The organism is Kitasatospora sp. MAA19 (assembly GCF_029894125.1).
Classification (GTDB): Bacteria; Actinomycetota; Actinomycetes; order Streptomycetales; family Streptomycetaceae; genus Kitasatospora.
Genome location: NZ_JARXYZ010000003.1, coordinates 227,357 through 338,648, shown reverse-complemented (window position 1 = coordinate 338,648; position 111,292 = coordinate 227,357). Strand labels below are relative to the sequence as shown.

The following is a 111,292-nucleotide window of genomic DNA, read 5'->3' as shown; positions in this document are numbered from 1 at the left end:
CTCCTTCGTCGAGCGCCGCCGGCTCTGGCACGACCCGCGCCGCCGGCAGTGCTCGCTGGCCTCGCTGACCAGTTTCACCTTCGAGGGCGACAAGATCGTCTCGGTCGGCTACCGCGAACCGGCCCGCGACCTGCTGCCCGCACACCTGATCGGCAAGGGCGGCAAGGACAAGCCGGTGGGCAAGAGCTTCGGCGCCTGAGGCAGGCTCGCACGCCCGCGCGCACGTAGCGTAAGCGGTGCGTAAGTATGGGGTCAGGCCGCCCGGCGCACGCCGGGTGGTCTGGTCCAGCCGCAGGTCAGGGGTGGTGCGACGCGCTAGAGCGGACCCCCCCGAACCCGCCCGGACCTCCATGCGAAACTTTTCACATGTCTGCCATGACGCGCCCCCGTCCCCGTGTCGCAGCAGCCGCAGCCGCCACCGCCGCTGCCGCTGCGCTCGCCCTCACCGGCTGCTCCTCCTCGGGCTCGTCGAGCAGCGGTGAGAGCCAGGTCGGCTTCGTCACCGTCAAGGGGACCAACCTGTCGAAGGCGGACACCGGCAAGCGCGGGAACGCGCCGGACATCTCGGGGGAGACCCTGGAGGGCGGCCAGGCCAAGCTCTCGGACTACCGCGGCAAGGTCGTGGTGCTGAACGTCTGGGGCTCCTGGTGCGGGCCGTGCCGGGCCGAGGCGAAGAGCCTCCAGGCCGTCTCGGAGAAGTACCAGGACCAGGGCGTCCAGTTCCTCGGCATCAACACCCGGGACGCCGACAAGACCAACGCCGTCCGCTTCGAGCAGGAGCAGGGCGTCACCTTCCCGAGCGTCTTCGACCCGGCCGGCACCCAGCTGCTCAAGTTCCCCAAGGGCAGCCTCAACCCGCAGTCCATCCCGACCACCCTGATCGTCGACCGCGACGGCAAGCTGGCCGCCCGCGCCGTCGGCGGCACGACCGAGGACGCGCTGGAGTCGATCCTCCAGCCCGTGGTCGCGGAGCAGAAGCAGTGAGTGCCGCACTCCAACTCGCCGACACCACCTCGACCATGCAGAGCGGGGCCCTGCTGGTCGCGGCCCCGGTCGCGCTGGCGGCCGGGCTGGTGTCGTTCTTCTCACCGTGCGTGCTGCCGCTGGTGCCCGGCTACCTGTCGTACGTGACCGGCTTCTCCGCCGCCGACCTCGCGGACGCCCGCGGTTCGAAGCGCGGCCGGATGCTGCTCGGGGTGGTGCTGTTCATCCTCGGCTTCACCGCGGTCTTCGTCTCCACCGGCGCCCTGTTCGGCTACTTCGGCCAGGAGCTGCAGGACTACAAGCGGACCATCAGCATCGTGCTGGGCTCGCTCACCATCGTGATGGGCCTGGCCTTCATGGGCCTGGTGCCCGGGCTGAGCATGCGCGAGGTCCGCTCGCACCGCCGCCCGGCGGTGGGCCTGCTGGGCGCGCCGGTGCTCGGCGTCGTCTTCGGCGTCGGCTGGACCCCCTGCATGGGCCCGACCCTGACCGCCGTGCAGAACCTGGCGCTCAACCAGGCCGACGCCCAGCGCGGCGCGCTGTTGACGACCTTCTACTGCCTCGGCCTGGGCGTACCGTTCATCCTGGCTGCGGTCGCCTTCCGCCGGGCGCTGGGTGCCTTCGGGTGGGTCAAGCGGCACTACCCGCTCGTCATGCGGATCGGCGGCGGCATGCTCGTCGTGGTCGGTCTGCTGCTCGTCACCGGGGCCTGGGACTCGATGATGAGCGAACTGCAGTCCTGGACCACCGACTTCCGGATCGGAATCTGACCGTGAGCAACACCACGACCGAGGCCGAGCTGCCCCTGGCGCCGGACGACGCGGCCGCCGAGCGGCTCAGCACCGCACCGGTCGAGTCCGAGGGCCCGACCGGCATAGGGATGTTCGGTTGGGCGCGCTGGATGTGGCGCCAGCTGACCTCGATGCGGGTCGCGCTGATCCTGCTCTTCCTGCTGTCGCTGGCCGCCATCCCGGGCTCGCTGATCCCGCAGTACCAGAACGGCCAGGGCCAGCTCAAGGTCGAGGCCTGGAAGGCGCAGCACACCACGGTCGCGCCGATCTACGAGAAGCTCCAGCTGTTCGACGTCTACAGCTCGGTCTGGTTCTCCGCGATCTACATCCTGCTGTTCGTCTCGCTGGCCGGCTGCATCGTCCCGCGCACCTGGCAGTTCGTCGGCGTGCTGCGGGCCCAGCCGCCGGCCGCGCCGCGCAACCTGACCCGGATGCCGGTCTACGCGGCCTGGCGCACCGAGGCGGACGCCGACGCGGTGAACGCCGCCGCCCACCGGCTGCTGCGCAAGCGCCGGTTCCGCGCCAACCTGTCCGGCGGCGCGGTGGCCGCCGAGAAGGGCTACCTGCGCGAGGTCGGCAACCTGCTCTTCCACATGTCGCTGTTCGCGCTGCTCGGCGGCTTCGCCTGGGCCAGCCTGGCGTCCGGCACCGGCGGCAAGCTGATGGTCGAGGGCGAGGGCTACTCCAACACCATCACCCAGCTCGATGACTTCAACGGCACGCGCTTCTACGGCAGCGACGACCTCGACCCCTTCTTCCTGAAGCTGGACGGCTTCACCGCCAAGTTCCAGGACAAGGGCGACCAGATCGGCGCCGCCCGGCAGTTCACCGCGAACGTCGAGTACGCGAAGGGCGAGGACACGTCGCGGCTGACGAAGGGCACGATCGAGGTCAACCACCCGCTGGAGATCGGCGGCAGCAAGGTCTTCCTGATCGGCCACGGCTACGCCCCGGTCATCACCGTCACCAACGCCAAGGGCGAGGTCGTCTACCACGGCGCCACGCCGTTCCTGCCGCAGGACAGCAACCTGACCTCCACCGGCGTGGTCAAGGTCTCCGACTACGGCGACAAGGACGGCGCGAAGACCCAGATGGGCTTCTCCGGCTTCTTCCTGCCGACCGCGCCGCTGAGCTTCGAGGGCACCGGCCCGGTCTCGCTCTTCCCCGGCGACGCCGCCCCCGAGCTGGTGCTGAACGCCTTCGCGGGCGACCTGGGCACCGACTCCGGCCTGCCGCAGAACATCTACCAGCTCAACACCCGCAAGCTGACCCAGCTGACCCAGGACGGCCAGCCCGCCAAGGCCCGGCTCAAGCCCGGCCAGGCCTGGGCGCTGCCGGACGGCTACGGCTCCGTCACCTTCGACGGCTACAAGCAGTGGGCCAGCTTCAACGTCTCGCACCGCCCGGGCAACTCGATCGCCCTGGCCGGTGCGGTGCTGGCGATCCTCGGCCTGATCGGCTCGCTGTTCGTCCAGCGCCGCCGGATCTGGGTGCGCGCCGTGGCCCTGCCGGGCGGCGGCACCCAGGTGGAGCTGGCCGGACTGGCCCGCAGCGAGTCGGCGAAGATCGCCGAGGAGCTGGCCGAACTCGCGGTGGACCTCCAGGACGACGCCCCGGCGTCGGAGGACGAGGACGACGCCGAGGACCCCGCGGCCGACGGCCCCGCAGCCGACGACCCCGCACCCGAGGCCGCTGCGGCTTCGGACACCCCCGCAGAACCCGCAGTCCCTGCCGACCAGAACTCCAAGGAGTAGACGGTGCATCTCGCCTCGGGGGTCGACCCACAGCTGGCCGACCTCTCCAACAAGCTGATCTATTCGGCGATGGTGGTCTACACGATCGCCATGTTCGCCCACATGTTCGAGTGGACCTTCGGTAGCAAGGGCGCCGTCGCCGTCCGCTCCACGGCGCAGTCGGGCAGCCTGGCCGAGACCGTCGCCGCGGCGGAGACCAAGGGCGCGAAGAGGGTCACCGTCACCGTGGCGGGGGCGGGCGGCGGCACCACCACGCTCACCCGCACCGCCCTGGCGGGCGAGGGCGCGACGGTGGTCACCAGCGGCCGCGGCGCGGACGAGGTGGACGGTCCGGGCGCGGCCGGCAACAGCCAGCGGGCCGACCTGGCCGGCCGGATCGCGGTCTCGCTCACCGTGCTGGGGGCGCTGCTGCACGCCGGCGGCATCGTCACCCGCGGCCTCTCGGTCTCCCGCTGGCCGTGGGGCAACATGTACGAGTTCTCCTGCGCCTTCGCCTTCGCCATGACGGCGGCGTACCTGGTGCTGCTGGCCTCGAAGAAGAACGTCCGCTGGCTCGGGCTGCCGGTCGTGCTCGCGGGCCTGCTGACCCTCGGCATCGCCACCACGGTGCTGTACACCGACTCCGAGCAGCTCGTCCCGGCGCTGCACTCGCCGTGGCTGGCGATCCACGTCTCCACCGCGATCTTCTGCGGCGGCGCCTTCTACGCGGCGTTCATCGCCACGCTGCTGTACCTCGGCAAGGACGCCTTCGACAAGCGCATCGCGGCGGGCCTGACCACCGGCCCGCTGGGCACCCCGGCGTCGATCTGGCGCCGCCTGCCCGCCGCGTCGACCTTCGACAAGCTGTCCTACCGGATCAACGCGCTGGTCTTCCCGCTCTGGACCTTCACCATCATCGCGGGCGCGATCTGGGCCGAGGCGGCCTGGGGCAAGTACTGGGAGTGGGACCCGAAGGAGACCTGGTCCTTCATCACCTGGGTCGCCTACGCCTGCTACCTGCACGCCCGTGCGACGGCCGGCTGGAAGGGCCGCAAGGCCGCGTACCTGGCGCTGGCGGCGTTCGCCTGCTGGCTCTTCAACTACTACGGCGTGAACATCTTCGTCACCGGCAAGCACTCCTACGCGGGGATCTGACCGGGGCGCACAGTCACCCACCGGCCCGGCTCTCCGCAGAAGGTAGCCGGGCCGAGGTGCGACAGGGGTAGTTCGTGCCGGCCGTCGGCCGGCACGGGGAGGAACGAGGAGGAAATCGCGCAATGGAGTGCGACGAGGTCATGCTGACCGTCCGAATCACCGCCGCCGAGCGCATGCTGCTCCGCCGGCTCGCCCAGGGGCACCGCAGCGACGTGTCCGAGGTGGTGGCCGACGGCCTGCTGGACATCATCCCCACGCTCAGCTCGCCGGGGGACGCCTACCGCCTGATCGGCGCCCTGGCCACGCCGGCGCCGTGCGCGCTGACGGTCTGGCTGCCGACCCCGCTGGCCGACCTGCTGGTGCCCGGCGCGGCGCGGATCGCGCAGGTCACCGAGATCCGGATCGAGTCGGCCAGCGCGATGCTGGGCGCGGCGCTGCGGCTCTGGCTGACCCAGGACCCGGTCCGGCTGGCCACCAACCTCAGCGTGATGCACGCCGGGCGGCCGTCGGCGCTGGTCGCCGCGTAGCGCCGGGCGCCGCGAGACAGGGGGCGTCAGCTGGCCAGCGGCAGGCGGGGGCTGCCGAGGCCCGGGCCGGCGGGGCGGCCGTCGAAGGGCTCCCGCCGGGCGGGTACCGTCGCCCCCTCGGCCGGGCGGTCGGCCGGTCCGTCGGCGGGCCCTTCGAGCGGCTCGGTGAGCAGCCGGCAGTCGGCCGCCGTCCGCCCGTCCTGGACCAGCAGCACCCGGACGGACAGCCGGCGGCCGTCCGGTGCCTGCTCGCGGACCGCCTGGACCAGGCAGGGCCGGTCCAGCTCGATGTAGCGGTCGAAGGAGGTCACCAGCTCGACCGGCACCACCGGTTCGGGGTGGCGCAGCCGCTGGGCGGCCTGCCGGGCGGCCTCCAGCACCAGCATCCCGGGCACGTGGTCCAGCTCGTGGTCGAACAGCACCGGGTGCCCGGCGTCGGTGCGCAGCAGCCAGGTGTCGGGCCGCAGGGTCGGGCTGAGCACGACGTCCGCCGGCTGCGCACGGCCGACGAGTTCGGGCGCGGTGGGCGCCGGCGGCCGGGGCGGAGTGGTGGCCTGCCGCGCGGGGCCGCGCAGCCGGGCGTAGGAGGAGGGGGAGATCACCCGCAGCTGGCCGGAGCCGTGGCCGACCGGGCGGCCGTCCCGGGATATCTCGATGTGCACCCGCAGCGAGACCAGCCGGCCGTCCCGCATCCGGACGTCCTGGCAGCCGACCGCGAGCATCAGTGAGGCCGGTTCGGAGGTGACGGCGAGGCCGCGCAGCCCGTCCGGGCCGAGGGCGTAGGAGAGGTCCTCCATGGCGAAGTGGTGGCCGCGCGGCACCCCGAAGCCGGCGTGGCCGATCAGCAGCCCGGCCTGCCGGATGGTCTCGGCCATCAGCACCGGGTCGTGGTAGCGGTCCCCGGGCAGGCGGTAGAAGCCGTGCAGCCGGGGCCACTGGGCGCCGAGCAGGAAGTCGTACGGGCCGGTGGCCTGCCAGCCGGTGAGGAACACCTCGGACACCGAGGCACGGTGCACCAGGTGGCGGGAGACGGTCCGCTCGTGGAAGTCATAGCCGGGACCGGGGTGGGCGTACGGACCGTGGGCGTCCGGCTCTACGATCAATGGCATGACGGGCCCTACTCCAGGGTGGCGGTCGAGCGGCCGGTACGGACGCCCCTGACACAAAACATACAGACCACCCGGTTTCTCTTCTGCGCTAGGGGTGGCCTCTGCCGCGCAGCCCGGCGCGACCACGCTACCCGGCTCCTGGACTGGGGTAATGGCCGCCCGGGGGGCGGCAGGACCGGGGTGGGGGTGCTCCCCACTGGACGGCTGGGTCGGCCGAGGGGCTAGATTAGATACCAACCATGCGGTTTCGGTCGGCACCGTCCGCATGCGAGGCGCTGCCCCCGACCAGTGGCGCGCTGACAGCAGCCGGGTGGGCGGGGAACGCGCCCGGCCGAGTCCGGAGGGGCCCAGTGGTCAAGCAGGAACGCGCGGGGCGGACCAGGCAGGCCGTGCTGCTCGCCGCGGCGGACACCTTCGCCGGCGTGGGCTTCGAAGCCGCCAGCCTGGTCGACATCAGCCGCCGGGCCGGGGTGAGCAAGGGGGCCCTCTACTTCCACTTCGTGTCCAAGCAGGCCCTCGCCGACGGTGTGCGCGCCGCCGCCGGGCGCGCGGTCGGCTCGGCCGCGCTGCGTGCCCTGCGCACCGGCGGACCGCCCCTCCAGGGCCTGATCGACTTCTCGCACGAACTCGCCCGGCTGCTGCGGGAGGACGTGGTGGTCCGGGCCGGCGTCCGGATCGGCCGCCAGGGACCGCCCCGGGCGGGCACCCCGGACGGCCTGCCCGGCACCGACGCCACCTGGCGCAGCCTCACCGCCGTCGTCCACCGCCTGCTGGAGCGCGCCGCCGAGGCCGGCGAGCTGCGCCCCGGGCTGGACCGGCGGGCCGCCGCCGAACTGCTCACCGCGGTGGCCGCCGGCCAGGTGCTGCTCGCCGCCGAGGAGGCCGACCGGCCCCGGCCGGAGGCCGTCGGCCGGCTCTGGGTGGCCGCGCTGCCGGCCCTGGTGGCGGCGGAGCACTGCGCCGGCTACCGGCTCTGAGCGACCCCGGGGATCAGGAGGGCACGCGCTCGGCGACGCTCAGCCGGGCGAGCGCGTGCGGCTGGACCAGGCCGGGCAGCACCAGCGTCCACAGGTCGGACATCCGCTGGATCAGGTCCCGCCGGTCGGTCAGCACCTGGGAGCTCAGCTGGATCCCGGTGACGGCCCCGGTGATCACCCCGGCCGCCGCCGCCAGGTCGATCCCCGGGTGGAGGTCCCCGGCGTCCCGGGCGCGTTCCAGCAGTCCGCGGGCGACGTCCGACCAGCCCTGGTAGGCGGCGATCTGCGGCTGGGTGAAGCTGCCGTGCTCGATCGTCAGCCGGATGCTGCCGCGCACCAGCGGGTCGTCCTGGAGGGCGTGGGCGAAGGCGTAGCCGAGGTCGATCAGGGTCTGCACCGGGCTGTCCGAGGACGGCTGCCAGGTGGACAGCCAGGCGCCCTGTCCCTCGATGACGGCGAGCGCCAGCTCCTCCTTGGAGTGGAAGTGGAAGTAGAGCGCGCCCTTGGTGACTCCGGCCCGGTCCAGGATCTCGGACATCGTGGCGGCGGCATAGCCCCGCTCGTCGAACACCTCGGCCGCCGCGAGGAGTACCGCCTGGCGGGTCGCCAGCGCGCGGGCCTGCCTGGCCATCGCAGCCTCCCTGGATAGTTCTGGTCCATCGGCAGCGGCCGATCCTATGGGGGCCGACGGGGCGGCGGGCCGCATACCGTCCAGTAGGTATTCTACCGAGCCGTTTCGGGGCGCAACGGACCCCCGGTGTCCCGGGGCGGCCGGTAGCGGCGCGTTCCGACCGCCGGGAAGGCCGGACGGCCGGTCACCCGGGTGGGGTGACCGGCCGTCGCGGGTGGTTCCGGGCCGTCAGGCGGCCTGCTGCCAGCTGACCGGCGAGTAGTAGGCCGGACGGCGCTCCAGGCGCTGCCAGTTGGCGATCGGCTCGACCTGCGCGGTCGCGGCGTTCTGCTGCGCGACGGCCGCCCGGGCCATCAGCACGGCGGTGAGGGCGGCCAGCTCCTCGTCGGAGAGGGAGCCGCGGACGATACGGACGAGGGGTTCGGCGGAAGTGGTCATTGTCTGGTTTCTCCCCCGGTGTCTGTGGTGTGTGGTGTCGCTCTGAACTGCGTGCTGCGGGCCGCGCGTGGGCGCGGGCCGTTACATCGGCGGGTTGCCGTGCTTGCGGCTGGGCAGGTCGGCGTGCTTGGTGCGGAGCATGGCCAGGGCGGAGGCGATCACCTGGCGGGTTTCGGCGGGGTCGATGACGTCGTCGACGAGGCCGCGTTCGGCCGCGTAGTACGGGTGCATCAGTTCGTTCTTGTATTCCTTGATCTTCTGGGCGCGCATGGCGTCGGGGTCTTCGGCGGCGTTGATGTCGCGGCGGAAGATGACGTTGGCGGCGCCTTCGGCGCCCATGACGGCGATCTCGTTGGTGGGCCAGGCGTAGGACAGGTCGGCGCCGATGGAGCGGGAGTCCATGACGATGTAGGCGCCGCCGTAGGCCTTGCGCAGGATCAGCTGGATGCGGGGCACGGTGGCGTTGCAGTAGGCGTACAGCAGCTTGGCGCCGTGGCGGATGATGCCGTCGTGTTCCTGGTCGACGCCGGGCAGGAAGCCGGGGACGTCGAGCATGGTGACCAGGGGGATGTTGAAGGCGTCGCACATCTGGACGAAGCGGGCGGCCTTCTCGCTGGCGTTGATGTCGAGGACGCCGGCCAGGGACTGGGGCTGGTTGGCGATGATGCCGGTGACGTGGCCGTCGATGCGGGCGAGGACGCACAGGACGTTGGTGGCCCAGCGTTCGTGGACTTCGAGGTACTCGCCGTGGTCGACGATCTCCTCGATGACCTTGCGCATGTCGTAGGGGCGGTTGCCGTCGGCGGGGACGAGGTCGAGGAGGCTGTCGTTGCGGCGCTCGACGGGGTCGTCGCTGAGGACGGGGGGCGGCATCTCGCGGTTGTTCTGGGGCAGGAGCGAGAGGAGGTAGCGGACCTCTTCGATGCAGGACTGCTCGTCGTCGTAGACGAAGTGGGAGACGCCGGAGACGCCGGCGTGGACGTCGGCGCCGCCGAGGCCGTTCTGGCTGATCTTCTCGCCGGTGACGGCCTGGACGACGTCGGGGCCGGTGATGAACATCTGGGAGGTCTCGCGGACCATGAAGACGAAGTCGGTCAGCGCGGGGGAGTAGGCGGCGCCGCCGGCGCAGGGGCCGAGCATGACGGAGATCTGCGGGATGACGCCGGAGGCGCGGGTGTTGCGCTGGAAGATGCCGCCGTAGCCGGCGAGGGCGGTGACGCCCTCCTGGATGCGGGCGCCGGCGCCGTCGTTCAGGGAGACCAGTGGGGCACCGGCCGCGATGGCCATGTCCATGATCTTGTGGATCTTCTGCGCGTGGGCCTCGCCCAGTGCGCCGCCGAAGATCCGGAAGTCGTGCGCGTAGGTGAAGACGGTCCGCCCGTGCACGGTGCCCCAGCCGACGATCACGCCGTCGGTGTGCGGCTTCTTCGCCTCCAGGCCGAAGCCCTGGGCGCGGTGCCGGCGCAGCGGCTCGACCTCGTGGAAGGAGCCCTCGTCCAGCAGCAGCGCGATGCGCTCGCGGGCGGTCAGCTTGCCCTTCGCGTGCTGGGCCTCGGTGGCCTTCTCGCTGGGGCCCTGCTGCACCTTCTCGCGCAGTTCGTGCAGCTCGGCGACCCGCCCCCGGGCGTCGGCCGGGACCTCGGGGACCTCGCCGTCGACCTGCGCCTCATGCACAACCGTCATCTCGAACCACTCCAAGGGTGAGGGAACTGTCCGACAGCCAACGTCTGCTGTGCCCCCGGCTGCGAATCACTTTCTTCACTTATGACTCTACGAGGGGCCGTGCGTTGGTTTCGGCGTCGATTCCGTACAAGGTCGGGTCCGTTTAGATGTCAGGCCTGCACAGAAGCGGCCGGGCCGAGGCCGGAGCGCTGGGTGTCTGCTCGAATACCGGGGGTTGTCGGTCAGGTGATGGTCCGATGATCTGAGCATGAAGAAAAGCGCAGGTCAGGGCCGTCGTTCAGTAATGTAGGCCGGTCCTCTTGCGCTTTGCTCAAGCTCCGCTCAAGTCCGGCGGGGTGCCGGTGCCGATCCGTGCTAGCGGCCGTTCGGTCGTAGGGAAGCGCCAAAAATGCCGCAGCCCACCCGAGACCGTCCGGGTGGGCTGTCCGGGGGAGCTTCCAGGCCGATCCGATCAGCTTTTTCGGCCGTCCTCCGGCTCGTCCCCGCCCCGCAGCTCCTCCTCGCGGCGGCGCAGATCGGCCTCCCACCGCTTCAACATGTCCTCGTGGTCCTTGTCGCTCTTCTTCAACGAGGCGAGGAATTCGGGGTCGTCGTCCGGTGCGAGCGGGCGGCCGCCGCGCGCGGCGGGGTGGCCGGGGCGGCCGTCGGCGGCACCGGGCGCCCCGGTCCGCAGCAGCCCGCGCTGCTTTCCGGCCACCAGCCAGGCGATCGGGCCCAGCGGCGGGAACAGCAGCACGATGAGCACCCACACCGGCTTGGGCAGGTGCTTCACCTGGTCCTCGGGCGTGGTCAGGCAGTCGATGAACGCCCACACCCAGAGCGCGAGCGGAAGGATGATGGTCAGAAGAATTCTCAGCACGGTGGCGATCTCCCCCCGGCGGTGGTGGTGGCGGGCGTCTTCCCGGGGCCCTTGACCGAGCCAGGCTATCGGGTGGCGGATACTGACAGGCATGGCATACGACGATCTCCGCTCGTTCCTCCGGGCACTGGACCGTGAGGGCGACCTCAAGCGCATCAAGGCAGAGGTGGACCCGCACCTGGAGATCGGCGAGATCGTCGACCGGGTCCAGAAGGCCAAGGGCCCCGCGCTGCTCTTCGAGAACGTCAAGGGCTCGTCGATGCCGCTCGCGATGAACGTCTTCGGCACCGAGCGGCGCCTTGCCAAGTCGCTCGGCCTCAAGGGACCCGACGACGTCGCGGAGAAGATCGCCGGCCTGCTCAAGCCCGAACTTCCGCACGGCTTCACCGGGTTCCGGGACGCCTTCGGCAAGCTCGCCTCGATGGCGCACGTGCCGCCGAGGAAGGTCAAGCCCGGCGAGGCCCCGGTCCAGGAGGTCGTGCTCACCGGCGACGACGTCAACCTGGACGAGCTGCCCGCCCTGTTCACCTGGCCGCAGGACGGCGGGTCCTTCTTCAACCTGGGCCTCACCCACACCAAGGACCCGGACAGCGGCATCCGCAACCTCGGCCTCTACCGGCTCCAGCGGCACGACCGCCGGACCATCGGCATGCACTGGCAGATCCACAAGGACAGCCGCAACCACTACGCGGTGGCGGCCCGCAGGGGCGAGCGGCTGCCGGTCGCGATCGCCTTCGGCTGCCCGCCCGCCGTCACCTACGCGGCCACCGCGCCGCTGCCCGGCGACATCGACGAGTACCTGTTCGCCGGCTTCGTCGCCGGGGAGCGGGTGAAGATGGTCGACTGCAAGACCGTCCCGCTGCAGGTCCCGGCCGACGCCGAGGTGGTGCTGGAGGGCTGGCTGGAGCCCGGCGAGATGCTCCCCGAGGGCCCGTTCGGCGACCACACCGGCTTCTACACCCCGCAGGAGCCGTTCCCGGCGCTGAAGATCGACTGCGTGACGATGCGCCGCCGTCCGATCCTGCAGTCCATCGTGGTCGGCCGCCCGCCGACCGAGGACGGCCCGCTGGGCAAGTTCACCGAGCGGTTCTTCCTGCCGCTGCTGAAGATCATCATCCCGGACATCGTCGACTACGACCTGCCCGAGGCCGGCGGCTTCCACAACTGCGTGATCGTCTCGATCGACAAGAAGTACCCCAAGCACGCCCAGAAGACGATGCACGCCATCTGGGGCGCGCACATGATGTCGCTCACCAAGCTGATCATCGTGGTGGACGCCGACTGCGACGTGCACGACTACCAGGAGGTCGCCTGGCGGGCCTTCGGCAACGTCGACTACAGCCGCGACCTCACGGTGGTGGAGGGACCGGTCGACCACCTCGACCACGCCTCCTACCAGCAGTTCTGGGGCGGCAAGGCGGGCATCGACGCGACCCGCAAGCTTCCCGAGGAGGGCTACACCCGGGACGGCGGATGGCCCGAGATGGTCTCCTCGGACCCGGCCACGGCCGAGCTGGTGTCCCGTCGCTGGAAGGAGTACGGACTGTGAGCACGGCTGCCGTCGAGACCCCGGGGCGTACGAAGGCCTTCCTGCGCCTGGTGATGATCGAGCACTCGGTCTTCGCCCTGCCCTTCGCCTACATCGCCGCGCTGACGGCCATGTTCCTCGCCGACCAGCGGGTGCACTGGGGCGAACTGTTCGTCGTCACCGTGTGCATGGTGGGCCTGCGCACCTTCGCGATGGCCGCCAACCGGATCATCGACCGCGAGATCGACGCCCGGAACCCGCGCACGGCTTCGCGCGAACTGGTCACGGGTGCGGTGTCGTTGAAGACCGCGTACCTCGGTTCGGCCGTCGCGCTGGTGGTCTTCCTCGGCGCGGCGGCGATGCTCAACCCGCTCTGCCTGGCGCTCGCGCCGGTCGCCGTCGTGCCGATGGTGCTCTACCCCTACGGCAAGCGCTTCACCGACTTCCCGCAGGCCATCCTGGGGCTGGCCCAGGCCATGGGCCCGGTGGGTGCCTGGCTCGCGGTGACCGGGACCTGGTCGTGGGACGCCGTCGTGCTGGGCGTCGCGGTCGGCGTGTGGATCGGTGGCTTCGACCTCATCTACGCCTGCCAGGACGTCGAGTCCGACCGGCACGGTAAGGTGCGGTCGGTGCCGGCCCGCTTCGGCATCCCGGCGGCGATCTGGGGCGCGCGGGTGTGCCACGTCATCACAACGCTTCTGCTGGGGTGGTTCGCGCTCCTGACGGACGCCGGTGCGGCGTTCTGGGTCGGCCTGGTCGTCGTCGCGGGGGCGTTCATCTACGAGCACACCATCGTCAAGCCGAACGACCTGTCGAAGCTCAACCGCGCGTTCTTCCAGACCAACGGGTTCGTGGGCATCTCGCTGTTCGTCTTCGCCCTGCTGGACCTGATCATCCGCGGGCTCGGGATCTGATCTCCACAAGGTCACTGTTTGTATCTATTCCGTCGCCGTGGGTGTTTGTCGTCGGTCCCGACAACGGTCTCGTTGAGGGCCGCAGAGCGGAGGCCTGATGGACGATCCGTCCCTGGTGAGGAGCTGCAGGCTGGCCTACGATCCGGCCAGGGCTGCCGCGTTGCTCGATCTGACGTGACGTCCGACTGGCGCGCCGACCGCATCGGCAGTGCGCTGCGGGGCGAGAACCCCACCGTGCTGCGGCGATTGACCGCCGGCTTCGCCGTCATCGGAGACGTTCAGTTCCTGCCCGGCTATTCGGTCCTCCTGACCGATACGCCGGGCGCGGAACGTCTCACCGACCTGCCTCGCCCGCGCCGCCTGGCCTACCTCTCCGACCTCGACCGCCTCGGCGAGGCCGTCGAAGACGCGTGCCGCGCAGCCGACCCGGCTTTCCGCCGGGTCAACCTCGAAATCCTGGGCAACAAGGACCCGTTCCTGCACGCCCACATCTGGCCCCGCTACGACTGGGAGCCCGACCACCTCGTCCAGAAGCCGGTCTGGCTCTACCCGCCCGACCACTGGCGCGACCCACGCTTCGCCTTGGGCCCCGCTCACGTCCCGCTCCGCGCGGCCATCACCGCCGAACTCGACGAGGACGCCTGGCTGAGCCGGCCCGCCGACATGGCTGAGGCCGAAGGGCACGAGGGATCATGACCCCGGTCGCCAGGCGAGCCTGGCCCGGATCAGGCGGCCGGCGGAGTCACTTGGCAGACGACGACGAGTTCGAGTCGGGGGACGACGTAGTAGGCGACCAGGCCTCCGGCGACGTCGAGGTACTGCATGGGTTCGCCACTGCCCTCGTACCTGGTGCCATCCAGGTAAAGCGCCTCGGCCGCCCGGACCAACTCGGCGGCCTTCCTCTCGACGGCCGCGAGGAAACCGGCAGCCGCCCCGCCGGCGACGTGCTCCTCGCTGGGTAGGTACTCCCAGCTCCAGCTCACCCGTTCACCGCCGAGAACGCGGACCTGTAGATCGCGGCGACCTCGGTGGCGTGTTGGCGGCACTCCGCAACGGTTGCCGCGTGATTGGCGAGGTAGTTCGCCCGGTGGTAGGCGCGTGCAGTGGTCGGGACCCGCTCGATCTCCACCATGGCGGCCCAGTGGGCGACGAACGTGCGGATCGGGTTGATGCTGCCCGCCTCGATGGCCGCAGCCATGGCCCTGGTCTGCCCCTCCACCATCTCCGGAAGTCGGTCGGAAGCCACCACGGCGAGAGCGGCCTTGAGCGCGGCGGGTGATTTATCGGGCCGTGGGATGAGTTCGGCTCCGTCTGACACCGGCTGACTCACGGGGCTCTCCTCTCGTCTCGTCCGAGCCTACTCGTCGCCGGTGGACTGGCTCACCGGAACAACGTGGCGTGATCCGTGGGCCAGGTGTGGAAGCTGCGGGCGGGGTGGCCGGTGATGTCCTGGACCGTGGTGGTGGCCGGCTGCGGGCTGGGGGTGGGCTCGGTTCCGTCCGACTCAGGCCCACTCACGGGGTACCCCTCTCGTCTCGCGGTAGCTCGTGACCTTGTCGGCCGCAGCCGTCACCGAACGGCTGCGGCACGGTTGAAACGCGGGGCCCGGCTACCGCACGCGCACGTACTGGTCGCCCTTGAAGAAGTACAGGTCGCCGGTGCCACCGGGGACGCGGCAGGCGTCGTCGACCCCGTTGGCGAAGACGCCGTCGACCCCCCAGACCGACGCCAGGCTCTTGGGGCCATCGGTGATCTTCTCGTCGCGGACGCTGTAGAGCACGTACTGGTCGCCCTTGAACAGGTACAGGCTGGTGGGCTTGCCGGGCACGCTGCAGGCCGCGCTGATGCCGGGGGCGAACGTGGTGCCCTTCAGGCCCGGCCAGCCGTCCGCCAGGCTCTTGGGCCCGGAGGCGATCTTCTCGTCGCCGACGTGGTAGCGCACGTACTGGTCGCCCTGACACTCCTTCCGTAAAGAACCCGGAATAAGTACCCACCCTCCCCGTCGAGCTGCCGCAACCGGACGAGCGGCCCTGAAGGGCGGTCGCGGCGTCGCCCGGGAGGGCGGGAAGTCGACGGGGTCGAGTTCCTGCGAAGGCGGTGCCCCCCGTTCCCGTAGCCGCCTTCGCGGGGCGTTCAGCGGAACAGGGCCGCGTGGTCCGTGGCCCAGGCGCGGAAGCTGCGGGCCGGGGTGCCGGTGAGGTCCTGGACCGTCGTGGTGGCGGGCTCGGGGTCGGCGATGCGGGCGTGGACGAAGTCCAGTGCGCCGTCCGCGATGGCCGGGGGACGGCCGGTGGTGAGCATCCTGTGTCGGGCGGCTTCGCGGGGGATCTCCTCCCAGTGGGCCGGGCGGCCGGCGGCCTCACCGATGATCCGCACCTGCTCCGCCTGCGTGGGCGACTCCGGGCCGGTGAGCAGGTACCGGGCGCCGTCGTGGCCGTCCTCGTTCAGGGCCCGGACGGCGACCGCCGCGATGTCCCGCTCGTCCACGGGGTTCAGCCCGGCCGCACCGCCGTAGCCCTGCACGGCGGCCCCGGACCGGATGTCCTCCGCCCACTGCAGTGCGGTGGCGAACCCGTACGCCCGCAGCACCGTGTGCCGTACCCCGCTTCCGGCGAGCAGTGCCTCGACCTCGACCTCGCCCTCGGCGCGGACGGCCGCCGACGACAGGAACACCACCCGCCCGACATTCCGGGCCAGCACCCCCACCGCCTCCGCCGCCCCGTCCGCCGTCGGGAACGGCCACCCCAGCAGCACCGCGTCGACACCCTGGGCCGCCGCCTCCAGCGTCGCCGGGTCGAGCAGCTCCCGCTGCGCCAGCGTCCGTACCCGCACCCCGGCGGCCGCGAGCTGCAGCCCGACATGCCGCCCGACCGTTCCGGAGACGCCCACCGCCAGCACGGGCGACGTGTCGTCAACTCGCTTATCTGTCATGTCTAGAACGTAGGCGACAAGCATGAGACGCCCAATGCGTGCGGGTCTCCGGTCCATGCGCCATCGTCTACCCGGCGCGCGCCGACTTCCGTGCGCCCCTAGGCGCTTCGGAGCGCTGACTACCCGTCAATCTGGTTAACGCCAAGCGCGATCAGCGTGTTACGTTCCGTGGCGCAAGCAGAAAAGAGAAGACCCCGGCGGTGGTGGAACACCCCGGGGTCTGGCACTAGGAGCTGACACTCCCCATGCGAGTTCATCGTAGCGTCCACACGAGCAACTTCGCCGTCTTTTCCAACGGCCTCGTCCAGGACCGTAGCCTCAGCCCCAACGCCCGAGCCATCCTCTTCGACCTCCTCTCTCGTCCTGACGGCTGGCGCGAGGACGCGAGGCACATCGCGGACACCACCGTGGGGGTGGGGCGCACGGCAGTCCGCCGGGCGCTCAAGGAGCTGGAAAATGCCGGGTACTACCGCGTCGACAAGGTTCGGATGCCCGACGGCACGGTCCGCTCTCATGCGAGCGTCTTCGACACGCCCCAGCTCGGACCGCCATCGAGTGCCCCACCCCCGGACTCCGGTGGGCCTGATGCCGGCCCCTCTGACACTCCTCCCGTAAAGAACCCGGAAGAAGTACCCACCCTCCCCGCCGAGTTGACCGAACCGGACCCGCAGGTCCGGGAAGCGGTCGCCACGCTCCACCGGGTGATCCGCCGGGAACCCCGCCTGCGCCTCGGTGAGGCCGAGGCCGCCGCCCTCGCGCCGCTCGTCGCCGAATGGCTGGCGAGGGGGCAGACGGACGCCGACCTCGCCCACGCCCTGCTGCCCGCCCTGCCGAGGCCTCTGCACTCCCCGGTCGGCCTGCTCCGCGACCGCCTGCGGCGCAAACTCCCGCCACCCCGCACGCCCGCCGCCGCCCCGCCCGCCCGTTCCGAATGCGCGGAGTGCCGCGATCCGGTGCCCCGCCCCGGCATCTGTCGCCCCTGCGCCGGCCTCGTCCCCCGAAAACCCGCCCCGGACCCGGCCACCGCCCGCACCGGGGCCGCCCGAGCCCGCACCGCCCTCCTCGCCGCCCGAAGACTCGCCCTGGCCCCCACGGTCTGACCCTGGTCGCGTGCGCAGGAAGTCGGAACCGCCGACTTCCCGCGCACGTGGTCCGAGGGGGCCGGGGGGTGGCTACTCCGCCCCCTCGGCGATGAAGGCCTCGTACTGGGCGGCCGTGAGCAGCTGCTTCAGCTCGTCGGGCTTGGTCAGCGTGAGCTCGACCATCCAGCCGTCGCCGTACGGGTCCGTGTTGATCAGCTCGGGCTCACCGTCCAGTTCCTCGTTCACCGCGGTGATCGTTCCGGTGAGTGGCATGAAGAGTTCGCTCACCGCCTTGACCGACTCCACCGTGCCGAACGCTTCGTCGGAGTCGAGCTCCTTGCCCACGGTGGGGATGTCGACGAAGACGATGTCACCGAGCTGCTTCTGCGCGAAGTCGGTGATGCCCACCTGGGCCTTGTTCTTTCCGGTGGTCCGCACCCACTCGTGGTCCTTGGTGTACTTGAGGTCTGCCGGGACGTTGGCCATGGAGGTCTCCGCATCGTCGTCGGGACTGCACTGACGGTTGGTCAGCCACGCGGAGGAGCCTGCTACAGATCCCCGCCCTTCGACGCGAAGCTCGCCCGGTCGGGTGAAGGCGGGTGTCAGTTGTGCAGGAAGGACTCCAGGGAGGTGGCCAGCGCCACCGGGGCCTCGTACATCGGGTAGTGCCCGCTGCCGCCGATCTCCTCCAGTTCGGCGTTGGGGTAGTGGGTGAGCCAGGTGCCGTGCATCACCTCGGCGGTGAGGGCGAGGTCGTGCGCGCCCACGATCACCTTGACCGGCACCGGGTTCCCGCTGATCCGCTGTTCCAGGTCGGCCGTCGCCCAGTCCCGGACGTACCCGCCGAAGGCCTCGCGGGTGGACAGCCGTAGCGACTGGTCGACCATCCGGTCCAGCCAGACCCGGCCGGCGCGCTGCCCGGTGACCAGGTCGAGGATGGCGAACCGCTTCTCCCGGTCCTCGGCGGCGCCGTAGAACAGCGCCTCGCCGGCGGCGTCCAGCGGGTACGCCCCGGCCGGCACCGGGGCCAGGCCGACCAGTTTGCGCACCCGCAGCGGCGCCTCGGCCAGCACTTGCTGGGCCGCCTTGCCGCCCATCGAGTGGCCGACCAACGAGAAGCGGTCCCAGCCGAGTTGGTCGGCGAGGGCGAGCGCGTCGGAGGCGATCTCGGCGAGTGTGTACTCCCCGGGGACGTCCTGGCGCTCGCCGTAGCCGCGGTAGTCGAGGAAGGCGTAGCTGAAGGCGCCGCCGTCGAGGTAGTCGAGGAAGGGGCCCCAGCCGGCGCTGGTGCCGAACCAGTCGTGCAGGACCAGGACGTGGTGGTCGCCGGTGCCGGTCAAGCGGTGAGGGATCGTCATGTCATCGGTCGTTCCCGGCAATCCGGCCTTCCGAACGGACGGCCGGCGCGATCTTCCGCTGTCGCCGGCCGGAGTGGGAGGTCGACGGGGCCGACGCCCCACTCCGGGGGGGGTGCTGTTACTCCACGCCGCCGAACGGCTCGGAGGTCTCGAACCTGGCACCGGCCTTCGGGAGTTCGACGTAGACGATGTCTCCGAGCTGTCGCTGTGCGTGGTCGGTGATGCCCACCCGGACCCAATCGCTCCCCAGGGGCCGCACCCACGCGTGGTCCCTGGTGCACTTGAGGTCTTTCGGGACGTCGGCCGTGGGGGGCCTGCCTCGGTTTGCCGGCGGGAGGCGCGGGCCGCCGGCGCGGATCATCCGATCAGGCGGCGCTTCGCCGGGCGAAGGCCGGGGCGTGCTCCGGGCGGGGGCCCAGGGCGATCAGGCGGGACGGGATCTGGCGGAAACCGGGGACGAAGCGGACGAGCATGGCGAGTTGGGTGGGCGGGCCGACCCGGCGGCCGGTGAGGATCGGGGTGAAGATGGTGCCGTGCAGGACCTGCTGCATCCGCTGCATGATCACGGTGGGCCGCTCTCGACGCCGCTGGACCCTGGCGAGCGCGGCGGTGGTCGGGCGGCCGTGCCGCAGTGGCTCGGCGAGCAGGGTGGCGGCCGCGACGGCGTCCTGGATGGCGAGGTTGATGCCCACTCCGCCGGCCGGGGACATCGCGTGGGCGGCGTCGCCGATGAGCAGCAGTCCGTCGGCGTACCAGCGGTGCAGCCGGTTGAGCTTGACGTCGAGCAAGTGGACGTCGTCCATGCTCGCCAACTGGTCGACCCGGTCGGCGTACTGGGGGAACAGCCGGGCGATGCGGGCGCGGAAGCGCTCGACGCCCTCGGCGCGCAGCCGCGGGTCGGAGCCCTTCGCGGCGAAGTAGGCGATCTGGAAGTAGTCGTCGCGGGTGAGGCTGAGCGCCAGCTCGCGCTCCCCGAAGCCGGGGACGATGTTGGGCGGGACGCCCTGCTCGTGGCCGTGCCGGGGCAGCCGGAACCACCAGACGTCGAACGGCATCGGGTACTCCTCGGGCACCAGCCCGGCCTCCCGGCGCAGGGTGGAGTGCCGGCCGTCGGCGGCGACGGTGAGGTCGGCGCGGAGTTCGCCCTCCTCGCCGTCCCGGGTGCGGTAGCGCACGCCGACGACCCTGCCGCCCTCCCGGAGCAGCCCGGTCGCCTCGGTGTTCATCCGCACGGTGAAGGCGGGCTCCCGCTTCGCCTCCTCGACCAGGAGGTTGAGCAGGTCCCACTGCGGGATCATCGCGATGTAGTTGTACGGCGCGGGCAGCTTCTCGTAGGCGCTCAGCGCGACCGGGCCGACGCCGGGCACCGGCATCACCATGTTGCCGAGCCGGCTCTGCGGCAGTGCCGCGAACTTCCGGCCCAGGCCGAGTTCGTCCATCAGTCGCACGGTGGACGCGTGGACGGTGTCGCCGCGGAAGTCGCGCAGGAAGTCCCCGTGCTTCTCCAGCACGGTCACCTCGATGCCGGCCCTGGCCAGCATCAGGCCCAGCATCATGCCGGCCGGCCCGCCCCCGGAGATGACGACGCTCATGGCTCTCTCCCTCCGAACCCTGGTGCGACCTCCGATGTGGAACTCGCATATAGATAATCTCTGGAATCGTCTCAGGTGTCAAGCAGTATGATGTTCCACATGAAGGATCTGGTGGCCGCGGCCCTCACGGCGGCAAAGGAGCGGGGGCAGGACGTCGCGGACGTCCCGGTCACGGCGATCGCGGCAGCCGCCGGGGTCTCGCGCAGCACGCTGCTGCGCCGGCTCGGCGGCTCCCGGGCCGCGTTGGACGAGGCCGTCCGGCAGGCGGGCGTCGACCCGGGCGGACGGCCGCCGGTGCGGGAGCGCGCGATCGAGGCGGCGGCGTGGCTGGTGGCCGAACGCGGACTGGGCGAGATCACCCTGGACGCCGTCGCGGAGCGGGCCGGATGCTCGCTGCCCAGCCTGCACACCGTCTTCGAGGGGCGGGACGGCCTGCTCGCCGCCGTCTTCGAACAGTACGGCCCGCTGCCGGACGTCCAGGCGCTGGCGGCCGACCCGCCGCAGCGCCTGGAGGACGTCGTCCGGGCGCTCTACCGGGCCTTCGTCACGGCCTTCGAGCGCGAGCCGCAGATCGTCCCGGCGGTCTTCGCCGACCTGTTCAGCCGGCCGGACGGCCCCGCCGCGCGGATGATGGCGGCCACCGTGCCGCGGATGTACGAGGGCCTGGGCGGGCTGCTGCTGCCGTATGTCGAGGCCGGCCGGTTGCGGCCGCTACCGCTGCCGCTGCTGGCCCAACTGCTGCTCGGGCCGCTGATCAACCACATCCTGCTGCGGCCGGTGCTCGCACCCGCGTTCGGCGCCGACCTGCCCTCGGTGGACGAGGCCATCGAGCTGTTCGCCGACGCCTTCCTGCGGGCGGTCGCGCTGCCGTAGGGCCGGAAACCTCTTCGCCGGGGCCGTCACATCGGGGCGGTCGGCCGGGTCAGTGAAGTGACCGACCGGCCAGACCGTCTGAAGGAGCCTCACATGTCCGTCACCCTCGTCATCGTCACCGTCCTCGCGGCCCTGATGGCCGGAACCTCGGCCGGCGCCGTCTTCCTCCGAGCCGGGTTCGCCGTCGGCCCACTGGCCGAGTACGGTGTCCCGCGCGCCTGGTGGATCTGGCTGGGCGTGGCCAAGGCGGCCGGCGCCGTCGGCCTGCTGGTGGGCCTCGCCGTCCCGGTGATCGGCGAACTGGCCGCCGCCGGACTGGTGTTGTACTTCACCGGCGCCGTCATCATCGTGCTCCGGGCCCGCGACTACGCCCACGTCCCGTTCCCGGTGATCTACGCCGTCCCGGCCGCCGTCGCCCTGGTGCTCGGACTGGCCGCCTGAGCCCCTCCGGGGTGCCTGCGAGAATCACGGCCGCAGAACTCCTCGGAGGGGAAGACCGTGATCGGCAAGCTGCAGTGCCTCGTGCTCGACTGCCCGGACCCGGCCGGGCTGGCCCGCTTCTACGCGGGCCTGCTGGGCGGCGAGGTCGACCGGCCGGACCCGCGCTGGTCGCTCGGCGCGGGTTGGTCCACCCTGCACCTCGACGGCGGCACGGTGCTCTGCTTCCAGGGCGTCGCCGACCACCGCCCGCCGCGCTGGCCGGACCCGGAGCACCCCCAGCAGGCGCACCTGGACATCGACGTCGAGGACCTGGCCGCCGCCGAGCGCGCGGTGCTCGCGCTCGGCGCCGTCCGGCTGCGCGACGTCGGCCGCTGGCGCATCTACGCCGACCCCGCCGGGCACCCGTTCTGCCTGATCCGGGCGTAGCCGGCCCGCCGCACCGCGGGGGACGGCGGCGCGGCCCGTCAGTGGAGGACCAGGCGGTCGCCGAGGCGCAGCCGTCCGGGGGCGGCGACCTCGGCGAGGGCGTCGAGCCGGCCGTCGTGGGCGTGTACGACGGCCTTGAGGATCTCGGGGGCGTGCGGCAGGCCCGGCTGGGCGGCGCCGGTCATCGCGCACCGCTCGCTGGAGCGGACGAAGGCCAGCCGGGCGCCGTCGGAGGCCTCGGTGTGGGCCCGCCGGCCGAACCAGGAGTCCTCGACGAACGGCGGGGTGCCGGGCGGGGTGCGCAGCACCAGGTTGGGGCGGAACCGGCGCTCGTCGACCACGGCGAAGGGGACGGCCTCGCGGACCCAGTCCAGGGTGGCGGTGGTGAGCACGCTGACCGGCAGCTGGTCGAAGTGCGAGACGGCGTCCTCGCGGGCCAGTTCGACGTCCCCGCGCTGGAGGTAGGCGCGCAGGAAGGCGGTCGGGTCGGCGACCGGGCGGCCGAGCGGGTCGAACAGCTCGGGGCCGTCGATCCGGTGGCCGAGGCGGGCGGAGAGGCGGAGCAGGCCGTCCATCCGGCGGAAGCGGCGGGTGTTCTTGCCCGAGCCGAGTTTGCCGTCGCCGTCGCGGACGGCGTAGAGGCGGTCGCCGGCCAGGCCGCGCTCGTCCACCTCGACGGAGTCGAGCCGCTCGCCGCCGGTGGATTTCACGGGGTAGCGCCAGAGTCGCTCGATCACTCCGATGATCTCTGCCATGGCCGGACAGCGTAGCGGCGCCGCCGGGGGATGGTCTAGACCAAGTCCGGTGCGGTGACTGGCTGAAAACCGTCAGCCCAGCCGGGCCACCGCCCGCACCGGCGCGCCGTCCGCCGCCACCAGCCGCAGCGGGAACAGCGACACCTCCACCGGCCGTCCGGCCTCCTGGGCGTCCAGCAGCGCCCGCAGATCGGTCAGGTTCTCCGCGATCACCCCGCCGCCGGGCGCCCCCAGCAGCACCCGGTGCGCGGCGAGGGTCGGCTCGTCGGCGGCGGGCTGGTCGTGCTCGTCGGTGAGGTCCGCGAGCAGCGCGGCGACCGCCCGGTCGCCCGGGCCCGGGTCGGGGGTGGGGTCGACGCTCAGCGCGTCCACCCCGACGGTCCGCACCCCGGCGGCGACGATCGCCTCGGCGGCGGCCGCGGTCAGGGCGGGGTGGGCGAGGTACGCGTCGGTGCCCCAGTGCCGGGCCCAGCCGGTGGCGAGCAGCAGGACGGACCCCTCGCCGGCGCGCTCCAGGGCGGGCGCGAGCAGTTCGGGGGTGACGGCGGCCCGGGGCGCCAGTCCGCGCAGGTCGGCGAGCACCGCCGGGCCGGTGAACCGCTCCAGCGGCAGCCCGTCCAGGGTCGGCCAGGTGACGTCCACGTGGTAGGGCGCGTCCACGTGCGTCCCGGACTGCGAGCCGAGGTGCAGGGCCAGCACGTTCACCCCGGCGGTGGCGGTGGTGAGCGCGGGCTCCAGCAGGACGGCCGGGTCGCCGGGGTAGACCGGCATCGCGGTGGTCACCTGATGGGTGAGGTCGACGAGGGTCGCTGGCATGACCCCATCCTCCCAGGGGCGCCCGTGGATGAGGCCCGACCGGGTAAGGCCGGATAGAAATGGGCCATGGGAACAGTCAAGCGTCAGCCGTGGGTGGTCGGGGTCTCGGGTGCGTCGGGGACGCCGTACGCAGCCTCGGTGATCCGGGCGCTGCTCGCCGCCGGGGAGCCGGTGGACCTGATCGTCAGTCGCGCGGCCCGGCTCACCATCCTCGACGAGACCGGCATCTCCTTCCGGGACGCCCACTGGCGCGCCGACCTGGCCGCCTGGCTGGGCACCGACGAGGGCCTGGACGACGTCCGCTACTGGTCCGCCGGGGACTTCGCGGCCGGCCCGTCCAGCGGCTCGTACCCGGCCAAGGGCATGCTGGTGGTGCCCGCGACCACCGGCGCGGTGGCCGGGATCGCGCTCGGCCTGAGCAAGGACCTGCTGCAGCGGGTGGCCAGCGTCACCCTCAAGGAGCGCCGCCCGCTGGTCGTGTGCGTGCGTGAGACACCACTCAACGGGGTGACGTTGAAGCACCTGGTGGAGCTCGACGCGCAGGGCGCCGTCGTCCTCCCCGCCTCGCCCGGCTTCTACGCCGGCGGCTCGACCGTGCGCGAACTCGTCGATTTCGTGGCCGGTCGGGTGCTGGACGCGGTCGGCGTCCCGCATTCCCTGTACCTGCGGTGGGAAGGGGAGTTGGGGGCGGCGGCCCGCCAAGGCGGCGGGAACGGCAGCGTGTCGGCTGAGGGGGAGTGAGAAGGCCGAGGGCGGGAGAGTATCTTCTCTGCGATATCCGGGTTGTTCCGCGCATGGCGCCTTTGAATCCGGATAATGATCTGTGGGTCTGGTGAGGTTCGGAAGGACGCGGACGGTATATGGACACGGTGGACAGACAGCTCATCCAGGCGCTCCGGGAGAACGGCCGCGCGTCCTACGCCGAGCTGGGCCGGCTGGTCGGACTCTCCGGCCCGAGCGTCACGGACCGGATCAACCGCCTGGAGCAGGCCGGTGTCATCACCGGCTACCGCGCGACGGTCAACCCGGCCTCGCTCGGCTTCGGCGTCACGGCCCTGATCGGTCTTCAGCTGACCGACGCCGCCGACCACGAGGACGTCGCGTTCCGGCTGAAGGACCTCAACGAGGTCGAGGACTGCTGGTTCATCGCGGGTGACGACTCGTACATGCTCAAGGTCCGGGTGGCCGACGTGGCGGGCCTGGAGTCGGTGGTCAAGCGGATCTCGGGCACGAAGGGCGTGGCCCGCACCCGCACCACCGTCGTACTCTCCACCAAGTGGGAGAACCGGGTGAGCGAACTCCCCCCCGAAGGAGAGTGACGTCGTGGCACTGGTCGGTCTGGAGGAGCTGCGCGCAGCCCGGCAGCGGATCGCGGGGGTCGCCGTGCGCACCCCGCTGGTTCCCGCCCCGTGGGCGGCCGAGGGCGAGCGCCGGCTCTGGCTGAAGCCGGAGAACCTCCAGCCGACCGGGGCCTTCAAGACCCGCGGCGCGTACAACCGGCTGGCCGCGCTCACCGAGGACGAGCGGGCCCGCGGCGTGGTCGCCCAGTCGAGCGGCAACCACGCGCAGGCGGTGGCGTACGCGGCGGGGCTGCTCGGCATCAAGGCCGTGATCGTGATGCCGGACACCTCCCCGGCGGTGAAGGTGGAGGCCACCCGGGGGTTCGGCGCCGAGGTGATCCTGGTGCCGCCGGGGGAGCGGGACACCCTGCCCGGCGAGCTGGCCGAGCGGCACGGCTACGTCTGGGTGCCGCCGTACGACGACCCGTTCATCATCGCGGGCCAGGGCACGGTCGGCCTGGAGATCGCCGAGGACGCCCCGGCCGGGCTGGACACCGTCCTGGTGCCGGTCAGCGGTGGCGGCCTGATCTCCGGGACGGCGGCCGCGCTCAAGCTCACCCGCCCCGGCATCCGGGTGGTCGGCGTCGAGCCGGAGCTGGCCGCCGACGCGCAGGCCAGCTTCCGGGCCGGTCGCCGGCTCGCCTGGCCGGTCGCCGACACCTACCGGACCATCGCGGACGGCCTGCGCACCCCGTCCGTCGGCGAGCTGCCCTTCGAGCACCTCACCGCGTACGTGGACGACGTCGTCACCGTCACCGAGGACGAGATCCGGGCCACCGTCGCCCTGCTGGCCCGCCGCGGCCGCCTGGTCGCCGAGCCCTCCGGCGCGGTCGCCCCGGCCGCCTACTTCCACCGCGCCGCCGAGACCGGGGGCCGGACGGTGGCGGCCGTGGTCAGTGGTGGCAACATCGACCCCGCACTGCTCGCGGAGCTGCTGTCGGCACGGGCGTAGGCTCGTTCCGGCAAGGAATCGAAGTCGGAGGAGGCGGGTCACCGCATGGACGCAGGGCTCAAGCGCGAGCTGGAGGCGAAGGTCTACGCGGGTGAGCGGCTGACCCGCGAGGACGGGATCGCGCTCTACGAGAGCGACGACCTGGCCTGGCTGGGCGGTCTGGCCCACCACGTGCGGACGCGGAAGAACGGCGACGTCGTCCACTTCAACGTCAACCGCCACCTCAACATGACCAACGTGTGCAGCGCGTCCTGCGCGTACTGCTCGTTCCAGCGCAAGCCGGGCGAGAAGGACGCCTACACGATGCGCATCGAGGAGGCCGTCCGGCTCGCCAAGGCGATGGAGGTCGAGTCCCTCACCGAGCTGCACATCGTCAACGGCCTGCACCCGACCCTGCCCTGGCGCTACTACCCGCGCTCGCTGCGGGAGCTGAAGGCGGCCCTGCCGAACGTCTCGCTGAAGGCCTTCACCGCCACCGAGATCCACTGGTTCGAGAAGATCAGCGGCCTGTCCGCCGACGAGATCCTGGACGAGCTGATCGACGCAGGCCTGGAGTCGCTGACCGGCGGCGGCGCGGAGATCTTCGACTGGGAGGTCCGCCAGCACATCGTCGACCACGACACCCACTGGGAGGACTGGTCGCGGATCCACCGCCTCGCCCACAGCAAGGGCCTCAAGACGCCCTGCACCATGCTGTACGGCCACATCGAGGAGCCCCGCCACCGGGTCGACCACGTGCTGCGGCTGCGCGAGCTGCAGGACGAGACCGGCGGCTTCCAGGTCTTCATCCCGCTGCGCTACCAGCACGACTTCCACGACTCCAAGGACGGCGTCGTGCGCAACCGGCTGATGGCCCGCACCGAGATGGCCACCGGCGCCGAGGCGCTGAAGACCTTCGCGGTCTCCCGGCTGCTCTTCGACAACGTGCCGCACGTCAAGGTCTTCTGGGTGATGCACGGCGTCACCACCGCCCAGCTGGCGCTCAGCCACGGCGCGGACGACATGGACGGCTCGGTGGTCGAGTACAAGATCACCCACGACGCGGACAACTTCGGCACCCCGAACAAGCTCGGCCGCGACGACCTGCTCGACCTGATCCGGGACGCCGGTTTCCGCCCGGTCGAGCGCAACACCCGCTACGAGATCATCCGCGAGTACGAGGGCCCGGACCTGACGCGCCGCGAGGCCCCGCAGGCCATGCGCCTCTGACGTCGTCTCCCGCCGCCCGGGCCGGTCCTCGGCCCGGGCGGCGGCTTTCTTCACGGCCTCCGCACCCGCCCCGGGTTTACCAACCGGTACACCGTTTGGCAGGATCGGCGGCATGTCCGGTTCTCATCGCGCCACCCCGTACCCGTCGTACGAGCCGATGCCGGAGCCGGCGTACGGAGCGCCGCAGCAGCCGTACGAGCCGTACCAGCAGCCGGTCCACCAGGACCACGGCGGCTACCAGCAGCACTTCCCGCAGCAGGCCCAGGACGGGTACGGCGGGTACTTCGACGCCTACGACCAGCCGTTCCAGGGGTACCCGCCCGAGTCCGGCCCCGGGCCGATGCCCGGCCCTGAGCCGCTGTACGACCCCGAGCCGCGGTACGAGCCGGAGCCCGGCTACGAGCCGCTGCCCGAGCCGCGTCCGGCCCCGGCCGCCGCGGCACCCGTGGAGGGCCGGGCCGCCGCCCGGGGACGACGTCGCAAGCCGAAGCGGAAGCGGCACGGCAAGGCCGTGACCGCGGGCACCGCGCTGCTGCTCGCGGCCGCCGCCGGCTGGTACACCGTCGGCCAGGACACCGCCAAGCCCGGCCTCACCACCGCCGACGGGCCGGGCCCGGAGGGCGTCGTCGCCCCCGACCAGCCGTCCCCGGCCGCGGGCGGCGCCCAGCCCGCCGCGGCCCAGGCGGCCTCCGACCGGCAGACCGGGAGCCCGGCCGCCGGCCGCAGCCAGGTCCGCACGGACGGCTCAGTCGCCGCGATACCCGGCCTCGGTGCCGACTTCGCCGCGAAGATACCCGCCGAGACCACCCAGGTGGTGCTCGCCTCCGGCCAGGACAAGAACGGCAACAAGAACACCGTCACCCTCTGGACCCGCACTCCCGAGGGCCGCTGGCTGGCCGGTGAGACCTGGCAGGGCCACAACGGCAACAACGGCTGGAGCACCGACCACAACGAGGGCGACCTGCGCAGCCCGATCGGCGTCTTCTCGCTCACCGACGCCGGCGGCCGCAACGCCGACCCGGGCAGCAAGCTCCCGTACGACAAGGACCCGAGCTTCGTGGTCTCCGGGACGGGCTTCTTCGGCGACCAGCTGGCCGGTTCCTTCGACTACGTGGTCGCGATCAACTACAACCGGGTGCCCGGGAACTCGCCGCTCGACCCGCGCCGGCCCCAGGGCGCGAAGAAGGGCGGCGGCATCTGGATCCACGTCGACCACGACGGCCCCACCCACGGCTGCGTCTCGATCCCCGAGGACAAGATGGCCCAGCTGATCCGCACCCTGGACCCGGCGGCCCACCCGGTGATCGTGATGGGCGACGCGGCCTCGCTCGCCGCCTGACCCCGGCGTCCCGGACGGCGTTCCAGCGGCGGCCCGGGCGGTTCCCGCCCCGCCGTGCGCCCCGTCGTGCCTCGCGTGCTGCGAGCCCGGCGCGCGCGGAGGCCAGTCGCCGCAACGCCCGTTGTCGGGCTCCTACAGATCACGGGGACGGATCCTGTAGCCGGTCGCGCCCCGCTGACCAGCCGGTAACCCGGTTCCATGGCACTATGAGCGGTTCGCGCATTGTGGCACTCGGCCACTACCAGCCCCCCAAGGTCCTCTCCAACGACGACCTGGAGGCGCTCGTCGACACCAACGACGAGTGGATCCGCAGCCGGGTGGGCATCAGAACCCGGCACATCGCCGAGGGTGAGACCCTGGTCGACCTCGCCACCGAGGCCGCGCAGAAGGCACTCGCCGGCAGCGGTCGGACGGCCGACGAGATCGACCTGGTCGTGGTCGCCACCTGCACCGCGATCGAGCGCAGCCCCAACACCGCCGCCGCGGTGGCCGCCCGGCTGGGCGTCCGCGCGCCCGCCGCCTACGACATCAACACGGTCTGCTCCGGCTTCTCGTACGCCCTGGCCACCGCCGACCACGCGATCCGGGCCGGAGCGGCCCGGCGCGCACTGGTGATCGGCGCCGAGCGGATGTCCGACACCCTCGACTGGACCGACCGCTCCACCTGCGTGATCTTCGGTGACGGCGCCGGCGCCGCGGTGGTCGAGGCCCAGGAGGACGGTGCCGAGCCCGGCATCGGCCCGGTGGTCTGGGGCTCCGAGCCGGAGCGGGGTGACGCCGTGGTGATCACCGGCTGGGACCCGGTGATCAGCCAGCAGGGCCAGTCGGTGTTCCGCTGGGCCACCACCCAGCTCGCCCCGCTGGCCCGCCGGGCCTGCGAGCAGGCCGGGATCGACCCGGCGGACCTGAAGGGCTTCGTGCCGCACCAGGCCAACCTGCGGATCATCGACGCGATCGCCGCCAAGCTGGGCCTCGCCGACGCGGTGGTGGCCCGGGACGTGGTCGACTCCGGCAACACCTCGGCCGCCTCCATCCCGCTGGCCTTCTCCAAGCTGGTCGAACGTGGTGAGCTGTCTCCCGGCGATCCGGTCCTGCTCTTCGGCTTCGGCGGCGGCCTCGCCTACGCCGGCCAGGTGGTCCGCTGCCCGTGACGGCGTGGAGCCGGATCTCCTGAGTCCCCACAGCGCCCCTGAGGGCCCTGGACGCGAACATGCCGGTGGGCGGGCACCCTGTGTAAGGGGCGCCCGCCCACCGGCATGTCTGGCGCGCGTGCGGTACGTCGGCGGACCTCCCCCGAGGACACGGCCGCCGTCCGTCGTACCCCGGAACAGGAGGCCGGGGCTGCGCGCGGAGCGGATGGTCGGTTGAACGGATGGTCTACTTGGGCGGCTTCTTGCCGGTGACGCCCAGGTACACCAGGGGAGCGAGGTTGGGCTTGAGGTCCTTGACCTTGACGCCCCAGGAAGTGAAGGCCTTCTGGTGCTCGGCCGCCGAGGCGAGCAGCGAGACCAGGGCCCCGGCGACGGCATTCGGGTCGAGTGATTTGTCGGCCTGACCCTTCGCCTGGAGTTCCTTGACGGCCTCCGCGAGCGGCTTGGCGACCGCGTTGAGGACCGTCATGCGGATCTTGAAGAACCGCTTGTCCCCTTCGGCGGCACCGAGCGTGACCACTCGGAGAATGGCGTCGTTCTTGCGCCAGAAGGCGAGGAATCCGTCGACCAGTTCTTCCGAAGTGGTCGGACCGGACTTCCCTGCCCAGGACTTTCCGGCCACCAGCTCTTTGAGGGTGTCGGCGTCCTTGGCCATTTCCTCGGCGATTTCGAGGACAGCGCCCTCGACATCCGGGAAGTACTGGTAGAAGGTCGCGGGGGAGGTACCCGCCATACGGGCGACGTCGATGACCTTGACGTCCCGATAGGGCGACGTGCTGAGCATCTCGCGGAGGCAGTCGAGCAGCTTCTGCCGCGTCTCCTGTCCGCGTCGCCCGGCGACGCGACCGTCGACGGTGCGAACTTGTCCTGTCATGCCGTCAGCTTACCGTGGCACGATCTTGGCGCGATTCGGTGATGCGACTATTACTCCGCACGGGGGTTGCTATAGGGGCATGAACCACTTCGGACGGATATTCACCGTGCTCCGGAGGTGCCGTTGAAGCCCCCCCGTGTGCTTTTGACCCCACAGCGTGACGGCGAGTCCGCTGAGGGGTGGTCGAGTGACAGAGTGTGACGATCGCCGGTGTCGAAAGATTCATACCGGGGTGGAGCGTCCGGGCGTCCGAACGCAAGCCGCAGCCGGAACGGGCGTCAGAATCCGGCCGTTCCGTCATCGCTGACCGGGCGGTGGCGTCCCCGGGGCTGCCGTCGGCTCTGGGCGGGGGAGGTTGGAGATGCGCCGGGCGGCATTGGAGAATCGGGTCCGGCACCACGCGGCGGGTGCGGGAAACGGGGAGGTGGCAGCGGAGTGGACCAGCTGACGGCGCACGATCCGAGGCGGATCGGGCCCTTCGAGGTGCTGGGGCGGCTCGGCGCGGGTGGGATGGGGCTGGTCTACCTGGCGCGCTCCGCCTCCGGTCGACGGGTGGCCATCAAGACCGTCCGGGGGGAGCTGGCCGAGGACGAGCTGTTCCGCGTCCGTTTCGCCCGTGAGATCGAGGCGGCCAAGACGGTCGGCGGCTTCTACACCGCGGCCGTGGTGGACGCGGACGCGGACGCCCGGGTGCCCTGGCTGGCCACCGCGTACATCCCGGCCCCCTCCCTGGAGGACCTGGTCGAGGAGTGCGGGCCGCTGCCGGTGGACGCCACCCGTTGGCTGATCGCGGGCATCGCGGAGGCGCTGCAGTCCATCCACGCGGCCGGGCTGATCCACCGCGACCTCAAGCCCTCCAACGTGCTGGTGGTCGAGGACGGCCCGAAGGTGATCGACTTCGGCATCGCGTCCGGCGTCTCCAGCACCCGGCTCACCATGACCAACGTCGCGGTCGGCACCCCCGCCTACATGTCCCCGGAGCAGGCCAAGGACAGCCGCAACGTCCGGGGTGCCAGCGACGTCTTCTCGCTCGGCTCGCTGATGGTGTTCTGTGCCACCGGGCACCCGCCCTACCGCGGCTCCAATCCGGTCGAGACGGTGTTCCAGCTGCTGCGCGAGGAGCCGGACCTGTCCGGGATGCCGCGCGAGCTGATGGACCTGGTCCGCGCCTGCATGCGGCAGGCGCCGGAGCACCGGCCCAGTCCGGCGCAGATCCAGGCCGAGCTGGCCCCGCACCTGTTCTCCCGGGACGACGCCGCCGGCGAGGTCGGCGACTGGCTCCCCGCGAACGCGCTGGAGCTGATCGAGCGCAAGCGCGGCCGCCGCCCGAGCGCGCCGCAGCGGGCCGTCCACCTGCCGGGCGGCGCGCCGCCGCCCCCGGCCGGGCCGCCGCAGGCCGGCCCGCTCCAGCACCAGCCGCCGCAGCCGCACCAGCAGGTCCCGGTGCAGCGCCCCGGCCTGGACGACCCGCGCACCCACCCGGGCGGCGGGCACGCGCCGCCGCCGTCCGGGCCGGTGCACACGGGGCCGCGGCCGGGCCCGGCGTCCGACGGCGAGATCCCGACCGCGAAGATCGCCTCCCCCAACAAGCACCGCGCGCCGACCGGCGGCGGGGCCGTCGAGGTGCGGCTGTCCGGAGCCTCGGTGCGGATAGGCCCCGGGCCGCGGGCCGAGCACGAGCAGCCCGGTCCGGGCACCGCTCCGGCCGAGACCGACTGGGTCCGCCGGATCACCCCGCCGCCGCCGACGCCGCCGGCCGCCCACTGGCGCCCCTGGCGGTTCCGGATGTCCAACGACGTCTGGGGCACCCCGGTGGTCGCCGACGGCACGCTGTTCGTCTCCAGCTTCGAGGTGCACGCGCTGGACATCGCCTCCGGCGAGCGCCGGTACAAGACCCGGGACGTCGCCTGGGCGCTCGCGGTGGACGCCGGCCGGGTGCACGCCGCCGACGGCCCGCACCTGTACACCGTGGACGTCGCGGACGGCACCGAGCGCTGGCGCACCTCACTGGACGGCTGGGTCTACTCGCTCTCCGCCGCCGACGGGGTGCTCTGCTGCGGCATCCGGGGCGGCGGCGTCCAGCTGCGCTCGGCCGCCAACGGCGCCGAGCTGTGGCGGGCCGACGACGCCCAGCAGGACTACGAGAACCCGCAGTCCGGGCCCGTCCTGGTGGCCGGCTCCGCCTACTACTACGGCGCCGGGCGGCTGCGCTGCATCGACCCGCGCGGGGCCGGCCTGCGCTGGTCCTTCCCGGTCGGCGAGGACGTGCCCTCGCACCCGGTCGAGCGCGGCGGCGTGCTGTACGTGACGGCCGGCACCCGGGTGTACGCGCTGGACGCGGCCAGCGGGGTCGAGCGCTGGCGCTTCGAGGCCCCGGTGGTGCTGTTCACCCCGCCCGTGCTGGACGCCGACGCGGTCTACGTGGCCGACTACCTCGGCACGGTGTACGCGCTGGACGCGGCCACCGGCCGGGACCGCTGGCGCGGGGTCACCGGCAGCCGACAGGGCGCCGAGCCGGTGGTGGTCGGGGACGGCATGGTGCTGGTCGGCAGCGGCGAGGTGCTGTACGCCTTCGAGGCGGCGAGCGGGCGGGAGCGCTGGCGCTACACCGCGCGCGGCGAGATCGTCGGCTCCCCGGCGGTGGCCGACGGCCTGGTGCACCTGGGCAGCCGGGACCACTCGCTGCACACCCTGGACCTGGCGAGCGGCCAGCTGCGCTGGGAGCTCGGCACCAAGGGCGAGCTGACCGGCTCGCCGGTGGCGGTCGGCGGCCGGGTCTTCGTCGGCTCCAAGGACCGCTGCGTGTACGCGCTGGACGCCTTCTACGGCACGGCCGTCCCGGCGCGTTGAACCGGCGCGTTGAAACGGAGCGCTGAAGCGGTGCGTTGAAGCGGTGCGCTGAACCACTGCGGCGGCGGGGCGGGTGCCCCGCCGCCGCGGCGGCCAGGTCGGAGCGGGTCGGCTCGGGTCAGGCCTTGCGGGCCTCGGGGTGGCGGCTGCACCAGCCCTCCCACGCGGAGGAGACCATCTCCGCCACGCCGTGGCGCGCGTTCCAGCCCAGCTCGCGGCGGATCAGGTCGGCCGAGGCCACCACCCGGGCGGGGTCGCCGGGGCGGCGCGGGGTCACCTCGGGGGTGGTGTCGTAGCCGGTGACCTCGCCGATCACCTCCAGCATCTCCTTGACGCTGACGCCCTCGCCGCGGCCGATGTTGAGCACCAGCGAGGTCTCGCCGGCCGGGTCGGCGGCCAGCCGCTTGGCGGCCGCGACGTGGGCCGAGGCGATGTCGGAGACGTGGATGAAGTCGCGGACGCAGGTGCCGTCCGGGGTGGGGTAGTCGCCGCCGAAGACCCGCGGCGCCTGACCGGCGGTGAGCCGCTCGAAGACCATCGGGATCAGGTTGAAGACCCCGGCGTCGGAGAGCTCGGGGGAGGCGGCGCCGGCCACGTTGAAGTACCGCAGTGCCACGGTGGAGATGCCGTGGGCCTTCCCGGCGGCGGCGACCAGCCACTCGCCGGCCAGCTTGGTCTCGCCGTACGGGCTCATCGGCGCGCAGGGGGTGGACTCGGTGACCAGGTCGACGTCCGGCATGCCGTAGACGGCGGCGGAGGAGGAGAAGAGGAAGCGCTTGACCCCGCCCTCGGCGGCGGCCTCCAGGACGGTCTGCAGGCCGATCATGTTCTCCCGGTAGTAGAAGAACGGCTGCTCGACGGACTCGCCGACCTGCTTCTTGGCGGCGAAGTGCAGGATGCCCTCGACCGCGTGCTCGCGGATGGCGGCGTCCAGGGCGGCCCGGTCCAGGGTGGAGCCCTTGACCAGGGCGACGCCGTCCGGCAGCCGGGAGGCGTCGCCGGTGCTGAGGTCGTCCAGGACGGCGACGCGCTCACCGGCGTCGAGCAGCTGGCGGACGACGTGCCCGCCGATGTATCCGGCACCGCCGGTGATCAACCAAGTCATGCGCTGATCCTAGGGTCCGTCGTCAAACTCCCGTCGTCCGCCCGAGGGCGGGAGCTCGACGACGGACCCCAGGGCGTTCGGGTTGCGTGGCGGATGTCGGGCGAGTCGAACGGTCGAATCGGACAAATCGGTGAAATGCTGACAAAGATTTCCGTGCTCTCAGCGTGGTGACGAATCGGAGGCAGCCAGGTGAGCCGAAAGAAGGAACACGCCCGTCCCCTGCCGGCCAGGCCCCGGCCGACCGGTCCCAAGGCGGCGCGCGGCCGGTGGCCCGCGGCCGGTGTGGTGGCCGTGCTGACCGCGCTGGCCCTGGCCGGGTGCAGCAGCTCCTCCTCGTCCTCGGCGCCGGTCGCGGACTCCTCGTCGGCCAAACCGGCCTCCTCGGAAGCCTCGCAGCCGGGCGGCGGGGACCAGTTGCAGAGCGCCTACCAGAAGGTGATCGCCGACGTGCTGCCCTCGGTGGTGCAGATCACCACCGGTGACAGCCTCGGCTCGGGGATCGTCTACGACGACAAGGGCGACATCGTCACCAACGCCCACGTGGTGGGCACCGCGACCACCTTCACCGTCACCCTCGCCAACAGCACCAAGTCGCTGGACGCCACGCTGGTCGGCAGCTATCCCGACTCCGACCTCGCGGTGATCAAGCTGAGCAGCCCGCCGAGCGGCCTCAAGCCGGCCTCCTTCGGCGACTCCGCCAAGGTCCAGCTCGGCCAGATCACCCTCGCCATGGGCAGCCCGCTCGGCCTCTCCAGCAGTGTCACCCAGGGCATCGTCTCGGCCATCGGGCGGACCGTCTCCGAGCCCCGGGGCGGCGGCGCGCCGGGCGCCACCATCGGCAACATGGTGCAGACCTCGGCCGCGATCAACCCGGGCAACAGCGGCGGCGCGCTGGTCAACCTGGACAGCCAGGTGATCGGCATCAACACGCTCGCGGCGACGGAGCCCCAGACCAACGGCGCGGCCGCGCCCGGCATCGGCTTCGCCATCCCGGCGTCCACCATCACCAACATCACCGACCAGCTGATCAAGCAGGGGAAGGTCACCAACTCCGGCCGGGCCGCGCTCGGCATCACCGCCCGGACCAGCTTCAACCAGCAGTTCCAGCCCTCCGGTGCGGTCATCGTGGCGGCCACCGCGGGCGGTCCGGCGGCCACGGCGGGGCTGCAGGCCGGCGACGTGATCACCAAGCTCGGGGACGTCACGGTCGACTCGCTGAACGCGCTCACCACCGCGCTCGCCTCGCTCACCCCGGGCAGCAAGGTCACCGTCACCTACACCAGGGACGGCAGCAGCAAGACGGCCGACGTCACCCTCGGCACGCTGCAGGCCGCCTAGGCCGCCCAGACCGCGCCTGGACCGGCGCGGCCCGGCCGACCGCGCGCCGCGCAAGGGTGCCGCCGGCCGGCCGCCGCACCGGACGGCGCCGGGACCTCGTCACTGCCTCGACGAGGTCCCGGCGCCGTGCCACGCCCGTGCTCAGCGGCGGGCGGTGTGGGTGTGCCAGGGCAGTTCGACGGTGACGCTGGTCGGGCCGCCCTCCGGGCTCTGCACCAGGAACACCCCGTCCACCGCGCGGATCCGCTCGGTCAGCCCGGCCAGACCGCTGCCCGGGTAGGGCGCCGCGCCGCCCTTGCCGTCGTCCTGGACCAGCACCATCAGCTGGTTGTCCGAGCGCCAGACGTCGACCGAGGCGGAGCGGGCGCCGGCGTGCTTGGAGACGTTGGTCAGCAGCTCGCTGACGGTGAAGTACGCGATGCCCTCGACCGCCGAGTCCGGCCGCTCGGCCTGGCCGTCCGGACCCTTCAGGTCGACGTTCACCCTGACCCCGCCGGGGACGGTGCAGCGGGCGGCGACCGCGGACAGCGCCGCGTCCAGGCCGCGGTCGGTGAGCACGGCGGGGTGGATGCCCCGGGCCAGGTCGCGCAGTTCCTGCAGGGCCAGCTTCACTTCGCCGTGCGCGTTGTCGACCATCTTCGTGGCGGCCGCCACGTCGTCCTCGGTCTCGATCTCGCGCAGCCGCTCCTTGGCCATGCCCAGGTCCATGGCCAGCGCGACCAGGCGGGCCTGGGCGCCGTCGTGCAGGTCGCGCTCGATCCGGCGCAGGTCGGCGGCGGCGGTGTCGACCACGGTGCCGCGGTCGTCCTCCAGCTCGCGCACCCGCTCGGCCAGGGCGCCCGGGAAGAGCAGCGACTCGATCAGGATCCGGTCGGTCGCCGCCATCCCCCGGATCACCCAGGGCAGCACCGGCCACATCACGATGACCGCGACCAGGGTCAGGGTGAAGCTCAGGATGCCCCAGGGCAGCATCAGCACGTTGTAGAGCACCGAGCGCCAGTTCAGCAGGTCGGTCAGGTGGGCGATGGTGAAGCCGACCACCCCCGGTCGGCGCGGCCGCACCGGCTCCGGCTCGTGGATCTCGGAGCCGTACGCCGACCGGGCCCGACGGCGGCCCAGCCCGCCCATGACGCGGCAGCCGGCCAGCCCGGCGGCCAGCAGCGGCAGGCCGATCACGGTGACGGACAGCCCCAGGCCGACCGAGAGCATGGTGATGGCGAGCACGAAGCCGGCGATGCCGAGCGGCAGGTTGAGCAGCAGCTGTCCGGCCTGCCGCCACATCCGCGCGCCGTACAGCGGGGGGCGCTCCATTGACGCGTCCTGCTCCCTGATGGCGTCCGCGGCGCGGCGGTGCAGAGGCTTCATCTGGATCTACCGTCCCTCTTGATCGAGCTGGTGCACCAAGCTTCTCGAACCGGGGGCGGACGAGGCCATGGGGGTGATACATCTTCCGGAGCGGGGGTTATCCCTACCCCTGCCCTGGTCGTCGAGCCACTCCCGGGTGTCCACCGGGGTGTCCACCGGACGTCTTGCGGAGCGGGCAGGGTTCGGGCGGAGCGGAGTCCTCCCCTTAGACTCACGCATTGGCCATGGTTATGACTATGCAAGGAAACGTCGTAGAACTGCCTTGAGGGGCTGTTCACGGCCGAGGTGGAGGGCGAAGGCATGGAGGGGCAGCACGCGGCTGCCGTCGCGGCCGACCCGGCGGTCGGCGGCGGCTACTTCGACGCGTACGCCGCGATGGGTCTGCTGGCCGTCGTCGGGGTGCTCTTCGTCGCCGTGGCGTTCACCGCCAACCGACTGCTGCGGCCGGTGGTGTACTCGCCCGAGAAACTCCTCGCCTACGAGTGCGGGGTGGACCCGGTGGGCGAGGACTGGGCGCACACCCAGATCCGCTACTACGTGTACGCCTTCCTGTACGTGATCTTCGCGGTCGACGCGATCTACCTGTTCCCGTGGGCGACGGTCTTCGCCACCGCCGGGTACGGCGCCGGAACGCTGATCGAGATGTTCCTCTTCATCGGCTTCCTCGCGGTCGGCCTGCTCTACGCCTGGAAGAAGGGCGTTCTGGAATGGACGTGACGCACACCCACTCGCACGGCGCCCAGGGCGGGCCGGTCCCGCTCGGCCTCCCGGACCCGTCCCGCCCCGGTGCCGTCGAGCGCCGCGGCATCGGTCCGCTGGCCCGGCTGGCGCCCGATCCGGTCAAGGTCGTGCTCAACTGGGGCCGCCGCTACAGCCTCTGGTGCTTCAATTTCGGCCTGGCCTGCTGCGCGATCGAGTTCATCGCCGCGTCCATGGCCAAGCACGACTTCATCCGGATGGGCGTCATTCCGTTCGCGCCCGGCCCCCGTCAGGCCGATCTGATGATCGTCTCGGGGACGGTGACCGACAAGATGGCGCCCGCCGTCAAGCGCCTCTACGAGCAGATGCCCGAGCCGAAGTACGTCATCTCCTTCGGCGCCTGCTCCAACTCCGGCGGCCCGTACTGGGACTCCTACTCGGTCACCAAGGGCGTGGACCAGATCATCCCGGTCGACGTCTACGTGCCCGGCTGCCCGCCCCGGCCCGAGGCGCTGCTCCAGGGCATCCTCAAGCTCCAGGAGAAGATCGCCGCCGAGTCGCTGCCCGACCGCTACACCACGCCCGCGGCGGCGCTGCGCCGCCCGCTGGTGGCGGGGCCGTCGACCGAGGGAGGGGCCTCGTGAGCGAGCGAGCCGTCGAAGGGCGCACCGCCGAGCAGTACGCGGCGTCGGTCGGGGAGTGGGCGACCGGCGCCGAGGCTTACGGGCTGATCACCGTCGACGTCCCCGCCGAGCACTGGATCGAGGCGCTCACCAACGCCCGCGACGTGCTCGGCCTGGGCTTCTTCGACTGGCTGAGCGCCGTCGACGAGCTCGCCGAGGGCTTCTCCGTGGTCGTGCACCTCGCCTCCGCCGACGCCCCGGGCGTTCGCCACCTGGCGCTGCGCACCCGGGTGCCGCGGGACGGCGCCGCGCTGCCGACCGCAGTCCCGGTGTACGCGGGCGCCGCCTGGCACGAGCGCGAGACCCACGAGATGTTCGGCATCGACTTCCCCGGACACCCCTACCTCGCCACCCTGCTGCTGCCGGACGGCTTCGAGGGGCACCCGCTGCGCAAGGAGTTCGTGCTCGCGGCGAGGGTCGCCAAGGCCTGGCCGGGCGCCAAGGAGCCGGGCGAGTCCGACCACGGCGACGGGCCGGCCCGTCGCAAGATGCAGCCGGCCGGCGTGCCGGACCCGAACGAGTGGGGGCCGCTGAAGGGCACCCTGCCGCCGGTCGCCGAGCGGCCGGCGCGCGGTGCGCGGGCGGCGGGCGCGGCCGGGCGGACGCCCCGGGCGGCTGCCGCTGCCGCTGGTGCCGCCGCAGGCGAGGAGACGCCGGCGGTGCGGGCGGACCGGCCGCGTCGGACCAGGTCGGTGGCGGAGGGGTCGGCGAGCCAGCCCGGCGCCGAGTCGGCCGCCGCCGGTGCCGCCGCAGGTGAGGAGACGCCGGCGGTGCGGGCGGACCGGCCGCGTCGGACCAGGTCGGTGTCCGCCGGCTCGGTCAGCCAGGCCGCGGAGCCGGCGGCGGCCGAGGCCGCCGAGGTTGTTGCGCCCGCTGAGGCTGCCGCGCCGGTCGAGCCGAAGGCCGAGCGCCCGGCGCCCGCGCGGACCCGCTCCGCGGACGCGCCCTGGCACAACCCGGTGCCCGCGCACGACGAGCCCGCGTCGCCCGCTGACTCAGCCGCACCCGCGAAGCCCGCTGCGCCGGTCGAGCCCGCTGCGCCGGTCGAGCCCGCCGGGGCGCAGACGCCCGCCGAGCCGGCGGAACCCGCCGCGCCCGCGGGCGAGCAGGACGAGACCTCGGCCGGACCGGCCGGCCAGGACGGAGACGGCACGTGAACCTGCTCGACACGGTGCTGCGCTGCGTCGCCACCCTGGTCGTCTTCCTCGTCTTCCCGCTGGTCATCGGCCAGACCGAGCACAAGGTCATGGCGCACATGCAGGGCCGGCTCGGCCCGATGTACGCCGGTGGCTTCCACGGCTGGGCGCAGCTCGTCGCGGACGGCGTGAAGTTCGCGCAGAAGGAGGACATCGTCCCGGCCGGGGCGGACCGCCGGATCTTCCAGCTGGCGCCCGCCGTCTCGCTGCTGCCGTACCTGTTCGTGCTGCTGGCGATCCCGGTCGGCCCGAACGGCTTCGTCGGCCAGGCGATCGACGCCGGCCTGTTCTTCGTGCTGGCCGTGATGGGCGTCGGCGTGATCGGCAAGCTGATGGCCGGCTGGGCCTCGGCGAACAAGTTCTCGTTGCTCGGCGGCCTGCGCACGGCCGCGCAGCTGATGTCCTACGAGCTGCCGATGGTGCTGGCGGCGGCCTCGGTGGCGATGGCCGCCGGCACGCTGTCGCTGCCCGGGATCCTGGACGCCTGGGAGTGGTACTGGCTGCCCTGGCAGCTGATCGGCGCGTTCGTGTTCTTCACGGCCGGCCTGGCCGAGCTCCAGCGCCCGCCGTTCGACATGCCGGTCGCCGACTCGGAGATCATCTTCGGCGCGTACACCGAGTACACCGGGCTGCGCTTCGCGCTGTTCCTGCTGTCCGAGTACGCGGGCATCCTGGTGGTGTCGGCGCTGACCGCGGTGCTCTTCCTGGGCGGCTGGCACGGCCCGCTGTCGGACCAGCTCGGCTGGCTCTGGATGATCCTGAAGACCTTCGCGCTGGCCTTCGTGGTCATCTGGCTGCGGGTCACCTACCCGCGTCTGCGCGAGGACCAGCTGATGCGCTTCGCGTGGACCGGGCTGATCCCGCTCGCCCTCGTCCAGCTGGCCCTCACCGGCATCATCAAGGTGGCGATCTCATGAGCGAGCGAAGCGAGCGAATCATCATCAGGCGCGTGTGGGCGAATGCCCCTGCCGGGCGAAGCGAGGTGGGCGCATGAGTTTTCCCGGTGCCGGCCTGGCCAAGGGCTTGGCCGTGACTCTGCGGACGATGACGAAGAAGAGCGTCACCGCGCAGTACCCCGAGGTGCAGCCGGTGCTGCCGCCGCGCTCGCGCGGCGTCATCGCGCTGCTGGAGGAGAACTGCACGGTGTGCATGCTCTGCGCGCGCGAGTGCCCGGACTGGTGCATCTACATCGACTCCCACAAGGAGACGCTGCCGGCCGCCGAGCCGAACGCGCGGGCCCGCACCCGCAACGTGCTGGACCGGTTCGCCATCGACTTCTCGCTCTGCATGTACTGCGGGATCTGCATCGAGGTGTGCCCCTTCGACGCGCTGTTCTGGTCGCCGGAGTTCGAGTACGCCGAGACGGACATCCTGGAGCTGACCCACGAGCGGGACAGGCTCCGCGAGTGGATGTGGACCGTCCCGGCGCCGCCGGCGCTGGACCCGGCGGCCGAGGAGCCCAAGGAGATCGCCGCCGCGCGCAAGGCGGCGGACAAACTGGCGGCCGCCGCGGCCGCCGCCGCTTCGGAGGAGGGGGAGGCCCCGTGAGTGCCGCCACCCTGCTCGCGGCGACCGGCTCGTTGGAGCCGGCCGCCCGTTCGTTCCTGTCCCCGACCGGGGTGGAGATCGTCTTCCTGCTGGTCGGTGTCGCCGTGCTGGGCTCGGCCCTGGTCGCCGTCACCACCAAGCAGCTGGTGCACGCCGCGCTCTGGCTGGTGGTCGCGCTCGGCGGGCTGGCGGTGGAGTTCCTGCTGCTCACCGCCGAGTTCATCGCCTGGGTGCAGGTGCTGATCTACCTCGGCTCGGTGATCGTGCTGGTGCTGTTCGGACTGATGCTCACCAAGGCGCCGATCGGGCGCTCGCCCGACGCCGACTCCAAGAACCGCTGGGTGGCCCTGGTCGTGGCGCTTGCCTCGGCCGGGACGCTGGTGACGCTGGTCGTCGACGCCTTCCGGACCTCCTGGATCGACCTCGGCGCGGGGGGCGGCTCGGCCGCCGTCACCGGGGCGAGCCTGTTCCGCCACTGGGTGCTGCCCTTCGAGGCCCTCTCCGTGCTGCTGCTGGCGGCGCTGGTCGGCGCGATCGTGCTGTCGCGCGGGTCGAGGCGGCGGGTGCCGGTGCCCCGGGCGGGCCGGCTGCGCGCCGGTCGGCCGGTCGGGTCGAACGGGACCGTCGCCGCGACCGTGCCCAGGCCGGCCGCTCCGGACGCTCCCGCAGCTCCGGCCGCTCCGGCCGCTCCCGCCGCCCCCGCAGCTCCCGCCGCCCCCGCCGCTCCCGCGTCGCCGACCACCGAGCAGGAGGGCTGATGCACCTCGCCTACCCCGTCGTCCTCGCCGCGCTGCTGTTCAGCGTCGGCGTGTACGGCGTGCTCGCCCGGCGCAACGCCGTCCTGGTCCTGATGTCCGTCGAGCTGATGCTCAACGCCGTCAACCTCAACCTGGTCGCCTTCGACACCTGGCTGCGCGACTCGCTGCACGCCGGCCAGGCGCTCACCCTGTTCACCATCACCGTCGCCGCCGCCGAGATCGGACTGGGGCTCGCCATCGTCCTGCTGCTGTTCCGGGCCCGGGGCACGGCGGACATCGACCGGGCCACCGCGCTCGGCGATCCGGCCGAGCCGTTCGCCGAGGAGGCGCCGGCCGGAGCCGAGGCACTGAAGGGCCAGGCCGCCGCATGAACCTCGCCCTGCCCGTCCTCGTTCCCGTGCTGCCCGCACTCGGTGCCGCCGCGACCCTGGCCCTCGGCAAGAAGGCGCCCGGGCTGGCCCGGCCGCTGGCCATCGTGCCGGTCGCCGTCTCGGCCGCGCTCGCCCTGGTCGTCGCCCTCCAGCTCGGCACCGGCCAGGCCCTCGACGCCGCCACCCGGCTCACCCCGACCGGCGGCCCGGACATCGCGCTCGGCCTCCACCTGGACGGCTTCAGCTCGCTGATCTCCGTGCTGGTCGGCCTGGTCGCCACCTGCGTGCAGGTCTACTCGACCGCGTACCTCAAGGAGGACCCGCGCTACCCGTCGTACGCGGCGCTGGTCTCGCTGTTCACCGCGGCGATGTTCCTGGTGGTCTACTCGGGCGACCTGATCGTGCTGCTGGTCGGCTGGGAGGTCATGGGCATCTGCTCGTACTTCCTGATCGGCCACCACTGGGAGACCGAGGACGCCCGCTCGGCCTCGCTGAAGGCCTTCCTGGTCACCAAGCTCGGCGACGTGCCGTTCCTGTTCGGCATCTTCCTGCTCGGCGCGGACGCCGGCAGCTTCCGGATCCCCGACGTGCTGGCCGCCGCCGGCGACGGACGGCTCGGCCACCCGACGCTGATCGCCCTGCTGCTGCTCGCCGGGGTGGCCGGCAAGAGCGCGCAGTTCCCGCTGCACACCTGGCTCCCGGACGCGATGGCCGGCCCGACGCCGGTCTCCGCGCTGATCCACGCCGCCACCATGGTCGCGGCCGGCATCTACCTGGTCGCCCGACTGCTGCCGGTGTTCCTGCTGTCGGGTGCGGCGCTGGTCGTGCTCGCGGTGATGGCCGCCGTCACGATGATCGGCTCGGCGCTCTGCGCGCTCGCCCAGGACGACCTCAAACGGGTGCTCGCCTACTCCACCGTCGGCCAGCTCGGCTACATGGCCGGGGCGCTGGCCGCCGGCGACCGCGAGGCCGCCGTTTTCCACCTGGTCAGCCACGGCGCGTTCAAGGCGCTGCTGTTCCTGGCCGCCGGTGTGGTGATCCACGCCGCGCACACCAACTCGATCTCCGCGATGTCCCGGATCCCCGGGCTGCGCAAGCGCGTCCCGGACGCCTACTGGACGATGGGCATCGCGCTCGTCGCCCTGGTCGGGCTGCCGCCGTTCTCCGGCTTCTTCAGCAAGGAGGCGGTGCTGACCGCCGCCGAGCACGCCGCCAACGGCGAGGCGCTCACCAACGGGCTCGGCCCGGCCTCGGCCGTGCCGGAGGCCGCCGGGTGGATCGTGCTGATCTCGGCCGCGCTCACCGCGTTGCTCACCGCCGCGTACGCGACCCGGCTCTACCTGCTGGCCTTCCACAGCCCGGCCACTGGCGCGGCTGCGGCTGCGGCGTCCGGCGCCGAGCACGAGGCGGACGCGCCGTACTCGCCCGAGCTCGACGAGGCCGACCCGGCCACCGCCGAGCCGGCCGCGATGCGCTGGCCGCTCTGGGTGCTGGCGATCCCGACCATGGGCTTCGGCATCGCCGGGCTGCGCTCGGACTGGCTGCCCGCGCTGCTGGACGGCGGCTCGCTGCGCCCCTCCGCGGTCACCGCCGTCATCGGCACCGGGCTCGCCGTGGTCGGCGTGCTCGCGGCCTACGGCGCCTGGCGTTCGGCGACGGCGCGGCTGACCACCGGCCGACCCGTCCCGGCCGGCACCGGCCGGGTGCCCGAGCAGGCCGGAGCCCCGGCCGCCGAGGTGATCGTCGCCGACCCGGGCCGCACCCTGCTCGGCCCGCTGTTCGGCCCGGCCCGGCACGGCTTCGGCGTCGACCGGCTGTACCACGCGCTGTTCGTCCGCCCGGTGGCCGCCGCCGCCCGGCTGGTCCGCTTCCTCGACCGCGAGGTCGTCGAGACCTACGTGCGCGGCAGCGGGGCCGGCGCCAACCTGCTCGGCCGGGCCGTCCGGCTCGCGCAGACCGGCAACGCGCAGACCTACCTCAGCGCGCTGCTCGCCGGCGTCGTCCTGCTGGCCGTCCTGGTGGCGGTGTAGCGGATGCCGTACCTCCTCTCCCCGCTTCCCCCGATTCCGACCGCCGCCCGTAGGAGCCCCCGATGAACGCAGTCCTCATCGCCCTCCTGGTGCTGCCGCTGCTCGGCGCCGCGCTCACCCTGGCGCCGGTGTTCGGCCCGGAGCCGGCCGCCGCCGACCGGCGGGCGCTGCGGCTGAACAGCGTCGTCACCGGCGCGGTGTTCCTGCTCACCGTCGCCTTGGCGGCCGGTTTCGATCACGATGAGCCCGCCCGGATGCAGGCCACCACCGACGTGTCCTGGATCCCGGCCCTCAACGTGCGCCTGCACTTCGGCGTGGACGGCGTCTCGCTGCCGCTGATCGTGCTGACCGCACTGCTCACCTTCCTCTGCGCGCTGTACTCGGAGAAGCGGCTGCCGGGCGGGGACGCCCGGGGCGGAACCCCTGAGGGGCACCGTCCCTCGGCGAAGGCCTTCGTCGGGCTGTTCCTCCTCCTCGAGGTCGGCATGCTCGCCACCTTCGCGGTGCTGGACCTCCTGCTCTTCTTCCTGGCCTTCGAGATCGTGCTGATCCCGATGTACTTCCTGATCGCCCGCTGGGGGAGCGGCGCGAAGGCCCCCGCCGCCAACCGGTTCATCCTGTACACGCTGCTCGGTTCGGCCGTGATGCTGCTCGGCTTCCTGCTGATCGGCAGCAAGGCCGGCACCTTCGACATGCAGGCCCTGGCCGCCGCGCACGGCAGCGGACTGAGCCACACCACCCAGGTGATCGCCGCGCTGGCGATCATGGTCGGGCTCGCGGTCAAGGCCCCCGCCTGGCCGCTGCACAGCTGGCTCCCGGACGCGCACACCGCCGCCCCGACGGTGGGCTCGGTGCTGCTCGCCGGCGTGCTGCTGAAGATGGGCACGTACGGTCTGGTCCGCGTCCTCCTCCCGGTCGTGCCCGACGGCACCGCGACGCTCGCCCCCTACCTGGGCGCGTTCGCCGCCGTCGGCATCGTCTACGGATCACTGGCCTGTCTGGCACTGGCCCGCCCCGGCGCCAAGGGCGACCTCAAGCGCCTGATCGCGTACTCCTCCGTCGGCCACATGGGCTTCGTCCTGCTGGGCATCGCCTCCCTCACCCCGGTGGGCGTCAACGGCGCGCTGTTCGCCAACATCGCCCACGGCCTGATCACCGGTCTGCTGTTCTTCGTCGTCGGCGCCCTCAAGGACCGCTACGGCACGGCGGACCTCGACACCCTCGCCGGCGCCACCGGGGCCGCGCTGTACGGCCGGGCCCCGCGAATCGGCGCACTGCTCGCCTTCGCCGCCGTCGCCAGCCTCGGCCTGCCCGGCCTGGCCGGCTTCTGGGGCGAGCTGCTCGCCATGTTCGGCGCGTTCGACCCGGCGGACGGCCTGTCGCGCCCCGCCTTCGTCACCTACATGGTCCTGGCCGGTCTCGGCACCCTCCTCACCGCCGCCTACCTGCTGATCGTGGTCAAGCGCGTCTGCATGGGCGACCCCAAGCAGCCCGCCCCGGTGGACGGGCTCGCCGACCTGCGCCCGTACGAGGCCGTCAGCTGGACGCCGCTGGCCGCCCTCACCCTGCTCGCCGGCCTCTGGCCCGCGCTCCTGCTCGGACTCTCCGATCCCGCCGTCAAGCACCTCCTCGGGGGTGGCTGACCGTGCTCGGAGCCCAGATCGCCGCACTCGGACCTCACTCCACGGGGCAGCACACTGTGACCTCCCTCGCCGTAGCCAACCCGGGCAGCCTGATCCAGTCCGTGGACTGGGTGGCGATCGCGCCCCCGCTGATCGCCGCGGTGGCCGCCCTCGCCGTCCTGGTCACCGACCTGTTCCTGGCCGAGCGGCACCGGAAGTGGCTCGGCCGGCTCACCGCGGCCGGACTCGCCCTCGCCCTCATCGCGCTCCTCCCCCTCACCGGGGGATCACCCCGGGCGACCTTCTGCGTGCAGAACGTAGCAGGAGCCACTGACAACGCAGGCTGCTCGTACGTCGCCGACCACTTCGCCCTGGTGTTCCAGCTGCTCGTCCTCGGCGGCGCGCTGATCGCGGCGCTGCTCTCCGCGCACACCGTCGAGGACGAGAAGCTGCCCGGCGGCGAGTACTGGTTCCTGCTGCTCTCCAGCGCCACCGGCGCCGCCCTGCTGCCCGCCTCCCGCGACCTCGCCACCATGGTGATCGCCCTGGAGGTCGCCTCGCTGCCCGCCTTCGCCCTGGTGGCGCTGCGCCGGGACGGCCGGGGCGCCGAGGCCGCGCTCAAGTTCTTCGTCTCCTCCGTCACCGCCACCGCCGTGATGCTGCTCGGCATCGGCTTCGTCTACGCGGCCAGTGGCAGCCTGCACCTCGGCGCCGTCGCGCAGGGCCTGGAGCACGCCCCCGGACAGCTCAAGCCGCTGGCCGAGGCGGGCGCCGTGCTGACCCTGGTCGGGTTCGCCTTCAAGGTCGCCGCCGTCCCGTTCCACTTCTGGGTGCCCGACACCTACACCGGAGCCCCGCTGCCGGTGGCCGGCTACCTCTCGGTGGTCGGCAAGGCGGCCGGCCTGTCCGGCCTCGCGCTCGCCACCACCATCGCGTTCCGCCCGTACGCGCACACCTGGGGCCTGGCGCTCGCCGTGCTGGCCGCCGTCACCATGACGGTGGGCAACGTCGGCGCGCTGCGCCAGCGCTTCGACACCCGGTACAGCGCGGTGCGGCTGCTCGCCTGGTCCTCCGTCGGCCAGGCCGGCTACCTGCTGGTGCCGCTCGCCGCCGCCGGCTACGCGCCCACCGGGGTCGACCCGCTGGGCGCCACCGCCGCGTACGCGCTGATCTACGGCGTGGTGAACCTCGGCGCGTTCGGCGTGGTCGCGGCGGTCGGCCGCCGGGCCGGGACGAGCGTGGACGACTTCCGCGGCCTGTTCGCCCGGCGCCGCTGGACGGCCCTCGCGCTCGCCTTCTTCCTGCTCTGCCTGGCCGGGCTGCCGCCGGGCGTGATCGGCCTGTTCGGCAAGGTCGTGGTGTTCCGGGCGGCCGTCGATGCCGGGCTGGGCTGGCTGGCGGTCGTGATGGCCGTCAACGTGGTCGTCGCGCTGTACTACTACCTGCTCTGGACGGCCCGGCTGTTCGCCCCCGCGCCGGACACCGAGCCGGTGGGTGAGGCCGAGGCCGAACGCCGGCTGCCGGCCGGCCTGACCGCCACGCTGGGGCTCACCGCCTCGGTGGCCGTGGTCCTGTCGTTCGCCCCGCAGCTGGTCCTCCAGGTCGCCGGCGGCAGCCTGTTCTGAGCCCGCCGGGGCCGCCCGTGACGGGGGCCGGGCGGGCGCGGGGGCGGCGGGGTGCCGAGGCACCGGTGTCGCGGCGGTGTCGCGCCCGTCACAAGGGAACAAGGCCCGGGCCCCCACCCGTTGACCGGGCAAGAGGGACGAGGCAGAAAGGGCTTCCCCACCGCACCATTGGAGGGCCTGACGTGCATCGCCGGCACAACGGACTGAGGACCGCCGTCCTGATCGGCGGACTCTCGGCGCTCATCTTGGTGATCGGCAGTCTCTTCGGCCGGACCGGCTTCGTGATCGCCCTGCTGGTCGCCCTCGGGACCAACGCCTACGCCTACTGGAACAGCGACAAGCTCGCCCTGCGGGCCATGCGGGCCCGGCCGGTCAGCGAGATCGAGGCGCCGCAGCTGTACCGGATCGTCCGCGAGCTCTCCACCGCGGCCCGCCAGCCGATGCCCCGCCTCTACATCTCCCCGACCCCCGCCCCGAACGCCTTCGCCACCGGCCGGAACCCGCGCAACGCGGCCGTCTGCTGCACCGACGGCATCCTGCAGCTGCTGGACGAACGCGAGCTGCGGGGCGTGCTCGGGCACGAGCTGAGCCACGTCTACAACCGGGACATCCTGATCTCCTCGGTCGCCGGGGCGCTCGCCTCGGTGGTGATGTTCCTGGTGAACTTCGCCTGGCTGATCCCCTTCGGCCGCGGCGACGACGACGACGGGCCGGGCCTCTTCGGGATGCTGGCCATCATGATCCTCGGCCCGCTCGCCGCCGGGCTCATCCAGCTGGCGGTCAGCCGCTCCCGCGAGTACCAGGCCGACGCCGACGGCGCCCGGATCACCGGCGACCCGCTCGCCCTGGCCAGTGCCCTGCGCAAGCTCGAAGCCGGCACCCGCCGGCTGCCCCTCCGCCCGGAGCCGCAGCTCCAGACCGCCAGCCACATGATGATCGCCAGCCCGTTCCGTCCGGGCGAGGCCGGCGCGAAGCTCTTCTCCACCCACCCGCCGATGGCGGAGCGCATCGCCCGGCTGGAGCGCATGGCGGGCTACCGGCACTGAGGTCCCGCCGTCCTGGCGGCGGTGGCGGCTCCGTCAGCCGACCACCTCCTCGTAGGCGCGCCGGAGGCGGCGGACGCCCTCGGGCAGGCGGGTGGGGGTGTCGACCGCGGCGTAGCTGAGGCGGAGGTGGGGGGCCGGGGGCTCGGCCGGGTGGTACGGGCGCCCGGGGGTGACCAGGACGCCGGCGCGCAGGGCGGCCGCGGCGAGGGCCGCGTCGTCGGTGCCGTCGGGCAGCCGCAGCCAGAGGTGGTAGCCGCCGGGGCGGTAGGCGCCGAGCAGGCCGGGCAATTCGTGGTGCAGGGCGGCGACGGTGGTGGTGCGGCGGTCCCGCAGTTCGGCGGCGAGGGTGCGCAGGTGGCGGGCCCAGCCCGGGTCGCCGACCAGTTCGAGGGTGGCCTCCTGGAGCGGCCGGGGCACGAAGAAGCTGTCCACCACCTGGGTCGCCCGGAGTCGTTGCAGGGCCGGGCCGCGGGCGGTGAGGGCGCCGACCCGCAGGTTGGGCGAGGTGGGCTTGGTCAGCGAGCGCAGGTGCACCACGACCCCGTCCGGGTCGTCGGCGGCGAGCGGGCGCGGCAGTGCGGGGGCGTCGGCGTGGGCGAGTCGGCGGGCGAAGTCGTCCTCGACGACGAAGGCGCCCGCCGCCCGGGCGATCCGCAGCACCTCGGTGCGGCGCGCGGGGGAGAGCACCGCGCCGGTGGGGTTCTGGAACAGCGGCTGGCAGACGAAGGCCCGGGCGCGGGTGGCGTCGAAGGCGGCGGCCAGCAGGTCGGTGCGGACGCCGTCCGCGTCGACCGGGACGGGGACGGGCCGCAGCCCGGCGGCCCGGGCGACGGCGAGGGTGCCGGGGTAGGTCGGGGACTCCACCAGGACCGGGCTGCCGGGGGCGACCAGCGCGCGCAGCGCGATGGTGAGCCCGCTCTGCCCGCCGGCGGTGATCAGGACGTCGCCGGCGCCGAGCGGCCCGCTGTTGCCGCCGATGTCGCGGGCGAACCAGCCGCGCAGCTCGGTGAGGCCGTCGGCGGGCGGGCGGTCCCAGGCGCCGGGGCGCCGGCCGGCCCGGGCGAGGGCGGCGGCGAGCAGCCGCTCGGGCAGCAGGGAGGCGTGCGGGTAACCGCCGTTGAGGTCGACGACGTCGGGCGGCGGCACGTTCAGGATGCCGAACAGCGGGTCGGCGGCGAGGTCGCGGGGGCCGGAGTCGGCGCTCAGCGCGATCTCCTGCCAGGAGAGGTCGCCGGGTCGGGCGGCGGACGTGGCGGCGGGCGAGCCGCCGGTGAAGGCCGAGGCCCGGAACACCCCGGCGCCCGGCCGGGAGACCACCAGTCCCTCGGCGGCGAGCAGCGCGATGGCCCGGGAGACCGTCACCGGGCTGACCTGGTGGCGTTCCACCAGGGCCCGGCTGGACGGCAGCTTTCGTCCTTCCGGGTAGCGCTCGACCTCCGGTCGCAACCTGTCGGCGAGTTCGGCCCCACTGCTACGCTCGTTCATGACGGCACAAGATAGCGCTACCCGCCCGATGGCGATAGCACCGCAGAGCCCCGCCTCCGGTACCGCCCTGGCCGCCCTCGGGGTGGCCGCCTTCTCGCTCAGCTTCCCCGCCACCGCGTGGGCCCTGACCGGCTTCGGCCCGTGGACCGCGACCGGGCTGCGCGGCGCCGTGGCCGGCCTGCTCGCCGCGCTCTACCTGGCCGCCGCCCGCGCGCCGCTGCCGCCCCGGCGGCACTGGCCGGCCCTGCTGGTGGTGTCGGGGGGCTGCGTCCTGGGCTTCCCGCTGCTGACCACGCTCGCCCTGCGGACCTCCTCGACGGCCCACTCCGCGGTGGTCATCGGCGTCCTGCCGCTGGCCACCGCGGTGTTCGCGGCGCTGCGGACCGGGCGCCGGCCGTCCCGGGCGTTCTGGGCGGCGGCGCTGGCCGGGGCGGTGGCGGTGCTCGTCTTCACCCTGCTGCAGAGCCACGGCCGGCCGACCGTCGCCGACCTCCACCTGTTCGTGGCGCTGCTGGTCTGCGCGGCCGGGTACGCGGAGGGCGGACGGCTCTCCCGCGACCTGCCGGGCGCCCAGGTGATCGCCTGGGCGGTGGTGGCCGCGCTGCCGGTGACACTGCTGACCACCGCGCTCGCCCTTCCCGCCGAGCCGGTCCACCTCGGGGCGAAGGCGCTGGCCGGGCTGGCGTACACGGCGGCGGTGTCGCAGCTCGGCGGCTTCGTGCTCTGGTACCGGGGGATGGCGGCGATCGGGGTGCCGCGGGCCAGCCAACTGCAGCTCGCGCAGCCGCTGTTGACGCTGGTCTGGTCGGTGCTGCTGCTGGGCGAGGACCTGCCGACGGCGGCTCCGGTCACGGCCGGGGTGGTGCTGGTCTGCATCGCCGTCACGCAGCGCGCCCGTACCTGAGGCGGGTACGGGCGCGCGGACCACCGGGTCGTCAGGACGGGGCGCCCGCCCCGGGGCGGTAGACGCAGAGCGCACAGATGATGAAGATGTCCAGCGCGATCACCACGAGCGACCAGAACGGGTAGTACGGCAGCGCCAGGAAGCTCTCGAGGGCGCTCAGTGCGGTGAGGAAGATGCCGGCGAAGCGGGCCCAGGCGGCACCCTTGAGGAGGAATGCGCCGACCACCGCGACCAGGACGCCGATGATGATGTGGATCCAGCCCCAGCCGGTGAGATCGAACCGGAAGACGTAGCGGGGGGTGTGGACGAAGAGGTCGTCGTCGGAGACCGCCATGATGCCCCGGAAGACCTCCATGATGCCGTTCATCAGCATCAGCACGCCCGCGAACATCACCAGGCCGGGGGCCCAGTCGCTGAACTCGTTGCCCGGCGTCGGCCGCGGTGTGCCGGAGCCGGTGCGCCAGGGCTGCTCGGGGTTGGACGACGGGCTGGTCATGGGCTCCTCCAAGGGCCGAACGGGCCCAGGGGAGGACCGTACGGACTTCGACCGTCCGTCGGGCCGGGGCGCCGGGCAACCGGGTAGGGGCCGTTCGAGTGACGCGTCGTGCGCGGCCCCGGGCTGCCCCGGGTGGCGACTGGTAGTGGTTGTCCGACTACTGTCCGGCCCCGGTCCGGCCCCGAGCACGGAAGGCGCGCTGCGTGACTCTTCTGCCGAAGGACGTCGTCGAGCAGGCCCCGCACCCGTCGCGCGCCCCCCGGCTGGAGCACTGGTTCACCGCCCGGCGCCGCCGCCGAGGCCGGGCGCTGGTGGGCTGGCTGACCACCACGGACCACAAGCGCATCGGCACCCTCTATATGACCACCGCCTTCCTGTTCTTCCTGGCCGGCGGCCTGATGGCGATGCTGATGCGCCTCGAACTGGCGCGCCCCGGAATGCAGTTGCTCGACAACCAGCAGTTCAACCAGCTGTTCACCATGCACGGCACGATCATGCTGCTGATGTTCGCCACCCCGCTGTTCGCCGGCTTCGCCAACTGGATCATGCCGCTGCAGATCGGCGCGCCCGATGTGGCCTTCCCGCGGCTGAACGCGCTCGCCTACTGGCTCTACCTGTTCGGCTCGCTGATCGCCGTGTTCGGCTTCCTGACCCCGGGCGGCGCCGCCGACTTCGGCTGGTTCGCCTACGCGCCGCTGAACAGCGCCGAGCACAGCCCCGGCCTCGGCGCGGACCTGTGGATCATGGGACTGGCCTTCTCCGGCTTCGGCACGATCCTGGGCTCGGTCAACTTCATCACCACGATCGTCTGCCTCCGGGCGCCCGGCATGACGCTGTTCCGGCTGCCGATCTTCGTCTGGAACATCCTGCTCACCGCCGTGCTGGTGCTGTTCGCCTTCCCGGTGCTCGCCGCCGCCCTGCTCTGCCTGGAGTCGGACCGCAAGTTCGGCTCGCACGTCTTCGACGCGGCCAACGGCGGGGCGCTGCTGTGGCAGCACCTGTTCTGGTTCTTCGGCCACCCGGAGGTGTACATCATCGCGCTGCCGTTCTTCGGCATCGTCACCGAGATCATCCCGGTGTTCAGCCGCAAACCGGTCTTCGGCTACTCCGGCCTGATCGGCGCGACCATCGCCATCACCGGGCTGTCGATCACGGTCTGGGCGCACCACATGTTCGTCACCGGACAGGTGCTGCTGCCGTTCTTCTCGATCATGACGATGCTGATCGCGGTGCCGACCGGGGTGAAGTTCTTCAACTGGATCGGCACCATGTGGCACGGATCGCTGAGCTTCGAGACGCCGATGCTGTGGACGGTCGGCTTCCTGGTCACCTTCCTGTTCGGCGGCCTCACCGGGGTGCTGCTGGCCTCGCCGCCGGTCGACTTCCACGTCTCCGACTCGTACTTCGTCGTCGCGCACTTCCACTACGTGGTCTTCGGCACCGTCGTCTTCGCGATGTTCGCCGGATTCCACTTCTGGTGGCCCAAGTTCACCGGGCGGATGCTGGACGAGCGGCTCGGGCGGATCCACTTCTGGACCCTCTTCGCCGGCTTCCACGCGACCTTCCTGGTGCAGCACTGGCTCGGCGCCGAGGGCATGCCGCGCCGGTACGCGGACTACCTCGCCTCGGACGGCTTCACCACGCTCAACACCGTCTCCAGCATCGGCTCCCTGCTGCTCGGCGCCTCCACCCTGCCGTTCCTCTACAACGTCTGGAACACCGCCCGCTACGGGGAGAAGGTGACCGTCGACGACCCGTGGGGGTACGGACGGTCGCTGGAGTGGGCCACCTCCTGCCCGCCGCCGCGGCACAACTTCGTCCGGCTGCCGAGGATCCGCTCCGAGTCCCCGGCCTTCGACCTGCACCACCCCGACATCGCCGAGCTCGACCGGCGGCAGAACGCGCGGGAACCGCTGCGCTGAGCGGGGGCGGGGCTTGCAGGGGTCGGGCGGTCGGCGGCGGAAAGCCCGGGCAGGCGTGCGCGGACCGGTTCGTGCGGGGCTTCCGCTCGTTAGGATGAACGCGTGCCCCGCCGGCTCCGGGGCGCGGCATCCGGAGGGAGTGGGCCGTCATGGCAGACGAGAGGCACGCCCCGGCGGCCGTGGAGGCGCCCGCCCGACGGCGTGGCCAGGGGGAGTTGGAGGCGCAGGTGCTGGCGGTGCTCCAACAGGCGCCCGGCCCGGCCACCGCGGGGTGGGTCCAGGAGCGCCTGGAGGGCGATCTGGCGTACACCACGGTGATGACCATCCTGTCCCGGCTGCACGCCAAGAACGCCGTCTCGCGGAGCCGTTCGGGACGCTCCTACCTGTGGCAGGCCTCCTCCGACGCGGCCGGGCTGGCGGCCCTGCGGATGCGCCGGATGCTCGACGGGGAAGCGGACCGGGACGCCGTCCTGGCCAGCTTCGTGACCGCGCTGCTCCCGCATGACGAGGACCTGCTACGGGCGCTGCTCGACGCCGCGTCCGCCGATCCGGCAGCGGCCGACCGTGAGAGCTGACCCGTGGGCTTCTTCGTCTTCCTCCCGCTCATCCTGCCGCTGACCGCGGTACCGATCGCGCGCCTCACCGAGCAGCACCTGCACCCGCGCGGTGCGGCCCGGCTGATGACCGTGATCAGCGCGGTGATGGCGGTGTGCAGCGTGCTCTGCCTCGGGCTGATCGGCGTGGTGGGCACCGCGCAGATCCCCGGCAACCCGCTCCCGGACAGTTGGTCCGACCCGGAGGTGCGGGCCGCGCTGCCGTACCACGAGACGGTCGGGACGGCCGCGATGTGGCTGCTGGTCCTGGTGTCCGCGGCCTGCGCCCGGACGGTCGGCCGGCACCTGCGGGTGCGGTCCCGGGCCCGGCGGGCGCTGACCGGGCTGCCGGCGGGGCCCGGGCCGGCCGGCGACCTCGCGGTGCTGCCGGACCGCAGCCCGTACGCGTACGCGCTGCCCGGCTCGCCGGGTCGGGTGGTGGTCTCCACCGGGATGCTGGCCGGGCTGCCCGAGGACGAGCGCGAGGCGCTGCTCGCGCACGAGCGGGCGCACCTGCGCCACCGCCACCACCGGTACCTGCTGACCACCCAACTGGCCGCCTGCGTCAACCCGTTCCTGCGGCCGCTGCAGCACGCGGTGGCGTTCAGCGCGGAGCGGTGGGCGGACGAGGAGTCGGCCCAGGAGGTGGGGGACCGCCGGATCACCGCGCGGGCGGTGGCCCGGGCGGCCCTGGTGTCGCACGCGACCCCGCCCGGTTTCGCGGCCTTCGCCGCCCCGACGGCCACGCCCGGCCCGGTACCGCGCCGGGTCGCCGCGCTGCTCGGCCCGGTGCCGACTTCCCGAAACTGGCCCCCGGCGAAGACCCGGGCGGGTCTGGCCGCGATGGTCGCCGCGGCCGGTACGGCGGCGTCGGCGCTCTGCGCGCTCAACGCCGCCGTGGCCCTGCTGGTGGTGCTGAAGGCCGTCACCCCGTTGTAGGCCGTCACCTGTAGGCCGTCACCCCGTTGCAGGCCGTCACCCGCCGCCGGCCCGCCGCAGGGTCGCTACAGAGCCGTCACCCCGCTGTAGGCCGCCCGGCGGCGAGGGCGTCCAGGGCGGCCTCGGCGTCCGCCAGGGACTTCACGGCGAGCGGCTGCAGCCCGGCCAGGGCGGGGACGTCGTCGGCGCGGGTGAGCTCCGCCGCGACGATGTGCAGGCGCTCGGGCGGGACGCCGAGGTTGGTGAAGTAGGCCCGCAGGTAAGGGATCTGGAAGTCGAAACCCTCGCGCGGGGTGCCCGGCCCGTAGCCGCCGCCACGGGCGGCGGCGATCACCACCCGGGTGCGGCGCAGCAGGCTCTCGCCGGTGGCCGGGTCGGTGTAGCTGCCGGGGAAGCCGATCCGATCGATCCAGGCCTTGAGCGCGGCCGGGACGGCGAAGTTGTACATCGGCACGCCGAGCAGCACGGTGTCGGCGGCGAGCAGCCGGTTGATCAGCGGGTGGGTGAGGGACCACTCGCGTTCCTCGTCCGGGCCTTCGGCGAGGGCGGCGACGTCGGCGACCGGGACGGTCCCCTTGCGCTCGACGCGGCGGCCGAGGGCCGCGTACCCGGCACCGATCGGGGCGACGGGTTCGGCGATGAGGTCCCGGTGGACGTAGCGGCCGGCGGCGCCGTGCCGGGCACGCCAGGCGGCGGCGAACCGGGCGGTCAGCGCGCGGCTGACCGAGTCGCCGAGGCTGATGCTGGAGTCCAGGTGCAGCAGGGTGGTGGTGGTCACAGCGTTCTCCCGTCACTTCGGTGCTGGGCGGATCGTCAGCGGTGTGACGGGCCGGGCCGAGGAAAGGTGACCGATGGACCGGGACGAGGTGCTGGCGGCGAGGTTCGAGGCCGAGCGGGGGCGGCTGCGGGCGGTCGCCCAGCGGATGCTCGGGTCGACGGGCGAGGCGGAGGAGGCCGTCCAGGAGGCGTGGCTGCGGCTGCACCGGGCCGGGCCGGACGAGGTGGACAACCTGCCGGGCTGGCTGACCACGGTGGTCTCCCGGCTCTGCCTGGACGTGCTGCGGGCCCGCGCGGTGCGCCGCGAGGAGCCGGTCGGCGACGCGCTGCCGGATGCGGCGGGGGCCGCTGCCGCGGCGGGCGACGGGACGGTGGGCGAGGGGACGGACCCGGAGCGGGAGGCGCTGCTGGTCGAGTCGGTGGGCCGGGCGCTGCTGGTGGTGCTGGACCGGCTGGGGCCGGCCGAGCGGGTCGCCTTCGTGCTGCACGACGGCTTCGCGGTGCCGTTCGAGCAGATCGCGCCGATCGTCGGCCGGACCCCGGTGGCCGCCAAGAAGCTGGCCAGCCGGGCCCGGCAGCGGGTGCGGGGGACGGCCGCGCTGGCGCCGGAGCGCCTGGCCGGGCACCGGCGGGTGGTGGAGGCGTTCCTGGCCGCCGCCCGGGGCGGGGATCTGGACGCGCTGTTGGCGGTGCTGGCGCCGGACGTCGTGCGCCGGGCCGATCCGGCCGCGCTGCCGGCCGGTCGGTCCCTGGTGGCCCGGGGCGCGGCGACGGTGGCCCGGGAGACGACGGTGTTCGGCCGGCGGGCCCGGTTCGGCGCGGTGGCGCTGGTGGACGGGGTGCCGGGGATCGTGATCGCCCCGGGCGGGCGGTTGCGGCTGGTGCTGCGGGTGGCGGTGGCGGACGGCCGGGTGGCCGGCTACGAGGTGGTCGCCGACCCGGCCCGGCTGGCCGCCCTGGAGCTGGCCGTGCTGCCGGGGTGACCAGGGCGGGCCTCGCCGTCACCGACCTCGGGCCGCACCCGTCCAGCCGCTTCGTCGGGTACGTCACCACGCCCGGGCCGGCCGGGACGGCCGCCGTCCGGGCGCTGATCCGCGAACTGCGCGAGCTCCCGCTGCCGGACGGGCTGACGGCGGCCTGCCCGCTCGTCGGCCGCAGGGTGCGTCCCGACCGCCCGTCGGCCGCAGGGTGCGTCCCGACCGCCCGTCAGCCGTCGAGCGCGTCCCGGAGCCTGCGGAACTCGGCGGCCAGCGCGTCCAGCGTGTAGTGCGCGTTGAGCCCGCTCGGGTTGGGCAGCACCCACACCTCGGTCTCGCCGATGCCCTCCGGCTGGCGGCCGATCGCGGCCCGCCGCTGCCCGAAGGCCGTCCGGTAGGCGCCGATGCCGAGCACGGCCAGCACGCGCGGACGCAGCCGCAGCACGCGGTCGGTGAGCGCGGCGCCGCCCTCGCGCAGCTCCTCGCCGGTCAGCTCGTCGGCCTTGGCGGTGGCGCGCGCCGCGACGTTGGTGATGCCCAGGCCGAGCGCGGGCAGCTCGCCCTGCTCGTCCGGGCGCAACTGGCGCGCGGTGAAGCCGGAGCGGTGCAGGGCGGGCCAGAAGCGGTTGCCGGGGCGGGCGAAGTGGTGCCCGGTGGCGCCGGACCACAGGCCCGGGTTGATGCCGCAGAACAGCACCCGCAGCCCGGGCCCGGTGACGTCCGGGATGGTGGTGTCCTTGGCGGCCAGCAACTGCTCGGCGGTGGGCTTCACTGGGGGGTGGGGCTGAGTCGGCACTCGGCCAAGTCTGCCCTCCCCCGGGCGAGTCCGGTACGCCGGTCCCTCAGCAGGCGCAGGCCGAACACCACCACGGCCGCGTACGCCCAGCCCGCGAAGATGTCGACGATGAAGTGCTCGGCGCCGTACACCAGGGTGAACGCCATCGCGAGCGGATAGGCGACCAGCAGCGCCCGCAGCCAGGGGCGGGCCGTCGGCCAGAAGAAGAACAGCAGCATCGCCGGGTAGGCGGAGTGCAGCGAGGGCATCGCGGCGACGTCGTTGGCGAACTGGCTGCCGTTCTCGACCAGCGAGTCGGCCTGCGGCAGCCCGCTCGAGGAGATCACGTCCCACACCACCCGGGTGAGCCCCGGCAGGTGGCCCTCCTGGGCGACCAGCCACGGCGGGTCGGCGGGGTAGAGCAGGTACGTCGCGAAGCCCGCGAAGGTGAGCAACAGGTAGCAGGCGAGCAGTTGCCGGAACCGGTCGTGCCGGCGCCGCCAGAGCACCGCGAGCAGGACGAAGACCAGGAAGAAGTGCGAGAGGTAGACGGCGGCGGCCGCGTAGTCGTACCAGTGCGGCGAGCCGGGCGTCCACAGCGCGTGCTGGAGCCGGACGGTCCAGGTCTCGCCGAAGCCGAGCACCTCGTCGGCGCGCAGCTGCGGCAGCCAGTGCGGGGCCCACGGGGTGTGCGCGCCGTAGCCGCGCAGCAGCGAGTACGTCCAGACCGCGGCCATCACCGGCACCCAGTCGCGCAGGACCAGCAGGAAGCTGCGCCAGCCGTGCCCGCTGTGGACGGCGGCGGTCAGCAGCGCGCCGATCAGCCAGCAGAACACCACGTCGTTGGCGGACGGCAGGCCCTCGGCCCGCAGGTACCAGACGAAGCCGAGCAGGTAGAGCGGCCAGGCCAGCAACCGCAGTCCCGCCAGGGCGGGGTGTCGGCGGGGCGGGGTCACGGGTCGCAGTCGCCCGGCCCGCACGGGCGGTGGTGGGGCCGGGCGGAGCAGCTTGGTCATGCGCACTGAAACTAGCAAGACAAGCTTGGAGGACTCTGGGTGGACGGTGACCGGATCTTAAGAATTGCCCCGGCCGGCGGAAGCCCCGCCCGACCGGCCGGCGCAAGGCCCCGGCCGGTCGGGCGGGTGGTCGGTCGGGCGGTTCAGGAGACGATCCCCAGCTCGTGCGGGGTGTTGTTGAGCCGGCGTCCGCCGGTCGGGGTGACCGTGACGATGTCCTCGATCCGCACCCCGAAGCGGCCGGGCAGGTAGATGCCGGGCTCGATGGAGAAGCACATGCCGGGCACCAGCGGCCGCTCCTCGCCCTCGACCAGGTACGGCGGTTCGTGCGTGGTGATGCCGATGCCGTGGCCGGTGCGGTGGATGAAGTACTCGCCGTAGCCGGCCTCGGTGATCACCCGTCGGGCGATCCGGTCGATCTCCTGGCAGCTGATCCCGGGGCGGACCGCCTCGAACGCGGTCTGCTGGGCGAGCCGGACCACGTCGTGCACCTCCTGGACCTCCGCCGGCACCTCGGTGCCGACGTGCACGGTGCGGGTGGTGTCGGAGCCGTAGCCGTCCTTGAGGCCGCCGAAGTCCAGCACCACGGTGTCGCCCGGCTGGATCACCCGGTCGCTGGCCTCGTGGTGCGGGTTGGCGCCGTTCGGGCCGGAGCCGACCACGGTGAAGTCGACCTGGCTGTGCCCGTACTGGATGAGCAGCGCGCCGAGGTCGGCGGCGACGTCGGTCTCCCGGCGGCCGGCGAACCCGACCTCCAGGATGCCCCGGTAGGCGGCGTCCGCGGCGCCGCCGGCCGCGGCCAGCAGTTCCAGCTCGTCGGAGCCCTTGACCGCGCGCAGCATCGGCAGGGTCTCGGTGAGCGAGGTGAAGCCGGTGCCGGGCAGCGCCGCCTGGAGGCCGAGCAGGTGCATCGCCCAGGCGTTGTCGGAGATGCCGTACCGACCGGCCGGGTCGAGCAGCGGGCCGGCGGTGGCGTACGGGTCCTCGCCGTCGGACCAGTCGAGCAGGCACAGGGCCGGGGCGCCGGCCGCCTTCTCGGCGTCCGGGCGCTCCAGTTTGGGGACGACCAGCGCGGGTTCGCGCCCGGCGGTGAGCACCAGGGCGGTGAGCCGCTCGGTGATCGCGGTGGGCTGGTAACCGCACAGGTAGACCAGGTCGGGGCCGGGGGCGATGACCAGGCCGGTCAGCCCGGCTGCGGTCGCGTCGGCGGTGGCCCGGGCCATTCGGGCGGTGTAGTCCTCGGTGGTGAAGGGGCGAGGCACGGTGGGGTCCTCCTCAGGGCCGGACGGGTTAACGCTGAAACTCCATCATGTTCGGGCGGAGTTGGCGAAGTGCCGCAGGAACAGGGCCTCGACGTGGGCCATGTGCTCGATCTCGCCGGGGTCGACGCTCTCGTTCGGCGCGTGGATCAGGCAGCGCGGCTCCTCGACGCCCATCAGCACGATCTCCGCCGCCGGGAAGGCGGTGGCGAACACGTTGCAGAGCGGGATCGAGCCGCCCTGGCCGAGGAAGGAGATCGGCTTGCCGTAGACCTCCCGCATCGCCTTGTCGAGCGCGGCGTACGCGGGCCCGCCGGTCTCCGCGCGGAACGGCGCACCGGCGCTCTCCCGCTCGACCTCCACCAGCACGCCCCAGGGCGCGGCGGCCTCCAGGTGCGCGATCAGCGCGTCCTGGGCGGCGCGCGCCTCGGTGCCGGGCGGTACCCGTAGGCTCACCCGGGCCCGGGCGGTGGCCGGGACGGCGGCGGCGGAGCCGACCACGGGCGGGCAGTCGATGCCGAGGACGGTCACCGCCGGGCGGGCCCAGAGCCGGTCGGCGACCGTCCCGGAGCCGGTCAGCCGGACGTCGTCCAGCACACCGGCGTCGGCGCGGAACTGCGTCTCGTCGTAGCCGACGCCGCTCCAGGTGCCGGTGCAGTCCAGGCCGTCGATCCGGGTGCCGCCGACGGCGTCGCGCAGCGAGTCGAGCAGCCGGATCAGCGCGGCGAGCGCGTCCGGCGCGGGGCCGCCGAACATGCCGGAGTGCAGGTCGCCCTTGAGCGCCCTGACGGTGACCACCACGTTGGTGACCCCGCGCAGCGAGGTGGTGGCGGTGGGGACGCCGACGGCGGCGTTGCCGGTGTCGCAGACCAACAGGGCGTCCGCGTGCAACTCCCCGGCGTGCGGGGGCACGTACTCCTCCAGGCCGCCGGTGCCCTGCTCCTCGGAGCCCTCGACGACCAGTTTGAGGCCGACCGGGACGCCGTCGCCGAGCGCCCGCAGCGCGGTGAGGTGCATGACGATGTTGCCCTTGCAGTCGGCGGCACCGCGCCCGTACCAGCGGCCGTCCCGTTCGGTGAGTTCGAACGGCGGGGAGGCCCAGGCGGCGGCGTCGAGCGGGGGCTGGACGTCGTAGTGGCAGTAGAGCAGCACGGTCGGGGCGCCGGGCGGGGGCGGTCGGTGGCCGACCACGGCGTAGCTGCCGTCCGGGGTCTCCTCCAGGTGGACGTCGCGCAGGCTGGCCTCGGCGAAGGCGGCGGCGACCCACTCGGCGGCCTGGCGGCACTTCTCCGGCGGGTACTGGCGGGGGTCGGCGACGGACGGGATGGCCACCAGCTCGGCCAGGTCGGCCTTGGCGCGTGGCATCAACTCGGCTATTCGGTGAGCGAGTTCATCGGTCATCTGGGCTCCTGGGCGGGCGCCGGGTAGCGGGTCGAACCCAGCGCGGCGGACAGCTGCCCGGCCTTCTCGTCGGCCAGATCGGTGGCGTGCAGCTGGGCGAATCCCGGGTGGTCGGGCCGGCCTGGCCGCCCGGGGCACCGGGGCCGCTCTGGTCGCCAGGGCTTCTCGGGTCACCGGATCCGCCGGAACCGCCCGGGGCGCCGGCCTCGCCGGAACCGCCCGGGCCGCCGGCCTCGTCGGGGCCGCCCTGGCCGGGTGGGGGCGCGTCCGTGGAACCCATCTGTCCTCCTCGGGTACGGCCCCGGTCGGCTGCGCGAGGTCCGGGCGCGAGGCGCCCCGGGCCCGGATGCCGCCTGGGAAGAGCCCCGGGGGCGGGCCGTACCCGGCCAGTTCACCCGGTTGCCGAGGCCGCCGCATGCGGCGTGCACCCGTGCGGGTGATCGCCGGTCAGGCCTGGGAGGGGGCCGGCGCGGTCGGCCAGACGGCGCGGCGCAGCGTCCGGCTCGCGGTCGCGGGCAGCAGGGCGACCGCGAGCAGGGCGGTGATCCCGGCCAGCGCGACGGAGGGGGAGAAGTGGTCCAGCAGCAGGCCGCTGCCGAGCGTCCCGGCGGGCATGCCCGCGGTCAGCAGCGTCATGGTCGCCGCGATCACCCGGCCGCGGAGCTCGTCCGGCACCTGCCGGAAGACCAGCAGATCCAGCATCACCCGCAGGGACGGAAGGCCGAGCCCCACCACGAACAGCCCGGCGAACACGGTGACCGCCCCGCCCGGCAGCAGCGGTGCCAGCGGCACCGGCACGGTGGCCCACGCCACCACCAGCAGCAGGGCGCCGGGCCCGGCCATCCGGTGCAGCCGGGAGACCAGGACCGCTCCGGCCAGCGCCCCGACCGCCTCGCCGGCCAGCGCCAGGCCGATCCCGCCGCTGCCCGTGCCCTGCTCCCGCAGCAGCACCATCACCGGCAGCACCAGGGCGGCCCCGGCGAGGTTGACCACCAGCAGGACGCCCAGGACGGAGCGCAGCAGCGGGGAGGCGGCGAGCAGGCGGAACCCGGCCAGGGCGCCGCCGGACTCGGGCTGCGGCTCCGCCGTTCCGGGCTCGTGGTTCGGTCGCGCGTCGGCGGGCCGGCCGGGGAAGCGCACCACGAGCGCGGACACCAGCGCGAGCAGGGAGGTGAACGTGGTCCCGAGGAAGGGCACGGCGCCGCCGAGCCCGTACAGGAAACCGGCCAGCGGCGGACCGGCCAGCGCGGCCCCGTTCAGCCGGGCCTCGTCCTGGGCGAGTGCCTGCGCCAGCTGCTCCGGCGCGACCACCGAGCGCACCGCCAGCATCCGGACCGGGCCGCTGTACGCCATGGTCGCCCCGATGGCGGCGGCGACCAGCAGCAGGTGGGGCAAGGTGAGCCGGTCGAAGGCCATGGCCACCGGGACGCTCGTCGCTGCGAGCAGCCGGGCGGCGTCGGAGGTGATCAGCACCCGGCGGCGGTCGAGGCGGTCGGCGACGGCGCCGCCGTGGATGCCCAGCAGCAGGGTCGTGATCATCTGCACGGCGCCGAAGGCTCCGGCGGCGGTGGAGGAGCCGGTGAGCGCGAGGACCAGCAGGGGGAAGGCGGTGTCGCCGACCCGCATGCCGAGCGACGCGGCGGCCTGGCCGGCCCAGAGCGCCTGGAACCGCAGGTTCCGCCGCAGCGGGACGGGCGGTGCGGCGGTTTCCGCCTCCGCTTCCGCTGCCGTGTTCGCCGCCGTGATCGGCCGCGGCTCGTCGACCGTCGTCCTGTTCCCCGCCGCGCTGTTCCCCGCCATGCCCGCCCCATCGTTCGCGCTTTCGCCATCGTTCACGCTGTCGTGAATGATTGCGCGTCCGTGATTGGTTGCGCAAGAGTGATTGCTAACCGGAGCATGATTGCTCACTGGATCGTGATTGCTCACCGGAGCGTGATTGCGTGCGGCGCGGCCGATCTGCGAAGGTGTGCCCGTGGCCGAGCACGATCCGAGACCCGCCGACGGCGGCGAGCAGCCCGCCACCTGGGTCAAGGAACGCCAGGTGGCCGACGTCGCCGTCCTCAAGGCGCTGGCCGACCCGCTGCGGCTGGCCATCCTCGGCGCCCTGAAGTCCGCCGAGGACCGCCCGCAGACCGCCAAGGAGATCGCCGCCGCGCTCGGCGAGCCGCAGACCAAGCTCTACCGGCACATCAAGCAGCTGGAGAAGGCCGGGCTGATCATGGTGGCCGGCACCCGGCTCGTCTCCGGCATCGTCGAGAGCCGTTACACCGCCGCCCAGGAGTCGATCCGGCTCGCCCCGGAGATGTTCACCGCCGACTCACCGGCCCGCTCCGAGGCGTACGACGCCATCCTGGCCGCCATCGACCGGGTCCGCGGCGACTTCCGCGCCCAGGTCCTCGGCGGGCGGCTGGACTTCAGCTCGCCCCGGGACGGATCGGCCGGCCCGCCCGGCCTGTTCGCGCACTCGGTGCTGCGGCTCAGCCCGGACCGGCTGCTCCGGCTGCGGACCCAACTCGCCGACCTCCTCGACGAACTGAACGAGGAAGCGCCCAGCACGGCCGAGGACGCGATGGACGTGACGCTCTTCACCCTGCTCTACGGACTCCGGACGGGCACGGAATCATAAACTCCGGGCCGACTGTCGGTGCGGTGGGACACGATGTCCGACATGCCCTATGAACTCCAGGCGCTGATAGGAACATGTGAGCTGCTGGCGGTCGCGGCGGCGGAGGTCCCGGTGGCCCGGGTGGTGCCACTGGCGCAGGGGCTGGCCCTGATCCCGGTCACCCCCGCGGTGCTCTCCGCGCTCCAGTCCGACGGCGACACCCGCAAGGCCGCCGACGGGGCCGGCTTCGGCTGGCACCCGGAGGGCTTCGAGCTCCGGCTCGCCGCCTGGTCCAAGGCCGGCCCGATCGCCTGCGTCGAGGCCGACTACTTCGGCGGCAGCGGCACGCAGCGCGCCGCCGTCTGGGACGACGGCCGGATCACCCTCGGCCCGCTCACCAGCGGCGAGTTCGAGCCCTCCCCGCCCGAGGGCAGCCCGATCTCCCGCGCCCTGCGGCGGCTCGGCGCCCGCACCGAGGAGGGCCGGGTGGACGAGTTCGATTCCGTCGGCCTGTCCGCCCACCGCAGCACCGACGGCTGGGCCGCCGCCGACTGACCGGCCCACCCGCGGGAAGGGCCCCGCTCCCATCCCGGGAGCGGGGCCCTGCCGCACAACCCCCCAGGGGTCAGCGGTAGTTCACGTACTGGATCGCGAAGTCCAGGTCCTTGCCCTTGAGCAGTGCCTGGACGGTCTGCAGGTCGTCGCGGCTCTTCGAGCTGACCCGCAGCTCGTCACCCTGGACCTGCGCCTTGACGCCCTTCGGGCCCTCGTCGCGGATGATCTTCGCGACCTTCTTGGCATCCTCCGTGGAGATGCCCTCCTTGATGTCCGCGAAGATCTTGTACTCCTTGCCGGACAGCTGCGGCTCGCCGGCGTCCAGGGCCTTGAGCGACAGTCCGCGCTTGATGAACTTGCCCTGCAAGACGTCCAGGATGGCCTTCACGCGCTCCTCGCCGTTGGCCTTCATCTCGATCTTCTCGCCGGAGCGGCTGATCTCGCCGCCGACGCCCTTGAAGTCGAAACGGGTGGCGATCTCACGGGAGGTCTGGTTGATCGCGTTGTCGACCTCCTGCCACTCGACCTTCGAGACGATGTCGAAACTGGAGTCGGCCATGGGTGTTGGTCTCCTTGATGCTCTGGCTTCACTGACACGGCCCGCCCCACCGGGCGTCCGCCTCCCCAGCCTATCCAGCGCCACCCCGCCCCCGCCCCCGACAGCCACGCGGTACCCCTTGATCATCACGTGACCAATCGAGTGGCGAAGCACCCCCCGGCATCGGGTATCGTTTACGAAGTCGAACGGGGCGCAAGCCCCCGGAGGCGAACATCCTGGCTGGTTGCCCGAGCGGCCAAAGGGAGCAGACTGTAAATCTGTCGCGCAAGCTACGCAGGTTCGAACCCTGCACCAGCCACCGGATAGAAAAGCGGTCCCTGACCTGCGGAAACGTAGGTGAGGGACCGCTTTTTCGTTTCTTGAAGTGAGGGATCGAGCGGCGCCCGGTTTGGGTGGCTTGTCTCACTTTGCGCCACCTGAATCCCAGCGCTGACCAGGGCATACGGACCAGCTACGGACCAGGATCCGGGGCCGGCGGGGCCGGACGGTTCCGGTTGAGCCGCTTCGAGATCAGCTCGTTGGCGTACTCGACGGTGCCATGCAGGCACTTCGCGTAGACCCGGAGCATGACGGCGACGCTGTGCCCCGCCCGCCGGGCGACCTCGGTCGGGTCGACTCCGGAGTTCAGCCCGAGCGAGATCCCGGCGTGCCGCAGGTCGTACGGCCGCTTGCCGAGCTTCGTGGCACAGTCGGCCGGCGACAGCACCTCGGCGCGGGCCCGCTGCCAGACGACCCCGTACCCGCTCTCCTGCACCATCCCGCCCCGGGACGTCCGGAACAGCCGCCCGTCGGGCGCGGCGCCGAAGGCTGCGACGTGCTCCCGCAGGATCGCCACCAGCTCGGGCGGGATCGGAACGCGGCGGGTCGCCTTCTCGGCCCTGTGCTTCAGCCCGCGCTTGTCGTGCGAGGTCCCGTCGTCCGTCCAGGATGAGCCGACCCGCGGCCGGGTCTCGTCCAGGACGACGTAGCCCCACCCCTCGATCGGGAGGTGGCAGCGCGCGAGCGTGAGGAATACGGCCTCGGCCGGCCGTAGCCAGCCGTAGTAGAGGCAAGCGAAGAAGGCCCGGAGGTGGGCCCCGCGCTTCCCCTGGCGCCCGGCCGCCTCGATCAGCGCCGCGGCCTGGTCCTCGTTGACCACCACGCCGGGGTCGACCTCCTCCTCGGTCTCCGGCGGCTGCCACTGGACGGTCGGGAAGGGGTTGGCGGCCAGGTAGCCCTCCTCCACGGCGTAGCCGAAGAGGTGGCCGAGGATGCGGCGCTTGCGCAGGATGACCGACGGGGCGGCCTTCTTGCCGTCGAGCTTCACCGTGAGGGCATTCAGCAGGCGGCGCACCATCGGCGGCTCCTCGAAGGCGGAGACCGGCACGGACTGCTTCTGCACCCACGCCAGGGCCTTGGCCCAGTCCGCCGGCGGTTCCTCCTCCCACGCGTTCACGTTGAACGCCCAGCTGTAGAGCGCCCGGCGTACGAGCCGCTTGTCCGGCATGCCGGCCTTCGACTTCACCAGCTCGAACGTGACCGTGGCCAGCGCGTCCGCCCACGTCGTGCGGGTTTTGGCCGGAGCCCCCTCCCACCGGGCCCTGACGTACCGCCGGCCGAGCTCGTACCAGGTGATCTGCTTCTCCCTGCGGAGCTCGGAGAGCGGCAGGCCCCGGTCGACGTCGAACGGCTGCCCGTCGCGGAGGGCGGAGATCAGCTCGGACTTCCGGCCGTCGGCCGCGGTCTTGGTCAGGAAGGACTCGGAGAACTCCCGCCCCGCGACGGTCCAGCGGACCATCCAGGGGGCCCGCCGGTCCGGGCGGTGACGGTGGTCCCAGAACTTGACCTTGTAGGAGGTGGGCATCAGGCGGCCACCTCGCAGGCGGCGAGCCACGCGTCCAGGTCGGCCCGGTCGACCCGGACCTGGCCGTTCGGGAGCTTGATGAGGCGCGGCGCCTGGCCCCGGGCGCGCATCCGGTAGAAGGCGGCACGGGACATGCCGAGTTCGGCGAGCACGACGGGGAGCTTGAGCAGTTCGCGCTTGGGCATGGCGAAGTCTCCTGCTGTGGGTGCGGATTGATGGCTGCGGCGCGCGTTGCGGGCCCTCTCGCGGGCGGACGCGGAGGGCGGAGAGCGTCAGGGATGTCAGGGGAACTCGCTGACCTGCAGATATGACCCCTGCCGGGGCGTCAGGGGTTGTCAGGGCTGTCAGGGGATAACCGGGATCCCCTGACAGCCCTGACGGTCCCTGACAGGCCGCCTGGTGGTGATTGGGCTGGTCAGGGCTTTGCCCTGACATCCCTGACGGTTACGTAGTCGCGTCTGCGGCCGTGGGGGTGCTCACGGCCGGGTGGACGCGGTAGGTGACGGCCTGGGGCCGGCCGCGCTGACCGCTGGCGGTGGGCTGGTCGGTGCGGAGCCAGCCGTGCTGTTCGAGCAGGTGCAGGGCGGGTTCGACGTCGGCGACCTTCTTGAACCGCCGGGATGACGCGACGGCGTCGTGGGCCTTGATATGGGTGCGGTGGGTGCCGTCCTTCTTCGGCCGCTGGAGCCACTGGAGGAGGGCGTGGGCGTCCTCGGTGGCGGGGTCGGCGGCGATGAGGTCGAAGACCGCGAGGGTGTGGGCGGTGTAGTAGTCCGCGATCTCGGCGGCGCGGTCGACGGTGGCGGCCTCCAGGCCGGCACGCCAGGCGTTGATGTCCCGGTCGGAGGCGATGTGGTCGGCGAGGTGGAGCAGGACGGCGATCCGGGCGATGTGGCCGACGAGCTTGCCGGCCCAGTCCTTGATGTGGGCGAGCGGCTGGTCGGGGCGGAGCTGGACCTCGACGCGTTCCTGAAGGCGCTCGATGGCGAGGTCGGCGGCCTGGTCCATGAGCACGGTGACCGGGTCGGTGAGGTCGGTCATGGCGTGGAGCAGGCGGGTCAGGTTGCGGTCGTAGGCGTTCGCGACCTTCTCGGGGATCGGCGCGGTACGGACCTTGCGGTAGCCGAGGTTGGAGGGCGGCAGGGAGTAGAGGAAGCGGGCGAGCAGGCCCCGGTCGCGGGCTCCGGGGGCGGTGCCGAGTTCCTGGAGGACGGCGGGCTGCGGGGTCACGCCGATGGTCAGGGCGGGCTTGTCGACGGTGGTCTGCTCGCGGGTGATGCGGTCGACCTGGAGACGCTCGCCCTTGTGGGCCTGGAGGAACACGCCCAGGTTCGGCTTGCTGCTGTAGCGGCCGACCATGCTGTCGAACAGGTCGCCCTCCGGGGAGAGGGCGGCCAGGCACCGGTGCACGGCGAGCTGGCTGGTGACGGTCTCCGGGGTGATGTCCCCGGACAGGGTCAACCGCGGGCTCGGCGGGACGGTGATCTCCTCGGCGAGCATCTTCGCGGCGGAGATCTCCGCGACGAGCCGGGTGCGGTCCAGGTCGGGGTTCTTGCGGGCCTTGGCCATCAGGGCGTCGACCTCCGCCAGCGCGGCGTCCTTGGCGGTCTCGGCCTCGATGATCACCGCCCTGGCGCCGGCCTGGAGCTCCGCCTCGACCTTGTAGACCGGGCCCATCGTGAACGCGAACACGTCGGATTTGCGGCTGGCCGGGGGCATCGCGCAGGTCAGGTAGAGGTTGGACTGCTCGCGCCAGCCGGGCCGGATCTCCACGTTCACCCGGCCGCCGGCGGCGGTCGACAGGGCGGCGAGGGCCATGGTGGCGGCGGCATCGGGCGGGGTCTGGGTGAACTCGGCGACCGCGGCGACGTAGGCGCCGACCCATCCGGGCAGGGCCTGGACGGGGAAGGTCGGCAGGGCGCCGTGGGAGCCGAGCGGAACGGGGTCGAGCCAGGTGTCTCCGGCGGCGAGGTCGGCGAGCATGGAGAGGGCGGCGGTGCGAACGGCGTCGAGGTCGGCCTGGTCCTCGCCGGCCATGGCCATGTTGGCGAGGCGGCTGGTGGCGGTGCCGATGCGGCGGCGCTCGGCGGCGAGGCGCACGATCTCGGCGTAGTAGTCGCCGTTGGCGGCGGTCGGGGTCGCTTCGACGCAGGCGTGCAGGTAGCCGGGCCCGCCGATGCGGCCCAGGTCGCCCTGGGCGCGCAGGACGCCGGCCAGCAGCATCGGGTCGACCGGCCGCTCACCGCCGGCCATGCGGGTGATGGCGCGCCAGATCGTCTCGTGCGCGGGGTGGTAGAACGCGCTCGGGTCGCCGAGTTGGGCGGCGAGCGCGGGGATCTGGGCGGGGTCGAGCAGGGCGGCGCCGATGACGGCCTGCTCGGCGGCCCTCACGTCGGCGGGCTCCGGCCGGAACGGGATCACGTTCAAGGAGTTCTCGGTCACCGCTCCTCCTCGTCGGGGAGCTGGTGGTGGTCGAGCCAGGCGAACGCGGAGGTGGTCTGGGCGCGGTAGTAGACCTCGATGGCCGCGCCCGGGACGCTGCCGACGTGGACGCGCGGGTCGACGAGGCTGGCGTACAGGCGGGTGCCGTGGTGCACGCAGGCCTTGGCGGCGTCGCCGTGCCGGTCGAGGACGGTCACGGCGTCACGCGGGCCCTCGCAGGGGCTGGCGTCGCCGAGGTGGGCGGCCTCGCAGCGGGGCTGCGGCGAGGTGGTGTTTCCGGGCATGCTGGAGTCCTCTGGTCTCTGAAGAGGGGTCGGATTGGCCCCGCAGCAACCGGCTGTCACCCGGCAAGGTCGACGGTTGCTGCGGGGCTTCGTGCTGTGTCGGTCAGTCGTCCTCGGGACCGCAGAGGCAGTCCTCGGGAGCGGCGCCCTGGCCGATCTGGCAGGCGCAGTAGATGAGTCCGAGCGGCGTTTCGATGGGCCCGCCGCCGGTGCAGTGGTCGCACTCACCCGGCGCCCAGTCGGCGGCGTCGAACTCGTCGTAGTCGTCGTACACGGTGATGCCTTTCAGTAGGCAGCCCGGCGCGGCGGCCGTCGCGGGGCCGCAGCGCCGGGTTGCTGAGGGGGTGTCGATTGGCGCGGTAGGGCGGTAGGTAGGGGGCCGGTAGGGAGGGCGGTAGGCGTGCGCTGACCTGCGGTTCCTACCGCTCTACCGCCGTCCAGAGGAGATGTCAGGAGGGGACGGGGGAGAGGGGTTCAGGCGGCCTTCTGGACGACCACCGGGACGGTGCCCGGGGCGGCCTCGGGGAGGGCATCCAGCGGCACCGCGAGGCGGTTGCGCTGGCGCCCGTTGAAGGTGAGCTTCTTGCCCTCGACCAGGGCCACCCCCAAGCCCTCCAGGTGGGCCCTCAGGTCGGGGACCTTCCAGCCGCCGAAGAGGCCCCTCGCCTGGCCCTCCTCCAGGACGTGGGAGAGGTGGGCGGCGGTGCCCTGGTCGGACATCGCGGCGACGTACCGCACGAGGGCGTACAGGTCGGCGTCGGCGGGGGCGTCCTGGAGCTCGTCGTCCTGGTCGTCGGAGTCGTCCGGCTCGGCCTTGGTGGAGGCCTCTTCCTGGTCCCCGGCCTTGGCCTTGGCCGCCTTCTCCTTCGCGGCCTGGTCGGCCTTCGCCAGTTCGGCGGCGGCTTTGGTGTTGCCGACCACGACCGCCACGACCACCCACAGGACGAGGAAGACGGTGACGGCGGGCGGCGCGTACCGGGCGACTGGCCGGGCCAGGACAGGGGAGAAGAAGAGGCCAAGGGCGAGTGCTCCCCCGACCTGCTGGCGGGTGATCGAGACCTTCTCGGCGTGGGGACGGACGGCCCGGATGATCAGCCTGTTGCCTAGGCCGAACGCGGTGACCGACACGCCTTCGAGATAGCGGTGAAGCTTCATCAGGCACCGACCAGGCCCTTGAGGACCGAGCCGATCACGGTGAGCGGCAGGGCCCAGATCCCGCCGGCGGCGGCGTAGACGGACGGCACGGTGGCGCCGAGGATGCTGTCCTTCCACGGGCCGGGCTTGGTGCCGAACAGGGCGAGGGTCAGGATCGCGGCGACCGCGCCGGCGCCGACGTTGCCGAACGCCTGGCTCTGTGAGGTGAAGGCGTGGGTGAGGGCGTCGCCGACCGTGCCCGGTGCGCTGAAGGCCTGTCCGGCACCGGCCGCGAAGATCCCGAAGACGATCATGAGCCAGGCGGTGTGCTCGTCCTTGTGCTTCTTGGCGAGCTTGCCCTGCTTCTCGGCCTTGCGGCTGCCGAGGATGATCCACACGGCGATGGCCAGGCAGAGGCCGCCGGAGCCGAACGAGCCGAGCAGCTGGGTGTCCATGGCGATCTCCTGACGGTCAGTGGTGGGAGCTGGAGAGGAGGGTGATCAACGGGGCCAGGCCGAGGGCGCCGACCAGGGCGGAGGCGAGCGGCACCCGGACGAGGACCAGGACGGTGAGGGCACCGGGGCCGCGGACCTCGGACACCCGGACGTGGCCCCACCGGCGCATGCGCAGGTCGAGGACCCAGGCGCCGGCCGCGGCGAACGCGGCGACGGTGAGGGGCAGGTGGGCGGCCAGCTGGACGGCGCCGACGTTGAAGCCGACCACGGCGGAGGCGGTGGTGAGGATGCACCAGCGGCGGAAGCGGCGGGCGCGCTCGGACTGGGGTTGGCGCCACAGCACCGAGGCCTTGTGGCGCTGGGCCAGCCGCTCGGACCGGTGCCGGGCCTTGCGCTGCTCGGGGGTCTCCCCCTGTCGCTGGTACCAGTCCTCGCGCTCGTTGCGGATTCGCTCGGCCCGCTCTTCCGGCGTCTCGCTGATCAGCAGCCCGAGGCGGTTCACCACGCTGTCCATGTCGTAGGAGGGGGCGGGCGGCGGGACGAGCTGCTGCGGGTCGGCGGGGCCGGCCTCGTCGACCAGGTCCTCGTCGGCCTGGTCCTCGCCGACGTCGTCGGGGGCGGTTTTGCGGAGGTCGACGGGCTCGGCCTCGGGCTCGGGAGCGGTGCGCTGGCTCCACGGACCGCTCTTGCGCCACCACTCGACAACGGGCTCGGGTTCGGCGTCGGGCATGCCGACGGTCGGCGGCTGGGTCGGGGGCGGGGGAACGGTCACCGGTACCACCCCCGGCGGGCCAGCTCGCGCAGGGCCCACAGGCCGATCCCGGCGTCGACCAGGATCAGCAGCAGAACCAGGTAGATCATGGTCTGCCTCCATTGGCAGGTAGCGGGCCCGGCCGTAGCCGGGCCCGACGGCGGGTCAGGAGGAGAGCCACCAGCGGCGGGGGATCGGCCCGGGGCCGGGGGTGGTGCTGCGGTTCTCGGGGCGGGCGTTGATCGCCGCGTGGCCAGCCCGGTCCGCCTCGCGGACGGCCTTCGCCCTGCGCTGCTGGCGGGACTGGGGCTGGGCGGGCGGCTTCTTGCCGAGGCCGAACATCAGGCGCCCTCCCCGATCCGGCCGACAAGGACGAACGGCTCGCCGTCCAGCTCGCAGAGCGCGCGGAACTCGGCGGGGCGCTCGCCGTCGGCGGAGGCGTCGGAGACCGTCAGGCGGCGGCACCAGGTCTCGCGGAGCAGGCCGGCGACCTCATCGATCGTCAGCGGCTCGGCGAGCCGGTAGGCGAGGCCGCCGTGGTCGAGACGGGCGGTGCCCAGGCCGGGCACCTGCTTGAACGTGTTCACCGGACACCACCCTTCGCGCCGAGGAGGCGGGTGAACAGGCGGTCGGCGGCGCCGGCTGCCTGAGCGCGGTCCGCTTCGGTGATGGGCGGGATGGGGGGGGGAGAGATGTCCTCGCGGCGGACGCTCAGGCGGCGCTCGGCGGGTTGTTGCGCTCGGTGTCGACGTGGCGGCGCAAGCGCACGGCGTAGTCGTTGCGGCAGCCGAGGACGTCGCGGACCTTCTTGGTGCTGAGCTCCTCGCCGCGCGCGGCGAGGTCGTCGGCCAGGACGCGAATCCGGGCGATGTCGGCCGGGTCGAGGGGGCGTTCCCCGCTAGTCGCGGAAGCGTTCCCGATCGCCTTGTCCGGGCGGCCCGCCTTGGGCGCCTCGGAATCGGGTGCGGGCACGTACGACCCCGTTCCGTAAAGGGCTTCCAGGCTTTCGACCGTGATCGGGGAAGCGTTCCGCAACTCGTCGGGAACGGTGTCGAGGTAGACACCGTCGGACGGCCCGGAGGGCAGCGGAAGGGTGAGGGCGGGGAACGGGTCGTCGGGCATCCCCGGCCACAGATCTGCTGGCGCCGGGAGGACGCTCAGCTCCGCCACCCGGGCGCGGGCGTTGAGCCGCTGGGCCAGCAGATCGGCGGTCAGGCCGGGGACGGTGACGCCGTGGACGTACTCCCACGCGATCCGCCACGCCTCGTCGGCCGGCAGCGCGCCGAACGGGGCGGCGGACAGCAGGCGGTCGGCGACCTCCCGGACCTCGGGGTGGTGCGCGGAGCGGCGGCGGGCGTGCTCCGCCTGCTCCTTAGCCCGCTTCTTCTCGGCGGTGGTCGGGCCGCGGCCGCCGTGGGTCTGGAGGTCGGTCAGCCAGACGGCGCCGATGCTGGACAGGGCCAGCACGAACGCGACCCAGTGGTGGTGCGGGTACTGCTGCCAGCCGTGGGCGAAGTTGATGCCCCCGGCGACCAGGCCGGCCGCCCACGCGCCGAGTCGGTAGGTGCGGGTGGACCGCTCACCCTCGGCCTGTGCGCCCATGGCGACAAGCGCCCACGCGCCGCCCTCCAGCATGGCGGCCAGCAGCACCGCGAGCAGCAGGTACACCTTCGCGTGGTCAAGGGCAGCGACCTGGGAGACCACGGCCGGCACGATCGAGCAGGCCTGCACGAAGCGGACGAACGCCCCCGCCGGGTTGCCCGTCACCCACCCGGTCACCCGGCCAAGACGCGCGGCCCGCGCCGCCCGGCGGCGGTCCCGTGCCTCCTCGGCGGCGCGCTGATCGGCCTCCCGCCGCTGACGGGCCGCCTCGGCGTCCAGCCGGTTCTGCTCGCGCTCGTCCCGGCGGTCCGCTCGGGCGTCGGCGCGGTCGGCCTGACGGTCGGCCCGCCGCTCGGCGCGGTAGTCGCCCAGCCCGCTCATGCGGCCACCAGCTCGAAGCTGGCGGTGCGACGGGCGATCACCGGGAACCGCAGCGGTACCGGCGCCATCCTCATCTGCTGCTCTGCGTAGGCGGCCAGCTCCGGGTCCTCCCGGCGCAGGTCCGCCAGCACCGCGTACGCCACGTCCAACCGGGCCTGACGCTCGACCGGCGACTCGCTGGCCACGCCAGCGAACAGCTCCTGGTCCACGCCCAACGCCAGCTCCGCGAACTCCTGGGTGCCCAGGGCGTGTTGACCTGCAACAATCGACTTCACGGGTCTACCTCTTCCAGTGGTGGGAGGTGGGCCCCAGGGGCTGCCGCGCGCCCGGCCAAGGAAAGCGCGGCGGCCCCGAAACCAGGGCCAGCTACTCGTCATGTCACGAGCAGCCATGACCCCCGATCCGCCGCAGGCGGCGCGGATCGGGGACCAAAGACACTCGTTCGCTGAGACCGCGCCGGTCCGGCGCCGAGGAGTTCGGCGGTGAACTGGCGGGGGGTGCGTCTTTCAAGGCAGACGCGGACCTCTCGGTCCATGCCATCCGACTGACAAGGCGCGGTGACCTCGGCCCGATCTGTCCCGGGCCCCTTCGCCTATCCCCATAGGCGCATTTGTCCAGCTCAGAGCAGCCCAAAGAAGGCCCCTCTGTGTCGCCCCTGTCTCACTCGGTGCGGCACTCACAACATAGACAACCTGCTTAGGCAGGTCAAGAGGGTTGGGTTTCTCGCGCCTGTTGGGCACCTCCCCTAGCATTGGCCCATGGCCCTAGACCCGGATGACTCTCGCCCCCCGTATCAGCAGGTCGGCAGCTCTCTGCGGGCGTCGATCCTCACGAAGAAGCCGGGCTTCGAGACCGGCGACAAGCTCCCCTCCGGCCCCGAGCTGGCGAAGCACTTCGGCGTGGCGCGCGGCACGGTGGACAAGGCGCTCGACCTGCTCCGCACCGAGGGGCTGATCGTGACCAGGCAGGGGAGCGGCTCGTTCGTGCGGGAGCGCACCTCCCGGCCGGTCGGGCTGCGGCCTCACCTCGAAGCAGCCTTCGAGCAGCAGCAGGTGACCCTCGACTTCGCCGGCTTCTCCAGCGAGACGCTGCACAACGCGCTGCAGGAGCCGCTCGACAAGGTCCGCTCCGGCCGGCTGGCGCCGGAATCCATCACGGTCCGCCTGCTGCTGCCGGACACCACGGCGCCCATGGCCGTGCCGGTCCTGGTCGACGGGCTCCAGGACGAGGCCGCCCTCCGGGAGCGCGCCCGCAACATCGCCCTGACGAACGCCGGCGGCATCGCGCACTCGGTGGAGATGCTGGCCGAGCTGGGCCTGGTCCAGAAGGCGAGCGTCCAGGTCAAGGTGCACCGGGCGTCCAGCCTGTTCAAGCTGTACATCCTGAACCGGTCGGAGGCCTTCTTCGGCTTCTACCCGCTCCGCGAGCGCACCGTGGCGATCGACGACACCGCCCACACCTTCTACGACGTGACCGGCAAGGACACCACTCTGTTCCACCACGCCGCCGGCCCGGACGACGCCTCGCTCGGGTCGCAGTACGTCCAGCAGGCCCAGATGTGGTTCGACAGCGTGTGGAGCACGATCGCCTACGAGCGCCAGCCATGACCGCCACCGCTCAGCAACTCGCCGACGTGCTGCGGCCGGTGAAGCACGTGCTCCTCGACTTCGACGGCCCGGTGTGCTCGGTCTTCGCCGGCCTTCCCGCTCCGGAAGTCGCACGCCGACTCCGCGAGGGCCTGCTCGCCGCGGGCGAGCAGGCCCCGGCCGGGGCGGAGGAGGAGAGCGACCCGCTCGCCCTGCTCCGCCTGGTCGCGGATGCCCGGCCCGATCTCACGGAGAGCACGGACGCCGCGCTGGCCGCGCTGGAGACAGAAGCCGTCCGGGTCGGCCGCCCGACCCCGGGAGGAGAATCGGTTCTGCGTGCTGCTGCCCGCTCCGGTCGGCTGGTCTCCGTGGTCAGCAACAACGCGGGTGTGGCCATCGAGGCCTACCTCACCGAGCACGGCCTCAACGACTATGTGGCCGGGGTCTTCGGGCGCGCCCCGGGTGATCCCTCCTCCATGAAGCCGAACCCGCGCCTCCTGCTCGAAGCGATGGAAGTCGCGGGCGCCGGACCAGGGCACTGCATCTTCATCGGCGACGCAGCCCGCGACGTCGAGGCCGGGGGAGCGGCCAACATCCCCACGATCGGCTACGCCAACAAGCCGGGGAAGGACGCCAAGCTGGCCGCCGCCGGTGCGGTGGTGGTCGTGGACTCGATGCAGCTCATCGCTGATGCCATGGTTTGGGCGATGAGTTAGATATTGGCCCGAAACAGATCGATATCAAGCACCGCGCGCCGAATTGCGCGAAGATCTTGAGTCGGAACATCAACGTACGTGGGTTCTTCCCATTCGGGCCCGATGGGGAGAACTCCCTGCGGCGCCAGACGGGTTTGCATGAGATCGACATAGGCGCCGTAGTCAATGACGTATACGTCGTAGCGTTCTCCCGGCTCGTCCTGCGCGGAATATCCTCGCCTTAGAACGTGAATAACTCGCGCATCAAACAAGGAGAGAAGGAGTAGATTGTCAACCTGTCGCTGATTGACAAGAAAGCCACGGGCCTTCCTCTCTCGGATCACCTTATCGATGATCCAGTTGAGAAGGCGGCCAGCTTCTTCGCGGCTGCGAAGGGCGGCTTCTTTGTCTGCCTGGAACCAACTCCGGGCGGCGCCGCGCACATCATGCACTGAAATCTTTTTCTGTGCGGCCGTGAGGGCGGACCGACCTGCGATATTGATCGCATCCCGGGGGACGCCTTCGGCGGCGCGGACCAGGTCATCGAAGGCTCGAATATCAGTAAACCCGTGGCGGACTACGTCCTGATTCGTCGAAAGCCCTAGGTGGGACCCCGTGCCGTCGAGCGAGAGGTGGTTGAAAAAGAGTGTCTTGAAGAAGTCGCGAGACTTCTCCTTATTCTGCTCAAAGACCATGAAGTCGTCGAGGCTGATGTTTGCCGCAATGTCCGCACCTAGTTCCAAGCCGATCAGCGTGCCTGTCGGAAGCTCGGTTCGGAAGTTAGTCTGCTGCTCGATTGCGGCAATCTTGACCGTAAAAGATGTCAGCGGGAGCACGCAGCGAACGAGAAACTCGCCAAGGTAGGGCTGAACGTCTGGGGGAACACTGCTCCATTCATCTAGAAGTAGCCAAATGCGCGACCCAGTAATGCTGTTGGAGATATCGCGAAGCGCTCGCGATATGACCCCGAAGTTGAGTGAAATTGATTCGGATCCTCGACGGGTTTCCTTGCGGGCTTCCCTTTCCTCGTCCCCTGCGTCCGCAGTAGCAGTTGCTTCCACGGACTTGAATCCGAGCTTCACGCCGATGCTCGACTTTGAGCTCTTCTTGGTCTCGCCCTCGGTGGATACCTCTACCTCGCCAGAGACACGTACAGACGAGATGGAGTCGGCCAGATTATTAAGCCTAGTAATTATCAGATCGTCGATTACTAGATCCGCGTCGTTCAGGACGGCTTCAAGTAGAGATGAATGGAGATTTGCCAATAGATCGACAAGGAGTCGGGAGGCTCGTTCGGTCGGCTTTGTGGGCTCGGTTCCGAATAGCCCGTCGGGCGATCCAATGGTTCTCAGGTCGAAATAGAACGGCAGGTCGCCGTTTTCTTTTACGACTGTTTCGAGGTAGCGGAAGGCATGGGTCTTCCCGGTGCCTCGGCGTCCGTAGAGGATTTGATGGTCGACTGAGCTAAGTACGACCGCGACACCTGAGTCGACGAAAGTTTCCCTCAGCTGCTCAGTCTGGCGGGACTCGGCGCGCTTTGGGACGAGATTCATAGCCTTGTTGATAGGCGATAGACCGGTAGCCACGTGGTTACGCTACCCGATCGCCATGCGTCGTGTCAGGAGTCGAAGAGATTGGTACTTGGAGGGTCAGTTGTGCGGCACAAGGGTGACTTGCTGACAGTCGCTCTTACAGCCTGATTGCGTCACGCTGCGAGGGCTTCGCTCTTTTGCGAGGCGCCTGGCGTCGGTAGGTTCTGGGCGGTGATTACTCAGATCGTCACGCTGGTGGGTGTCCTGCTGGGCGCGCTCACCTCGTTCGTGGCCACCGGGTGGGCGGAGCGGGTCAAGCACCGCCGGCTGATGGCCACGCGGTGGGACGAGCGGAAGCTCGACACCTACGTGCAGTACGCGACCTGTGTGAAGGAGATCGCTGCGGTGGCCAAGCGGGCCGTCGACGCCGAGGCGGGGTCGACGGCGCGGGCGGATCTCCTGGCCGCGATGGAGCAGGCGGAGATCCAGCGGTCGACGCTCTTCGAGACGCTCGTCCTGTTGGCGAGTCCGGCCGCGGTGGAGGCGGCGAAGGCGGTGAACGCCGCGCTGTGGGAGTCCGAGATCGCGGCCCGCGGGCACGTCGGCGTGCCCGACGGCTCTGCCCTGATCGAGTTGCTCAACGCCTACCACTCGCAGGCTCGGCTCGACCTCGGCGTCGGCGACCCGGCCGTCGCGTGAGCAGGAGCACAAAGAGGACCGGGCCGGCAGCGGAGATCGCTGCCTGGCCCGGCCTTTCGGATGGCGTGGGGAAGTGGGTTGGCTGGGGCCGCCTACTAGCTTTGTGCGAACCCTGGGTCCTCTCCACCGAGGGCCCTCCGGGCACTAGCGATGAAGTCGTGCAACCTGGTGTCCTCTTCCCGACGGTTTGACATCTGCTCGTCACTGAGGAGGGTCACAAGCGGCTGTGTTGCGCCCAGGTGGGCTTTGGCTGCGGTCTCTAGCACGTAGTAGGAGTGCACCGCCGAGCTGTTGAGGTCGCGGGCCGCATCGCTCACCTCGGGAGGGCCTTCGAGTTGAACGTATTCCGCTTCGCGATCAAGTGCCACAAGTGCCTCGTAGTAGTTCTGCCAGATCGGCGGCCAGGGGTCGGATGAGGGTGGAACAGCATCCCGGCATGTGTGCCCCGCCGACTGCACTTTTTTCATGGCTGCCATCAGTCGGATGTATGCCTCGCGACGTTCAAGGCGATGCGCGGAGCGGCGTTCTTCCCGGGTGCTCATCTGCTGGGCAAGCCGCTCTTGGCGGCTCCTCAGCACTCCGAACGGCCCTGTGAACCCCACTCCACCGAGTGCGGATGCTGCTGAGATGACTGCCCCCCAGTTGTCTGCCACGGAGACAGTGAAGCAGCCGGACCCACCAAAGCGGGAGGGTGTGCATGCGGTGGCCCTGGGGGTATTGGGCGCCGCTCCGGTGAGCTCATCCGGACCAGGCGCGGACCAGATCCGGTCCGTGATCAAGAGTCCGCAGGTCAGAACGTGCCTGGTCAGCGGCCTGTAAATCTGTCGCGCAAGCTACGCAGGTTCGAACCCTGCACCAGCCACCGGATAGAGAACAGCCCCTGATCTGTGGAGACACGGATCAGGGGCTGTTGTCGTTTTTCCCGGCCTTTCGCCGCTCCGCTGCGGTGCCTTCCCCCGCGCCACCAGTGGGTGGACTTATTGCGCATTGCTTGCAATTACGGGCAGCAGGCAGCAGAGTGGGGGCCGGGGTGGGTGGGGCCGTTCAGCGTGATTGTGAGTGGTGTCCCGGGTGTGCGGTGGCGTGCGCCGGGGGGTTCTTCGCAAGAGCTGGTCGTCTTCCCAACCGGCGCCCGCCGGGACAGCGGCCCACCCACCCCCGCCACGGCTCTCCCGCGGTGCGTCAAGGGCACGTCAATGGTGCCTGGGGCGGCGTCAGGAACGCGTAGGGGCCGGGGGCGCGGCCGGGGTTCGGCCCGCAGGATCGGAGGACCAGCCGATCGCGGAGGTTCCGTCCGATGTCCAGCGCCATCACCACCCCGGCCGTCACGGCCGAACCCGAGCCGCCGAATACCGGCGCGGGCGACGAGCGGTACCGGCTGAGTGCGCTGGGCGGTCTGGCGGCGCTGTCCTTGGACGCGATGGCCTCGGTCGCGTACGGGCCGGAGTCGATCGTGCTGGTGCTGGCCGCGGCCGGCGCGTACGGGCTGGGCTTCACGCTGCCGGTGACGGTGGCGATCGCGGTGCTGCTGGCGGTACTGGTGGCGTCCTACCGGCAGGTGATCGCGGCGTTCCCGGACGGCGGTGGCTCGTACGCGGTGGCGAAGGAGCACCTGGGCCGGCGGACGGCGCTGACCGCGGCAGCCTCGCTGGTGATCGACTACATCCTGAACGTGGCGGTCTCGGTGACCGCCGGGGTGGCGGCGCTGACCTCGGCGGTGCCGAGCCTGTATGGCGACCGGGTCTGGCTGTGCCTGGGGGTGCTGGCCCTGGTGACGGCGGTGAACATGCGCGGCATCGCCGAGTCGGCGCGCTGGTTCATGGCGCCGACGGCCGTCTTCGTGCTGTCGATCCTGGCGATCATCGTGGTCGGCCTGTTCCGGGACGCCCCGGCGAGCACCGAGGCCGCCGCCGGCCACGCCTCGGCGCTGGCGGAGAACGCCACGACCGTCGGCGCACTGCTGCTGCTCAAGGCGTTCGCGGCCGGGTGTTCGGCACTGACCGGGGTGGAGGCGGTGGCCAACGCCGTCCCGTCGTTCCGGACCCCGCGGGTGAAGCGGGCGCAGCACACCGAGGTGGCGCTCGGCGCCCTGCTCGGCGTGATGCTGATCGGTCTGGCCGTGCTGATCGGCCGCTTCCACCTCCAGCCGGTGGAGGGCGTCACGGTGCTCGCCCAGCTCGCCGACGCCTCGCTCGGCCACGGCGCGGGCTTCTACGTCGTTCAGTTCGCCACCGTGGTGCTGCTCGGGCTGGCCGCGAACACCTCCTTCGGCGGGCTGCCGGTGCTGCTGCACCTGCTCGCCCGGGACAACCACCTGCCGCACGTGTTCGCGCTGCGGGCCGACCGCCAGGTGCACCGGCACGGCGTGCTGTTCCTCGCCCTGGTGTCGGCGGCGCTGCTGGTCGGCTCGGGCGGGGACGTGAACAGCCTGGTGCCGCTGTTCTCGATCGGCGTGTTCGTCGGCTTCACGATCTGCCAGGTCGGCATGGTCCGGCACTGGTACGTGCACCGGCCGGACGGCTGGCACGGGAAGGCCGCGCTGAACGGGTTCGGCGCGCTGCTCACCGGCGTCGCGACGGTGGTGGTCACCGGCACCAAGTTCACCGAGGGCGCCTGGGGCATCGTGGTGGCGCTGCCGCTGCTGGTGGTGCTGTTCGAGGCGGTGCACCGCAGCTACGCGCGGATCGGCGAGCGGCTGGAGCTGGGCCGGGTGCCCGGTGCGGTGACCCGCCAGCGCAGCCTGGTCGTCGTGCCGGTGACCGCGATCACCCGGCTCACCAAGGACGGCCTGTCCGCGGCGCTGTCGCTCGGCGACGAGGTGCTGGCGGTGACGGTGGTGCACGAGCAGTCCGAGGCGGAGGCGCTGCGCCGGGACTGGGAGCTGTGGCAGCCGGGCGTGCCGCTGGTGGAGATCCCGGAGGACCACCGCCGGCTGGGCCAGCCGATCGCCGCCTTCGTGAACCGGCTCGGCGAGGAGCGCGCCTACGACCGGCTGACCGTGCTGATCCCCGAGGTGGAGCCGTCCCGCTGGTGGCAGCGGGCGCTGCAGAACCGGCGCGGCGCCGTGATCGACCGCGCCCTGCGCCGGCACACCGACGCGGTGGTCTGCCGGCTGCGGATGCGGATGTGACCGCGGGCGGCGCCCCTGCGTCTCATAGCCCGGGTGCCGCCCGAGCGCCCCGGCGCCCCAGCGACCAGGGGCGAAGGCCGGCGCGGCCGGCCGGGATCCGATAACAACCTCATATCTTGACGCGGTCTTAACGGGGTGCCCTTAACGCCCTCGATACGCCCGGCACGTACCCGCCCGCAGTGGCTCTGACCTGCGGGAAGCCTTCAACGGCGGGACGTGCCGGGCCGGCGTCGCAACGGATTCCGTCGTGCCCGACCGAACTTACGCTCGCCAACGTGTTCAACGCTCCCCAGGCGCTCAAGCGCCTCGTGATCGGCCGGGCCATGCGCAGCGAGGAGCTCGGCGAGACGCTGCTGCCCAAGCGGCTGGCGCTGCCGATCTTCGCCTCCGACCCGCTCTCCTCGGTCGCCTACGCGACCCAGGAGATCCTGCTGGTGCTCACCGTCGGTGGCGCCGCCTTCCTGTACCTGACCCCGTGGGTGGCGGCCGGAGTCGTCGCGCTGATGGCGGTCGTGGTGATGTCCTACCGCCAGGTGGTGCACGCCTACCCGAGCGGCGGCGGCTCGTACGAGGTGGTGTCCCGCAACCTCGGGGCCAACTCCGGCCTGGTGGTGGCCGCCTCGCTGCTGGTGGACTACGTGATGACGGTCGCGGTGTCGGTGGCCTCCGGCGTGGACAACATCATCTCGGCGCTGCCCTCGCTGGCCGACCACCGGGTCGAGCTGGCCGTCGGCTTCGTGCTGCTGCTGATGGCGATGAACCTGCGCGGCGTCCGGGAGTCCGGCAAGGCCTTCGCCGCGCCGACGTACCTGTTCATCGGCGGCATCCTGCTGATGGTGGTCACCGGGCTGGTCCGGGTCGCGCTCGGCGACGCGCCGGTGGCGTCCAGCGCCTCGTACGGGATCCTCCCGGAGGACGGCAAGGACACCGTGGCCGGGCTCGGCCTGCTGATGCTGGGCCTGCGGGCGTTCGCCTCCGGCTGTACGGCGCTGACCGGGGTGGAGGCGATCTCCAACGGCGTCCCGGCCTTCCGGGCACCGAAGGCGCGCAACGCCGCGCGCACCATGGCCGTGATGGGCACCACGGCCGTGGTGATGTTCGTCGGCATCACCGCCCTCGCGCTGATCGCCAAGGTGCACATCACCGAGGGCGACGCCTGCCGGCTGACCGGCTTCCCCGGCGACTGCGCGAGCACGCCCCAGCAGACCGTGATCGCCCAGCTCGCCGCGGCGATCTTCGGCGGCGACCACAGCGTGCTGTTCTACGCGATCCAGGCGGTCACCGCGCTGGTGCTGATCCTGGCCGCCAACACCGCCTTCAACGGCTTCCCGCTGCTGGCCTCGATCCTGGCCGAGCACCGCTACCTGCCCCGGCAGATGCACACCCGCGGCGACCGGCTGGCCTTCTCCAACGGCATCATCGCGCTCGCCGTGGTGGCCGGCGGGCTGCTCTGGCTGTACGACGCGAACGTCACCAGCCTGATCCACCTGTACATCCTGGGCGTCTTCACCTCCTTCACGCTGTCCCAGATCGGCATGGTCCGGCACTGGAACCGGGCGCTGGCCACCGAGACCGACCCGGTCGTGCGCCGCTCGGCGCAGCGCTCCCGGGTGATCAACGCCTTCGGTGCGGTGGTCACCGCGCTGGTGCTGGTGATCGTGCTGCTCACCAAGTTCACCCAGGGCGCCTGGCTGGCCGTGGTCGCCGCGCTGGTGCTGTGGCTGATGATGCGCGGCATCCGCCGGCACTACGACGGCGTCGCCGCCGAGCTGGCGGTGGACGACCCGGAGGCCGAGTCGGTGCGGCCGGCCCGGGTGCACGGGATCGTGCTGGTGTCCAAGCTGCACAAGCCGACGCTGCGGGCGCTCGGCTACGCGGAGGCGTTCCGGCCGGACTCGCTGGAGGCGCTGACCGTGGCGGTGGAGCCGGAGGCCACCGGCGAGCTGGAACGGCAGTGGACGGAGGCCGGCGTCCGGGTGCCGCTGAAGGTGCTGGACTCGCCGTACCGGGAGATCACCAAGCCGGTGCTGGCGTACGTGCGGGAGCACCGCCGCGACAGCCCCCGCGAGGCGGTCGCGGTGTTCATCCCGGAGTACGTGGTCGGCCACTGGTGGGAGCACCTGCTGCACAACCAGTCGGCGCTGTGGCTGAAGAGCCGGCTGCTGTTCACGGCGGGCGTGATGGTGATCAGCGTGCCGTGGCAGCTGACCTCCTCCGGGCGGGCGGGCGGCCCGTCGCGCCGGGCGCCGGGCGCGGTGCGCCGTGGTGAGCCGGCCCCGAAGGGCGGGTACGAGAAGCTCCCGGCGCCGGAGAGCGTCTGACGGCGTCCCCACCCCACGCACGAACGAAGGCCCCGAACGGCGGACCGCCGTCCGGGGCCTCCGGCGTCCCCGGGCCCCTCCCCGTGCCGTCCCGACCCCCGCGATATCTCGGCCCGATCACGACGGTCTCGGCCCGGTGAAGCGTGCGTCAAGGTCGCGTCAACGTCCCGCTGTCACCCGTATGGAGGGCGTCAGGGAGCCATAACGCGCCTCTGACGGCTGCTTTGCTGCATCTGCCGGTCGTCCGCCGGTGCCGCGCGAAGCCTCCGGCCCGTTCGCGGCAATCTCCCGAAGCACGCTGGTGGAGCCCATGTCCGATCTCATCTACGTCGGTGTCACGGTCGCCGTGTTCGCCGTCATCGCCCTGATCGCGCGGGGGGTGGAGAAGCTGTGAGCGCGGAGAACATCGCAGGTCTGATCGTGGCCGTCGCGCTCGTCGGCTATCTCGTCGTGGCGCTGATCTTCCCGGAGAAGTTCTGACATGGGATCCACTCTCGCGGGCTGGCTGCAGGCCCTGGCCCTGGTCGGGGCCCTGGCCCTGTGCTACCGCCCCCTTGGCGACTACATCGCCAAGCTCCTCACCACCACCAAGCACCTCAGAGTCGAGCGCGGCATCTACAAGGTGATCGGCGTCGACGGCGACGCCGATCAGCGCTGGCCGGTGTACCTCCGCTCGGTGCTGGCCTTCTCGGCCGTCTCGGTCCTCTTCCTCTACGGCCTGATCCGCCTCCAGGGCTACCTGCTGCTGAACCTGGGCGTTCCGCAGATGGAGGGCCACCAGGCCTGGAACACCGCGATCTCGTTCGTCGCCAACACCAACTGGCAGTCCTACGCCGGTGAGTCCGCGATGGGTCACCTGGCGCAGATGGCGGGCCTGGCGGTGCAGAACTTCGTCTCCGCGGCCGTCGGCATCGCCGTCGTCGCCGCGCTGATCCGGGGCTTCACCCGCAACCGGACGGACCGGGTCGGCAACTTCTGGGTGGACCTCGTCCGGATCAACCTCCGTCTGCTGCTGCCGATCTCGATCGTCTTCGCCCTGGTCCTGGCCGCCTCCGGCGTGATCCAGAACTTCCACGGCTTCCACGAGGTGGCCACGCTCAGCGGCGAGGTGCAGAAGATCCCGGGCGGCCCGGTGGCCTCCCAGGAGGTCATCAAGCTGCTCGGCACCAACGGCGGCGGCTTCTTCAACGCCAACTCCGCGCACCCGTTCGAGAACCCGACCGGCTTCTCCAACCTGGTCGAGATCTTCCTGCTGCTGGTGATCCCGTTCGCGCTGCCGCGGACCTTCGGCCGGATGGTCGGCGACAACCGCCAGGGCTACGCGATCGTCGCCGTGATGGGCCTCTTCTGGATCGCCTCGACCGCCCTGATCACCTTCGCGGAGTCGCAGCACCAGGGCACCGCCCTGCAGGCCGCGGGCGCCGCGATGGAGGGCAAGGAGCAGCGCTTCGGCATCGCCGCCTCCGGCCTGTTCGCGGCGTCGACGACGCTGACCTCGACCGGCGCGGTGAACTCCTTCCACGACTCGTACACGCCGTTCGGCGGCGGGCTGACGGTCTTCAACATGATGCTGGGTGAGATCGCGCCCGGCGGTACCGGCTCCGGTCTGTACGGCATGCTCGTGCTGGCGATCGTCGCGGTGTTCGTCGCCGGTCTGATGGTCGGCCGCACCCCCGAGTACCTGGGCAAGAAGCTCGGCGGCCGGGAGATGAAGTTCGCCTCGCTGTACATCCTCACCACGCCGACGATCGTCCTGGTCGGCACGGGCGTGGCGATGGCCCTGCCGGGGGAGCGGGCCGGGATGCTCAACTCCGGCGCCCACGGCTTCTCCGAGGTGCTGTACGCCTTCACCTCGGCCGCGAACAACAACGGCTCGGCCTTCGGCGGCATCACCGTCAACACCGACTGGTACGACACCGCGCTCGGCCTGGCGATGATCTTCGGTCGCCTCCTGCCGATCGTCTTCGTCCTGGCGCTGTCCGGTTCGCTCGCCCAGCAGCAGCCGGTCCCGGCCACCCCGGGCACCCTGCCCACCCACAAGCCGCTGTTCGTGGGCCTGCTGTCGGGCGTCATCCTGATCGTCGTCGGCCTCACCTACTTCCCGGCCCTGGCTCTCGGGCCGATCGCGGAAGGTCTCTCCTCCTGATGTCCACCCCTACGCTCAACCCCGCACCGGCCGACAAGGCCGAGCCCGCCGCGCCGCACAGAGTGGCCAGCGGTCTCCTCGACCCGAAGCTGATCGTCGCGTCCCTGCCGGACGCGGTGAAGAAGCTCGACCCCCGGGTGATGGTCAAGAACCCGGTGATGTTCGTGGTCGAGGTCGGTTCGGTGGTCACCACCGTCTCCGCGATCGCCAGCCCGTCCGTGTTCGCCTGGGCCATCACCGTCTGGCTCTGGCTCACCACGATCTTCGCCAACCTGGCCGAGGCCGTCGCCGAGGGCCGCGGCAAGGCCCAGGCCGACACCCTGCGCAAGACCAAGACCGAGAGCGTCGCCCGCCGGCTCACCAACTGGCCCGCCACGCAGGCCGAGGAGGAGGTCCCGGGCACCGCGCTGCGGCTCGGCGACCACGTGGTGGTCGAGGCCGGGCAGATCATCCCCGGCGACGGCGACGTCGTCGAGGGCGTCGCGAGCGTCGACGAGTCGGCGATCACCGGCGAGTCCGCGCCGGTCATCCGCGAGTCCGGCGGCGACCGTTCCGCGGTCACCGGCGGCACCAAGGTGCTGTCCGACCGGATCGTGGTGAAGATCGCCTCGGAGCCCGGCAAGTCCTTCATCGACCGGATGATCGCCCTGGTCGAGGGCGCCGCCCGGCAGAAGACGCCGAACGAGATCGCGCTGAACATCCTGCTCGCCTCGCTGACCATCGTCTTCCTGGTCGCCGTGGTGACCCTGCAGCCGATGGCCACCTACGCGGGCGCCCCGCAGTCGATGATCGTCCTGGTCGCCCTGATCGTGGCGCTCATCCCGACCACCATCGGCGCGCTGCTCTCCGCGATCGGCATCGCCGGCATGGACCGGCTGGTGCAGCGCAACGTGCTGGCGATGTCCGGCCGCGCCGTCGAGGCGGCCGGCGACGTCAACACCCTGCTGCTGGACAAGACCGGCACCATCACCCTGGGCAACCGCCAGGCCGCCGAGTTCCTGCCCGCCCCGGACGTGTCCACCGAGGAACTGGCCAGCGCCGCACAGCTGTCGTCCCTCGCGGACGAGACCCCGGAGGGCCGCTCGATCGTGGTCCTCGCCAAGACCGAGTACGGCCTGCGGGCCCGCGCCCAGGGCGAGTTGACGCACGCCACGTGGGTCCCGTTCACCGCCCAGACCCGGATGTCCGGCGTCGACCTGGACGAGGCCGAGGCGGTCCACCAGGTCCGCAAGGGCGCGGCCGGCGCGGTCACCAACTGGGTGACCGAGAACGGCGGTTCGGTCGGCAACGAGGTCTCCGCCCTGGTCGACGGGATCTCCGCGGCCGGCGGCACCCCGCTGGTGGTGGCCACCAAGGTCGGCGCCGAGCCGGCCCGCGTCCTCGGGGTGATCCACCTCAAGGACGTGGTCAAGGAGGGCATGCGGGAGCGCTTCGACGAGCTCCGCCGGATGGGCATCAAGACCATCATGATCACGGGTGACAACCCGCTGACCGCCAAGGCGATCGCGGAGGAGGCGGGCGTGGACGACTTCCTCGCCGAGGCCACCCCCGAGGACAAGATGGCCCTGATCAAGAAGGAGCAGGAGGGCGGCAAGCTGGTCGCGATGACCGGCGACGGCACCAACGACGCCCCCGCGCTCGCCCAGGCCGACGTCGGCGTGGCCATGAACACCGGGACCATGGCGGCCAAGGAGGCCGGCAACATGGTCGACCTGGACTCCAACCCGACCAAGCTGATCGAGATCGTCGAGATCGGCAAGCAGCTGCTGATCACCCGTGGCGCGCTGACCACCTTCTCGATCGCCAACGACGTGGCCAAGTACTTCGCGATCATCCCCGCGATGTTCGCCGGGGTCTACCCGGGCCTGAGCCACCTCAACATCATGGGCCTGCACAGCCCGCAGTCCGCGATCACCTCGGCGATCATCTTCAACGCCCTGGTCATCGTCGGCCTGATCCCGCTCGCCCTGCGCGGCGTGCGCTACCGCCCGTCCGACGCCAGCTCCCTGCTGCGCCGCAACATCGGGGTCTACGGCTTCGGCGGTCTGGTGGTGCCGTTCGTCGGCATCAAGCTGATCGACCTGATCGTCCAGTTCATCCCCGGCCTGAGCTGAGAGAGGAGAATCCGATGCCCAAGCCCCTGCCGACGACCGTCCGCACCCACTTCACCGCACTGCGGGTGCTGCTGGTGCTCACGGTGATCCTCGGGATCGCCTACCCGCTGCTGGTCACCGGGATCAGCCAGGTCGCCTTCAGCGAGAAGGCCAACGGCTCGATCGTGAAGTCCGACGGCAAGGAGGTCGGTTCCAGCCTGCTCGGCCAGAACTACAACCTCCCCAAGAAGAACCCCGACGACGCGAAGGAGGAGGCCCAGCCGGACCCGAAGTGGTTCCAGCCCCGGCCCTCCGCCAACAACTACGCCGGCGACAACTCGGGCGCCTCCAACCTCGGCCCGAACAGCGACGACCTGCTCAAGGCCGTCAACGACCGCCGCGCCGCGGTCGCCGAGTTCGACGGCGTCGACCCGGCGAGCGTCCCGGCCGACGCACTGACCGCCTCCGGCTCCAGCCTCGACCCGCACATCTCGGTCGCCTACGCCAAGGAGCAGGTGAACCGGGTCGCCAAGGCCCGGAACCTGTCGGCCGACACGCTGAACCAGCTGGTCGGCACGTACACCGAAGGCCGCTCGCTCGGCTTCCTCGGCCAGGAGGGCGTCAACGTCGTCCTGCTCAACCGGGCACTCGCGGAACAGAAGTGACAGGCCAACGGCTGGATCCGTGAAACGGGCCGACCCGGGCCGGGGCACCATCCCCGCGCCCGGGTCGGCCGCCGTACGTCCCGACCCCGGCACGAGGACGCCTGTCGGCCGCCCTCGCAGGAACGAAAGAGCAGTGCCCATGGCCCGCGACCTCACCCCCGGCACCGGCATCCGCGGCGGCCGGCTGAGGGTGTACCTCGGTTCCGCCCCGGGGGTCGGCAAGACCTACCGGATGCTGGACGAGGCCCGGCGCAGACAGGAGCGCGGGGCCGACGTCGTGGTCGGGTACATCGAGTGCCACGGCCGCCGCCACACCGAGGGCATGCTGGACGGCCTGGAGGTCCTGCCGCGCGTCCAGCGCTCCTACCGGGACGCCGAGTTCGACGAGATGGACCTCGACGCCGTGCTCGCCCGCCGACCGGCCGTCGTGCTGGTCGACGAACTGGCGCACACCAACATCCCCGGCGGCCGCCACGCCAAGCGCTGGCAGGACGTCGACGAACTGCTGGCCGCCGGGATCGACGTCATCACCACCGTCAACATCCAGCACCTGGAATCGCTGAACGACGTCGTCCAGAAGATCACCGGCATCCCGCAGCGCGAGACCGTCCCGGACGAGGTGGTGCGCCGGGCCGACCAGATCGAACTCGTCGACATGGCCCCGCAGGCGCTGCGCCGCCGGATGGCCCACGGCAACGTCTACAGGGCGGAGAAGGTGGACGCCGCGCTCTCCAACTACTTCCGGGTCGGCAACCTCACCGCCCTGCGCGAACTCGCCCTGCTCTGGGTGGCCGGGCGGGTCGACGAGGGCCTGCGCGACTACCGGGCCAGCCACAACATCGACCGGGTCTGGGAGACCCGCGAACGCGTCGTGGTCGCCCTCACCGGCGGCCCCGAGGGCGAGACCCTGATCCGCCGCGCCGCCCGGATCGCCGACCGCACCGCCGGCGGCGACCTGCTGGCCGTCCACGTCACCCGCAGCGACGGCCTGGCCGGCGCCTCCTCCGGTGCGCTCGCCCAGCAGCGGCAGCTGGTGGAGACCCTCGGGGGCAGCTACCACGTCGTGGTCGGCGACGACATCCCCACCTCGCTGCTCGCCTTCGCCCGCGCCCACGACGCCACCCAGCTGGTGCTCGGCACCAGCCGTCGCGGCCGGATCAACCGCTTCCTCACCGGCCCCGGCATCGGCGAGACCACCGTGGACGCCTCCGAGGACATCGACGTCCACATGGTCACCCACGAGTTCACCGGCCGCGGCCGGCTGCCCTCGCTCGGCCGCCGCCACTCCCGGCGCCGCACCATCGCCGGCTACGTCGCCGGCCTCGTGGTGCCCTGGCTGCTGACCGCGATCCTCTCCCAGGCGCACGAGAGCATCAACCTCACCACCGACGCACTGATCTTCCAGCTCGGCGTGGTCATCGTCGCCCTGCTCGGCGGCGCCACCTCCGCCCTGCTGGCCTCGGTCGCCGCCTCGCTGCTGCTCAACTACTACTTCATCCCGCCGATCCACACCCTGACCATCGGCGAGACCAACAACATCGTCGCCCTGGTCGTCTTCGCCGCCGTCGCGCTCGCCGTCTCCACCGTGGTCGACCACGCCAGCCGGCTCACCACCCGCGCCGCCCGCGCCACCGCCGAGGCCGAGACCCTCTCCACCCTGGCCGGCAGCGTGCTGCGCGGCGCCGACGCCCTGTCCGCCCTGATGGAGAAGTCCCGGACGGCCTTCGGCATGCAGGCCGTCGCCCTGCTCTCCCGGGTCGACGGCGAGGTGCTCGCCCACTCCGAGACCGAGCACCAGGAGGACGCCGACGGGCAGAGCGAGACCACCGAGGTCCCGGTCGGCGCGGACGCCGTCCTGGTCCTCACCGGCCGCCGGCTGCCGGCCGCCGACCAGCGCGTGCTCACCGCCTTCGCCGCGCACGTGGCCGTCGCGCTGGAACGCGACCGGCTCGCCATGGTCGCCGCCGAGGTCGAGCCGATCAAGGCCGCCGACCGGATGCGCACCGCCCTGCTCGCCGCCGTCAGCCACGACCTGCGCACCCCGCTCGCCGCCGCGCTCGCCTCGGTCGGCTCGCTGCGCAGCCCCGACGTCGAGTTCTCGCCCGAGGACCAGGCCGAACTCCTCGCCACCGCCGACGAGTCGCTGGTCAAACTCACCCGCCTGGTCGACAACCTGCTCGACATGAGCCGCCTCCAGGCCGGCGCGCTCACCCTGCACCTCACCGAGACCCACCTCGACGAGATCCTGCCCCGGGCCCTCGACAGCCTCCCCGACCCGTACGCGCCGGTCCAGCCGCTCGACCTGGACACCGCGCCGCCGGTGCTCGCCGACCCGCCGCTGCTGGAGCGGGTGCTCGCCAACGTGATCACCAACGCGCTGCGCCACAACGCCCCCGGCGCACCCGTCCTGGTGACCGCCAGCCACCACGCCGACCAGGTCGAGATCCGGGTGATCGACCGCGGCCCCGGCATCGCCCCCGAGGAGCGCGACCGGGTCTTCCTGCCCTTCCAGCGCCTCGGCGACACCGACAACACCAGCGGAGTCGGCCTCGGCCTCGCGCTCTCCCGCGGCCTGGCCGAGGCCATGGGCGGCAGCCTTGAGGTCGAGGACACCCCCGGGGGCGGCACCACCATGTTGCTCACCCTGCCCGCCGCCACTCGGGAGGACCCCGTGCATGAGTGAAATCCTGATTGTCGACGACGAACCCGCCCTGCTGCGCACGCTGCGGATCAACCTCAGCGCCCGGCAGTACGCCGTCCGGACGGCCGCCAGCGGCGGTGAGGCGCTGGACCGCGCCGCGCACTCCGTCCCGGACGCCGTGCTGCTCGACCTCGGCCTGCCGGACCTCGACGGCATGGACGTGCTGCGCGGCCTGCGCACCCGCAGCGCGATGCCGATCATCGTGCTCTCCGGCCGCTCCGGCGCCGCCGACAAGGTGGACGCCCTCGACGCGGGCGCCGACGACTACCTCACCAAGCCGTTCCTGATGGACGAGCTGCTGGCCCGGCTGCGCGCCGTACTGCGCCGACCGTCAGGCGGTGCCCCGCTGGGTCGCCCGGTGATCGGCGACCACACCGTCGACCTGACGGCCACCACGGTGACCGGCCCGCGGGGCGCGGTGCGGCTCACTCCGACCGAGTGGCGGATCCTCGCCCTGCTGGTGGCCAACCCCGGCCGGCTGGTGCCCGGGCGGCAGATCCTGCGCGAGGTGTGGGGGCCGGCCCAGGAGGCGCGCGGCAACTACCTGCGGGTCTACCTGGCCGGGCTGCGCCGCAAGCTGGAGCGCGATCCGGCCCGCCCGCGGCACCTGATCACCGAGCCGGGGATCGGGTACCGGTACGAGCCCTGAGCCCGCGTCGGCCGCAGCCGCGTCAACACCCCGTCAAGAGCGGGCCGAGGGTCGACAGGGGAGCGTCAAGGTCGACCGGCGGCGGTGCTCCGTGGGCGTAGCGTCAGTGCTGACCGAGCGGGCCCGGCTCCAATGTGGGGGAGGCCCGGGGCCGCTCCAGCCGCCGTCCAACGGCGGCCAGCAGGTGGGGGAGGGGCGCGCGACATCAGTCGCGCGCCCCTTGAACTTCCCCCCCGCCGACTCCTCCCGGCAGCCGTCAGCCCCCGCCGGTGCTCCCGGACTGCCGGGGCAGCGCCAGCACCACGGTGTCCGCGAACTCCCGCACCGCGCTGGTCCGGCTGACCACCCGGCCGCTGTGCACCACCAGCCGGCTGTGCCCGCCCGCGAGCGCCCCGGCCAGGCTGTCCCCGCGCACCGCCAGCAGCTCCGCCGGGAACCCGGCGTCCACCCGGACCGGCGGCAGCCCGAGCGCCGCCCGGGCCTGGTTCGCCACCGCGTCGTACGCCGCGGCCACATCCAGCTCCCCACCCGCCGCCAGCAGGTACGCCGACTCCAGCGGGTCCGCCCGGCCGACCGGGTTGGACGGGTCCCGCAGCGCGCCGCTGCCGGCCGCCAACGGCACCCGGGCCTCCGTCAACTCCCGTAGCAGGCCCGGTCGCATCCCCGCCGAGCGGCCCTCCAGGCCGGTGCAGCCGCCGTTCTGCGGCAGGCAGACCACCCGCACCCCGCCGGTCGCCAGCACCGTGGACGCGCCCCGGGCCAGCGCCCCGCACGGCCCGAGCGACACCCGCGGCCGCAGCGGGGCCAAGGCGCCGACCAGTCGCGCGAGTTGGGCCGGATCGCCGGCCGTGGTGTGCAGGTCCACCGGGCAGTCCGCCTCCCGGGCGGCCTCCAGCAGCACCTGGACGTACCCGGCCGGATCGGGGTCCAGCTCCGGGCAGCCGCCGGCCGCGGTGGCGCCCAGCTTGAGCGCGTCGCGCAGCTGCGCCCGGCCGTCCGCGCCGGCCCGGCCGGTGAGCAGTCGGGGCATCGCCACCGCCTGGAGCTCGGCCAGGCCGCGCAGCGCCTGCCGGGCGGTGAGCACCGCCTCCAGCCGGCGCAGCCCGTGTACGTCGCCGATCCGGACGTGGGTGCGCTGGGCGGTGGCGCCGTAGCCGAGCGAGGTGAGCGCGGCCTCGGTGACCCGGCGGGTGAGGTCGGTGGGGGTGTCCGGCGGCGGGGTGGGCAGCGCGGCGGAGAAGGCGGCGTCGTAGTGGGCGTGCGCCTCGGCGGGGGCCGGCAGCAGCAGGTAGCCCTTGAGGTCGATCCGGGCGCCGGTGGTGACGGTGGGCGCGCCGGGCAGGGCGGGCAGCGGGCCGAGGCTGCCGACGGTGCCGACGGCCTGGATCCGGTCGCCGCTGATCCGGACGTCCACCACCCGCCCGTCGGCCAGCCGGGCGCCGGTGAGCAGGAGGATCGGTCCGTGCCCGAGCGGGTTGGCCGCCGGGCCGGGCCCCGAGTGCGGCCCGTCGGCGGCTGCGCTGTCCATCGCCGGCTCCCTTCCCGCGCTGGCCCGTCCGGTCGGCCGGACCGTCCCGATCCCAGGTCGTCCTGATCTCCCGGGCCGTCCTGATCAACGAGGGTCGAGCCTATGGCGCGCGGGGGCGGGGCGCCGGGAGGCGGGCAATAGTCGTATCGGGTCGGGCCGCGCGGCCGGGGGCCGGTCGAACGCGGGGCCTCGGATCGTTCGTCCGTGCACCTCGCCGACCTGCGGTCTTCACGTCGGGATACGGATTTCACCTCTGGGCGCGGAACGTGTAATCTCTTCCTCGTTCGCCCCTATAGCTCAGTCGGTAGAGCGTCTCCATGGTAAGGAGAAGGTCTGCGGTTCGATTCCGCATGGGGGCTCTGGTGAAAAGCAGTCAGTTGCCACTGTGCTGCGGATCACCGTGGCGGTGTAGCTCAGTTGGTAGAGCAAGCGGCTCATAATCGCTGTGTCACCGGTTCAAGTCCGGTCACCGCTACCCCGCGTAGTCGGTCGGGAGATCGCACTCCCGGTCGGCTACTCTTGTCGTGTTCTTATTCGTTGTCCAAGGAAGGCACTCCCGTGGCTGCCACCGATGTCCGCCCGAAGATCACGCTGGCCTGCGTGGAGTGCAAGGAGCGGAACTACATCACCAAGAAGAACCGGCGTAACGACCCGGACCGTCTTGAGATGAAGAAGCACTGCCCCCGCTGCAACTCGCACACCGCGCACCGCGAGACCCGCTGACCCTTTCGCAGGGCGTCGGGCCTGTGTGAATCAGGTCTTGAGCTCCGGGCCGCATCCCTCAGGGGGTGCGGCCCGGAGTTTTTCGCGTATGCACCCATGCGCACCCCGCCGACGGCAACGGCCGCCGGATCCACCGCGCTTCCGAGGAGCTGCCCCCATGGCACTCGACCCCTCCTTCATCGGGCGGACCTACCCGCCCACCGAGCCGTACGAGGTCGGCCGGGAGAAGATCCGCGAGTTCGCGATCGCGATCGGGGACGCCAATCCGGCGTTCACCGACCCGGAGGCGGCGAAGGCGCTGGGCCACCCCGATGTGATCGCCCCGCCGACCTTCCCGTTCGTGATCACCTACCGGGCGGCCGCCCAGGTGGTCGAGGATCCGGAGCTCGGCCTGGACTACAGCCGGGTGGTGCACGGGGACCAGAAGTTCTCGTACTCCCGCCCGGTGGTGGCGGGCGACCGGCTGACGGTCGCGGTGACCATCGACAACATCAAGTCGCTGGCGGGCAACGACGTGCTCACCGTGCGTGGTGAGGTGTCGGACGCGCTCGGCGAGCACGTGGTGACGTCGGTCATGACGCTGGTGGCCCGGGCCGCCGACGAGACGGGGGAGTGAGCACGATGGCGATCAGCTACGACGAGGTCGAGGTCGGCACCCAGCTGCCGGCGCAGTCCTTCCCGGTGACCCGCGACACCCTGGTGCGGTACGCGGGCGCCTCCGGCGACTTCAACCCGATCCACTGGAACGAGAAGTTCGCGCTGGAGGTCGGCCTGCCGGACGTCATCGCGCACGGCATGTTCACCATGGCCCAGGCGATCCGGGTGGTCACCGACTGGGTCGGCGACCCGGCGGCGGTGGTCGAGTACGGCGTCCGCTTCACCCGTCCGGTCCCGGTGCCGAACGACGGTGTCGGCGCGGTGGTCGAGGTCTCGGCCAAGGTCGCCAAGCTGCTGGACGACCGCAGGGTGCAGGTCGACCTGCTGGCCACCACGGGCGGACAGAAGGTGCTCGGGATGTCGAGGGCGGTCGTCCGGCTCGCCTGAGGCGCGTCCGGCCGCGGCGGGGCCCGTTCGGCGGGCTTCCCGCCGCGCCCGTCGGCCTTGCGAAGATAGTGATTGGCCACTAACTTGACTCCCATGGCGAGGGCGAGCATGCGGATGAGTGCGGAGGAGCGGCGCGAGAGCGTCATCCGTGCTGCCATGATCGAGTTCGCCAGGAGCGGCTACCGGGGGACCTCCACCGAGACGATCGCCCGCCGGGTGGGCGTCTCGCAGCCGTACCTGTTCCGGCTGTTCCCCAGCAAGCAGGCCATCTTCAAGGCCGCCGCCGACCGCTGCATCGAGGAGACCTGGCAGGTCTTCGACGAGGCCTCGGCCGGGCTGACCGGCGAGGCGGCCGGCGTGGCGATGTCCCGCGCCTACCTGGGGCTGGTCGGGGACCGCGAGCAACTCATGATGCAGATGCAGCTCTACGTCTCGGTGTTCGCCGGCGAAACGGCGGACGAGGACGAGATCGGCGAGGCCGCCCGGGCGGGCTGGCTCGAACTGTTCGACCGGATCAGGATCCGGCTGGGCGGCGACACCGAGGACGCGACCGCGTTCATGGCGTACGGGATGCTGATCAACACGCTGGTGGCGCTGGGCTACCCCAGGGACCACCGGATCTGGGACGGTTTCGGGCCGCAGGACGAGCCGCAGGGCGAGGAATGCGACGGGGAGCACGACGGGGAGCGGGGCGAGCCGCAGGGCGAGTCCTAGGCCGGGGAGAGGCTGTGCGGCGGCGGCCGCGCGGCCCTTTTTCGGCCCACAGAAGTTATTGATCAATAACTATCCAGAGGGGAACTGGGGGACGTCATGTCGGAGAAACTGGAGAAAACGGAACGGCCAGCGGCGGAACGGCCCGAGGCGCCAGGCCTGGGGCGGACCGGCGTCTGGACGCTGGTGATCACCAGCGTCGCGGGTTTCATGGCCAGCCTGGACAACCTGGTCGTCACCACGGCGCTGCCGTCCATCCGCGAGGACCTCGGCGGCGGGCTGTCCGACCTGGAGTGGACGGTCAGCGCCTACACCCTGGCCTTCGCCGTCCTGCTGATGTTCGGCGCCGCGCTCGGCGACCGCTTCGGCCGCCGCCGGATCTTCCTGGTCGGGCTCACGCTCTTCACCGTCGGCTCCGCCGCGGCCGCCCTGTCACCGGACATCGGCTCGCTGATCGCCGCCCGCGCCGTCCAGGGCGCCGGCGCCGCGGTGTCGATGCCGCTCACCCTCACCCTGCTCACCGCCGCGGTGCCGGCGGCCAAGCGGGGACTGGCCTTCGGCATCTGGGCGGGCGTCAACGGCCTCGCCGTCGCCACCGGGCCGCTGGTCGGCGGGACGCTCACCGAGCACTTCTCCTGGCAGTGGATCTTCTGGGTGAACGTCCCGGTCGGCCTCGTCCTGGTACCGCTCTCCGCCCTCAAGCTCCGCGAGAGCCGGGGCGCCAGCCCGGCCCTGGACGTGGCCGGCACGGTCCTGGTCAGCCTGGGCCTGTTCGGCGTCGTCCTCGGCCTGATCCGCGGCAACCCGAACGGCTGGACCAGCCCGCTGGTGCTGGGCTCGCTGATCGCCGGTGTCGCGCTGCTGACCGCCTTCGTGCTGTACGAGCAGCGCTGGGCCAAGCACCCGATGCTGCCGATGCGGCTGTTCCGCAGCCGGGCGTTCTCCGCCGTCAACGCGTCCGGCCTGCTGATGTTCCTCGGCATGTTCGGCTCGATCTTCCTGATCAGCCAGCACCTGCAGACCGTGGGCGGCTACAGCCCGCAGGAGGCCGGCATCCGGATGCTCCCGTGGACCGGGATGCCGCTGATCGTCGCCCCGATCGCGGGCATCCTGGCCGACCGGTTCGGTGGCCGCCCGATCGTGGTCACCGGGCTCCTGCTGCAGGGCGCCGGCCTGGCGATGTACGCGGCGATCACCGGCGGCACCACGGGCTACGACTACGGCGCCGAGATCCCCGCCGTGGTGATCTGCGGCATCGGCATGTCGCTGTACTTCGCCCCGACCGCCGCCCTGGTGATGGACAGCGTCCGGCCGGAGGAGCAGGGCATCGCCTCCGGCGCCAACAACGCGCTGCGCGAGGTGGGCGGCGCGCTCGGGGTGGCCGTCCTCTCGGCGGTGTTCTCGGCGCAGGGCGGGTACACGTCCGAGCAGTCCTTCGTCGACGGGCTGGTGCCCGCGCTGTACGTCGGCGCGGGGGTGGTCGTGGTCGCGGCCGTCTGCGCGATGCTCCTCCCGCGCAAGGCGAGGCCCGCGGCGGCCGAGCCCGTGGACGCCACGGAGGCTGCGGCCGACAAGGCCGACAAGGCCGTAGCGGCCGCCGACGCCGAGCAGCCTGCGGCGGAGCCGGTCCCCGCCGAGGCGTCGAAGGTCTGACCGGCGGGTCGGGGGCGGCGCGCCGGTGCCCGGCGGGCCCGCCGCCCCGCCCCCGTACGCTGGTGGGCGTGCTGGTAGAAAACGACGCCCCCCTCGCCCCGCTGACCACGCTCCGGCTCGGCGGCCCGGCCCGCCGCCTGGTGACCGCCCACACCGACGACGAGGTGATCGCCGCCGTCCGCGAGGCCGACACGGCCGGTGAGCCGCTGCTGGTCCTCGGCGGCGGCTCCAACCTGGTGATCGGCGACGCCGGCTTCCCCGGCACCGTGCTGCGGATCGCCACCACCGGCTTCGCCCTGGACGGCACCGTGCTGGAGCTGGCGGCCGGCGAGGTCTGGTCGGAGGCGGTCACCCGTACGGTGCGCGAGCACGGCCTGGCGGGCGTCGAGTTCCTGGCCGGCATCCCCGGCTCGGCCGGCGCCACACCGGTGCAGAACGTCGGCGCCTACGGCCAGGAGGTCGCCCGGTCGATCACCGAGGTGGTCGCCTACGACCGCACGGCCGGCGCGGTGGTCACGCTCACCAACGCCGAGTGCGCGTTCTCCTACCGGCACAGCCGCTTCAAGGCCGAACCGGACCGCTACGTGGTGCTGCGGGCGCGGTTCGCCCTGGCGGACCACGACGGCCTCTCCACCCCGGTCAAGTACGCCGAGGTGGCCCGGCACTTCGGCGTCGAGCAGGGCGAGCGGGTGCCGCTGGAGCGGGCGTACGACGCGGTGCTGGGGCTGCGCTCCGGCAAGGGCATGGTGCTGGACCCGGCGGACCACGACACCTGGTCGGCCGGCTCCTTCTTCACCAACCCGGTGCTCACCGCCGCGCAGTACGAGTCCTTCCGGACCCGCCCGGGCACCGAGAACGCCCCCGCCTACCCGGCGTCGGAGGGCTGCACCAAGACTTCGGCCGCCTGGCTGATCGACCGGGCCGGCTTCGGCAAGGGCTACGGCGACGGCCCGGCGACGCTCTCCACCAAGCACACCCTGGCGCTCACCAACCGCGGCTCGGCCACCGCCGAGGACCTGCTGGCGCTGGCCCGGGAGATCCGGGACGGCGTCCGCGAGGCCTTCGGGGTCGAGCTGGTGAACGAGCCGGTGATGATCGGGGTCAAGCTCTAGGGTCGGCCCCCGCTGGGGTCGGCCCCGTCCTGGGCGGCCACACCGTTCGCCAGCCAGGCGTCGACGTCCGCCAGTAGTTCCTTTCGGACGGCCTCCGGTGCGCGCGAGCCGCGCACGGACTGCCGTGCCAGCTCGGCGAGTTCGGCATCGCTGAAGCCCAGGACGTCGCGGGCCAGGTCGTACTGGGCGGCCAGCCGGCTGCCGAACAGCAGCGGGTCGTCCGCGCCCAGCGCCAGCGGCACACCGGCGTCGAACAGCCGCCGCAGCGGCACGTCCTCGGGGCGCTCGTAGACGCCGAGCGAGACGTTCGAGGACGGGCAGACCTCGCAGGTGATCTGGCGGTCGGCCAGCCGTGCCATCAGCCGGGGGTCCTCGGCGGCGCGGACGCCGTGGCCGATCCGGCCGGCGCCCAGGTCGTCCAGGCAGTCCCGGACGGATTCGGGCCCGGCCAGCTCGCCGCCGTGCGGGGCGGCCAGCAGCCCGCCCTTGCGGGCGATCTCGAAGGCCCGGTCGAAGTCCCGGGCGAGGCCGCGGCGCTCGTCGTTGGAGAGGCCGAAGCCGACCACGCCGTGGTCGGCGTACCGGACGGCGAGCCGGGCCAGCGTCCGGGCGTCCATCGGGGACTTCATCCGGTTCGCCGCGACCAGCACCCGGATGCCCACCCCGGTGGCCTCGGCGGCGTGCTCCACCGCGTCCAGGATCAGCTCCAGCGCGGGGATCAGCCCGCCCAGCCGGGGCGCGTACGAGGTCGGGTCGACCTGGATCTCCAGCCAGCGGGAGCCGTCCCGCCGCTCGTCCTGCGCGGTCTCCAGGACCAGCCGGCGGATGTCCTCCTCCTCCCGCAGCACCGAGCGTGCGGTGTCGTACAGGCGCTGGAAGCGGAACCAGCCGCGTTCGTCGGTGGCCCGCAGTTTCGGCGGCTCGCCGGAGCTGAGCGCCTCCGGCAGTCGGACGCCGTGCTTGTCGGCCAGCTCCAGCAGGGTGGCGGGGCGCATCGAGCCGGTGAAGTGCAGGTGCAGGTGGGCCTTCGGAAGGTCCCTGACGTCTCGCGGATTCAACAGGCGTTCCATCCGCCGATACTGCCGCATCGGGCCCCTAAACGGGAACCGCCCTCCTTCCGTCCCCCGAAGGGGTGGAAGAGGGCGGTTCCCGGGTGAAACCGGCACGTCGGATTGACGTCAGTCGCGGGCCTCGCCGAGCAGCTTCTGCAGCCGGCCGATGCCCTCGACCAGGTCGGCGTCGCCGAGCGCGTAGGAGAACCGCAGGTAGCCGGGGGTGCCGAAGGCCTCGCCCGGGACGGCCGCGACCTCGGCCTCGTCCAGGATCAGCGAGGCCAGCTCGCCGGAGCTCTGCGGGCGCTTGCCGCGGATCTCCTTGCCCAGCAGGCCCTTGACGGACGGGTAGACGTAGAACGCGCCCTCCGGCTCGGGGCAGTACACGCCCTCGATCTCGTTGAGCATCCGCACGATGGTCCGGCGGCGGCGGTCGAAGGCGGTGCGCATCTCGTGCACCGCGGACAGGTCGCCGCTGACGGCGGCGATCGCGGCGCGCTGGGCGACGTTGGAGACGTTCGAGGTGGCGTGCGACTGCAGGTTGGTCGCGGCCTTGACCACGTCCTTGGGGCCGATCACCCAGCCCACCCGCCAGCCGGTCATCGCGTAGGTCTTGGCGACACCGTTGACCACGACGCACTTGTCGGCCAGCTCGGGCAGCAGGGCCGGCAGCGAGGTGAAGGCGGCCTCGCCGTACACCAGGTGCTCGTAGATCTCGTCGGTGAGCACCCAGAGGCCGTGCTCCAGCGCCCAGCGGCCGATCGCCTCGGCCTCGGCCTCGGTGTACACCGCGCCGGTCGGGTTGGACGGCGAGACGAAGAGCACCACCTTGGTGTTCTCGGTGCGGGCGGCCTCCAGCTGCTCGACCGAGACCTTGTAGCCGGTGGTCTCGTCGGTCACGACCGCCACCGGGACACCGCCGGCGAGCTGGACCGACTCCGGGTAGGTGGTCCAGTACGGGGCCGGGATGATGACCTCGTCGCCCGGGTCCAGGATCGCGGCGAACGCCTCGTAGATCGCCTGCTTGCCGCCGTTGGTGACGAGCACCTGGGAGGCGTCCACCTCGTAGCCGGAGTCGCGCAGCGTCTTGGCGGCGATCGCGGCCTTCAGCTCGGGCAGGCCACCCGCCGGGGTGTAGCGGTGGTTCTTCGGGTCGCGGCAGGCCTCGACGGCCGCCTCGACGATGTAGTCCGGGGTGGGGAAGTCCGGCTCGCCTGCGCCGAAGCCGATCACCGGACGGCCGGCCGCCTTGAGGGCCTTGGCCTTGGCGTCCACGGCGAGGGTCGCGGACTCGGCGATCGCGCCGACCCGGGCGGAGACCCGGCGGTCGGCGGGGCGGATGGAACGGTCGGGCTGCGGGGTGGAAGCGCTCATGCCTGCATCGTCGCAGAACCGGGACGGACCGGGCATCGCGGTTTCACCATCCGTACCGGTCCGTCCACATGGCGGCGCCCGCCGATCCGCCGGTGATCACGCGGGCCTGCCGGACATATGCCGGGCGACCAGGGCCCGCGGAAGAAGAGGTTCGACCAAACACCCCTCGACCACGTACACTCACTGCTCGACGGCCCGCCGAAAAAGACCGGAGCTTCCGCCAGCTGTGCAGACAGCGGGGGGAGATGCGGTAGGTTGGTCGCTACGGAGCCGCGAGGCCCCGTAGGGCAATAGCTCAATTGGTAGAGCACCGGTCTCCAAAACCGGCGGTTGGGGGTTCAAGTCCCTCTTGCCCTGCTGCTTGATCCGTTTTCAGCCCGTTCGCTCGACAGAGCGAGCGGGCTTGACGCGGAGAGGGCGCCGATCAGCACCGTTTTTAGCCGGACGTTCGTGCCCCATCGGGTGACGGGACGCTCGGCAGGACCCGGATTCAGGTGAGGACGAGTGACGGAGACCACGGGCTCCACCGCAACGCCTGAGAGCGGCAACCCCGAGGGGGCCGACGGCGCTGCCGAGACCACGCCTGCGGAGGGCGAGGAGAAGGCGCTCTCGCGCCGCGACCGCAAGCGGGCCGCCCGCGCGGGCGACAAGAAGGCCGGCAAGCGGGCCAAGAAGGGCCTGTTCGCCCGGACCGCCCTCTTCTACCGCCAGATCATCGCCGAACTGCGCAAGGTCGTCTGGCCCACCCGGAGTGAGCTCACCAACTACACGACCGTCGTCGTCGTGTTCGTCGTGGTCGTGATGGCCTTCGTGGCCGGCCTGGACTACGGCCTCTCCAAGCTGAGCCTCCTGGTGTTCGGCTGACCTGGCCGTCCCCCTTCGAAACAGCCTCCCGACCCGGGCCGATCCTCGGCCCGGGTCGTGCTGTCTGCGCCGGTTGTACGCGGCCGCTACCGTGGACTCGGTACTGTTGAAGTCTCCGAGTCCTCTTCCTGGCGCCCGCGCGAGCGGCAGCCCGCCGGAGGCGGCCCCGGAGCGCGCCACCTTCACCATCTCCAGGAAAGAAGCAGCCACCGTGTCTGAGTCCCCCCTGTACGACGCCGACGAGACCGTCCGCGAGGCGGATGTCGCCGCCGAGCTGGACGCGGCCGAGCTGGCTGACGAAGCCGAGTCCGCCGAGCAGATCGTGGACGCCGCGGACAGCGACGAGGACGAGGTCGAGGCGTACGACGAGGCCGAGGCCAGCGAGCCCGCCGAGGAGGCCGCGCTGCACGTGGAGAGCGACGTGGAGCCCGCCGTCGAGGAGGCCGCCGAGGAGGCCGAGGCCGAGGTCGAGGCCGAGGAGGCCGTCGAGGAGGCCGTCGAGGTCGACCCGGTCGCCAAGTTCCGCGAGGACCTGCGCTTCATGCCGGGCGAGTGGTACGTGATCCACACCTACGCCGGCTACGAGAACCGGGTGAAGCAGAACCTGGAGCAGCGCGCCGTCTCGCTGAACGTCGAGGAGTACATCTTCCAGGCCGAGGTGCCGCAGGAGGAGGTCGTCCAGATCAAGAACGGCGACCGCAAGACCATCCGCCAGAACAAGCTCCCCGGCTACGTCCTGGTGCGCATGGACCTCACCCCCGAGTCCTGGGGCGTCGTGCGCAACACCCCCGGTGTCACCGGCTTCGTCGGCAACGCCTACGACCCGTACCCGCTGACCCTGGACGAGGTCGTCAAGATGCTCGCCCCGGACGTCGAGCGCCAGGCGGCCAAGGAGGCCGGCAAGCCCTCGCCGGTCAAGCCGAGCGAGATCCAGGTGCTGGACTTCGAGGTCGGCGACTCGGTCACCGTCACCGACGGCCCGTTCGCGACCCTGCAGGCGACCATCAACGAGATCAACCCCGACTCGAAGAAGGTCAAGGGCCTGGTCGAGATCTTCGGCCGGGAGACCCCGGTCGAGCTCTCCTTCGACCAGATCCAGAAGAACTAGTCCCACGGTCTTCGGATCCGGGGCGGGGCCGAGGGCCCTGCCCCGGATCCGTTTTGGTCCAGCGACGCGAAGGCGTTAGCCTGGTTCGATGTGTGTGCTGGCGGCCGGGTGTCGCCCCGGTTCCGCACACACCAGCAATCACCTCTCGGAAGGACCCGGAGAGACATGCCTCCCAAGAAGAAGAAGGTCACGGGGCTTATCAAGCTCCAGATCAACGCCGGTGCGGCCAACCCGGCGCCGCCGGTCGGCCCCGCGCTGGGCCAGCACGGCGTCAACATCATGGAGTTCTGCAAGGCCTACAACGCTGCGACCGAGTCGCAGCGCGGCATGATCGTGCCGGTGGAGATCACGGTCTACGATGACCGTTCCTTCACCTTCATCACGAAGACGCCGCCGGCCGCGCGCCTCATCCTGAAGGCCGCCGGTATCGACAAGGGCTCCAGCGAGCCGCACAAGACCAAGGTCGCCAAGCTCACCAGCGCCCAGGTCCGCGACATCGCCACGACCAAGATGCCCGACCTGAACGCCAACGACCTGGACGCGGCGGAGAAGATCATCGCCGGCACCGCCCGGTCGATGGGCATCACCGTCGAGGGCTGATCAGCCCTTCTCGTCCCTGTGGTAGGGCCTGCGCAGGCCCGTGAGACCACGACTCCCATCACCATTCAGGAGCAGCAGTGAAGCGCAGCAAGGCTCTGAAGGCCGCGGACGCTCAGGTCGACCGCGAGCGCCTTTACGCCCCCCTCGAGGCCATTCGCCTCGCCAAGGCGACCAGCACCACCAAGTTCGACGGCACCGTCGAGGTCGCCATGCGTCTGGGCGTCGACCCGCGCAAGGCCGACCAGATGGTCCGCAGCACCGTGATCCTCCCGCACGGCACCGGTAAGACCGCTCGGGTCCTGGTCTTCGCGACCGGTGACCGTGCCGAGGCCGCGCGTGCTGCGGGCGCCGACATCGTCGGCTCCGACGAGCTGATCGACGAGGTCGCCAAGGGCCGTCTGGACTTCGACGCCGTCGTCGCCACCCCGGACCTCATGGGCAAGGTCGGCCGCCTCGGCCGCGTGCTCGGTCCCCGTGGTCTGATGCCGAACCCGAAGACCGGCACCGTGACCCCGGACGTCGCCAAGGCTGTCAACGACATCAAGGGCGGCAAGATCGAGTTCCGCGTCGACAAGCACTCGAACCTGCACTTCATCATCGGTAAGGCCTCCTTCACCGACGAGCAGCTGGTCGAGAACTACGCCGCCGCGCTGGACGAGGTGCTCCGCGCCAAGCCGTCCGCCGCCAAGGGTCGCTACATCAAGAAGACCGCCATCAGCACCACCATCGGCCCCGGCATCCTGGTGGACCCGAACCGCACCCGCAACCTCCTCGTCGAGGAGGACCCGGCCGCGGTCTGAGCCGATCGGCTCTGAAGCAGTCCGCACGGCGGGCCCGTACCCCCTTCGCCGGGGGTGCGGGCCCGCCGTCGTTTCCCTCGGGGACGGGGGCGGATGGGAACGGTTGCCCGAAGCGTCGTACGCTCTGCCGGTCAGATCATGTGCAGAACGTGTGACCGTCGGAGTGTGCCGTGCCGCCCACCCTTCGCCCCGCCGCCGCGGCGGCGGCCCTGCTGCTGCTCGGCGCCACCACCGGGTGCAGCCTGCTGGCCGTTCCGGGGACCCGGACCCCCGGCGGCGAGGCCGCGGCCGTGCCGCCCCGGCAGGTGGTGCTCGCCGCCGCCCAGGCGCTGGATGACGCGGGCGGCGCCCGGATCGACGTGGTCGAGGAGGGCCCGGCCGGCCGGCGCACCGCGAGCGGCACGCTGGTCTGGGGCCCCCGGGACGAGGCCGCGCTGACCGTCACCGACGAGCGGGGCACCGGGCAGCTGACCGCCCGCAACGGCGAGCTCGACCTCAGCTACCAGGGCGCCCAGCCCAGGCACGCGGACCGGGACAGTGCCGAGTCGCTCGACTCGCGGTCGGCCACCGGTCCGGGCGGCTACGCGGGCGGCTGGATGACCGGACTCGTCACCAACCCGGGCAGCCGCGCGTACGCGATCGCGCAGACCGGGAAGCTCGGATCGCTCGGCGGCGAGCAGCTGGCCGGGATGACCGTCGCGCACTACCAGGGCTCCGCGCCGGTGGCCGAATACTTCAGCGACGACAAGGAGTTGACCCCGGAGCGGCTCGCCGCGGTGGTCGACTGGTACCGGCAGCGGGGGGTGGCGGCGATCGGCTACGACGTCTGGGTCGGGCCCGGCGAGCGGCTGCTGAGGCTGCGGGCGACGGCCCGGGGGAGTGCCGGAACCACGGTGACCACGACGGATGTCTCGGCCCCCGGGGTGGGCGATGAGTCCCCTGCCGGGGACGGGTGACAGGACGGGGATATCCGGTGCGTGGGGCCTCTGGCGATCCGTTAGAGTCCGCGTGAGAAGAAGCTGAAAATCGGCTCTTCTTCGGATCGTTCGGATCTCATCGTTCGGATCTCACGGGGGACTTCATGCGTGCTGTGCGCCTCGCCTCGACCGTCGTCACGGCGACCGTGCTGCTCGGTGCCGCCACCGCCTGCGGCAGCAAGGGCGCCGCGGACGCCACGAGCGGCGGTGCCAAGGGCGGCGACGCGGTGGCCGCGGCCATGGGCGGAGACCCCAGGACCGCGCTGGCCGCCGCCGCGCTGGTGATGCAGAAGGCCGGCAACGGCAAGGTCACCATGATCGCCCCGGACGGCTCGACCCACACCGCCGGCAACGGCGACGCCGACTGGAAGGACCCGAGCCGCACGGCCGTCGACCTGACCGGCGAGGTGGAGACCAAGAAGATCCGGTTCCGGGTGATCGGGACCGACGGCTACCTCGGCGGCGGCGACACCGAGGCCGCGGCCATGGGCGGAAAGCACTGGCTCAAGCTGCCCGCCTCGAACGAACTCGGCGACGGCGTCCTGCTGATGAGCCAGCTGGTCAACCCGGTCGTCCAGCTCACCCTCGCCGCGCAGGGCGGCAAGCCCGTCAAGGTCGGCCAGGAGAGCCTCGACGGCGTCCAGGTCACCCACCTGCGGGCGGTCGAGGACGCCTCCGCCATGGTGGCCGGGATGCCGGCGCTGTCGGCCGACCAGCGCGCGGCCGTCCAGAAGTCCCTGGACGACGACGGCAAGACCCTCACCGTCGACTTCTGGCTCAACGGCCGACAGGAACTCGTCCAGTACCAGGAGTACGGCGACAAGAACGGCGAGCACGACGCCGTCACGGTCAAGTACTCCGACCTCGGCAAGGCGGCCAGGATCGAGGCCCCTGCCGCCACCGACCTGGGCAGCGACGCCGACATCCTCAAGCTGCTCGGCTGATCCCGCCGAGCCCGCGCATCGGAGCCGACGAGGCTCCATCCGTACCAACCGGCTGACGCCCCGGGCGCACACCGCACCCGGGGCTCTCAGCGGACCCGGTCGAGGGCGTCCGGATGCTGATCGCGACAGGCAAGGTGACCGAGGTGGGGCAGGAGCCGCTGAACGGCAAGGCCACCACCCACTACACCGGTGAACTCAGCGCCGACGAGATCGCCTCCATGGCCGGCAAGGGCGTGACCCGGGAGCAGCTCGACCAGGTCAAGCAGAAGCTGGCCACGGCCGGCCTCACCAGCGAGCGGATCGACGTCTGGGTGGACGCCGACCAGCTGGTCGTCCAGCGGACCGAGACCGGCAACACCAAGGCCGGCGCGTTCAAGGCCACCGTCCTCTACTCGGACTACGGCACCCCGGTCACCGCGCCGGCGCCGGACGCGTCCGACACAGTGGAACTGGCCGAGCTGGCGAAGCTCGGCAAGGGGGGCGCCACCAGCTGACCCGGGCCCGGGTGGCAAGGTGGCCGGGAGACAGGGCCGCCGGCGCGGCACGCGGGCGAGGAGGAACCAGACGATGGCGGGACGGCAGCGGTTGGCGGCACTGGCCGCGGTCGTCCTGCTGGCGAGCGGGCTGACCGGATGCGGCGGGGGCGGCGACGCGTCGTCCACGCCGTCCAGCAGCCCGGCTCCGACCTCGACCCCGACCAGCGCCTCGCCGACCGGGCCGGCCAAGCCCACCGACCGCTCGCCGCACGGTGTCCTGCTCTCCGCCCAGCTGGCCATGCAGACCGCCCGCCGGGCCAAGGTCAGCTACCGGCTGGGCGCGGACGCCGGATCCGGGCCGCTGTTCTGGCAGCCCAAGACGGCGCTCCAGATCAAGCGCTCCACTCCGGCCGACGCCGAGCAGCTGATCGTCGTGGACACCGTCGCCTACCAGGGCGGCGACGCCGCCACCGCGGCCCGCCAGGGCGGCCGGCACTGGGAGCGCTTCGCCGTCCCGCCCGACCCGGACGGCCACAAGGAGGTCCCGTACGCGGGGCTGATCGACCTGCTGAACCCGGTCGAGGCGCTGGCCGCCGCCACCGTCGACGGGGCGGACGCCCGCTTCGTCGGCGAGGAGAAGTTCGAGGACTCGACGGTCGAGCACTACCGGGTCACCACCACCGCCGAGCGCTACGCGGCCGCCCAGACCCAGCTGACCCAGTCCCGCCGGGACGGCCTGCGGGCCGCGCTGGCCCCCGGCGGCTCGCTCTCGCTCACCCTGGACCTCTGGCTCAACGACAAGGACCAGCTGGTCAGGCTGCAGCGCACCGGCAGCGGGGACAGCGGCCAGGCGGACGACTCGGTGCTCTACTCCGACTTCGCCGGCGCCCTGCTCTCGGTGCAGGCTCCGGCCGAGTCGGACACCGTGGACACCGGTACCCGGACGGTCTCCCCGCTGGCCCGCTGAGCCCCGTCCGCCCCGGCCGATCTCGGCCGGTCAGGGGCGATTTGCCCCGGACGGGCGAGTCCGGTTAGTGTTACCGAAGCCAAAGACCGCTGGTTGTCGCCGCGCCCCGCAAGGGATCCGGTGGCCGAAGGATCTGCGCTTCGTCGCAGTCAGCCCGCGCAGGTGTGTCTGGAGCTTCGACTTCCGGGTCCGCGTTCACGCGCATGCCCGTTGAGGTCGTACCGAGCCCCGTGCGCCTGCGCACCGGGGCTCATCTGCTTTTCCGCAGGGGCTTTCCTTCCGTCCGGTTGGTTCGAGGCGTGAATGGTCGACTTTCGCGGTCGGCCGGACTTCGACATCACGGAAGGAGGCGTAAGCCTATGGCAAGGCCCGACAAGGCTGCCGCCGTCGCCGAGATCACGGACAAGTTCCGTGGCTCCTCCGCGGCGCTGCTGACCGAGTACCGCGGTCTCTCGGTGAAGCAGGTCAAGACCCTGCGTCGCTCGCTCGGCGAGAACGCCGAGTACGCCGTGGTGAAGAACACGCTGACCAAGATCGCGGCCAATGAGGCCGGGATTTCGGAGCTCGACGACCTGTTCAACGGTCCGACGGCTGTCGCCTTCGTCACCGGTGACCCGGTGGAGTCGGCGAAGGCTCTGCGTGACTTCGCCAAGGAGAACCCCGCTCTCATCATCAAGGGCGGTGTCCTTGACGGTAAGGCGCTGTCCGCCGATGAGATCAAGAAGCTCGCGGACCTCGAGTCCCGCGAGGTGCTGCTCGCCAAGCTGGCGGGTGCCCTGAAGGCCAAGCAGTCCCAGGCTGCCGCGCTCTTCCAGGCCCTGCCGTCGAAGCTCGTCCGCACTGTGGACGCGCTGCGCGACAAGGTCGAGCAGGGCGGTGCCGGTACGCCGGCTCCCGCCGCCGAGGACGCCGCCGCCGAGTAATTCGGCAGGCTCACGCCTCGCTGCGGGCCCGTGCCCGCCCAACCCGTACATACGGCACCACCTGCCGATTTAGTGGAAGGACGCCATCATGGCGAAGCTGTCCCAGGACGAGCTGCTCGAGCAGTTCGAGGGCCTCACCCTCATCGAGCTGGCCGCCTTTGTGAAGGCCTTCGAGGAGAAGTTCGACGTCACCGCCGCCGCCCCGGTCGCCATTGCCGCCGCCGGCGTTGCCGGTGCCCCGGCCGAGGCCGAGGCCGAGCAGGACGAGTTCGACGTCATCCTCGAGGGTGCCGGCGACAAGAAGATCCAGGTCATCAAGGAGGTGCGCACCCTGACCTCCCTCGGCCTGAAGGAGGCCAAGGACCTCGTTGACACCGCTGGTGCCAAGGTCCTGGAGAAGGTTGCCAAGGACGTTGCCGAGAAGGCCAAGGCCGCCCTCGAGGGTGCCGGCGCCAAGGTCACCGTCAAGTGACTTCTCGCCCCCTCTGAGGGGGCCTGAGGCCGGGCCGATCACCCTTGTGGGTGGTCGGCCCGGCCTTTTCGCGTTCCAGGCCCAGGGCCGCCGTACGGCCGGGAACCACCGGTGTGGCCGAGAGCCCACTCGGCAGCGTCGGTGCGGGCGGGTATGGTGATCACCGTCATCGACGGTGGCCCCCACCACGGCTTCTGTAACGCCGGGGGCCGCCCGGCCGATGAACGGGTCGAGGTCCGCACCGCCTGCGGGCCCTTGACGAACCCGGCGAGGCGCGCGATTCTCAAGGCGCGAGTCCGCCCGGTTGGTTTGCCGCTGGATGCATAACCAGTGGCTCAGGCGGGAAATGACTCCACGTGAGTTATGGGGCCCGGGCAGTGCCCGGGCCGGTGCAGTACCCGGTGGGTGTTCGCGTCCGCCGGCTACCGGGAGGAGTCTCCGATTCGGTTTCCGAATCAGAGCTGGACAGCAGTGTGCCCTTTGGCTACACTGTCCCTTTGCGCTGCCTGTTAGCTGCTCCGTGACTCGTCGCCCGGAGTTTGCGTTGCCCTGAAGGGGTCTGGCATCGCCTCCGCAAAGCGGCTCTGACCTGGGGTTTCGATCCCCGGCAGAGGCCAGTGGCGAGGGAGGCGGGACCAAGCCCAGTTAGGCCCGGCTGGTACGCGCGTAGTGAGCTCCGAGCCCTCGGAAGGACCCCCCTCTTGGCCGCGCCGCGCAACGCCTCGAACAATTCCGCCGCATCCACCGCCCCGCTCCGCGTCTCCTTCGCGAAGATCAAGGAGCCCCTCGAGGTACCGAACCTCCTGGCCCTGCAGACCGAGAGCTTTGACTGGCTGCTCGGCAATGCGGCCTGGAAGTCCCGGGTCGAGGAGGCGCTGGAGAACGGTCTGGACGTCCCCACCAAGTCCGGTCTGGAGGAGATCTTCGAGGAGATCTCCCCGATCGAGGACTTCAGCGGGTCGATGTCTCTGACCTTCCGCGACCACCGTTTCGAGCCGCCGAAGAACTCCATTGACGAGTGCAAGGACCGTGACTTCACGTACGCGGCCCCGCTCTTCGTCACGGCCGAGTTCACCAACAACGAGACCGGTGAGATCAAGTCTCAGACGGTCTTCATGGGCGACTTCCCGCTCATGACCCACAAGGGCACGTTCGTGATCAACGGCACCGAGCGTGTCGTCGTGTCGCAGCTCGTCCGCTCCCCGGGTGTGTACTTCGACTCCACCCTGGACAAGGTGTCCGACAAGGACATCTACTCCTGCAAGGTCATCCCCTCGCGTGGTGCCTGGCTGGAGATGGAGATCGACAAGCGCGACATGGTCGGCGTCCGCATCGACCGCAAGCGCAAGCAGTCCGTCACCGTGCTGCTCAAGGCGCTCGGCTGGACCAACGAGATGATTCTCGAGGAGTTCGGCGAGTACGAGTCCATGCGCAACACCCTGGAGAAGGACCACACCCAGGGCCAGGACGACGCGCTGCTGGACATCTACCGCAAGCTGCGCCCGGGCGAGCCGCCCACGCGCGAGGCGGCGCAGACGCTGTTGGAGAACCTGTACTTCAACCCGAAGCGCTACGACCTCGCCAAGGTCGGCCGTTACAAGGTCAACCGCAAGCTGGGCAACGCAGAGTCCCTGGACTCCGGCGTGCTCACCGAGCCCGACATCATCGGTGCGATCAAGTACCTGGTGAAGCTGCACGCCGGTGAGACCGAGTGGAACGACCAGACCGGTCGCGACATCGTGGTCGAGGTCGACGACATCGACCACTTCGGCAACCGCCGCCTGCGCAACGTCGGCGAGCTCATCCAGAACCAGGTCCGTACGGGTCTCGCCCGTATGGAGCGCGTCGTGCGCGAGCGCATGACCACCCAGGACGTCGAGGCGATCAC

Annotated in this window: 114 protein-coding genes, 4 tRNA genes and 1 pseudogene (2 of these 119 cut by a window edge); 74 read left to right on the top strand and 45 right to left on the bottom strand. The window is 72.0% G+C overall.

What is annotated here, in order from left to right:
• The 6 genes from P3T27_RS07170 to P3T27_RS07145 all read left to right on the top strand — a co-directional run.
• Window positions 1–199, top strand: the 3' portion of a protein-coding gene (locus tag P3T27_RS07170; protein ID WP_280675412.1) for a histidine phosphatase family protein. 482 nt of this gene lie to the left of the window's left edge; only the last 199 of its 681 coding nucleotides appear in the window; its start codon lies off the left edge, out of view; it ends in the stop codon at window positions 197–199.
• Between the two features lie 176 nt (window positions 200–375).
• The gene (locus P3T27_RS07165) at window positions 376–984 is read left to right on the top strand and encodes a TlpA disulfide reductase family protein (protein WP_280675410.1); all 609 of its coding nucleotides are present in this window, start codon (window positions 376–378) and stop codon (window positions 982–984) included.
• Between the two features lie 35 nt (window positions 985–1,019).
• Window positions 1,020–1,754: a cytochrome c biogenesis protein CcdA gene (locus P3T27_RS07160; RefSeq protein WP_280675787.1), complete on the top strand. Its 735-nt coding sequence runs from the start codon at window positions 1,020–1,022 to the stop codon at window positions 1,752–1,754.
• 2 nt (window positions 1,755–1,756) lie between these two features.
• Window positions 1,757–3,529 (top strand): cytochrome c biogenesis protein ResB, encoded by a 1,773-nt coding sequence (locus P3T27_RS07155; RefSeq protein WP_280675408.1) that lies wholly within the window; start codon window positions 1,757–1,759, stop codon window positions 3,527–3,529.
• Window positions 3,530–3,532: 3 nt separating this feature from the next.
• Window positions 3,533–4,663: a c-type cytochrome biogenesis protein CcsB gene (gene ccsB, locus P3T27_RS07150; RefSeq protein WP_280675406.1), complete on the top strand. Its 1,131-nt coding sequence runs from the start codon at window positions 3,533–3,535 to the stop codon at window positions 4,661–4,663.
• A 122-nt stretch (window positions 4,664–4,785) separates the two neighbouring features.
• Window positions 4,786–5,190 carry a hypothetical protein gene (locus P3T27_RS07145; protein ID WP_280675403.1) on the top strand — a complete coding sequence of 135 codons (405 nt, stop codon included), beginning with the start codon at window positions 4,786–4,788 and terminating at the stop codon, window positions 5,188–5,190.
• A 26-nt stretch (window positions 5,191–5,216) separates the two neighbouring features.
• On the opposite strand, the gene P3T27_RS07140 is transcribed toward P3T27_RS07145, so the two are convergent.
• Window positions 5,217–6,299 carry a ScbA/BarX family gamma-butyrolactone biosynthesis protein gene (locus tag P3T27_RS07140; protein ID WP_280675401.1) on the bottom strand — a complete coding sequence of 361 codons (1,083 nt, stop codon included), beginning with the start codon at window positions 6,297–6,299 and terminating at the stop codon, window positions 5,217–5,219.
• Between the two features lie 350 nt (window positions 6,300–6,649).
• Here P3T27_RS07140 and P3T27_RS07135 point away from each other — a divergent pair, with 350 nt between their 5' ends.
• Entirely contained in the window at window positions 6,650–7,276 is a 627-nt protein-coding gene (locus P3T27_RS07135; protein ID WP_280675399.1) for a ScbR family autoregulator-binding transcription factor, read from the top strand.
• 13 nt (window positions 7,277–7,289) lie between these two features.
• On the opposite strand, the gene P3T27_RS07130 is transcribed toward P3T27_RS07135, so the two are convergent.
• From P3T27_RS07130 to P3T27_RS07115, 4 genes are all read right to left on the bottom strand, one after another.
• Window positions 7,290–7,907 (bottom strand): ScbR family autoregulator-binding transcription factor, encoded by a 618-nt coding sequence (locus P3T27_RS07130; protein ID WP_280675397.1) that lies wholly within the window; start codon window positions 7,905–7,907, stop codon window positions 7,290–7,292.
• Window positions 7,908–8,135: 228 nt separating this feature from the next.
• Complete coding sequence (locus tag P3T27_RS07125) at window positions 8,136–8,345, bottom strand: acyl-CoA carboxylase subunit epsilon (protein WP_280675395.1); 210 nt, start codon at window positions 8,343–8,345, stop codon at window positions 8,136–8,138.
• An 81-nt stretch (window positions 8,346–8,426) separates the two neighbouring features.
• Window positions 8,427–10,028 (bottom strand): acyl-CoA carboxylase subunit beta, encoded by a 1,602-nt coding sequence (locus tag P3T27_RS07120; protein WP_280675393.1) that lies wholly within the window; start codon window positions 10,026–10,028, stop codon window positions 8,427–8,429.
• Window positions 10,029–10,479: 451 nt separating this feature from the next.
• On the bottom strand, window positions 10,480–10,887 hold the full coding sequence (locus tag P3T27_RS07115; RefSeq protein ID WP_280675391.1) for a PLD nuclease N-terminal domain-containing protein: 408 nt from the start codon (window positions 10,885–10,887) through the stop codon (window positions 10,480–10,482).
• A gap of 91 nt (window positions 10,888–10,978) precedes the next feature.
• Between P3T27_RS07115 and P3T27_RS07110 the strand changes: the two genes are divergently transcribed.
• The 3 genes from P3T27_RS07110 (at window position 10,979) to P3T27_RS07100 (ending at window position 14,025) form a co-directional block, all read left to right on the top strand.
• Window positions 10,979–12,436 (top strand): menaquinone biosynthesis decarboxylase, encoded by a 1,458-nt coding sequence (locus P3T27_RS07110; RefSeq protein ID WP_280675389.1) that lies wholly within the window; start codon window positions 10,979–10,981, stop codon window positions 12,434–12,436.
• Window positions 12,433–13,329, top strand: a complete 897-nt coding sequence (gene mqnP / locus P3T27_RS07105; RefSeq protein ID WP_280675387.1) for a menaquinone biosynthesis prenyltransferase MqnP — start codon at window positions 12,433–12,435, stop codon at window positions 13,327–13,329. The genes P3T27_RS07110 and mqnP overlap by 4 nt, the downstream gene beginning before the upstream one ends.
• A gap of 174 nt (window positions 13,330–13,503) precedes the next feature.
• Window positions 13,504–14,025: a diadenosine tetraphosphate hydrolase gene (locus P3T27_RS07100; protein ID WP_280675385.1), complete on the top strand. Its 522-nt coding sequence runs from the start codon at window positions 13,504–13,506 to the stop codon at window positions 14,023–14,025.
• A gap of 29 nt (window positions 14,026–14,054) precedes the next feature.
• On the opposite strand, the gene P3T27_RS07095 is transcribed toward P3T27_RS07100, so the two are convergent.
• From P3T27_RS07095 to P3T27_RS07075, 5 genes are all read right to left on the bottom strand, one after another.
• Window positions 14,055–14,312 (bottom strand): hypothetical protein, encoded by a 258-nt coding sequence (locus tag P3T27_RS07095; protein ID WP_280675383.1) that lies wholly within the window; start codon window positions 14,310–14,312, stop codon window positions 14,055–14,057.
• Window positions 14,309–14,659 (bottom strand): hypothetical protein, encoded by a 351-nt coding sequence (locus P3T27_RS07090; protein WP_280675381.1) that lies wholly within the window; start codon window positions 14,657–14,659, stop codon window positions 14,309–14,311. The genes P3T27_RS07095 and P3T27_RS07090 overlap by 4 nt, the downstream gene beginning before the upstream one ends.
• A 50-nt stretch (window positions 14,660–14,709) precedes the next feature.
• Entirely contained in the window at window positions 14,710–14,847 is a 138-nt protein-coding gene (locus P3T27_RS07085) for a hypothetical protein (protein WP_280675378.1), read from the bottom strand.
• Window positions 14,848–14,938: 91 nt separating this feature from the next.
• The gene (locus P3T27_RS07080; protein WP_280675376.1) at window positions 14,939–15,271 is read right to left on the bottom strand and encodes a hemopexin repeat-containing protein; all 333 of its coding nucleotides are present in this window, start codon (window positions 15,269–15,271) and stop codon (window positions 14,939–14,941) included.
• A 191-nt stretch (window positions 15,272–15,462) separates the two neighbouring features.
• Window positions 15,463–16,260 (bottom strand): hypothetical protein, encoded by a 798-nt coding sequence (locus P3T27_RS07075; protein ID WP_280675375.1) that lies wholly within the window; start codon window positions 16,258–16,260, stop codon window positions 15,463–15,465.
• A 245-nt stretch (window positions 16,261–16,505) separates the two neighbouring features.
• Between P3T27_RS07075 and P3T27_RS07070 the strand changes: the two genes are divergently transcribed.
• A complete protein-coding gene (locus tag P3T27_RS07070) occupies window positions 16,506–17,360 on the top strand; it encodes a helix-turn-helix domain-containing protein (protein WP_280675373.1) in 855 nt (284 codons plus the stop codon).
• Window positions 17,361–17,432: 72 nt separating this feature from the next.
• Here the strand turns inward: P3T27_RS07070 and gcvH are convergent, their stop codons facing one another.
• From gcvH to P3T27_RS07050, 4 genes are all read right to left on the bottom strand, one after another.
• Window positions 17,433–17,828 (bottom strand): glycine cleavage system protein GcvH, encoded by a 396-nt coding sequence (gene gcvH, locus P3T27_RS07065; protein WP_280675371.1) that lies wholly within the window; start codon window positions 17,826–17,828, stop codon window positions 17,433–17,435.
• A gap of 116 nt (window positions 17,829–17,944) precedes the next feature.
• Window positions 17,945–18,700 (bottom strand): alpha/beta hydrolase, encoded by a 756-nt coding sequence (locus tag P3T27_RS07060; RefSeq protein ID WP_280675369.1) that lies wholly within the window; start codon window positions 18,698–18,700, stop codon window positions 17,945–17,947.
• Between the two features lie 118 nt (window positions 18,701–18,818).
• Entirely contained in the window at window positions 18,819–19,061 is a 243-nt protein-coding gene (locus P3T27_RS07055; protein ID WP_280675367.1) for a hypothetical protein, read from the bottom strand.
• Window positions 19,062–19,065: 4 nt separating this feature from the next.
• The gene (locus P3T27_RS07050; protein WP_280675365.1) at window positions 19,066–20,292 is read right to left on the bottom strand and encodes an FAD-dependent oxidoreductase; all 1,227 of its coding nucleotides are present in this window, start codon (window positions 20,290–20,292) and stop codon (window positions 19,066–19,068) included.
• 99 nt (window positions 20,293–20,391) lie between these two features.
• Between P3T27_RS07050 and P3T27_RS07045 the strand changes: the two genes are divergently transcribed.
• From P3T27_RS07045 to P3T27_RS07035, 3 genes are all read left to right on the top strand, one after another.
• Window positions 20,392–21,165 (top strand): TetR/AcrR family transcriptional regulator, encoded by a 774-nt coding sequence (locus P3T27_RS07045; protein WP_280675363.1) that lies wholly within the window; start codon window positions 20,392–20,394, stop codon window positions 21,163–21,165.
• Between the two features lie 93 nt (window positions 21,166–21,258).
• Window positions 21,259–21,606 carry a DoxX family protein gene (locus P3T27_RS07040; protein WP_280675361.1) on the top strand — a complete coding sequence of 116 codons (348 nt, stop codon included), beginning with the start codon at window positions 21,259–21,261 and terminating at the stop codon, window positions 21,604–21,606.
• A 57-nt stretch (window positions 21,607–21,663) separates the two neighbouring features.
• Window positions 21,664–22,032 carry a VOC family protein gene (locus tag P3T27_RS07035; protein ID WP_280675359.1) on the top strand — a complete coding sequence of 123 codons (369 nt, stop codon included), beginning with the start codon at window positions 21,664–21,666 and terminating at the stop codon, window positions 22,030–22,032.
• A gap of 38 nt (window positions 22,033–22,070) precedes the next feature.
• On the opposite strand, the gene P3T27_RS07030 is transcribed toward P3T27_RS07035, so the two are convergent.
• On the bottom strand, window positions 22,071–22,787 hold the full coding sequence (locus P3T27_RS07030) for an MOSC N-terminal beta barrel domain-containing protein (protein WP_280675357.1): 717 nt from the start codon (window positions 22,785–22,787) through the stop codon (window positions 22,071–22,073).
• 72 nt (window positions 22,788–22,859) lie between these two features.
• Window positions 22,860–23,603, bottom strand: coding sequence for a cyclase family protein (locus P3T27_RS07025; RefSeq protein WP_280675355.1), 744 nt, complete (start codon window positions 23,601–23,603; stop codon window positions 22,860–22,862).
• A gap of 66 nt (window positions 23,604–23,669) precedes the next feature.
• On the opposite strand from P3T27_RS07025, the gene P3T27_RS07020 reads away from it, so the two are divergent.
• The 6 genes from P3T27_RS07020 (at window position 23,670) to P3T27_RS06995 (ending at window position 29,594) form a co-directional block, all read left to right on the top strand.
• Window positions 23,670–24,344: a UbiX family flavin prenyltransferase gene (locus P3T27_RS07020; protein ID WP_280675353.1), complete on the top strand. Its 675-nt coding sequence runs from the start codon at window positions 23,670–23,672 to the stop codon at window positions 24,342–24,344.
• Between the two features lie 119 nt (window positions 24,345–24,463).
• On the top strand, window positions 24,464–24,922 hold the full coding sequence (locus P3T27_RS07015) for an Lrp/AsnC family transcriptional regulator (protein WP_030232219.1): 459 nt from the start codon (window positions 24,464–24,466) through the stop codon (window positions 24,920–24,922).
• Window positions 24,923–24,926: 4 nt separating this feature from the next.
• The gene (locus P3T27_RS07010) at window positions 24,927–25,895 is read left to right on the top strand and encodes a threonine/serine dehydratase (RefSeq protein WP_280675348.1); all 969 of its coding nucleotides are present in this window, start codon (window positions 24,927–24,929) and stop codon (window positions 25,893–25,895) included.
• A 45-nt stretch (window positions 25,896–25,940) separates the two neighbouring features.
• Window positions 25,941–27,104: an aminofutalosine synthase MqnE gene (mqnE, locus tag P3T27_RS07005; RefSeq protein ID WP_280675346.1), complete on the top strand. Its 1,164-nt coding sequence runs from the start codon at window positions 25,941–25,943 to the stop codon at window positions 27,102–27,104.
• A 112-nt stretch (window positions 27,105–27,216) separates the two neighbouring features.
• Window positions 27,217–28,443, top strand: a complete 1,227-nt coding sequence (locus tag P3T27_RS07000; RefSeq protein ID WP_280675344.1) for a L,D-transpeptidase family protein — start codon at window positions 27,217–27,219, stop codon at window positions 28,441–28,443.
• 206 nt (window positions 28,444–28,649) lie between these two features.
• A complete protein-coding gene (locus P3T27_RS06995; protein ID WP_280675342.1) occupies window positions 28,650–29,594 on the top strand; it encodes a beta-ketoacyl-ACP synthase III in 945 nt (314 codons plus the stop codon).
• Between the two features lie 226 nt (window positions 29,595–29,820).
• Here the strand turns inward: P3T27_RS06995 and P3T27_RS06990 are convergent, their stop codons facing one another.
• A complete protein-coding gene (locus tag P3T27_RS06990; RefSeq protein WP_030055725.1) occupies window positions 29,821–30,468 on the bottom strand; it encodes a TetR family transcriptional regulator in 648 nt (215 codons plus the stop codon).
• Window positions 30,469–30,903: 435 nt separating this feature from the next.
• Between P3T27_RS06990 and P3T27_RS06985 the strand changes: the two genes are divergently transcribed.
• Window positions 30,904–33,318, top strand: a complete 2,415-nt coding sequence (locus P3T27_RS06985; RefSeq protein ID WP_280675338.1) for a serine/threonine-protein kinase — start codon at window positions 30,904–30,906, stop codon at window positions 33,316–33,318.
• Between the two features lie 118 nt (window positions 33,319–33,436).
• On the opposite strand, the gene galE is transcribed toward P3T27_RS06985, so the two are convergent.
• Complete coding sequence (galE, locus tag P3T27_RS06980) at window positions 33,437–34,423, bottom strand: UDP-glucose 4-epimerase GalE (RefSeq protein ID WP_280675335.1); 987 nt, start codon at window positions 34,421–34,423, stop codon at window positions 33,437–33,439.
• A 282-nt stretch (window positions 34,424–34,705) separates the two neighbouring features.
• On the opposite strand from galE, the gene P3T27_RS06975 reads away from it, so the two are divergent.
• The gene (locus P3T27_RS06975) at window positions 34,706–35,761 is read left to right on the top strand and encodes a trypsin-like peptidase domain-containing protein (protein ID WP_280675785.1); all 1,056 of its coding nucleotides are present in this window, start codon (window positions 34,706–34,708) and stop codon (window positions 35,759–35,761) included.
• Between the two features lie 141 nt (window positions 35,762–35,902).
• Here P3T27_RS06975 and P3T27_RS06970 read toward each other — a convergent pair whose 3' ends face one another.
• Window positions 35,903–37,072: a sensor histidine kinase gene (locus P3T27_RS06970; protein WP_280675783.1), complete on the bottom strand. Its 1,170-nt coding sequence runs from the start codon at window positions 37,070–37,072 to the stop codon at window positions 35,903–35,905.
• Between the two features lie 354 nt (window positions 37,073–37,426).
• Between P3T27_RS06970 and P3T27_RS06965 the strand changes: the two genes are divergently transcribed.
• The 11 genes from P3T27_RS06965 to htpX all read left to right on the top strand — a co-directional run bounded on the left by P3T27_RS06965 (window position 37,427) and on the right by htpX (window position 48,704).
• Window positions 37,427–37,843 carry an NADH-quinone oxidoreductase subunit A gene (locus P3T27_RS06965; RefSeq protein WP_280675333.1) on the top strand — a complete coding sequence of 139 codons (417 nt, stop codon included), beginning with the start codon at window positions 37,427–37,429 and terminating at the stop codon, window positions 37,841–37,843.
• A complete protein-coding gene (locus tag P3T27_RS06960) occupies window positions 37,834–38,469 on the top strand; it encodes an NADH-quinone oxidoreductase subunit B family protein (protein ID WP_280675331.1) in 636 nt (211 codons plus the stop codon). Before P3T27_RS06965 ends, P3T27_RS06960 begins: the two co-directional genes overlap by 10 nt.
• Window positions 38,466–39,665, top strand: coding sequence for an NADH-quinone oxidoreductase subunit C (locus P3T27_RS06955; protein WP_280675330.1), 1,200 nt, complete (start codon window positions 38,466–38,468; stop codon window positions 39,663–39,665). Before P3T27_RS06960 ends, P3T27_RS06955 begins: the two co-directional genes overlap by 4 nt.
• 2 nt (window positions 39,666–39,667) lie before the next feature.
• The gene (nuoH, locus tag P3T27_RS06950; RefSeq protein ID WP_280675781.1) at window positions 39,668–40,621 is read left to right on the top strand and encodes an NADH-quinone oxidoreductase subunit NuoH; all 954 of its coding nucleotides are present in this window, start codon (window positions 39,668–39,670) and stop codon (window positions 40,619–40,621) included.
• A gap of 73 nt (window positions 40,622–40,694) precedes the next feature.
• Entirely contained in the window at window positions 40,695–41,252 is a 558-nt protein-coding gene (locus P3T27_RS06945) for an NADH-quinone oxidoreductase subunit I (RefSeq protein ID WP_280675328.1), read from the top strand.
• Window positions 41,249–42,010, top strand: a complete 762-nt coding sequence (locus P3T27_RS06940; RefSeq protein WP_280675326.1) for an NADH-quinone oxidoreductase subunit J — start codon at window positions 41,249–41,251, stop codon at window positions 42,008–42,010. The genes P3T27_RS06945 and P3T27_RS06940 overlap by 4 nt, the downstream gene beginning before the upstream one ends.
• Window positions 42,010–42,381, top strand: a complete 372-nt coding sequence (nuoK, locus tag P3T27_RS06935; protein ID WP_280675324.1) for an NADH-quinone oxidoreductase subunit NuoK — start codon at window positions 42,010–42,012, stop codon at window positions 42,379–42,381. The genes P3T27_RS06940 and nuoK overlap by 1 nt, the downstream gene beginning before the upstream one ends.
• Window positions 42,378–44,411: an NADH-quinone oxidoreductase subunit L gene (locus tag P3T27_RS06930; protein ID WP_280675322.1), complete on the top strand. Its 2,034-nt coding sequence runs from the start codon at window positions 42,378–42,380 to the stop codon at window positions 44,409–44,411. The genes nuoK and P3T27_RS06930 overlap by 4 nt, the downstream gene beginning before the upstream one ends.
• 62 nt (window positions 44,412–44,473) lie before the next feature.
• Window positions 44,474–46,054 (top strand): NADH-quinone oxidoreductase subunit M, encoded by a 1,581-nt coding sequence (locus P3T27_RS06925; RefSeq protein WP_280675320.1) that lies wholly within the window; start codon window positions 44,474–44,476, stop codon window positions 46,052–46,054.
• 56 nt (window positions 46,055–46,110) lie between these two features.
• Window positions 46,111–47,658 (top strand): NADH-quinone oxidoreductase subunit N, encoded by a 1,548-nt coding sequence (locus P3T27_RS06920; protein WP_280675318.1) that lies wholly within the window; start codon window positions 46,111–46,113, stop codon window positions 47,656–47,658.
• Window positions 47,659–47,840: 182 nt separating this feature from the next.
• Entirely contained in the window at window positions 47,841–48,704 is an 864-nt protein-coding gene (gene htpX / locus P3T27_RS06915; RefSeq protein WP_280675317.1) for a zinc metalloprotease HtpX, read from the top strand.
• A gap of 33 nt (window positions 48,705–48,737) precedes the next feature.
• On the opposite strand, the gene P3T27_RS06910 is transcribed toward htpX, so the two are convergent.
• Window positions 48,738–50,189, bottom strand: a complete 1,452-nt coding sequence (locus P3T27_RS06910; RefSeq protein WP_280675315.1) for a PLP-dependent aminotransferase family protein — start codon at window positions 50,187–50,189, stop codon at window positions 48,738–48,740.
• A gap of 28 nt (window positions 50,190–50,217) precedes the next feature.
• Here P3T27_RS06910 and P3T27_RS06905 point away from each other — a divergent pair, with 28 nt between their 5' ends.
• The gene (locus P3T27_RS06905) at window positions 50,218–51,093 is read left to right on the top strand and encodes a DMT family transporter (RefSeq protein WP_280675313.1); all 876 of its coding nucleotides are present in this window, start codon (window positions 50,218–50,220) and stop codon (window positions 51,091–51,093) included.
• A gap of 31 nt (window positions 51,094–51,124) precedes the next feature.
• Here the strand turns inward: P3T27_RS06905 and P3T27_RS06900 are convergent, their stop codons facing one another.
• Complete coding sequence (locus tag P3T27_RS06900) at window positions 51,125–51,589, bottom strand: hypothetical protein (protein WP_280675311.1); 465 nt, start codon at window positions 51,587–51,589, stop codon at window positions 51,125–51,127.
• Between the two features lie 263 nt (window positions 51,590–51,852).
• Here P3T27_RS06900 and ctaD point away from each other — a divergent pair, with 263 nt between their 5' ends.
• The 3 genes from ctaD (at window position 51,853) to P3T27_RS06885 (ending at window position 55,043) form a co-directional block, all read left to right on the top strand.
• Complete coding sequence (gene ctaD / locus P3T27_RS06895) at window positions 51,853–53,511, top strand: cytochrome c oxidase subunit I (protein WP_280675779.1); 1,659 nt, start codon at window positions 51,853–51,855, stop codon at window positions 53,509–53,511.
• A 149-nt stretch (window positions 53,512–53,660) separates the two neighbouring features.
• On the top strand, window positions 53,661–54,086 hold the full coding sequence (locus P3T27_RS06890) for a BlaI/MecI/CopY family transcriptional regulator (protein ID WP_280675309.1): 426 nt from the start codon (window positions 53,661–53,663) through the stop codon (window positions 54,084–54,086).
• Window positions 54,087–54,089: 3 nt separating this feature from the next.
• Window positions 54,090–55,043, top strand: coding sequence for a M48 family metalloprotease (locus P3T27_RS06885; RefSeq protein ID WP_280675307.1), 954 nt, complete (start codon window positions 54,090–54,092; stop codon window positions 55,041–55,043).
• Window positions 55,044–55,119: 76 nt separating this feature from the next.
• Here the strand turns inward: P3T27_RS06885 and P3T27_RS06880 are convergent, their stop codons facing one another.
• Window positions 55,120–55,821 (bottom strand): NAD(P)H-dependent oxidoreductase, encoded by a 702-nt coding sequence (locus P3T27_RS06880; RefSeq protein WP_280675305.1) that lies wholly within the window; start codon window positions 55,819–55,821, stop codon window positions 55,120–55,122.
• Window positions 55,822–55,894: 73 nt separating this feature from the next.
• Between P3T27_RS06880 and P3T27_RS06875 the strand changes: the two genes are divergently transcribed.
• The gene (locus P3T27_RS06875; protein WP_280675303.1) at window positions 55,895–56,803 is read left to right on the top strand and encodes a sigma-70 family RNA polymerase sigma factor; all 909 of its coding nucleotides are present in this window, start codon (window positions 55,895–55,897) and stop codon (window positions 56,801–56,803) included.
• The gene (locus P3T27_RS06870; protein ID WP_280675301.1) at window positions 56,800–57,087 is read left to right on the top strand and encodes a hypothetical protein; all 288 of its coding nucleotides are present in this window, start codon (window positions 56,800–56,802) and stop codon (window positions 57,085–57,087) included. The genes P3T27_RS06875 and P3T27_RS06870 overlap by 4 nt, the downstream gene beginning before the upstream one ends.
• Here the strand turns inward: P3T27_RS06870 and mug are convergent.
• The 5 genes from mug to P3T27_RS06845 form a co-directional block, all read right to left on the bottom strand.
• On the bottom strand, window positions 57,027–57,593 hold the full coding sequence (gene mug / locus P3T27_RS06865; protein WP_280675299.1) for a G/U mismatch-specific DNA glycosylase: 567 nt from the start codon (window positions 57,591–57,593) through the stop codon (window positions 57,027–57,029). The two genes, P3T27_RS06870 and mug, sit on opposite strands and share 61 nt — an antisense overlap.
• The gene (locus P3T27_RS06860) at window positions 57,566–58,588 is read right to left on the bottom strand and encodes a phosphatase PAP2 family protein (RefSeq protein ID WP_280675297.1); all 1,023 of its coding nucleotides are present in this window, start codon (window positions 58,586–58,588) and stop codon (window positions 57,566–57,568) included. The genes mug and P3T27_RS06860 overlap by 28 nt, the downstream gene beginning before the upstream one ends.
• Window positions 58,589–58,731: 143 nt before the next feature.
• Entirely contained in the window at window positions 58,732–59,811 is a 1,080-nt protein-coding gene (locus P3T27_RS06855; protein WP_280675776.1) for an aminopeptidase P family protein, read from the bottom strand.
• 84 nt (window positions 59,812–59,895) lie between these two features.
• Entirely contained in the window at window positions 59,896–61,248 is a 1,353-nt protein-coding gene (locus tag P3T27_RS06850; RefSeq protein ID WP_280675295.1) for a dipeptidase, read from the bottom strand.
• A gap of 447 nt (window positions 61,249–61,695) precedes the next feature.
• Complete coding sequence (locus tag P3T27_RS06845) at window positions 61,696–63,048, bottom strand: MFS transporter (RefSeq protein ID WP_280675294.1); 1,353 nt, start codon at window positions 63,046–63,048, stop codon at window positions 61,696–61,698.
• Window positions 63,049–63,220: 172 nt separating this feature from the next.
• Between P3T27_RS06845 and P3T27_RS06840 the strand changes: the two genes are divergently transcribed.
• Together P3T27_RS06840 and P3T27_RS06835 are read left to right on the top strand one after the other, a co-directional pair.
• The gene (locus P3T27_RS06840) at window positions 63,221–63,874 is read left to right on the top strand and encodes a helix-turn-helix domain-containing protein (RefSeq protein WP_280675292.1); all 654 of its coding nucleotides are present in this window, start codon (window positions 63,221–63,223) and stop codon (window positions 63,872–63,874) included.
• A 42-nt stretch (window positions 63,875–63,916) separates the two neighbouring features.
• A complete protein-coding gene (locus tag P3T27_RS06835) occupies window positions 63,917–64,408 on the top strand; it encodes a hypothetical protein (protein WP_280675290.1) in 492 nt (163 codons plus the stop codon).
• Window positions 64,409–64,478: 70 nt separating this feature from the next.
• On the opposite strand, the gene P3T27_RS06830 is transcribed toward P3T27_RS06835, so the two are convergent.
• Window positions 64,479–64,967 (bottom strand): YajQ family cyclic di-GMP-binding protein, encoded by a 489-nt coding sequence (locus tag P3T27_RS06830; RefSeq protein WP_063348915.1) that lies wholly within the window; start codon window positions 64,965–64,967, stop codon window positions 64,479–64,481.
• 217 nt (window positions 64,968–65,184) lie between these two features.
• On the opposite strand from P3T27_RS06830, the gene P3T27_RS06825 reads away from it, so the two are divergent.
• Window positions 65,185–65,265, top strand: a tRNA-Tyr gene (locus tag P3T27_RS06825).
• Between the two features lie 153 nt (window positions 65,266–65,418).
• Here the strand turns inward: P3T27_RS06825 and P3T27_RS06820 are convergent.
• The 12 genes from P3T27_RS06820 to P3T27_RS06765 all read right to left on the bottom strand — a co-directional run bounded on the left by P3T27_RS06820 (window position 65,419) and on the right by P3T27_RS06765 (window position 74,134).
• Entirely contained in the window at window positions 65,419–66,810 is a 1,392-nt protein-coding gene (locus tag P3T27_RS06820) for a site-specific integrase (protein WP_280675286.1), read from the bottom strand.
• A complete protein-coding gene (locus P3T27_RS06815; protein WP_280675284.1) occupies window positions 66,810–66,995 on the bottom strand; it encodes a helix-turn-helix domain-containing protein in 186 nt (61 codons plus the stop codon). The genes P3T27_RS06820 and P3T27_RS06815 overlap by 1 nt, the downstream gene beginning before the upstream one ends.
• Before the next feature lie 259 nt (window positions 66,996–67,254).
• Window positions 67,255–69,252 carry a DUF3987 domain-containing protein gene (locus tag P3T27_RS06810; RefSeq protein WP_280675282.1) on the bottom strand — a complete coding sequence of 666 codons (1,998 nt, stop codon included), beginning with the start codon at window positions 69,250–69,252 and terminating at the stop codon, window positions 67,255–67,257.
• Window positions 69,249–69,536, bottom strand: a complete 288-nt coding sequence (locus P3T27_RS06805) for a hypothetical protein (RefSeq protein ID WP_280675280.1) — start codon at window positions 69,534–69,536, stop codon at window positions 69,249–69,251. Before P3T27_RS06805 ends, P3T27_RS06810 begins: the two co-directional genes overlap by 4 nt.
• A gap of 103 nt (window positions 69,537–69,639) precedes the next feature.
• Window positions 69,640–69,810 carry a hypothetical protein gene (locus P3T27_RS06800; RefSeq protein WP_280675278.1) on the bottom strand — a complete coding sequence of 57 codons (171 nt, stop codon included), beginning with the start codon at window positions 69,808–69,810 and terminating at the stop codon, window positions 69,640–69,642.
• Window positions 69,811–70,010: 200 nt separating this feature from the next.
• Window positions 70,011–70,691 (bottom strand): hypothetical protein, encoded by a 681-nt coding sequence (locus P3T27_RS06795; protein WP_280675276.1) that lies wholly within the window; start codon window positions 70,689–70,691, stop codon window positions 70,011–70,013.
• On the bottom strand, window positions 70,691–71,125 hold the full coding sequence (locus P3T27_RS06790) for a hypothetical protein (protein WP_280675274.1): 435 nt from the start codon (window positions 71,123–71,125) through the stop codon (window positions 70,691–70,693). The genes P3T27_RS06795 and P3T27_RS06790 overlap by 1 nt, the downstream gene beginning before the upstream one ends.
• A 16-nt stretch (window positions 71,126–71,141) precedes the next feature.
• Window positions 71,142–71,897 (bottom strand): hypothetical protein, encoded by a 756-nt coding sequence (locus tag P3T27_RS06785; RefSeq protein ID WP_280675272.1) that lies wholly within the window; start codon window positions 71,895–71,897, stop codon window positions 71,142–71,144.
• A 144-nt stretch (window positions 71,898–72,041) separates the two neighbouring features.
• Entirely contained in the window at window positions 72,042–72,218 is a 177-nt protein-coding gene (locus P3T27_RS06780) for a hypothetical protein (protein WP_280675270.1), read from the bottom strand.
• Complete coding sequence (locus P3T27_RS06775; RefSeq protein WP_280675268.1) at window positions 72,218–72,463, bottom strand: hypothetical protein; 246 nt, start codon at window positions 72,461–72,463, stop codon at window positions 72,218–72,220. The genes P3T27_RS06780 and P3T27_RS06775 overlap by 1 nt, the downstream gene beginning before the upstream one ends.
• Window positions 72,464–72,587: 124 nt before the next feature.
• Window positions 72,588–73,859 carry a hypothetical protein gene (locus P3T27_RS06770; RefSeq protein ID WP_280675266.1) on the bottom strand — a complete coding sequence of 424 codons (1,272 nt, stop codon included), beginning with the start codon at window positions 73,857–73,859 and terminating at the stop codon, window positions 72,588–72,590.
• Complete coding sequence (locus P3T27_RS06765) at window positions 73,856–74,134, bottom strand: hypothetical protein (protein ID WP_280675264.1); 279 nt, start codon at window positions 74,132–74,134, stop codon at window positions 73,856–73,858. Before P3T27_RS06765 ends, P3T27_RS06770 begins: the two co-directional genes overlap by 4 nt.
• A 483-nt stretch (window positions 74,135–74,617) precedes the next feature.
• Here P3T27_RS06765 and P3T27_RS06760 point away from each other — a divergent pair, with 483 nt between their 5' ends.
• Together P3T27_RS06760 and P3T27_RS06755 are read left to right on the top strand one after the other, a co-directional pair.
• A complete protein-coding gene (locus P3T27_RS06760) occupies window positions 74,618–75,466 on the top strand; it encodes a GntR family transcriptional regulator (protein WP_280675262.1) in 849 nt (282 codons plus the stop codon).
• Window positions 75,463–76,161, top strand: coding sequence for an HAD-IA family hydrolase (locus P3T27_RS06755; protein WP_280675260.1), 699 nt, complete (start codon window positions 75,463–75,465; stop codon window positions 76,159–76,161). The genes P3T27_RS06760 and P3T27_RS06755 overlap by 4 nt, the downstream gene beginning before the upstream one ends.
• Here P3T27_RS06755 and P3T27_RS06750 read toward each other — a convergent pair.
• A complete protein-coding gene (locus P3T27_RS06750) occupies window positions 76,158–77,693 on the bottom strand; it encodes a hypothetical protein (protein WP_280675258.1) in 1,536 nt (511 codons plus the stop codon). The two genes, P3T27_RS06755 and P3T27_RS06750, sit on opposite strands and share 4 nt — an antisense overlap.
• Before the next feature lie 210 nt (window positions 77,694–77,903).
• On the opposite strand from P3T27_RS06750, the gene P3T27_RS06745 reads away from it, so the two are divergent.
• Complete coding sequence (locus tag P3T27_RS06745; RefSeq protein WP_280675256.1) at window positions 77,904–78,371, top strand: hypothetical protein; 468 nt, start codon at window positions 77,904–77,906, stop codon at window positions 78,369–78,371.
• A 95-nt stretch (window positions 78,372–78,466) separates the two neighbouring features.
• On the opposite strand, the gene P3T27_RS06740 is transcribed toward P3T27_RS06745, so the two are convergent.
• Window positions 78,467–79,024 (bottom strand): hypothetical protein, encoded by a 558-nt coding sequence (locus P3T27_RS06740; protein WP_280675254.1) that lies wholly within the window; start codon window positions 79,022–79,024, stop codon window positions 78,467–78,469.
• A 644-nt stretch (window positions 79,025–79,668) separates the two neighbouring features.
• Here P3T27_RS06740 and P3T27_RS06735 point away from each other — a divergent pair.
• From P3T27_RS06735 to P3T27_RS06695, 9 genes are all read left to right on the top strand, one after another.
• Complete coding sequence (locus P3T27_RS06735) at window positions 79,669–81,501, top strand: APC family permease (RefSeq protein WP_280675252.1); 1,833 nt, start codon at window positions 79,669–79,671, stop codon at window positions 81,499–81,501.
• A 323-nt stretch (window positions 81,502–81,824) separates the two neighbouring features.
• Window positions 81,825–83,822 (top strand): APC family permease, encoded by a 1,998-nt coding sequence (locus P3T27_RS06730; RefSeq protein WP_280675774.1) that lies wholly within the window; start codon window positions 81,825–81,827, stop codon window positions 83,820–83,822.
• 250 nt (window positions 83,823–84,072) lie between these two features.
• Window positions 84,073–84,216 (top strand): hypothetical protein, encoded by a 144-nt coding sequence (locus tag P3T27_RS06725; protein WP_280675250.1) that lies wholly within the window; start codon window positions 84,073–84,075, stop codon window positions 84,214–84,216.
• Window positions 84,213–84,302, top strand: coding sequence for a K(+)-transporting ATPase subunit F (gene kdpF, locus P3T27_RS06720; RefSeq protein WP_037971201.1), 90 nt, complete (start codon window positions 84,213–84,215; stop codon window positions 84,300–84,302). The genes P3T27_RS06725 and kdpF overlap by 4 nt, the downstream gene beginning before the upstream one ends.
• Before the next feature lies 1 nt (window position 84,303).
• Entirely contained in the window at window positions 84,304–85,968 is a 1,665-nt protein-coding gene (gene kdpA / locus P3T27_RS06715) for a potassium-transporting ATPase subunit KdpA (protein WP_280675248.1), read from the top strand.
• Window positions 85,968–88,082: a potassium-transporting ATPase subunit KdpB gene (gene kdpB / locus P3T27_RS06710; protein WP_280675246.1), complete on the top strand. Its 2,115-nt coding sequence runs from the start codon at window positions 85,968–85,970 to the stop codon at window positions 88,080–88,082. Before kdpA ends, kdpB begins: the two co-directional genes overlap by 1 nt.
• 14 nt (window positions 88,083–88,096) lie before the next feature.
• Window positions 88,097–88,726: a potassium-transporting ATPase subunit KdpC gene (gene kdpC, locus P3T27_RS06705; RefSeq protein WP_280675244.1), complete on the top strand. Its 630-nt coding sequence runs from the start codon at window positions 88,097–88,099 to the stop codon at window positions 88,724–88,726.
• A gap of 139 nt (window positions 88,727–88,865) precedes the next feature.
• The gene (locus P3T27_RS06700) at window positions 88,866–91,409 is read left to right on the top strand and encodes an ATP-binding protein (RefSeq protein WP_280675241.1); all 2,544 of its coding nucleotides are present in this window, start codon (window positions 88,866–88,868) and stop codon (window positions 91,407–91,409) included.
• On the top strand, window positions 91,402–92,076 hold the full coding sequence (locus P3T27_RS06695; protein ID WP_280675239.1) for a response regulator: 675 nt from the start codon (window positions 91,402–91,404) through the stop codon (window positions 92,074–92,076). Before P3T27_RS06700 ends, P3T27_RS06695 begins: the two co-directional genes overlap by 8 nt.
• A gap of 256 nt (window positions 92,077–92,332) precedes the next feature.
• On the opposite strand, the gene P3T27_RS06690 is transcribed toward P3T27_RS06695, so the two are convergent.
• Complete coding sequence (locus P3T27_RS06690; protein ID WP_280675237.1) at window positions 92,333–93,604, bottom strand: hydrolase; 1,272 nt, start codon at window positions 93,602–93,604, stop codon at window positions 92,333–92,335.
• 286 nt (window positions 93,605–93,890) lie between these two features.
• On the opposite strand from P3T27_RS06690, the gene P3T27_RS06685 reads away from it, so the two are divergent.
• From P3T27_RS06685 to P3T27_RS06650, 8 genes are all read left to right on the top strand, one after another.
• Window positions 93,891–93,963 (top strand) — tRNA-Thr (locus P3T27_RS06685).
• Window positions 93,964–94,006: 43 nt separating this feature from the next.
• Window positions 94,007–94,079: transfer RNA gene (locus tag P3T27_RS06680), tRNA-Met, on the top strand.
• Between the two features lie 83 nt (window positions 94,080–94,162).
• Window positions 94,163–94,327: a 50S ribosomal protein L33 gene (gene rpmG, locus P3T27_RS06675; RefSeq protein ID WP_006604855.1), complete on the top strand. Its 165-nt coding sequence runs from the start codon at window positions 94,163–94,165 to the stop codon at window positions 94,325–94,327.
• 157 nt (window positions 94,328–94,484) lie between these two features.
• Complete coding sequence (locus P3T27_RS06670) at window positions 94,485–94,943, top strand: MaoC family dehydratase N-terminal domain-containing protein (protein ID WP_280675236.1); 459 nt, start codon at window positions 94,485–94,487, stop codon at window positions 94,941–94,943.
• 5 nt (window positions 94,944–94,948) lie between these two features.
• Window positions 94,949–95,371: a MaoC family dehydratase gene (locus P3T27_RS06665; RefSeq protein ID WP_280675234.1), complete on the top strand. Its 423-nt coding sequence runs from the start codon at window positions 94,949–94,951 to the stop codon at window positions 95,369–95,371.
• Between the two features lie 114 nt (window positions 95,372–95,485).
• Entirely contained in the window at window positions 95,486–96,085 is a 600-nt protein-coding gene (locus tag P3T27_RS06660; protein WP_280675772.1) for a TetR/AcrR family transcriptional regulator, read from the top strand.
• Window positions 96,086–96,181: 96 nt separating this feature from the next.
• Window positions 96,182–97,735, top strand: coding sequence for an MFS transporter (locus P3T27_RS06655; protein WP_280675232.1), 1,554 nt, complete (start codon window positions 96,182–96,184; stop codon window positions 97,733–97,735).
• A 68-nt stretch (window positions 97,736–97,803) separates the two neighbouring features.
• On the top strand, window positions 97,804–98,847 hold the full coding sequence (locus tag P3T27_RS06650; RefSeq protein WP_280675230.1) for a UDP-N-acetylmuramate dehydrogenase: 1,044 nt from the start codon (window positions 97,804–97,806) through the stop codon (window positions 98,845–98,847).
• On the opposite strand, the gene P3T27_RS06645 is transcribed toward P3T27_RS06650, so the two are convergent.
• A complete protein-coding gene (locus P3T27_RS06645; RefSeq protein ID WP_280675228.1) occupies window positions 98,844–99,917 on the bottom strand; it encodes an adenosine deaminase in 1,074 nt (357 codons plus the stop codon). The genes P3T27_RS06650 and P3T27_RS06645 overlap by 4 nt on opposite strands.
• 108 nt (window positions 99,918–100,025) lie before the next feature.
• Window positions 100,026–101,273, bottom strand: coding sequence for a pyridoxal phosphate-dependent aminotransferase (locus P3T27_RS06640; RefSeq protein ID WP_280675226.1), 1,248 nt, complete (start codon window positions 101,271–101,273; stop codon window positions 100,026–100,028).
• Window positions 101,274–101,557: 284 nt separating this feature from the next.
• Between P3T27_RS06640 and P3T27_RS06635 the strand changes: the two genes are divergently transcribed.
• From P3T27_RS06635 to rpoB, 12 genes and pseudogenes are all read left to right on the top strand, one after another.
• A tRNA-Trp gene (locus tag P3T27_RS06635) sits at window positions 101,558–101,630 on the top strand.
• Between the two features lie 147 nt (window positions 101,631–101,777).
• The gene (gene secE, locus P3T27_RS06630; RefSeq protein WP_280675224.1) at window positions 101,778–102,137 is read left to right on the top strand and encodes a preprotein translocase subunit SecE; all 360 of its coding nucleotides are present in this window, start codon (window positions 101,778–101,780) and stop codon (window positions 102,135–102,137) included.
• 211 nt (window positions 102,138–102,348) lie between these two features.
• Window positions 102,349–103,245: a transcription termination/antitermination protein NusG gene (nusG, locus tag P3T27_RS06625; protein ID WP_280675222.1), complete on the top strand. Its 897-nt coding sequence runs from the start codon at window positions 102,349–102,351 to the stop codon at window positions 103,243–103,245.
• A gap of 165 nt (window positions 103,246–103,410) precedes the next feature.
• The gene (gene rplK, locus P3T27_RS06620; protein ID WP_280675220.1) at window positions 103,411–103,845 is read left to right on the top strand and encodes a 50S ribosomal protein L11; all 435 of its coding nucleotides are present in this window, start codon (window positions 103,411–103,413) and stop codon (window positions 103,843–103,845) included.
• A 77-nt stretch (window positions 103,846–103,922) separates the two neighbouring features.
• Entirely contained in the window at window positions 103,923–104,645 is a 723-nt protein-coding gene (gene rplA, locus P3T27_RS06615) for a 50S ribosomal protein L1 (protein ID WP_280675218.1), read from the top strand.
• Window positions 104,646–104,815: 170 nt separating this feature from the next.
• On the top strand, window positions 104,816–105,601 hold the full coding sequence (locus tag P3T27_RS06610; protein WP_280675216.1) for a hypothetical protein: 786 nt from the start codon (window positions 104,816–104,818) through the stop codon (window positions 105,599–105,601).
• 125 nt (window positions 105,602–105,726) lie between these two features.
• Entirely contained in the window at window positions 105,727–106,566 is an 840-nt protein-coding gene (locus P3T27_RS06605; RefSeq protein WP_280675214.1) for a hypothetical protein, read from the top strand.
• 89 nt (window positions 106,567–106,655) lie between these two features.
• Window positions 106,656–107,060, top strand: a pseudogene (locus P3T27_RS06600) (LppX_LprAFG lipoprotein); the annotation flags it as partial.
• Window positions 107,061–107,133: 73 nt separating this feature from the next.
• Window positions 107,134–108,009: a hypothetical protein gene (locus P3T27_RS06595; RefSeq protein ID WP_280675212.1), complete on the top strand. Its 876-nt coding sequence runs from the start codon at window positions 107,134–107,136 to the stop codon at window positions 108,007–108,009.
• Window positions 108,010–108,368: 359 nt separating this feature from the next.
• On the top strand, window positions 108,369–108,932 hold the full coding sequence (gene rplJ / locus P3T27_RS06590) for a 50S ribosomal protein L10 (protein WP_063348937.1): 564 nt from the start codon (window positions 108,369–108,371) through the stop codon (window positions 108,930–108,932).
• Between the two features lie 88 nt (window positions 108,933–109,020).
• Entirely contained in the window at window positions 109,021–109,404 is a 384-nt protein-coding gene (rplL, locus tag P3T27_RS06585; RefSeq protein ID WP_280675210.1) for a 50S ribosomal protein L7/L12, read from the top strand.
• A 701-nt stretch (window positions 109,405–110,105) separates the two neighbouring features.
• A protein-coding gene (rpoB, locus tag P3T27_RS06580; RefSeq protein WP_280675208.1) for a DNA-directed RNA polymerase subunit beta crosses the window boundary here: on the top strand, window positions 110,106–111,292 show its start. Its footprint extends 2,290 nt past the window's final position; the window shows 1,187 of its 3,477 coding nt (coding positions 1–1,187); its start codon is at window positions 110,106–110,108; its stop codon lies beyond the right edge, outside the window.

Coding starts and splice junctions, on each gene's coding strand:
- P3T27_RS07165 (WP_280675410.1), top strand. CDS start 376: ATGACGCGCCCCCGTCCCCGTGTCGCAGCAGCCGCAGCCGCCACCGCC.
- P3T27_RS07160 (WP_280675787.1), top strand. CDS start 1,020: ATGCAGAGCGGGGCCCTGCTGGTCGCGGCCCCGGTCGCGCTGGCGGCC.
- P3T27_RS07145 (WP_280675403.1), top strand. CDS start 4,786: ATGGAGTGCGACGAGGTCATGCTGACCGTCCGAATCACCGCCGCCGAG.
- P3T27_RS07140 (WP_280675401.1), bottom strand. CDS start 6,299: ATGCCATTGATCGTAGAGCCGGACGCCCACGGTCCGTACGCCCACCCC.
- P3T27_RS07130 (WP_280675397.1), bottom strand. CDS start 7,907: ATGGCCAGGCAGGCCCGCGCGCTGGCGACCCGCCAGGCGGTACTCCTC.
- P3T27_RS07125 (WP_280675395.1), bottom strand. CDS start 8,345: ATGACCACTTCCGCCGAACCCCTCGTCCGTATCGTCCGCGGCTCCCTC.
- P3T27_RS07120 (WP_280675393.1), bottom strand. CDS start 10,028: ATGACGGTTGTGCATGAGGCGCAGGTCGACGGCGAGGTCCCCGAGGTC.
- P3T27_RS07110 (WP_280675389.1), top strand. CDS start 10,979: ATGGCATACGACGATCTCCGCTCGTTCCTCCGGGCACTGGACCGTGAG.
- P3T27_RS07075 (WP_280675375.1), bottom strand. CDS start 16,260: ATGACAGATAAGCGAGTTGACGACACGTCGCCCGTGCTGGCGGTGGGC.
- P3T27_RS07070 (WP_280675373.1), top strand. CDS start 16,506: ATGCGAGTTCATCGTAGCGTCCACACGAGCAACTTCGCCGTCTTTTCC.
- gcvH (WP_280675371.1), bottom strand. CDS start 17,828: ATGGCCAACGTCCCGGCAGACCTCAAGTACACCAAGGACCACGAGTGG.
- P3T27_RS07060 (WP_280675369.1), bottom strand. CDS start 18,700: ATGACGATCCCTCACCGCTTGACCGGCACCGGCGACCACCACGTCCTG.
- P3T27_RS07055 (WP_280675367.1), bottom strand. CDS start 19,061: ATGATCCGCGCCGGCGGCCCGCGCCTCCCGCCGGCAAACCGAGGCAGG.
- P3T27_RS07050 (WP_280675365.1), bottom strand. CDS start 20,292: ATGAGCGTCGTCATCTCCGGGGGCGGGCCGGCCGGCATGATGCTGGGC.
- P3T27_RS07045 (WP_280675363.1), top strand. CDS start 20,392: ATGAAGGATCTGGTGGCCGCGGCCCTCACGGCGGCAAAGGAGCGGGGG.
- P3T27_RS07040 (WP_280675361.1), top strand. CDS start 21,259: ATGTCCGTCACCCTCGTCATCGTCACCGTCCTCGCGGCCCTGATGGCC.
- P3T27_RS07030 (WP_280675357.1), bottom strand. CDS start 22,787: ATGGCAGAGATCATCGGAGTGATCGAGCGACTCTGGCGCTACCCCGTG.
- P3T27_RS07025 (WP_280675355.1), bottom strand. CDS start 23,603: ATGCCAGCGACCCTCGTCGACCTCACCCATCAGGTGACCACCGCGATG.
- P3T27_RS07020 (WP_280675353.1), top strand. CDS start 23,670: ATGGGAACAGTCAAGCGTCAGCCGTGGGTGGTCGGGGTCTCGGGTGCG.
- P3T27_RS07015 (WP_030232219.1), top strand. CDS start 24,464: ATGGACACGGTGGACAGACAGCTCATCCAGGCGCTCCGGGAGAACGGC.
- mqnE (WP_280675346.1), top strand. CDS start 25,941: ATGGACGCAGGGCTCAAGCGCGAGCTGGAGGCGAAGGTCTACGCGGGT.
- P3T27_RS07000 (WP_280675344.1), top strand. CDS start 27,217: ATGTCCGGTTCTCATCGCGCCACCCCGTACCCGTCGTACGAGCCGATG.
- P3T27_RS06995 (WP_280675342.1), top strand. CDS start 28,650: ATGAGCGGTTCGCGCATTGTGGCACTCGGCCACTACCAGCCCCCCAAG.
- P3T27_RS06990 (WP_030055725.1), bottom strand. CDS start 30,468: ATGACAGGACAAGTTCGCACCGTCGACGGTCGCGTCGCCGGGCGACGC.
- galE (WP_280675335.1), bottom strand. CDS start 34,423: ATGACTTGGTTGATCACCGGCGGTGCCGGATACATCGGCGGGCACGTC.
- P3T27_RS06970 (WP_280675783.1), bottom strand. CDS start 37,072: ATGGAGCGCCCCCCGCTGTACGGCGCGCGGATGTGGCGGCAGGCCGGA.
- P3T27_RS06965 (WP_280675333.1), top strand. CDS start 37,427: ATGGAGGGGCAGCACGCGGCTGCCGTCGCGGCCGACCCGGCGGTCGGC.
- P3T27_RS06960 (WP_280675331.1), top strand. CDS start 37,834: ATGGACGTGACGCACACCCACTCGCACGGCGCCCAGGGCGGGCCGGTC.
- P3T27_RS06945 (WP_280675328.1), top strand. CDS start 40,695: ATGAGTTTTCCCGGTGCCGGCCTGGCCAAGGGCTTGGCCGTGACTCTG.
- nuoK (WP_280675324.1), top strand. CDS start 42,010: ATGCACCTCGCCTACCCCGTCGTCCTCGCCGCGCTGCTGTTCAGCGTC.
- P3T27_RS06930 (WP_280675322.1), top strand. CDS start 42,378: ATGAACCTCGCCCTGCCCGTCCTCGTTCCCGTGCTGCCCGCACTCGGT.
- P3T27_RS06925 (WP_280675320.1), top strand. CDS start 44,474: ATGAACGCAGTCCTCATCGCCCTCCTGGTGCTGCCGCTGCTCGGCGCC.
- P3T27_RS06910 (WP_280675315.1), bottom strand. CDS start 50,189: ATGAACGAGCGTAGCAGTGGGGCCGAACTCGCCGACAGGTTGCGACCG.
- P3T27_RS06905 (WP_280675313.1), top strand. CDS start 50,218: ATGGCGATAGCACCGCAGAGCCCCGCCTCCGGTACCGCCCTGGCCGCC.
- P3T27_RS06900 (WP_280675311.1), bottom strand. CDS start 51,589: ATGACCAGCCCGTCGTCCAACCCCGAGCAGCCCTGGCGCACCGGCTCC.
- P3T27_RS06890 (WP_280675309.1), top strand. CDS start 53,661: ATGGCAGACGAGAGGCACGCCCCGGCGGCCGTGGAGGCGCCCGCCCGA.
- P3T27_RS06875 (WP_280675303.1), top strand. CDS start 55,895: ATGGACCGGGACGAGGTGCTGGCGGCGAGGTTCGAGGCCGAGCGGGGG.
- P3T27_RS06860 (WP_280675297.1), bottom strand. CDS start 58,588: ATGACCAAGCTGCTCCGCCCGGCCCCACCACCGCCCGTGCGGGCCGGG.
- P3T27_RS06855 (WP_280675776.1), bottom strand. CDS start 59,811: ATGGCCCGGGCCACCGCCGACGCGACCGCAGCCGGGCTGACCGGCCTG.
- P3T27_RS06850 (WP_280675295.1), bottom strand. CDS start 61,248: ATGACCGATGAACTCGCTCACCGAATAGCCGAGTTGATGCCACGCGCC.
- P3T27_RS06845 (WP_280675294.1), bottom strand. CDS start 63,048: ATGGCGGGGAACAGCGCGGCGGGGAACAGGACGACGGTCGACGAGCCG.
- P3T27_RS06835 (WP_280675290.1), top strand. CDS start 63,917: ATGCCCTATGAACTCCAGGCGCTGATAGGAACATGTGAGCTGCTGGCG.
- P3T27_RS06830 (WP_063348915.1), bottom strand. CDS start 64,967: ATGGCCGACTCCAGTTTCGACATCGTCTCGAAGGTCGAGTGGCAGGAG.
- P3T27_RS06820 (WP_280675286.1), bottom strand. CDS start 66,810: ATGCCCACCTCCTACAAGGTCAAGTTCTGGGACCACCGTCACCGCCCG.
- P3T27_RS06815 (WP_280675284.1), bottom strand. CDS start 66,995: ATGCCCAAGCGCGAACTGCTCAAGCTCCCCGTCGTGCTCGCCGAACTC.
- P3T27_RS06805 (WP_280675280.1), bottom strand. CDS start 69,536: ATGCCCGGAAACACCACCTCGCCGCAGCCCCGCTGCGAGGCCGCCCAC.
- P3T27_RS06795 (WP_280675276.1), bottom strand. CDS start 70,691: ATGAAGCTTCACCGCTATCTCGAAGGCGTGTCGGTCACCGCGTTCGGC.
- P3T27_RS06790 (WP_280675274.1), bottom strand. CDS start 71,125: ATGGACACCCAGCTGCTCGGCTCGTTCGGCTCCGGCGGCCTCTGCCTG.
- P3T27_RS06780 (WP_280675270.1), bottom strand. CDS start 72,218: ATGTTCGGCCTCGGCAAGAAGCCGCCCGCCCAGCCCCAGTCCCGCCAG.
- P3T27_RS06770 (WP_280675266.1), bottom strand. CDS start 73,859: ATGAGCGGGCTGGGCGACTACCGCGCCGAGCGGCGGGCCGACCGTCAG.
- P3T27_RS06760 (WP_280675262.1), top strand. CDS start 74,618: ATGGCCCTAGACCCGGATGACTCTCGCCCCCCGTATCAGCAGGTCGGC.
- P3T27_RS06755 (WP_280675260.1), top strand. CDS start 75,463: ATGACCGCCACCGCTCAGCAACTCGCCGACGTGCTGCGGCCGGTGAAG.
- P3T27_RS06750 (WP_280675258.1), bottom strand. CDS start 77,693: ATGAATCTCGTCCCAAAGCGCGCCGAGTCCCGCCAGACTGAGCAGCTG.
- P3T27_RS06735 (WP_280675252.1), top strand. CDS start 79,669: ATGTCCAGCGCCATCACCACCCCGGCCGTCACGGCCGAACCCGAGCCG.
- P3T27_RS06730 (WP_280675774.1), top strand. CDS start 81,825: ATGCGCAGCGAGGAGCTCGGCGAGACGCTGCTGCCCAAGCGGCTGGCG.
- kdpA (WP_280675248.1), top strand. CDS start 84,304: ATGGGATCCACTCTCGCGGGCTGGCTGCAGGCCCTGGCCCTGGTCGGG.
- kdpB (WP_280675246.1), top strand. CDS start 85,968: ATGTCCACCCCTACGCTCAACCCCGCACCGGCCGACAAGGCCGAGCCC.
- kdpC (WP_280675244.1), top strand. CDS start 88,097: ATGCCCAAGCCCCTGCCGACGACCGTCCGCACCCACTTCACCGCACTG.
- P3T27_RS06700 (WP_280675241.1), top strand. CDS start 88,866: ATGGCCCGCGACCTCACCCCCGGCACCGGCATCCGCGGCGGCCGGCTG.
- P3T27_RS06695 (WP_280675239.1), top strand. CDS start 91,402: ATGAGTGAAATCCTGATTGTCGACGACGAACCCGCCCTGCTGCGCACG.
- P3T27_RS06690 (WP_280675237.1), bottom strand. CDS start 93,604: ATGGACAGCGCAGCCGCCGACGGGCCGCACTCGGGGCCCGGCCCGGCG.
- P3T27_RS06670 (WP_280675236.1), top strand. CDS start 94,485: ATGGCACTCGACCCCTCCTTCATCGGGCGGACCTACCCGCCCACCGAG.
- P3T27_RS06665 (WP_280675234.1), top strand. CDS start 94,949: ATGGCGATCAGCTACGACGAGGTCGAGGTCGGCACCCAGCTGCCGGCG.
- P3T27_RS06660 (WP_280675772.1), top strand. CDS start 95,486: ATGAGTGCGGAGGAGCGGCGCGAGAGCGTCATCCGTGCTGCCATGATC.
- P3T27_RS06655 (WP_280675232.1), top strand. CDS start 96,182: ATGTCGGAGAAACTGGAGAAAACGGAACGGCCAGCGGCGGAACGGCCC.
- P3T27_RS06645 (WP_280675228.1), bottom strand. CDS start 99,917: ATGGAACGCCTGTTGAATCCGCGAGACGTCAGGGACCTTCCGAAGGCC.
- P3T27_RS06640 (WP_280675226.1), bottom strand. CDS start 101,273: ATGAGCGCTTCCACCCCGCAGCCCGACCGTTCCATCCGCCCCGCCGAC.
- rplK (WP_280675220.1), top strand. CDS start 103,411: ATGCCTCCCAAGAAGAAGAAGGTCACGGGGCTTATCAAGCTCCAGATC.
- P3T27_RS06605 (WP_280675214.1), top strand. CDS start 105,727: ATGCGTGCTGTGCGCCTCGCCTCGACCGTCGTCACGGCGACCGTGCTG.
- P3T27_RS06595 (WP_280675212.1), top strand. CDS start 107,134: ATGGCGGGACGGCAGCGGTTGGCGGCACTGGCCGCGGTCGTCCTGCTG.
- rplJ (WP_063348937.1), top strand. CDS start 108,369: ATGGCAAGGCCCGACAAGGCTGCCGCCGTCGCCGAGATCACGGACAAG.
- rplL (WP_280675210.1), top strand. CDS start 109,021: ATGGCGAAGCTGTCCCAGGACGAGCTGCTCGAGCAGTTCGAGGGCCTC.